We start from the raw sequence: 114,851 nt of genomic DNA on the forward strand, positions 1-114,851 counted from the left end.
CCCACTTCCACTTGCCCAGACCACTGGTCAGTAAGCAGGACGCTTCTATATGCCGCAGTTCTTTATCGACCGCCCGGTGTTTGCCTGGGTGGTCGCCCTGTTCATTCTGTTGGCCGGTGCGCTGGCCATTCCGCAGTTGCCGGTGGCGCAATACCCCGACGTCGCCCCGCCGCAAATCGAGATTTACGCCGTCTACCCTGGCGCCTCGGCGCAAACCGTCGATGAAAGCGTGGTCAGCCTGATCGAGGAAGAGCTCAACGGCGCCGATCACTTGCTCTATTTCGAATCGCAGAGCAGCCTGGGCAGCGCGACGATCAAGGCAACCTTTCAGCCGGGCACCAATCCCGAGCTGGCGCAGGTCGATGTGCAAAACCGCCTCAAGGTGGTCGAGTCGCGCCTGCCGCAAGCGGTCAATCAGCAGGGATTGCAGGTGGAGAAGGTCTCTTCCGGTTTCCTCTTGCTGATCACTTTGACCTCCAGCGACGGCAAGCTCGATGACGTGGCGCTCAGCGATTATCTGGCGCGCAACGTGATGAACGAGATAAAGCGTCTGGACGGTGTCGGCAAGGCGCAGTTGTATGGTGCCGAGCGGGCTATGCGCATCTGGATCGATCCGCAGAAGCTCATCGCGTTCAACCTGACGCCGGCCGATGTCAACGACGCCATTGTTGCGCAGAACGCCCAGGTTTCGGCAGGTAGCATCGGTGATCTGCCGTCACCTTCGACGCAGGAAATCACCGCGACAATTCTGGTCAAAGGCCAATTGTTGACTCCGCAGGAATTCGCCGACATCGTGCTCAAGGCCAATCGCGATGGCTCCACGGTGCGCATCGGTGATGTCGCGCGAGTGGAGATCGGCAGTCAGGAATATCAGTTCGGTACACGCCTGAACGGCAAGCCGTCCACCGCCGTTGGCGTGCAGCTTTCTCCAGGCGCCAACGCGCTGAACACCGCGACACTGGTGCGGGCGAAAATGGACGAACTGGCGCGCTACTTCCCGGCTGGCGTGGAATACAAGATTCCTTACGACACTTCGCCATTCGTCAAAGTCTCGATTACCAAAGTGATCTACACCCTCGGCGAAGCGATGCTGCTGGTATTTGCAGTGATGTTCCTGTTCCTGCAAAACGTGCGCTACACGCTGATCCCGACACTGGTGGTGCCGGTGGCGTTGATGGGCACTTTCGCGACCATGCTGGCGCTGGGGTTCTCGATCAACGTGCTGACCATGTTCGGCATGGTGCTGGCCATCGGCATTCTGGTGGATGACGCCATCGTCGTGGTGGAGAACGTCGAGCGCATCATGGCCAGCGAGGGCCTGTCGCCCAAGGAAGCCACGCGCAAGGCGATGACGCAGATCACCGGGGCGATCATCGGCATTACTCTGGTGCTGGTCGCGGTGTTTATTCCGATGGCGTTCATGCAGGGTTCGGTAGGGGTGATCTATCAACAGTTCTCGCTGTCCATGGCCACCTCGATTCTATTCTCGGCGTTCCTTGCTCTGACGTTGACCCCGGCATTGTGCGCGACCTTGCTCAAGCCTGTTGCCAAGGGCGAGCATCACGAGAAGTCCGGATTTTTCGGTTGGTTCAATCGCCGATTTGAGCAATTGACCGATCGCTATCAGGGTTGGGTCGGCTATGCGCTCAAGCGTACGGGTCGCTACCTGATGATCTACGTGGTCCTGCTGATTGGACTCGGAATCTGTTTTGCGCGCCTGCCCTCCTCGTTTCTGCCGACCGAGGATCAGGGCTACACCATCACCGATATTCAATTGCCACCCGGCGCAACCAAGAACCGTACTGTACAAGTGGCCGAACAGCTCGAAGCGCACAACGCCGGTGAGCCGGGAATCAGTGACAGTGTGGTGATCCTGGGTTTCAGTTTCTCCGGTAGCGGGCAGAACGCAGCGCTGGCGTTTTCGACGCTCAAGGATTGGTCGGAACGTGGCAGTGACGATACTGCCAGCTCAATCGCCGACCGCGCCAACGCGGCGCTGAGCCAGATCAAGGACGCCATGGCCTTCTCGGTGCTGCCGCCGCCGGTGGATGGCCTTGGCACGTCCAGCGGTTTCGAGTTCCGCTTGCAGGATCGCGGTGGTCTGGGCCATGCGACGTTGATGCAGGCGCGTACGGAACTGCTCGCCGCCGCCGAGAAAAGTCCGGTATTGATAAACGTCCGTGAAAGCGCGCTGGCCGAAGCACCGCAAGTGCAACTGATCGTAGACCGCAAGCAGGCGAATGCCTTGGGCGTTTCGTTCGCCGACATCGGCAACGTGCTGTCCACTGCCGTGGGTTCGAGCTACATCAATGACTTCCCCAATCAGGGCCGCATGCAGCGGGTGGTCGTGCAAGCCGAAGGTGATCAGCGCAGTCAGGTGGATGATTTGCTGAAAATGCATGTGCGCAACAACGCCGGGAACATGGTGCCGATGTCGGCCTTCGTTCAGGCCAACTGGATTCAAGGCCCGGCGCAGTTGACCCGGTACAACGGCTATCCGGCGATCGCGATATCTGGTGAACCGTCACCCGGGCACAGTACCGGCGAGGCCATGGCGGAAATCGAACGACTGGTTGCGCTGGGGCCGAAAGGTCTGGGTCAAGAGTGGACCGGTTTGTCGTTGCAGGAACGCCTGTCCGGCAATCAGGCGCCGATTCTGCTGGGCCTGTCGCTACTGGTGGTATTCCTGTGTCTGGCGGCGCTGTACGAGAGCTGGTCGATTCCGACCTCTGTATTGCTCGTTGTCCCGCTTGGTGTGCTCGGCGCGGTACTCGCCGTGACACTGCGCGGCATGCCCAACGACGTGTTCTTCAAGGTCGGACTGATCACCATCATTGGTCTGTCGGCGAAAAACGCGATCCTGATCATCGAGTTCGCCAAGAGCTTGTATGACGAAGGTCACGATCTGATCGATGCGACGTTGCAGGCCGCGCGTTTGCGTCTGCGGCCGATCGTGATGACATCGCTGGCATTCATTCTCGGCGTAGTGCCGCTCGCGATTGCAACTGGCGCGAGCTCGGCAAGTCAGCAAGCAATCGGCACAGGTGTGATTGGCGGGATGATCACTGCGACACTGGCGGTAATCTTCGTGCCGGTGTTTTTCGTCGTGGTCATGAAGCTCGTACAACGATTCACCAAACAACGCTGATCAAACTGTGGGAGCGAGCCTGCTCGCGAATGCGTCCGGTCTGCCAACATTAATGTTGAATCTGCTGACGTCTTCGCGAGCAGGCTCGCTCCCACAAGGATTGGCCAACATCATGCGCAGTGGCCACATCTGTCAACGCTGGGCTAAGGTGGTGAAACCTCCCTCGCCTACCGAGCTTTCATGCGCTTCCTCGCCCGCACCCACCCTCGCCTTTCCGCTGCCGCCTCGCTCGGCCTCGCCACCGGCCTGTTGGTCCCGGCCGATTCCATCGTCAGCAAAATTCTCATTGGCTGGAACGTCGGTGTCTGGACATACCTGATCCTGATGTTCTGGCTGACCATACGCGCCAAGGCCCCGGACGTGCGACGCATCGCCGAAGTCGAAGACGAGAACGCCGGGCTGGTGCTGTTTGTGGTGTGCATTGCCGCGTTGGCCAGTCTCGCCACCATCACCCTTGAACTGGCCGGCAGCAAAGACCTGGAAACCTCACGCAAACTCATGCACTACGGGTTCACAGCGCTGACAGTGACCGGCTCATGGCTGCTGATAGGTGTGATCTTCTGTGTGCACTACGCCAGATTGTTTTACACCTGGGACGGCAAAGAGCCGGCGCTGCGTTTTGCTGAAGGACTGACCACCCCCAATTACTGGGATTTTCTGTACTTCTCGTTCACCATCGGCGTGGCTGTGCAGACTTCGGATGTGGGTGTTGCAACGCGGGATATTCGAAAAATTGTGCTCGCGCAGTCGCTGATCGGTTTTGTGTTCAATACGGCGATCCTCGGGTTCTCGATCAACATTGCAGCAGGATTGTTCGGCTGAAAAACACGGCTTGTTCTGGCAGTTCAAAGCTCACAAAAACGTACGCCTGTAAACTGTCAACACTGACAGTTTACAGGCGTACTGTATTCACGCTTCCATACAACATCCAGAAGTAGGACGGGTCAGTCTTTGGATGTCCCCAACCATATTGTATGGAGATAAAACTCATGAGCTATGCAGCCCGAGCCTACACGACGATCTCTCCGGTTTTAGCGCCGACCTATTTGTCAGCCACTATCAACGGCGATGCCAACCCAAACTACAGGTTTGTCAAAATCCCTCAATTCATGGAGTTTCGATCTACCTCTGTACCTTCCTTCGGGCCGAAGCCCTACCCGGAAGGCCTGCGTTACGTCCTGACAGCTGGACACACTAAGGATGGTGTGACGCGTACGCTTGAGTTTGTGTTCCCTTTTAAACCCCAATCGTCGACCTATGACCTCTCCAAAGATAGCGATGATGTCAGAAGTACCTACTATTCCAATCCTGCGACGGGTGATCTGCACGTCTCTGTGAGCGGGAGCCTGACATTGAAATATGACGACATTAAAAAAACCCTGAGTGGCACTTGGTCCGGCACATATGACCATGGAGGAGAGAGCGGCAACGAAGAGTTTCCGATCACTGGGGAGTTTGTCGCTAACGCAGACCTGAGCAAGAGAAAAAACGCTTACTGACTACGACAAAAAGGAAGCTGCGAGGCTTCCTTTTTTAATGCTGATGCAATCAGAAACTGAAGCTCAGCCCGACACTCCCTCCTAGCTCCTGGTCAGCTTTGCTGCCCCTGCTGGTCCCTATCTCGCCATACAGTTGCCATTTGTTATTGGCCGGCACCCAATTGAGGCCCCCGGTAAGCTCGAGGCTGGTGCTGGACAAATCGTTGTTGAATCCAGTGTCATTCACGCTGACACGATTATTGTTGACGAATTCATGACTCAACGCCGCGTGCAGCCTGGGTTGCAATTTTCCGCCATTGTTCAGCACCACCTCGCGGCCAACGGTCATTCCTACCTTGCCGAGCAATGAGCGGGTCTCGTTGCTGTCTACCTGCAGTCCGTTGTCCAACTTGTAGTCCTTGCCTTTTACCGTCGCAACACCAACCTGAGCAGAGGGCTCGATGAAGTAACCTCGGTTAAAGACTATATGCTTACCTACTTCGACGGTTCCACTGATGCCGAGATTATCGAAGTCACCCTTTGTTCGAGTGTCATCGCTCAAGGTGACTTTGACGTCATTACTGAAACGGTTGATTTTGCCAACGGTATCCACGTAATACCCGGTCGTTTCGTCATACCAGGACAGATACATCCCGCCATAGGTGCTGTTGATCGTGCCGGCGCTGCCGCGGGCCAGGTTAAGGCGAGTGGTGCTGTAGCCACCAAAAACCCCGATCAACCATTGGCCATCACCTATCGGTAGTGGCGTGTCCACCCCCAATGAGACGCCAGTCTGATTTTGTTTATAACCATCACCGTAGGCATTCTTGACGTTGTACTGATTGGCATGAGTGCGTATCCACAGGCCGCTGGTCGCGTTTTGATTATCTGAGTCCAGTGCCGCAATCGATCGCGATCGCGGCTGAGTGCCGGCCATGCGACGGTCGCCGAGGCGAGTATTGAGAGTGGTCATTTCCGAATAGATGACCGTAGGAGCGGTACCGGCAATAGCCAATGCTGTTTGTGAACCTGTGCTCGGCGTTGTCCCATCAGGCCGCAGGAAAATACCTTCGCCCTCTCGCACCAGTTTGTACGCCAAAGCACCACGATCAACCTGACCGTTTCTCAGATCGAACTCAGCATCCCCGCCAGCGATGTTAGCCACTTGAAGCGGTGCACCGGTGACAGGTTCGCTGGCGCTTGCACCAACTACCAGCTCGTGACGGCCACTGGCTGATTCCGTGACATTGAGAAAGTCCGTTTCACCGGTGGACACGTCAGCATCCAAAAAAAACCGGCCGTTGCCTGACAGGTTGGCAACATCCAGACGGACGAACTCGGCGGGCGTGCCGAATCTCACATTCCCGCCCTGCATTTCGAGATTCGATAACGAATTGCTGCCAACCAGGTTCCATTCAGCGCCACGCCCGATGGATATAGCGCTGACGCCAGTAACCGAACCGTGCAGGATCGAGTCGTTATCCAGCATCACGACCCCAGCCCCAGAGCCCTGAATGTTACCGGTGAGTATGCTTCGGGTATCGAGCGAAACAGAATCGACGTTGGTCAAATCGCCGTCAAGGCTGGCATTGTTTTGCAAGAAAACCGCGGCGGTCCCGCCGTCAGCAACCGCTACATTGCCGGTCAACTGGCTGTCGTCGATTTGAAAGCGCGCTGCTGCTCCATCGATGACCTCCAGGATATTACCGTTGCCGCCGATCAGATTCGAACGGTTAGCTATTTCGATCAATACCGGTTGATCGTCCGGCGTCGCAAAATCGACTTTGATCGCTGCGCCGGTGCGACCCTGCACGGTTGACGCATCAACCTTCAACACGCTCTGTGCGGTGACATCGCTCGGGTTCAGGACGGTATCCTTGCCAAAGATGATCCCATTCAGTTCTCCGATGACCTCGCTGGCTGCACTGATGTTGGCGTTGCCGCCGTAAAGTTCGAGGCCAACACCGTCTGCGTCGGTCCCTTCAACCCGGCTGTCCACCAGATTCAACGTACTGAGGGATGTCACCGCTGCACCCGAAAAACCGCCTGTCAACGTACTGCCAGTGACGGTCGCTGTTGAGCCAACGGGTATATTCAGGTCGCGCGCAAGCGACATTGCTCTGCCATCGCTGGACAGCGTACTGCCGGATACCACTGCCGAGCTGTCGGTCAAGCTCAGCGCAGTGTCGAAATTGCTAGCCGTCACCGTTGCCGCGTCCAGAGACACTCGGGCGTCTGCTGAGGCTTCAATCTGTGAAGTGCTGGCGGAAATCGCGTTTAACGTCCCACCGCCGACAACGATGTTCAGCGTATCACCGCCATTGACGTTGAGCGTGGCGGTGACAGGGATGAACCAGGCTTCTGGCGTAGCACCGCCGGATACGGTTTCGACTTCACCAGGATTGAGATTTCGGGAAAAGGCCGTCTCGGATATTGCGATCAGTAATGCTGCACAAGAGAGCGTGCCAGTGAGTTTCAAAACTGTCGGTCCCAAGCTATTTTCAAACGTCATATACACTTCTCGTTGAGGTTTATCGGGACGGAAGAAGGACGGTTCAGGCGTACATATTCCATCAGACGACCTTTGTAGGCGACGCCGGAGAATACCTGCTAGTCTGGACTTTCTCTGTAGGACTAATCCTCTTAGTAGGTGGGCTTAATCGCCCACTCGCGACATTTCGAGATATTTCTTGCTTCCCCAATTAAATTGCATTGCCTGAAGAGGTTGGCTCTCCGGCAATGCAATGATCGCGAATGCCGTTTATGGAGCAGGCGCAGGATCCCAGCCCGGTTCCGATTCGCAGTACAAGAAGTCAGCATTGAGCAGGTAGACAATCATTTCCTGAACTTCTGACGTGGTTACAATTGGCGTCGAATACCAGATTTTTACATAACCTGCGTAAAAGTCGGTCGGATCAGGCGTGGTAGCAGGTGGACGAGGAAGATTACGAATAAAAGGTGCGTATGGCACTTCCCAAAGCATCCCCTCCGTTAACTCGAGCGAAGTGATCGCACGAGTATCGGAAAAAACCGTATCCGGCGGTGCGTCTATGGTGTATTTATCGTCATGCCAGCCTTGCCAATTGAATGTGATATTCATCCCATCGGTGAAATGATCATTAGGTTTGATCTTGAACGTCGCAACGTGATCATCCCCCGTCAAGCTCTCGCAAATAATGTATGGGTCTTCGGTGCCATCTGTAGGTGGGCGTTGGAATTCCGGCTTATCGAGAACGATGACTACAGTATTGACAGTAACCGTCTCTTTTGCTGAATCCTGAGTATTATTCCGAGCAGGGTTTTCATATGTCCACCAAGCCTCTTTAAGCCCGATACCACCCGGACCGACAACGGTATATGGCAAATCTATCTGAACGACATTATTGATATTCGACTGAGTCATTTGAATGGAATTAACGATAATTTCGCCTTGATCCCCAAGATACTTCAGGGTAACCAGATCGCCCGGTTCGGGATCGGGAAACGACGTCCCGGCGGTGACAGGCGAGACATCGATGTGAGCCTTGGCTGTCTGATCGACATCCTGAGGGCCCAGTAAGTTATCCGTGACAGGTGGCTGTCCGCGGACGATCAGTTTCCGGAATTCGGGATTAACCTCAGGGGGCGGGGTCGTCGGGTCGACGGTATAAGGCGGATGCGTCGAGAAATCTGTTTTTACAGTTGTTGTTCCATCGTCGATGGATAAGCCGCCACGCATCAAGTCAGCTTTGACGACCACGTCCAATTCGAAATTCGTACCCGTCTGGTTATCAAAGTATTGTTTGCTCAGACTCGACCAAGGAATGGTGAACTCCAGCTCCGTGAGTGCGTTGAATGGCAGATCCTGGGCTGGTTGAGCGCCGTATGTCAGGCTCACTACGTCGGTGCCGATTGTATCTACCAACCGGCTGACTTTTACCTTCACACCTGCACGCGCATCTTTTAAATCGATCAGACCATCTTCGTTTGCCGGGACGGTAATGACGCCCAGTTTGGGCAGTGGCAGAAAACGCACGTTTTTGAAATACACGCCCCATGCGCTCTGGTTGCCAGCAGCGTCAGTAATGATGAACCAGATGAAGGCCCGGCCGCTCGTTACCTTGCGTAGCTCTGCGGTCGGGATGGACAGCTTGCCATCGGTGGGCATCGGTCCGTTGAAAAAAGGGGGCACCTGCGGAGGGTTGGTACGTGTACCTGCCACGTACAGGGTCAACGTGTCATCCGGCTGAACGTTGGCGTAGCCTGTATCAATTTGTACCTGCAATCCCCCTTCGTTACCTGGCTGACCCGCCCATGTGTCATCCAGATCCCCGGGGGCATTTGGAAACGTGGCTGGCGGAATTGTTCTGGCGCCTGGAACCTGTCCTGGATTTGTACCTGTTTGTGCAGGTTTCGCTTGCCAGGCACCAGTACGGTCGATAAAAAACTTCATCACAGGACCGGTCAGCGGGTTGAGCCCCCGCTCATACAGCACGCTACGCACCCAGATCGGCGTCGGCCCCACCGGGGTTGCATCCTCACCCAGAAATTCGGTAGGCACTGTGATCGGAAAATCTACAGGACGGCTGGCCACGTCGCCGAGGTTTACCCTGTTTAACCGCGTGAAGTCTGTCGGCAGCGGATTGGCAGGAGGCTGGGTTCGCGTAACGTCAAGGGCGATCTGATCTCTGCTGTTAGGATTCGACCACACATTGGTCTTGACCATAAGTGTCAGCGCGGCGCCCACAGGTATCGCAGCTATCGGAATGATGTCCTTGTTCGTGCCGCGCCCGTCTGGCAATTCGGGGGTAGGTGCGACCAGAACGCCCAAGGGTGTGCCTGACTCCGCAGTTTGAATACTTGTCATGTGCCTTCTCCATTGCGTAGAAAATGTTTTTTGATCCATGCATCTTCGACAATGGCGAATGTCGCCAACTGCAGTCGTAATATCGCTGCTACTGTTGCGGCCTGATCACTTCATCCAACTTGCATCCGAGCAATACTTGCTTTCTCCCGGAATTTTCCTGTCTACCTTCACCAGCCCGGTAAACGAGCGAAAGATAGGTACACCGTCGCGCAATAGTTGGTAATTAACTAAGGCCGAATCGTTTTCCTCCATGGGTTCTATATGTGAAGCAAAGGGCTTGATTACAATCTTCACTGGCTCCTTGGTCACAACATCTGTCACAACCTCAGTAAAGTTAAACACCTGTGTCAAAGGGTTTCCCGACCCGTTTAAAGAATCCCATGCCTGCCAATCCAGGCTGAGGACATCCGCAAGCTGAAACAAGTCATCGAAAGGAATTTCGATACGTACCCCTTCCCAGATAAACAAGGCTTCCGGATCGCCGGGATGGTTCTTGTAACATCCGATATATCCCCAAGCATCCGCATCGGGAAAAGTAACCTCCTTCAAAAGTTGCGGCGGCTTAACTATCGCAAAAGTCAGGCGTCGTGAAGGTGACGTAGTAGGGTTGATCGAACGTACTGTGTAGAAAAGCTCAAACGTAGCCACATCCGGAAGTTTCTCGGGAGCTACTGGAATACGAAACTCCGGCGCATCGTCCGCGGCCCCATACTCGCCAAAGGCGACGAAATCAGGGTTACCAACAATGAAAATTTCAACACGATCTTTATTCACGCCTGAAACAGGAAAGTTCGGCCAGCGGTCAATAATACAAACGATGCCCACCTGTTTTGCGTCCGGCGGCAATGTTCCGGCCGGGTCAAGCGGATCGACGCCTTCCACTCGTGGCAGGCTCAGAAGCACGCCGGGATTCAATGGATCGCTGGAGGTAATCGGCGTTTCGATCGGCATGGAATTTCTCACTGGCTGGTCATCTAGGCCTGAAAGAAATTAAGCGCTGGTATTGGAAAGATGCCTACTGTCAGATCTGACAGGTAAAGCAACCGTTTGTCGGAAATCCATTTTGCCGTGACTGCTTCCGCTGCATTTGAAGGTTGACGGCTCAAGGTCAGATAGTGTCTTCTGAAACCGGTTTCAGCGGTATCCATGCCGTTAAAACGCTACATTTCAAAAATAAGGTCTGACCCATTGAACGACTTCTCCGCCGCCCAGCGCAGCCGCGTGACCATGCTTGATGTTGCCGAACGCGCTGGTGTATCCAAGGCCAGCGTCTCGCGCTTCATTGGCGACGACCGCGCGCTGCTCTCCGATGCCATTGCCCGGCGCATCGAGCAGGCGATTGATGAACTCGGTTACCGCCCCAACCAAATGGCCCGCGGCCTGAAACGCGGACGCACTCGGCTGATCGGCATGCTCGTCGCCGATATCCGTAACCCCTATTCGATTGCCGTGATGCACGGGGTGGAAACTGCCTGCCGTGCACACGGCTACAGCCTGGTGGTGTGCAACACCGACCGCGATGACGAGCAGGAACGCCAGCATCTGGCGCTGTTGCGCTCGTACAACATCGAAGGGCTGATCGTGAACACGCTGGGCCATCACCGTGACGAATTGCACGAGCTGCGCCGCGAGATGCCTATGGTGTTGGTGGATCGCAAGGTCGACGGGCTCGACAGCGACATGGTCGGGTTGAACAACTCGCAAGCAGTAGAGATGGCGCTCGCGCACCTTGAGCAGCGCGGATATCGGGATTTATTGCTGGTAACCGAACCGTTTGATGGCACCAGTTCGCGGATCGAACGGGTCAGCAGTTTTCAAGCGCAGATTGCCCAACGCTCGGCCCTGACCGGGGCGGTGCTGGAAACCGGCGATGATCTGAAGGCGCAACTTCAAACTTTTTTAAACACCCACGTTGACGGTCCGAAAGCACTGTTTTGCGCCAATGGCGTGGCGGCGCTGGCGGCGACTCACGCGTTGCGCGCACTCGGTGTGCGCTTGTTCGAGGATGTCGGGCTGATTGCTCTGGATGATCTGGATTGGTATCCGCTGGTGGGCAGCGGGATTACCGCGCTGGCACAGCCGACGCAAGAGATAGGCGCGCGGGCGTTTGAGTGTCTGCTCAAGCGCTTGCGCGGGGATGATGAGGTGGCGCGAATTGTGGATTTTGCGCCGGTGCTGATTGAGCGGGGTTCGACCCGAGGGATTGGCGGCGTCTGATCTGGCGCTTTCGCGAGCGGGCTCGCTCCCACAGGTGACCGTGTTGCAAATGTGCGGGCGAGCCTGCTCGCCAAAGGGCCTGCAAAAACACTACAGAATCACCTGATTTTTTTTGAACAAAAATGAAACCGGTTTCAGAGGTCAATAACAATGAATAAACCCGCCGTTTCCATCAGTCTGTCCAGCTACGGTGCCGAGCTCGTGCGCCAGCGTGGGCAGGATTGTTTTATCGACATCCTCGCGGCAGCCGGGGCGAATCGCATCGAGTGGCGTGAAGAGCTGCTGACCCGTGAAGACCCGGCGCAACTGGCTCAGGCTACCCAGGCGCAGGGCCTGCAAAGCATTTACTCCTCACCCACCGAACTCTGGCTCGCAGGGCAAGCGCAGCCAAATCCCGAACTGATTACCGCGCTGCAGCAGGCCCAGGCATTTGGCTCGAAATGGCTGAAAGTGTCCCTCGGTTATTTCACCGACAACTCTGACTTGCAGGCACTGGCCGAGCGACTCAAGCAAAGCCCGGTGCAACTGCTGGTGGAGAACGACCAGACCTTGCACGGCGGACGTATCGAACCGTTCCAGCGTTTCTTTACCGCCGTCGAGCAACACAACCTGCCGATCAAGATGACCTTCGACATTGGCAACTGGCACTGGCAGGACCAGTCCGCCGCCAGCGCCGCACGCGCGCTCGGCCGTCACGTCGGTTATGTGCATTGCAAAGCCGTTGCGCGCCGCGCCGACGGCAAACTGGTTGCCGTACCACCCGCCATCAGCGACCTGCATCTGTGGGAACAACTGCTGCGACACATGGACCAAGGCGTTATGCGCGCCGCCGAGTACCCGCTGCAAGGCGATGATCTGGTGCAACTGACCCGCGAACACGTCGCCGCCCTCGCCCGCCTCGGTCAATCGCGCCTGGAGCCAGCTCATGTCTGAGATCGATATTCTTTCTTTCGGTGAAACCATGGCAATGCTCGTCGCCGAGCAGACCGGCGATCTGGCCAAGGTCGAGCAGTTTCACAAACGGATTGCCGGGGCCGACAGCAACGTCGCGATCGGCTTGTCGCGCCTGGGTTTCAACGTCGTGTGGCTGAGCCGGGTCGGTAACGATTCGCTCGGACGCTTTGTGGTCGAGACGCTGATCAAGGAAGGTCTGGATTGCAGCCACGTCGAAGTCGATAAAAACCAGCCAACGGGTTTCCAGTTCAAATCGCGCAACGACGATGGCAGCGACCCGCAGGTCGAATATTTCCGGCGCGGTTCGGCGGCCAGTCATTTGTCGCCGCACTCCATCAGCGACAACCTGCTGAGCGCCCGTCACTTGCACGCCACCGGTATTCCGCCGGCGCTGTCAGGTACCAGCCGGGAAATGTCCTTCGAGCTGATGACCCGGATGCGCAACGCCGGGCGCAGCGTGTCATTCGACCCGAATCTGCGCCCGAGCCTGTGGGCCAGCGAGGGCGAGATGATCCGCCAGATCAACCGCCTCGCCGCCCTTGCCCACTGGGTCCTGCCGGGGTTGAGTGAAGGTCGCTTGCTCACCGGTTTCGACGACCCGGCCGACATTGCTGCGTTCTATCTGGATCAGGGCGCCGAGGCCGTGGCGATCAAGCTCGGGCCTGCGGGTGCTTATTACCGCACGCAGCTGGATCAGGGTTTCGTTGCCGGCGTGCCGGTGAGCAACGTGGTCGATACCGTGGGTGCCGGAGATGGCTTTGCGGTCGGCATGATCAGCGCCCTGCTCGAGCACCAGAGTTTTGCCGAGGCCGTGCAGCGGGCGAACTGGATTGGCAGTCGCGCGGTGCAGAGTCGCGGGGATATGGAGGGGTTGCCTTCTCGCTTGGAGTTGACCGCTGAATTCGCGAGCAGGCTCGCTCCCACAGGGGAACGCATTTCACATGTAGGAGCGAGCCTGCTCGCGAAGAGGCCCGCCTGATTACCGCAAATCAATGAACCTGCTGCGACAAAAACAACAAGCTCAGGAGTCACACCGATGAAAACCGCTACCCTCGCCACCCGCCGCTGGTGGTACATCATGCCGATTGTGTTCATCACATACAGCCTGGCCTATCTTGATCGCGCCAACTACGGTTTTGCCGCCGCGTCGGGCATGGCCGAAGACCTGATGATTACACCGGGTCTGTCCTCGCTGCTTGGTGCGCTGTTCTTTCTCGGTTACTTTTTCTTCCAGGTTCCCGGCGCGATCTACGCGCAAAAGCACAGCGTCAAGAAGCTGATTTTCGTCAGCCTGATCCTCTGGGGTGGTCTGGCCACGTTGACCGGCGTGGTGTCCAACGCCTATTGGCTGATCGTCATTCGCTTCATGCTCGGCGTGGTCGAAGCGGCGGTGATGCCGGCGATGCTGGTGTATCTGTGCCATTGGTTCACCCGTGCCGAACGTTCGCGGGCCAACACCTTTCTGATCCTCGGTAACCCGGTGACGATGCTGTGGATGTCGGTGGTGTCGGGCTATCTGGTGCAGCATTTCAGCTGGCGCTGGATGTTCATCATTGAAGGTCTGCCGGCGGTGCTGTGGGCGTTTATCTGGTGGCGTCTGGCCGACGACCGCCCGGCCCAGGCCAAGTGGCTCAATGAGCAGGAAAAGCACGATCTGGAAAGCGCCCTCGCTGCTGAGCAGGTCGGGATCAAGGCGGTGAAGAACTACGCCGAGGCGTTCCGTTCGCCGAAGGTGATCATCCTGGCGCTGCAGTTTTTCTGCTGGAGCATCGGCGTCTACGGTTTCGTTTTGTGGCTGCCATCGATCCTCAAGGCCGGCGCGCAGATGGACATGATCGAGGCTGGCTGGCTGTCGGCGCTGCCGTATCTGGCGGCGGTGATCGGCATGCTCGCGGTGTCGTGGGGTTCGGACAAATTGCAGAAGCGCAAACGCTTCGTCTGGCCGCCGCTGCTGATCGCCTCCATCGCGTTCTACGGCTCTTATGCCTTGGGCGCCGAACACTTCTGGTGGTCGTACACGCTGCTGGTCATTGCCGGCGCCTGCATGTACGCGCCATACGGGCCGTTCTTCGCCATCGTCCCGGAGATCCTGCCGGCGAACGTCGCTGGCGGCGCCATGGCGCTGATCAACAGCATGGGCGCGCTCGGTTCTTTTGGCGGCTCATATCTGGTCGGTTATCTGAACAGCTCGACCGGTTCGCCCGGCGCTTCCTATCTGCTGATGAGCGGCGCGCTGTTGCTGTCGGTGGTACTGACGATTTTCCTCAAGCCCGGCGCCAGTGATCGCGTCGTCGCCAAAGCCGTCGCCACGCCGCGTGTGCCGGCGCATTCCTGAAAGGACTTTTGCCATGAAAAAACAGGTCGTGCTGTACAAGAAACTTTCGCCCGCGCTGATGGCGCGCCTGCAAGAGCAATTTGACGTAACGCTGATCGAAAGCCTCGACGCCGACGGCCTCATGCAGATGCGCGATGCCCTGCCCCGCGCCCACGGCTTGCTCGGCGCCAGCCTGAAACTGGATGCGGCGTTGCTGGATCTGGCGCCGCAGCTGGAGGCGATTGCCAGCGTCTCGGTGGGTGTCGACAACTACGACATCGAGTATCTGAATCGGCGCAAGATTCTGCTGACCAACACCCCCGACGTGCTCACCGAAACCACCGCCGACACCGGTTTCGCCCTGATCCTCGCTGCCGCGCGGCGTGTGGTTGAACTGGCGAACATGGTCCGTGGCGGGCAGTGGAGCCGCAACATCGGCCCGGCGCATTTCGGCACCGATGTGCATGGCAAAACGCTGGGCATCATCGGCATGGGCCGCATCGGCGAGGCCCTGGCCCAGCGCGGGCATTTCGGTTTCGGCATGCCGGTGATCTATCACAGCCAGTCGCGCAAACCGGCGGTCGAGGAGCGTTTCGACGCACAGTATCGCAGCCTGGAAGAGTTGCTCCAGCAGGCCGATTTCATTTGCCTGACTTTGCCTCTGACGGCGCAGACCGAACGTTTGATCGGCGCCGAGCAATTTGCGTTGATGCGGCCGGAGAGCATCTTCATCAATATCTCGCGGGGCAAGGTGGTCGATGAGGCGGCGATGATCGAGGCGTTGCGCAACCAGCGCATTCGCGCGGCGGGACTGGATGTGTTCGAGCGCGAGCCGTTGAATCATGACTCGCCGTTGTTGCAGTTGAGCAACGTGGTGGCGACGCCGCACATGGGCTCGGCGACCCATGAAACCCGGGAAGCAATGGCGCGCTGTGCGGTGGAGAATCTGTTGGCGGCGTTGAATGGACAGCGGCCGGCGAATCTGGTGAATCCTTGATGCTGATCGTTCCCACGCTCAGCGTGGGAATGCAGCCCGGGACGCTCCGCGTCCCTTCCGAAAGTTGGAACGCGGAGCGTCCCTAGAGGCATTCCCACGCGGAGCGTGGGAACGATCAGCAAGGCGCCGGTTCAGGCAATGCAAGACCCTCAGGCACTGCGCGCCTGCAACAGCTGCACCGCACACAACGCAATCCGCGCGCAGGCATCCGCCAGTTTGACCCGATCCACCACCAGCCCGATGCGAATATGCCCCGCCGCGCTCGGCCCGAACGCTTCACCGGCCAACACTGATACCCCGTAACCTTCCAGCAAGCGCTCGGCAAATGCCTGGGCGCCGAGGCCAGTCTGGCGCACATCGACCATCACGAACATGCCGCCATCCGGGCGAATCGGCTGCAACCCAGGGCAACCGTGCAAACGCTCGCACACCAGATCGCGCCGCAAGCGGTATTCCTCGCGCATCTGAGAGACTTCCGGCAGATCACTTTGCAGCGCTACTTGCGCGGCCTTCTGTACAAAATCCGGCAGACCGAAGAGCATGCTCAGCGACAGATTCACCAGATGCTCGGCCAAGGCATTCGGGCCGATCATCCAGCCGATACGCCAACCGGTCATCGCATGGGATTTCGACAGACTGTTGATCGTCGCGGTGCGCTCGGCCATGCCCGGCAGGCTCGCCGGGCTGATGTGCTCGCCTTCATATAACAGCTCGCTGTACACCTCATCGCTGATCAACCACAGATCATGACGAATGCACAGCGCTGCCAGCTCCTGCCAGATCAGCAAGGGCAAACTCGCGCCGCTGGGATTGTTCGGACTGTTGAGCAGCATGGCGCGCGTTCGCGGGGTAATGCGCTCGGCAACATCGGCCGGGTCGACACGGAAACCGTTCTCCGGGCGCACCGGCACCGCAATCACCTTGGCACCGCAGGCGCCAAACACACCTTCGTAAGTGACGTACATCGGCTCGGCGACGATCACTTCATCGCCCGGATCGAGCAGGCACTGCGCCACCGAGTACACCGCGCATTGTGCGCCGGGCAGGACAATCACCTGATCAGGATCAACCCGTTGACCACTGCGCTGGCGATGACGCTCGGCAATCAGCCTGCGCAGCTCGAATCGACCACGCACGTCGGCGTAATGGGTATCGCCGGCCAACAGGCTATCGATCGCGCCATGGACGATCGGCAACGGCGTATCGAAATCCGGATCGCCGACGCTCAACAACAAAACATCAACGCCCTCGGCGCGCAGTTCCAGCGCTCGGTCGTGAATCTGCCAGGCAGCGGCACCCTCCCCGGCGATTCGTTGGGTCAAGGCTGAATAGCGCATGTACGTCTCCTGTTAGCGCGGTTTCCAGCCTTCACCGTATCTCAAATCACGAAACGCGCCACCATGGCGTTCAAATCCACTGCCAGTCGCGACAGTTCGTGGGTCGCGGCACTGGTCTGATTGGCGCCGGCGGCCGATTGCGTGGCGAGGTCGCGGATGTTGACCAGGTTGCGATCGACCTCACGGGAGACTTGCGCCTGCTCTTCCGACGCGCTGGCGATGACCAGGTTGCGTTCGTTGATCTGGTGAATCGATTGCGTGATCTGCTCCAGTGCCACGCCAGCCGCGCGGGCCATTTCCAGAGTGGACTGGGTACGCTGGTTGCTTTGCTGCATCGAGGAGACCGCTTCACCGGTGCCGTTCTGGATGCCGGCAACCATTTTCTCGATTTCCTGGGTCGACTGCGCGGTGCGATGGGCCAAGGCGCGCACTTCGTCAGCCACCACGGCAAAGCCACGGCCAGCCTCGCCGGCACGCGCGGCTTCAATCGCAGCGTTGAGCGCCAGCAAGTTGGTCTGCTCGGCGATGGCGCGAATCACGTCCAGCACTTTGCCGATGTCGCGCCCTTGCGCGGCGAGGCCTTCGATCATCTGCGCAGTGTTCTGCACGTCGTGGGTCATGGTCTGGATCGCGTCGACGGTTTTCACCACCTGATCACGACCTTCGCGGGCGGCGTGGGTCGACTGGTTTGACGCTTCGGAAGTCGACACGGCGTTGCGCGCCACCTCTTCCACCGCAGCGGTCATCTCGTTGACGGCCGTGGCGGCCTGTTCGATTTCATTGTTCTGCTGCTGCAGCCCGCGCGACGCTTCTTCAGTGACGGCGCTGAGTTCTTCGGCAGCGGCGCCCAGTTGCGTCGCGGAACCGGCGATCTGCTCGATGGTCTTGCGCAGGTTGGACTGCATCGCCGCCAGGGCTTCGAGCAGGCGCGCCGGTTCATCCTTGCCGTCGACTTCGATGGCTTTGCTGAGGTCACCGCCAGCAATGGTTTGCGCAGCGAGCACGGCGCGGTTGAGCGGCGTGACGATGCTGCGGGTCAGCAACCAGGCGAGCAACACGGTGGCCAGCGCCGCAATCACGGCGACGATAATGATCCCGGTGATGGCGCTGTCATAGTTTTCACCGGCCTTAATGGCCGCCGCTCTGGCCCCGGCGGTATTCATGCCGATCAGCTTGTTTAGCTGCTCGCCCATCTGATCGGTGCCTTCCTTGATGCGCGTGTTGATCAACGCGCGCATCGCTTCCAGATCGCCTTGGCGCGACAGCTCAAGCATCCGGTTCTGGGCTTGCAGGTAGTTATCGAGGGTGGTCGAAAACGTCTGGAAAACTGCGTGCTCTTCAGGACCTGCCGGCAACGCAGCGTAGCTGGCCTGAGCTTTGCGCACCTTGTCGACCAGCACCGCGATGCGGGTTTCTGCCTCTTGCAGGCTGGCCGGTTCGCGATTGACCAGCACACGGAACGAGAGAATGCGCATGCGCAGGACGTTTTCCGTGACCACGCTGAGGTGGGTCACGCTTGGCAATTGGTTGGTGTCCATGTCGACCGACGCCTGACGAATGACCGTCATGCGGCTGACCGCGAACACGCCGAGGACAATCACCAACAAGGCGATAAAGGCAAAACCGAGGAAAGCACGTGGCGCGATATTCAGGTTACGCAGGGACATGGTCGGACTCTCGAAAGAAAGAAACTACGAGCGTCCATGCCGTGAGCACTGGCCCATAGCGGGCGACAGTCCGGCGGCACTGAATTGTGGTTTTGTGTGCGCCTGACCGTTGTATCGGCCAGGCTTAAGGAAGGTTTCGGGTCTGCGGTAAATATTTTTCAGGACGTGGCAACAATCAAAAACTGCTCCGCTGCCCTTGGTAGGAGCTGTCGAGTGCAACGAGGCTGCGATCTTTTGATCCTGCTTTTAAAAGTCAAAAGATCGCAGCCTCGTTGCACTCGACAGCTCCTACATAGGCAAGCCGATCAGCGTTGGGCGGCGAGTTGCCAGACCCGAGCAATATCGGTGGCGCGTTCACGCAGCAGGCGCGGAGCTTCGGCGCAGGCTTGTTCGAGCGTCATCGGTCCGCTGGTCACGGCGAAAGCGGCGTCGATGCCGTGTTGATAGAGCTCCTGATAGCCCTCGCCCAAGGTCCCGGCAATCACGATCACCGGCACAGCGTGTCGTTTGGCAACTCGCGCAACACCGAACGGCGTTTTGCCGCGAAGGGTTTGCGCATCGAAGCGGCCTTCTCCGGTAATCACCAGATCCGCACCCTTGACCGCGTCAGCGAGCCCGACCAGTTCCGCTACCACCTCGACGCCCGCCTGAAACTGCGCACCGAGAAAAGCCTTGGCGGCAAACCCCAGACCACCCGCCGCGCCGCTGCCCGGTTCATCGCGCACGTCCCTGCCCAATGCTTGCGCGCAAAGCTCGGCGAAGTGCCCCAGCGCCTGATCGAGCTGCTCAACCTGCGCAGGCGATGCGCCCTTCTGCGGGCCGAAAATGGCCGAGGCGCCGTGGGGGCCGCAGAGCGGATTGTTGACATCAGCGGCGATGTCGAAACGCACATCGGCCAGACGTCGATCAAGCCCACTCAGGTCCAATCGCGCCAGTTGCGCCAAGGCCAGGCCGCCGGGCACCAGCGACTGATTCTGCGCATCCAGCAACTTCACCCCCAGCGCCTGCATCGCCCCGGCGCCGGCGTCATTGGTCGCGCTGCCGCCAATCGCCAGAATCACCCGTTGCGCGCCGGCATCCAGCGCTGCACGAATCAATTCACCTGTGCCAAAGGTGCTGCTGATGCAGGCATCGCGCTGTCCCGGCGGGACCAGTTGCAGACCGCTGGCCTCGGCCATTTCGATGATCGCGGTGTGGTTGTGCGGCAGCCAGCCCCATGCGGCTTCGACCGGCGCGCCCAGTGGACCGCGCACGCGGGTGCGGCGTAACTCACCTTCGCAGGCTGCGAGAATCGACTCGACCGTACCTTCGCCGCCATCGGCCATCGGGCATTTGATCAGCGTCGCCTGCGGCCAGACCTGGGCCAGTCCGAGGGCAATGGCTTCGGCAACGCCTTGGGCACTCAGGCTGTCCTTGAACGAGTCGGGGGCGATGACGATTTTCATGGGAATTCTCCGGTTGCAGTGGCGTTCATGCTGCCAGCGGTCGTGAGCGTTGACGCCAGTCGGGTGCACAAGTGGCGTCGACGTTTATTGTTCATTTCCACAAAAGATATGTGTTGGTCGTACCGGCCTCATCGCTGGCAAGCCAGCTCCCACAGGGTTCTGCGGTGGCTATGGAAGTTATGAACGCCTTCTGACCTGTGGGAGCTGGCTTGCCAGCGATGGCGGCCTCAAGGACAACTCATGGCAATGGATCAGTCTGCGGCAGCAGCTGCACCCCAAGATACAACGCCAGCATCCCGTCCAGCTTCAACGGATCAACCCCGCTCAACTCGGCAATCCGCTCCATGCGATAACGCAGACTATTGCGATGAATGCCCAACGCCTCAGCGCAGGCCTGACTCTGCCCGTCGTGCTCGCACCAACTGCGCAGGGTCGCCAGCAACTGGCCGTTGCTGTCCTTGGCGATGACCTGGCGCAGCGGCTTGAGCAGTTCGTCCAGCGCATCATCGTTGCGATGACGCCACAGCATGACCGGCAAGCGATAACGATTGAGCGTCAGCAGTCTCGAATTCGGCAGCACGTCACGACCATAAGCGAGCAAATCGCCGACTCGTCGGTAACAGCGACGCAACCCTGCCAGACCATCCGCCTGCCCGCCGACGGCGATGCGCAAAATCTTCCAGCCGAGGCCATCGAGTTTTTCCAGCAGGCGATCATGCTCGACGTTCTGGCTCGCCGGGCGACACCACAACAACGAAGACTTCGCCGAACTCACGCACCAACTGTCCGGATAACGCGAGGTCAGCCACGCACTCAGTGCCTCGACGGTTTGCCCTGGGCCGTGCTCGAGCCCCAGTTCAAACAGATACGGCACCCGGGTCAATTGCGGCTTGAGCCCAAGCTGCTGCGCCTCATCGATCAGACGCGGCGAATCCCCCGCTTCGCTCAGCAGCAACGCCAGCAGATCATCGCAACGCTGCCGTCGCCATTGTTGCTCGGCCTGCTGGTTGCGCTGGCCGACCAGCATTTCAGCGGTCATGCGCACCAGCTCGGCGTAGGTGCGCAATTGCTCCGGCTCGCCGGTGATGCCGAGCACGCCGATCAAGCGCTGATCGAGCAGCAGCGGCAGATTGATCCCCGGTTGCACACCTTTGAGATGCACCGCCGTCTGCGCGTCGATTTCCACCACACGCCCGTTGGCCAGCACCAGTTGCGCGCCTTCATGACGGGTGTTGATGCGCTCCGGTTCGCCGCTGCCGAGGATCAGGCCCTGACTGTCCATGACGTTGACGTTGTACGGCAAAATGGCCATGGCCCGGTCGACGATGTCCTGGGCAAGGTCGTGATCGAGTTCGAACATAGCGGCGGCAATCCTTCAGTTCAGGCACGAACGGTTGTTCAGCCGCACAGGGTCTGGCGGCAAACCCTGTGCTCAGGCACAAAGACAATCCGGCCAAAGGTGGCCGAGACTCTCAGGGCGATCAACGTTACCCTTTGCATCGCAAAAAATCATAATAAAGAGAGAGCCGCTATGTCGCAGAGCGCCGCAGCTACCCAGACCATCGACGACGGTAAAAACGCCGTCTACAAACGCATCACCCTGCGTTTGATTCCCTTCATTTTCATCTGCTATCTGTTCAACTACCTCGACCGGGTCAACGTCGGCTTCGCCAAACTGCAGATGCTCGACGCACTGAAATTCAGCGAAACGGTGTACGGCCTCGGCGCCGGCATCTTCTTCATCGGTTATGTGCTGTGCGGCGTGCCGAGCAACCTGGCACTGACCCGCTTCGGTCCTCGGCGCTGGATTGCCTTGATGATGATCACCTGGGGCACGCTGTCGACCTGCCTGTTGTTCGTCACCACCCCGACCGAGTTCTACACCCTGCGCTTTTTCACCGGTGCCGCTGAAGCCGGTTTCTTCCCGGGCGTCGTGCTGTATCTCTCGCAGTGGTTCCCGACCTTCCGCCGTGGCCGGATCATGGCGTTGTTCATGTCGGCAATCCCGGTCTCCGGTTTGCTCGGCAGCCCGTTTTCCGGCTGGATTCTCAACCACTTCGCCGCCGGCCAGGGTGGCCTGGCCGGCTGGCAGTGGATGTTCCTCCTGCAAGGCATTCCGACGGTGATCCTCGGTGCGCTGGCGTATTTCCTGTTGAGCGACAGCTTCGCCAATGCCAAATGGCTGACCGCCCATGAACGTTCCGTGCTCGAAGCCGACCACGCCGAAGACCTCGCCAACAAACCGAAAACCGCCACCGACTCGCTGCTTGCGGTGTTCAAGAACCCAGCGATCTGGGCCTTCGGCCTGATCTATTTCTGCATCCAGAGCGGCGTGTATGCGATCAACTTCTGGCTGCCGTCGATCATCAAGAACCTCGGCTTCAGCGATAACCTGGTGATCGGCTGGCTGAGTGCGATTCCGTATCTGCTCGCAGCGGTGTTCATGCTGGTCGTCGGGCGTTCGGCGGACTTGCGCAAGGAGCGCCGCTGGCACTTGGTGGTGCCGATGCTGATGGGCGCTGTCGGGCTGGTGATCGCAGTGAATTTCGCGGCCAATCCGGCGATTGCGATTCTCGGCCTGACCATCGCGACCATGGGCGCACTGACCGGCCTGCCGATGTTCTGGCCGGTGCCGACCGCCATGCTGAGCGCGGGCGCAGCGGCTGGTGGGCTGGCGCTGATCAACTCGATGGGGCAGATGGCCGGGTTCCTCAGCCCGTACCTGGTGGGTTGGGTCAAGGACAGCACGGGTTCGACGGATGCAGCGTTGTACGTGCTGGCGGCGGTGATCGTCGGCGGGAGTCTGCTGGCGTTGCGGATGACTCGGACGTTGCGGGCCTAATCAGACGCGCAGATCAAAAGATCGCAGCCTTCGGCAGCTCCTACTCTGGAATGCGTTCCCTGTAGGAGCTGCCGAAGGCTGCGATCTTTTGCGTTTAAGCGATGCAATCATGCATAGCGCCAGCCGACGCAACATCTATGCTGAATCTGCCGGCCTCTTCGCGAGCAGGCTCGCTTCCACAGGATTTGTGGCTCCTGGATGTGGGAAATAATGAGCATCCGCTCAATATTCAGCACAAAAACCACGTATCCTGCGCGCCCCGTTCAACCATCACGTCGCGAGGACAGTTTGTCTAAAGGTATCGCTCTATCGGTTTCAGCCTCCGTGCTGTTTGCCGTCATGTATTACTACACGTCGCTGCTGACCCCTCTGAGCGGCGTGGAAATCTTCGGCTGGCGCATGCTTCTGACCGTGCCGTGCATGACGGTGTTCATGCTTGTTTCCGGGGAATGGCGGCGGGTGCTGGAGCTGTTCCGATTGATGGCCGCCAGGCCGAAGCTGATCGCCGGGCTGCTGGTTTCTTCCGCCCTGCTCGGGGTTCAGCTGTGGCTGTTCATGTGGGCACCGCTCAATGATTACAGCCTGGATGTATCACTGGGCTATTTCCTGTTGCCACTGGCGATGGTGCTGACCGGGCGGATTGCCTATGGCGAGAGCCTTTCTTACCTGCAGAAAATCGCGGTATTTTTCGCCAGTCTTGGCGTGTTGAACGAGCTGTATCAGGTTGGCGGATTTTCCTGGGCGACGCTGGTGGTCGTGGTCGGTTATCCGCTGTATTTCGTGCTACGCAAATACCTGCAAACCGACAACCTCGGTGGCCTGTGGGTCGACATGACCCTGATGCTGCCGGTCGCCTACTGGTTTGTGCAGGGCGGCGAACAGGGTCTGGCCGTGTTCGATCAATATCCGGGACTGATGTGGCTGATTCCACTGCTCGGCCTGATCAGTGCGTCCGCGCTGGTGGTGTATATCATCGCCAGCCGCTTGCTGCCGTTCAGTCTGTTTGGGTTGTTGAGTTATGTCGAACCGGTGCTGTTGCTCGCGGTGGCATTGTTGCTGGGAGAGAGCATCAAGTCAGGCGAGTGGCTGACTTACATCCCGATCTGGCTGGCGGTTGTGGTGCTGGTGTTCGAGGGCTTCAAACACTTGACGCGCCAACGCCGCTCTTGAATGCAACACAAGACAAATGTGGGAGCGAGCCTGCTCGCGAAGTCGTCAGACCAGTCAACATGACTGTTGAATGAAAGTCCGCATTCGCGAGCAGGCTCGCTCCCTCAGGTTTTGTATGAAGCAAAAAAATCCCGGCCCTGCATTTCTGCAGGCCGGGATTTTTTCATTTCAGATTACTCGGTGGTCAACACACCACGACGCACCTGGTCACGCTCGATCGATTCGAACAGGGCCTTGAAGTTGCCCTCGCCGAAGCCATCGTCGCCCTTGCGCTGGATGAATTCGAAGAACACCGGCCCCATCAGGGTCTCCGAGAAAATCTGCAGCAGCAGACGCTTGTCGCCCTGCTCCGATGCGCCATCGAGCAGGATGCCGCGCGATTGCAGCTGATCGACCGGCTCGCCGTGATTCGGCAGGCGACCTTCGAGCATTTCGTAGTAGGTATCCGGCGGCGCGGTCATGAAGCGCATGCCGATTTTCTTCAGTTGATCCCAGGTCTTGATCAGGTCGTCGGTGAGGAACGCGACGTGCTGGATACCCTCACCGTTGAACTGCATCAGGAACTCTTCGATCTGCCCGGCGCCCTTGGACGACTCTTCGTTGAGCGGAATGCGGATCATGCCATCCGGTGCGGTCATGGCCTTCGAGGTCAGGCCGGTGTACTCGCCTTTGATGTCGAAGTAACGGATTTCACGGAAGTTGAACAGCTTCTCGTAGAAGTTCGCCCAATAGGCCATGCGACCGCGATAAACGTTGTGGGTCAGGTGGTCGATGATCTTCAGGCCAGCGCCAACCGGGTTGCGATCAACACCTTCGATGAACACGAAGTCGATGTCGTAGATCGAGCTGCCTTCACCGAAACGGTCGATCAGGTACAGCGGCGCGCCGCCAATGCCTTTGATTGCCGGCAGGTTCAGTTCCATCGGACCGGTCTCGATGTGAATCGGCTGAGCGCCGAGTTCGAGTGCGCGGGAATAGGCCTTCTGCGAATCCTTCACGCGAAACGCCATGCCGCAAACGGACGGGCCGTGTTCGGCGGCGAAGTACGAGGCGACGCTGTTGGGTTCGTTATTGAGGATCAGGTTGATCGCGCCCTGACGGTAGAGGTGCACGTTCTTGGAACGGTGGGTCGCGACTTTGGTGAAGCCCATAATCTCGAAGATCGGCTCCAGTGTGCCAGGGGTCGGCGCTGCGAACTCGATGAATTCAAAGCCCATCAGGCCCATTGGGTTTTCGTATAAATCTGCCATGGTGACGCCTCATCATTTCTTATCAATTAACCAGGGTTATTTGTCAGGAAAGTGATGTGGAGGGCGGCGCGCAGGAGATGCCACGCACGCTGCGCGCGAGGAAGTCTCCGTAGATCAGTTGAAACCCGAATATCTTCATTGTCGACCCAAGGCTCTTGCGGGCGAGGCTTCTGCTGCCAGAAGACGATTATTATTGTATGCGTAACCCGATTCTACACAGCGTAACCAGGCCTGTCTGCCCTCTGTATAAAATCCGCTTTTTTACCTACGGCGCAAGCGCCATCTGCCATCTATTCTCCTCTCTGGCTCAATTGTTTATCGGGTCAGATTTCTAAACCACAGGATGTGTCCATGCCACTGACCCACCGATCCCGCCGCAAACGCAGCACCCGAATCGCCGTGACTTTGCTCAGCGGTCTGCTGCCAATCGTGCTGGGCAGTGGGATTCTTTATATGCAGGCAAAACGAACGCTGGAGCAAAGTGCCGGGGAAACGGCCGAACAAGCGTTGCAACAGTTCGATCTGATGCTCGACAACACGGGAGAAGCCGCTCGGGTTCTGCTGCCTCTGGCCGGGAAAAATTGCGAAGACGTGAAACTGGCCCTGCGCGAACAAGTGACCCGCCGCCCCTTCGTGCGCTCGACCAATCTGGTCTGGGACAACACGCTCTACTGCAGCTCACTGTTCGGGCAGTTCAAGGAAGCGGTCAATGCCGGGGACTATCATCAAGGCAAACTGTGGTTGATGAACGGCAATCCCGTCACCCCCGACACGGCATTGTTGATCTACCGCCTCAGCGACGGTCGTGGCGGCGCGCTGACCACGCTTGATGGTTATCACCTGAGCAACATCCTGCGCCTGATCGGCCGCCAGACATTACTGATGTTGCAGGTGGGCGATAACTGGCTGTCCGCCGACGGCAGAGTGCATCAAGGGCCCCTGCCCGCTTTGCCGGTCGCGCATAGCATGCTCGAATCCGAACGATACGGTTTCAACGTGTCGGCGGGTTTTCCCGAAGGAGAAACCTGGCGTTACATGGCGGCCAATTATCCGCCGTTGTTCAGCCTGCTGATATTTTTCGGCGTGATCTCGGGCGCCATCGGCCATGTCGTGCAGAAACGCTCGAACTCGCCCAGTCACGAAATGCTTCGCGCACTCGAGGCCGGGGAATTCATTCCTTACTTCCAGCCGGTGGTTCACGGTGACAGCAAGCAGTGGTCCGGCGCTGAAGTGCTGATGCGCTGGAATCACCCGAAAGAGGGCCTCGTACGCCCGGATCTGTTCATTCCATTTGCCGAGCATTCAGGCTTGATCGTGCCGATGACCCGCGCGCTGATGCAACAGACTGCCGCCCTGCTGGGACCGCATTCTGCGGTCTTCGCCAAACCTTTCCATATCGGCATCAACATCACTGCCAGCCATTGCAAGGATCTGGAACTGGTCGAAGACTGTCGCGACCTCCTGGCGGCGTTTGCGCCCGGCAGCGTCGAGCTGGTGCTGGAATTGACGGAGCGCGAGCTGATCGAACCGAACGACATGACCCTGCAACTGTTTGAGCAATTGCACGCACTTGGAGTGAAAATCGCGATCGACGATTTTGGTACAGGCCACTCAAGCCTCGGCTACTTGCGCGCCTTCAAGGTCGACTTTCTCAAGATCGATCAGAGCTTTGTCGCCATGATCGGCATCGATGCGCTATCACGGCATATTCTCGACTCCATCATTGAACTGTCGGCAAAGCTGGATCTGGCCATTGTTGCCGAAGGTGTCGAGACACAGGCCCAAGCCGATTACCTGACGGAGCATCAGGTGGATTTCATGCAAGGTTATTTGTTTGCCAAACCGATGCCGGCAGCAGATTTCATCAGCGCATTAAGTGATCGTTAACTCATTAGCATAGCCCGTCCAACAACCGCACCAAATTGATACAAAAAGTCATTGTTGTTACATGGCGACAACATCAGGATTTACTCTTGTCGCATTAACTACTACAATTTTTTCAACCTGAGCCAGACTGACAGGTGAGCCAATTATCACCGAGTCGCTTCCAGGCTCTTGGCTTATAGCTTTGTTTGCGGTTGGTATCAGCCAAACACACTATTGGAGTAAAGATATTGTCCAGACTCGCTGAATTTCGCGCAGCTGAAAAGGCCCTTCAGGAACAGCTCAAACAGCTGGAGTCACTGAAGAATGACGCCGGGCTCAAGAAAGAAATCGAATTCGAAGAAAAGCTCCAGGGACTGATGAAAACCTATGGCAAAGGCCTGAAAGACATCATCGCCATCCTCGACCCGAACCCGGCGAAGTCCGGTCTGCAGGCTGCCCCAGCGCCGAAGACCCGCCGCGCCCGCGTCGTCAAGGTTTACCAGAACCCGCACACTGGCGAGCTGATCGAAACCAAGGGCGGCAACCATCGCGGCCTGAAAGCCTGGAAAGAACAGTACGGTGCGGCCACCGTGGATTCATGGTTGCGCGGTTAATCTGACGCCAACAAAAAGCCCTGCGCGATGCAGGGCTTTTTTATTGACAATATCTAACAAATGAAATGATTTTCATCGAACAAGTTAGAAAAATGTGTAACGTTACTGAGTCATCACGCTAAACATTTTGCTGCGCGATGTTGCTGCAAACGATGAATCAAACTTTGTGCTTAATCCTTTCCGGCATTCAAAACACCGCGAGTTAGTACGGACGTTTATAATTTCAGGCTGTTACGTGCCGCCTCTATGTCGTCGGCGCTCGCCTTATAAACCTCAGCCTGACCGGCATATGAAAGTACATAAGCCTTGTCTGTTTCCACGGCAGCCACCAGCGTTTGTGATAATACGTGCCGGCCGTTCTCGGTGATCGTGCAGGTCGTCTCCAACCCGGTCAATGATCCGAGCGCAGCCGGATGGATTCGGTTGCAGACGCTCTGATAACCACTGCGGAAGAAATCCTTCTGGATGGACTTGCGCATCTCCAGCAACACGCCTTGCAAATTGACCTGATGCCCCGCCTCCACTTGCGTCATGGTCAACTCCATCACCATCACCTGATTGCCGTCGGCATCGAGCTTCACCGCCCTTTGCCGCGAGACTGGCGGCGCGGTATCCGGCAACATTTCAACCTTCCAGCCCGCCGGCCAGGTGATGCTCGGTTCGGCCATGGCCGGGAAAACCACGGCCAATGACAAAGCAAAAAAAACAAACACGGATTTGAACAGTCGGATCATTGCCGGACGCACTCGAAGGTAGAGAGCAAAGTCTGAGCCCCGCCCTCGCGCAGGGCAAGCCCGCCTTGCATTTGGCGATGCCGGCCGGCATGCGTATCATTGCGCCCATTCACTCGCCCATTGTTATTGGAGGGCCCATGAGCCTCAACGAACTGAACACTTTCCCCGGCGTGACCGCCACGCCAGACAGCGCAACCCGCAACTTCGTGTTCAACCACACCATGCTGCGCGTGAAGGACATCACCAAGTCGCTGGATTTCTACACCCGCGTCCTGGGTTTCTCGCTGGTCGAGAAGCGTGATTTTCCGGAAGCCGAATTCAGCCTGTACTTCCTTGCGCTGGTCGATAAAGCGCAGATCCCGGCCGATGCTGCTGCGCGTACCGAATGGATGAAATCGATCCCGGGCATTCTCGAATTGACCCACAACCACGGCACCGAAAACGATGCCGACTTCGCCTATCACAATGGCAACACCGATCCGCGTGGCTTTGGTCACATCTGCATTTCGGTGCCGGACATCGTCGCAGCGTGTGCACGCTTTGAAGAGCTGGGTTGCGATTTCCAGAAGCGCCTGACCGACGGCCGGATGAAGAGCCTGGCGTTCATCAAGGACCCGGATGGCTACTGGGTCGAGATCATTCAGCCTGCGCCGCTGTAAAAGCTGAAAGCCCCTCACCCTAGCCCTCTCCCAGAGGGAGAGGGGACTGATTGCGGGATGTTGGAGAATTACGCCGACTTGAACGATTGGCGGTGAATCCATAATCGACCGGCTCTCTCAGGTCGATGGATGACTTCAGACACCTCACCCCAGCCCTCTCCCTCGGGAGAGGGCTGGGGTGAGGGGTGGCTTTCCACGCGCAATAAAAAACCCATGATCGCTCATGGGTTTTTTCGTTTTCGACCTGGCAGTTACGCCGGGGCCGAAGTCCGGATCAGGTGATCGAACGCACTCAGCGAAGCCTTGGCGCCCTCGCCCACTGCAATCACGATCTGCTTGTACGGCACAGTCGTCACGTCACCCGCTGCAAAGATCCCCGCAATGGAAGTCTCGCCACGATTATCGACAATGATCTCGCCACGCGGCGACAGCTCGATGGTGCCCTTCAGCCAATCGGTGTTCGGCAGCAGACCGATTTGCACGAAAATGCCTTCCAGCTCAACCGTGCGCAGTACATCGGTAGTGCGGTCCTTGTAGCGCAGGCCGTTGACCTTCTCGCCATTGCCGGTGACTTCAGTGGTTTGCGCACTGGTGATCACGGTAACGTTCGGCAGGCTGTGCAGCTTGCGTTGCAGCACGGCGTCGGCGCGCAGTTGCACGTCGAATTCCAGCAGCGTTACGTGCGCCACGATACCGGCCAGATCGATCGCCGCTTCAACGCCGGAGTTACCGCCGCCGATCACCGCTACGCGCTTGCCCTTGAACAGCGGGCCGTCGCAGTGCGGGCAGTACGCCACGCCTTTGTTGCGGTATTCCTGCTCGCCCGGAACGTTCATTTCGCGCCAGCGTGCGCCGGTCGCGAGAATCACGCTCCTGGCTTTCAGGGTTGCACCGCTGGCGAAGTGGACTTCATGCAGCTCGCCATTCTTGCCCGGGATCAGCTTGTCAGCGCGTTGCAGATTCATGATGTCGACGTCGTACTGCTTGACGTGTTCTTCCAGCGCCGTGGCCAGTTTCGGCCCTTCGGTTTCCTGCACGGAAATGAAGTTCTCGATGGCCATGGTATCCAGCACCTGACCGCCGAAGCGCTCAGCCGCGACACCGGTGCGGATGCCTTTACGTGCGGCGTAGATAGCGGCCGAAGCACCCGCCGGGCCACCGCCGACGACCAGCACGTCAAAGGCTTCTTTGGCGCTGATCTTCTCGGCCTGACGCTCAATCGCGCCGGTGTCGAGTTTGGCAAGGATTTCCTCCAGGCCCATGCGGCCCTGGCCGAAGTTTTCGCCATTGAGGTAGATGCTCGGCACAGCCATGATCTTGCGATCGTTGACTTCGTCCTGGAACAGCGCGCCGTCGATGGCGACGTGGCGGATGTTCGGGTTGAGCACGGCCATCAGGTTCAGCGCCTGAACGACGTCCGGGCAATTCTGGCAAGACAGCGAGAAGTAAGTCTCGAAGCTGAACTCGCCTTTGAGCGAGCGGATCTGCTCGATCACTTCAACGCTGGCCTTCGACGGGTGGCCACCGACTTGCAGCAGAGCCAACACCAGCGAGGTGAATTCGTGGCCCATTGGAATGCCGGCGAAACGCAGACTGATGTCGGCTCCAGGGCGATTGATCGAGAACGATGGCTTGCGGGCATCGTCACCGCTGTCGATCAGGGTAATTAGGCTCGAAAGACTGGCAACGTCTTTCAGCAGGTCCAGCATTTCACGGGATTTCGCACCGTCGTCGAGGGATGCAACGATCTCGATCGGTTGGGTGACCCGTTCCAGGTACGATTTCAACTGGGCTTTAAGATTGGCGTCCAACATACGGGCGATTTCCTTTATTTGAGGCGAAAAAAAGCCCGAGCGAATCTCGCCCGGGCATTTTTATTGGGCGGTGCAGCTAACTTAAGAAGGTGCGGCGTGCCGCCCTGCGTTGCATGTCACAGACTTAGATCTTGCCGACCAGGTCCAGCGACGGAGCCAGAGTGGCCTCGCCTTCTTTCCACTTGGCCGGGCAAACTTCGCCTGGGTGTGCAGCGACGTACTGAGCAGCCTTGATCTTGCGCAGCAGCTCGGAAGCGTCACGGCCAACGCCGCCATCGTTCAGTTCAACGATTTTGATCTGGCCTTCAGGGTTGATCACGAAGGTGCCACGGTCAGCCAGACCAGCTTCTTCGATCAGCACGTCGAAGTTGCGGGAGATGACGTGGGTAGGGTCGCCGATCATGGTGTATTCGATTTTGCCGATGGCTGGCGAAGTGTTGTGCCAGGCAGCGTGAGCAAAGTGGGTGTCGGTCGAAACGCTGTAGATTTCCACGCCCAGCTTCTTGAACTCAGCGTAGTTGTCAGCCAGGTCTTCCAGCTCGGTTGGGCACACGAAGGTGAAGTCGGCTGGGTAGAAGAACACTACGGACCACTTGCCTTTCAAGTCAGCATCCGAGACTTGAACGAAGTCGCCGTTTTTGAACGCGGTAGCTTTGAACGGTTTTACTTGGCTGTTGATGATAGGCATCGATGACTCTCCGTCAGGGGTTATGAAGTTGATGGGTGAATCCTACCCACTCACTCGACGGAAGGCTCATTGGCAAACCTGATACTGCTGATTTGTTTTCGCTATTAGCTGACTGTATTAATAGAAGAAAACGATCTCTACGGCTGATCCGGCTTATCCATAATCCGAGCCATTCCCTGGAATGGGCTGACCTCAACATAGCGCATGGCGGATTTCATGTCCTTCCAGCCAACGTAGCTCATCAGCGATTTCAGGTCCCAGCCGCTTTGATGCGCCCATGTGGCAAAACCACGCCGCAGTGAATGGCTGGTGTAGTTGGCGGCGGCAATCCCGGCGCGCTGCAACGCCTGGCGGAGCAGCGGAATGATGCTGTTGGCGTGCAGGCCCTCTTCGCTCAGATTGCCCCAGCGATCAATGCTGCGGAACACCGCGCCGCGTACCAGCGCAGCCTCTGTAATCCAATCGATATAGGCCTGCACCGGGCACAGCTTCAGCAGCGCCGGGGCCTGGTAGGTCTGCCCGAGGTTCTCCCGGTCGCCCTTGCTGCGCGGCAGATACAGAGTGATGCCCTTGCCAGCGCTCGCCTGCACATGCTCGATTTGCAAACGGCACAATTCGTCGCTGCGAAAGCCGCGCCAGAAGCCCAACAGAATCAGCGCGCGATCCCGATACGCCTTGAGCAAGGTCGGGCGGTCCTGTTCTTCCCGGGCCGTCTGCGCCTCCTGTTCAAGCCAATCGATCACGCGCTGCAGATCCTGCAATTGCAGCGGCTCAGCCTGTTTTTCCTGCGCCGGGTGCAAAGCGCGAATGCCCTTGAACACCTTGCGCACCACTGGCGCCTTGGTCGGATCGGCAAAACCCTGACTGTTGTGCCACTGCGCCAGCGCCGACAGACGCAGCTTCAGCGTGTTGATCGATAGCACGCCAGCGTGCGCCACCAGATAGCGCGCAACGCTGTCGGCAGTAGCCGGCAGAAATCCGCCCCACGTCACCTCGAAGTGCTCGATCGCCATGCGATAGCTGCGGCGAGTGTTGTCCCGGGTGGCGGCTTGCAGATATCGATCAATGTCGCTCATGGGCAGTTTTCTCGCTGGCGTACGGGTTCAGGCATGCAGATGCGCATTTTGCCCCCTGACATTGGGTAATACCAGTATATCCCGCCTGTTTTATCTCAAAGATTTACCCATATTTTCAGCATGGTACACTGCTTACTTTAGTGGCATGTACCACAGTACGTAAACGTAGGAGTTCACATGGCCCGTGGCGGCATTACCAAAGCACTGGTGCAAATCGCACGCACAGCGATCCTCGCTCGCGGCGAACACCCAAGCATCGATGCAGTACGCATTGAAATGGGCAACACCGGCTCGAAAACCACGATCCATCGCTATCTGAAAGAACTGGACGACGGCGCCCAGCCGAATGAGGCGTCAGCAGAACCGATCGATGATGAGCTCACCGCCCTCGTCTCTCGCCTCGCCCAGCGCCTGAAAGAACAAGCACAGGAACCCATCGAGCAAGCCCGCGAACAGTTCGAGGAGCAACGCGAAGCACTGGAAACCGAGCTGAAACAGGTTCGCCAGGCGCTGGAAAAACTCGAGCACGACCACGACATTCAAGGCGCCGCACTGCAACGCGAATCCGAAGCGCTGAGCAACACCCGCTCGATGCTGCAAACCGAACAGACGCGCAACGCCGGCCTCAACCAGGCATTGGCCGACTTTGAATTGCGCTTGCAGGACAAGGACGAGCAGATCCGCTCACTGGAAGAAAAGCACCTGCACGCCCGCGATGCGCTGGAGCATTACCGTAACGCCACCAAGGAACAGCGCGAGCAGGAGCAGGCCCGCCACGAAGGGCAACTTCAGCAGATACAGGCAGAATTGCGTCAAGCCCAGCAGAGCGCATTGGTGCGTCAGGATGAGATCACACAATTGCACCGCGATAACGAACGCCTGCTCACCGAAAACCGTGGCACTCAGCGCGAGCTGAACCTGGTGCAGGATCAGCTCAAGCACAGCAATCAGCGTCAGGATCAGTTGCTCGAGCAGGCCACGCGCATGGACAGCGAGCGCACCCTTCTCCAGGAACGTCTGCGCGTGGCGACACTGGAAAGCCGAGCCCTCAAGCAGAGCGTCGACGAGCAGACGCAGCTCAATCAGTCACTGGAAAAGGAATTGCTCAAGGTTCAGGCAAGCCTTGAAGACAGCCAGCGTCTGGCGGCTACCGTTGCGGCAGCACCAGACTCAGCCAAAGCGAAGGATGCTTAAGCGCTGACCGGCGTACGCATGGTGACGAACTCTTCGGCGGCCGTCGGGTGCACCCCGATGGTGTCGTCGAAGTCGCGCTTGGTCGCGCCGGCCTTCAAGGCGATCGCCAGACCTTGCACGATCTCGCCAGCGTCCGGCCCGACCATGTGGCAGCCAAGTACCTTGTCGGTTTTGGCGTCGACCACCAGCTTCATCAGGGTTTTCTCCTGACAGTCAGTCAGGGTCAGCTTCATCGGCCGGAAGCGACTTTCGAAAATCACCACTTCGTGGCCACATTCGCGCGCTTCCTCTTCGCTCAAACCGACTGTGCCGATGTTCGGCAGGCTGAACACGGCGGTCGGAATCATCTTGTAGTCCACCGGACGGTATTGCTCCGGCTTGAACAGACGCCGCGCCACGGCCATACCTTCGGCCAGAGCGACCGGGGTCAGTTGCACGCGACCAATGACGTCGCCCAGCGCCAGAATCGACGGCTCGGTGGTTTGATACTGGTCGTCGACTTTGATAAAGCCCTTGTCGTCGAGCTGAACATCGGTGTTTTCCAGGCCGAGATTGTCCAGCATCGGACGCCGGCCGGTGGCGTAGAACACGCAGTCGGCTTCGAGCACGCGACCATCCTTGAGCGTCGCCTTCAGGCTGCCGTCGGCCTGTTTGTCGATGCGCGCGATGTCGGCATTGAATTGCAGATCGAGGCCGCGCTTGGTCAATTCTTCTTGCAGGTGCTTGCGCACCGACCCATCGAAACCACGCAGGAACAGATCGCCGCGATACAGCAGCGTGGTGTTGGCACCGAGGCCATGGAAAATCCCGGCGAACTCGACCGCGATATAACCGCCACCCACCACCAGCACACGCTTGGGCAACTCTTTCAGGAAGAACGCTTCGTTCGAACCGATCGCATGCTCATGCCCCGGAATTTCAGGGATCTGCGGCCAGCCGCCGGTGGCGATCAGAATGTTTTTCGCGGTGAAGCGCTCGCCATTAACCTCGACCTCGTGCGGCCCAACGATTTTCGCGTGCGCCTCGTGCAGGGTCACGCCGCTGTTGACCAGCAGATTGCGATAAATGCCGTTAAGGCGATTGATTTCACGGTCCTTGTTGGCGATCAGCGTGGCCCAGTCGAAGTTGGCTTCGCCCAGGTTCCAGCCGAAACCGGACGCCTGCTCGAAGTCCTCGGCAAAGTGCGCGCCGTAGACCAACAGCTTTTTCGGCACGCAGCCGACGTTGACGCACGTGCCGCCCAGGTAACGGCTTTCTGCCACCGCCACTTTCGCCCCGAAGCCTGCGGCAAACCGCGCAGCCCGCACACCGCCGGAACCGGCACCAATCACATAAAGGTCAAAATCGTAGGCCATTTCTATCTCCTCGGCAGGCCATCAGCATACCCGCAGCCATTCATTGGGCAAGCACTGCCATCCATATAAGGGCGGAAAATGAAAAAGCCACCCGAAGGTGGCTTTCTTTTGCAGACGAGGCAGATGCTATTAGTAAGCCTTGCCAGTCTTGTAGAAGTTTTCGAAGCAGAAGTTGGTCGCGTCGATGTAGCCTTCAGCACCACCGCAGTCGAAACGCTTGCCCTTGAACTTGTAGGCCATGACGCAGCCGTTCTGGGCCTGCTTCATCAGGGCGTCGGTGATCTGGATTTCGCCACCCTTGCCTGGTTCGGTCTGCTCGATCAGATCGAAGATGTCCGGGGTCAGGATGTAACGACCGATGATCGCCAGGTTCGACGGCGCGTCTTCCGGCTTTGGCTTCTCGACCATGCTGTGCACGCGGTAGATGTCGTCGCGGATCATTTCGCCGGCGATGACACCGTACTTGTTGGTTTCCTGCGGATCGACTTCCTGGATCGCGACGATCGAGCAGCGGAACTGCTTGTACAGCTTGACCATCTGGGTCAGTACGCCGTCGCCGTCGATGTTGACACACAGGTCATCCGCCAGGACCACGGCGAACGGTTCGTCACCGATCAGTGGGCGGCCAGTCAGGATTGCGTGGCCCAAACCTTTCATTTCGGTCTGACGGGTGTAGGAGAACGAGCACTCGTCCAACAGCTTGCGGATACCGACCAGGTACTTTTCCTTGTCGGTGCCCTTGATCTGGTTTTCCAGCTCGTAACTGATGTCGAAGTGGTCTTCCAGAGCACGCTTGCCACGGCCGGTGACGATGGAGATTTCCGTCAGGCCCGCGTCCAGTGCTTCTTCAACGCCGTACTGGATCAGTGGCTTGTTTACCACCGGCAGCATTTCTTTAGGCATGGCTTTGGTCGCTGGGAGGAAGCGAGTGCCGTAACCGGCTGCTGGAAACAAGCATTTCTTGATCATATAAGTCCTTGAAAAGGCTGTGTGTACGAGTTTCGGGGCAGTCTAATCAGGCGGCGTGCGCCTTACAATGCCCCGCGCTGGCTAACCGATGCCAACATAGAGAAATATTCGCGCGGATAGTTCCATCCGGGTATTTCAGCGGCGGCGTCAGCGTAGCTCAAGATCCGGGCAAACAGGATCACCATACGCTTATCAGCCCCCATTGCGAGCATTTGCCGCTATCATGGGGCCTTTGAACCAGCGAATGAGACAGACTAGATGGCTGCGGTAAAAATCATCAACGGGTATGTGATCGACAAGAAAGACGGCAAGTGGACGCTGACCACTACCAATGGCGAACATATCGCCGGGCCTTTCGACAGCGAGCAGATGGCAACAGATGTGGCCTCGGTGTTCACTGATACGCCTGCTTCTTCCAAGCGCCGAGGCAAAGATCAGGACTGATCCTTTTAGCACTTGCGCCAAGCCCTGCCAGCATGCAGGGCTTTTTTGTGCTTTGTTGGCAAACAAGTGGCCAATCGCTATAACCTTTTCATCGCGGCGCTGTCAGAGCAACCAGTCCCCCACTTGAAGACCTCGCAACCATGAACCTGAACAAACTGCAGCCGCTTTTCGCGGTATTGGTACTGAGCGGCTGTGCCACTTCGCAGCCCACCTATCTGAACAATGGCGAACAGGGTCTGAGCATCGACTGTTCCGGCGAAGCCAACTCATGGGCCATGTGCTACGAAAAGGCCGATGCATCCTGCGCCGGCACCGGCTATCGCATCGTCGGTACTGATGGCACACCGGCGCCCAAGGAAGATGACAAAACCCTGGGCGTTGACGTTGGCAATTACAAGACCCGTAACGTCGTGGTCGTCTGCAAGTAAGCCTTACATGTGGATTTCGGCGAATTTGATCCCGAGGCCACGGACGACCTCGATCAGGTCGTCGAGCCGATTGAAGGACTCGACCTCGTCATTGTCATCCACCAAAAAGTAGCTGCGCCCTGCACTCTTCTTGAAAAACACGATCCATTCACCCGGATTCGCCGGGTTCTGGATGACATGAGTGGCAGAGATAAGGCCCTCTGCGTGGCGCTCCCGCACGTGCTCTCGCTTCATTGCGACTCCATAAATGACAATGCCGCCACAGCAGGACTGTGACGGCATCGGGTGCTGATGTTCGCTAGTCTATCAGCCGGAAATACAGGCGTTCGCAGCTTTCTGTACATCGCGAGGGCGAACCGGCACGTTGGACATGCGCTCATGCAGCTTGATGCTGCTGCCGCCGGCGCGATCCTCGATATCAAACACGGCTGCCGGGCCTGACGAAAGTTTGCCGGGAACGATGACTCGTACACCGTCCTTCTGCGGCTGGACTTGCAACGCACCACGACTGTCAGCGAGCTTGTCGGTCAGACACTGCGCATACTCCTGGGGCTTTTTGCCGGAGATCACGCTCATGGTTGGCAGCGTTTCATTGATTTCGGAAACATTTGCACAACCGGCCATCGCCAGAATCAACGGCACACACACCACACCCCACTTCATAGAAATCCTCCGTTAAAGACCGTCCGACAGCACAAATGCCGCTTTTCTCCGGGGCCTTGTGCATTTAACCCGCCCGCCATGGCGAAGTTCTGTTCAAAATTTGTCAAAGCAACGCCCGACGGCCAGATAATAACCCGTGCGGGCTGATAAACTGCGCCCATCGACAAGCTATCGTTTTGATTTAGTAGAAAAAGCCCTTCTGGAGGCGCCCATGAAATTCATTCACCAGCGCGAGCACCTCAACGAAGACGACATCGTCGTCATTCAATGCTCGCAGATGTGCAACATCCGTTTGATGAACGACGCCAACTTCCGCAGCTTCAAAAACGGCGGCCGTCACACCTACCACGGCGGCGCGTTCGACACGTTCCCGGCACGCATCACCGCACCGAGCACCGGCTTCTGGAACATCACCATCGACACCGTCAACCGCCGCGCAATCAGCGTGACGCGCAAGCCGACGCTGACCCACTCGATCAAGATCATCCGTCGCTCCAGCACTAAACTGAGCTGAGACGCGCAGCCTATTCTGAAAGGGAAACATGACCGTGGCGCAAAAAACCAAATACGTGATCAAGTACAAACTGGACGGTGAACAGCGTTTCGAATTCGCTGAACTGGAAACCGGCACTGACGAGGAAGCGAAGGCGGCGCTGAAGAAAATGCACGCTGACGAAGAGCTCAGTGAGATCAAGGTCAGCAAAGCGCTGTAACCAACCTATGCACCCGACCACGTTTGACCTGTTCGCCGACAACGAACCCGTACAGCAGCCCCGCGCCGAGCAGATCGGCGAACAATCGTGGGTGCTGCGCGGGTTCGCCTTGCCGCAGGTCGAGCAACTGCTGACCGGGCTCGACGCCATTCTTGCCGCCGCCCCGCTACGCCACATGGTCACGCCCGGCGGTTTCAGCATGTCGGTCGGCACCAGCAGTTGCGGACAGCTGGGCTGGATCACCGATCGCAGCGGTTACCGTTATTCCAGCGTCGATCCACTCAGCGGCTTGCCGTGGCCGTCGATGCCGGCGGTGTTTGCCGATCTGGCGCACGAGGCGGCGGAACGCGCCGGGTTTACGGGTTTTCAAGCCGACTCCTGCCTGATCAACCAATACGTCCCCGGCGCCAAGATGTCGCTGCATCAGGACAAAGACGAAAAAGGTTATGCCGCGCCCATCGTTTCGCTGTCGCTGGGTTTGCCGGCGATATTTCTGTTCGGCGGCTTCGAACGCAGCGTTAAAACCCAGCGCATTCCGCTGTTGCATGGCGACATGGTGGTCTGGGGCGGCGTGGACCGCCTGCGCTATCACGGCGTGCTGCCAATCAAACCTGGCCGTCACCCGCTCTTGGGCGAGCGGCGCATCAACATCACCTTCCGCGTAGCGGGCGCTCAATAAAAGTTTGACCGCAAGGCGCGGAGTGTTGCGGGTTACGATGCTGGTTAACCTGACTCAAACAGGTCAACGGATCCCCTCTCATGGACAAGCTTTCGAAGACAATCAGCATTGAACACGATCCCCGCTGGGCCGCTGTGGTGGCGCGCGATCCGCGTGCCGACGGGCAATTTGTCTATGCGGTCAAAACCACTGGCATCTATTGCCGGCCGAGCAGTCTGGCGCGCCTGCCGAAACCGCAGAACGTCGAGTTTTTCGACACCGCCGAACTCGCCGAAGCTGCCGGATATCGGCCGAGCAAACGCGCCAGCAAGGACCAGAATGACGCGCAACATGCGGCGATCATCGCAGCAGCCTGCCGGCAGATCGAAGCGTGCGAGACATTGCCCGCGCTCGACAGCCTCGCCGCCAGCGCCGGCCTTAGCCCTTTCCATTTTCATCGAGTATTCAAAGCCGCGACCGGCCTGACGCCCAAGGCTTACGCCACGGCGCATCGCTCACGCAAACTGCGTGCGCGCCTGGCGGACGGCGGCTCGGTGACCGACGCGCTGTATGACGCTGGCTTCAATTCCAACAGCCGCTTTTACGAATCAGCCGATCAACTGCTGGGCATGAAGCCCACCGACTATCGCGCTGCCGGGCAGAACAACGACATTCGCTTTGCCGTTGGCCAATGCTCGCTGGGGGCGATTCTGGTGGCGCAAAGCGAACGTGGGATCTGCGCGATTCTGCTCGGCGACGATCCGCATCAGCTGGTCTGCAACCTGCAGGATCAGTTTCGCAAGGCCAACCTGATCGGCGCCGACCGCGAATTTGAACAGTTGATCGCCAGCGTCGTCGGCTTTGTCGAAGCGCCCGCGACGGGCCTGAACTTGCCGCTGGATATACGCGGCACAGCGTTTCAGGAGCGCGTCTGGCAGGCGCTGCGTGAGATCCCCGCAGGCAGCACCGCAAGTTACGCCGAAATCGCGCAACGCATCGGCGCGCCGACTTCGATGCGCGCCGTGGCCCAGGCTTGCGGGGCCAACCGTTTGGCGGTGGCGATTCCCTGCCACCGCGTGGTGCGCAGTGACGGCAATCTTTCCGGCTACCGCTGGGGCGTCGAGCGCAAACGCCAACTGCTTGAGCGCGAACTCAACGATTGACGTCGACCACCACCCTGCCCCGCAGTTGCCCGGCGAGTAATCTGGGCGCGGCCTCAAGGGCTTCGCTCAAGCTGATTTCGTGACTGATCAATTGCAATAACGAGAAATCCAGATCCTTGGCCAGTCGGCCCCAGGCCTCGATACGGCGCGCCTTGGGCTGGGTCACGCTGTTGATCCCGGCCAGCGTTACGCCGCGCAGAATGAACGGTGCTACCGAGGCCGGGAAATCCATGCCTTGCGCCAACCCGCATGCCGCGACCACGCCTTCCGAGCGTGTGCTGGCGCAAGCATTCGCCAGCGTATGACTACCGACCGAATCGACCACCGCCGCCCAGCGCTCTTTCGCCAACGGCTTGCCCGGTTCGGACAAGGTGGCTCGATCGATGATTTCGGCAGCACCCAATTGCTGCAGGTATTCATGCTCGGACACCCGCCCCGTGGACGCCACCACCCGATAGCCCAAATTGCTGAGCAAGGCGATGGCAAAGCTGCCGACCCCGCCATTGGCGCCGGTGACCAGCACTTCGCCGTGATCCGGTGTCAGGCCATGGCGCTCCAGCGCCAGAATGCACAGCATTGCCGTGTAGCCTGCGGTGCCGATGGCCATGGCTTGCGCCGGCGTGAAAGCTTCGGGCAACGGAATAAGCCAGTCACCATTAAGCCGAGCCTTTTGCGCCAGCCCGCCCCAGTGGCTCTCACCGACGCCCCAGCCGTTGAGCAACACTCGGTCGCCCGCCTTGAAATCGGCATGCGAACTGGACTCGACAGTCCCCGCCAGATCGATCCCCGGAACCATGGGGAACTTGCGCACCACCGGGCTGCTGCCGGTGATCGCCAGGCCATCTTTGAAATTCAGGGTGCTGTACGCGACGTTCACGCTGACGTTGCCTTCGGGCAGTTGCTGCTCATCGATTTGCTGCAGATTGGCGCGATAACCGCTGTCATCTTTGTCGATCAGAATGGCATTGAACATGACGGCCTCTCGAAAATAATGGGAAGAAAGCGTGCCCTGAAATAACACATCGCAACACATTGCCACACTCGACTTTCGCTAAGCCACCCACACCGACGCTGAAAAACTGCACGTAATGTTCAGAATTTCAGACTGGCCCCGCAGCCGGTTTTGCTGCTAAAACCGCTTGCCGTCCCTGCCCGTTTCATCGTTCGGAGAATTGCTTTATGAGCCAGTGGCCAGACACCCGTATCCTTGATCTTCTCGGTATCGAACTGCCGATCATCCAAGGCCCGATGGCCGGTGCGACCAATTCTTCGATGGTGATTGCCGTGTGCAATGCCGGCGGCCTCGGTTCAATGCCCGCAGCGATGCTGAGCATCGAGCAACTGCGCGAAGAACTGAAGACGATTCGCCAGCACACCACCAAGCCGTTCAACGTCAATTTCTTCTGCCATCAGCCACCGGCGCCTGATGAGCAGCGAGCCCGGGACTGGAAAAATCTGCTCGAACCTTACTACCGCGAACTCGGTGCCGATTTCGAGGCGCCGACGCCGGTGTCCAACCGTGCTCCTTTCGACGAGACTGCGTGTGCCGTGCTCGAAGAATTCCGCCCCGAAGTGGTGAGTTTTCATTTCGGGTTGCCGGAGAAAAATCTGCTTGATCGGGTCAAGGCAACCGGGGCGAAAATCCTTTCATCTGCCACCACGGTCGAAGAAGCGATCTGGCTGGAGCAACACGGCTGCGATGCGATCATCGCCATGGGTTATGAGGCGGGCGGGCATCGCGGGATGTTTCTCAGCGATGATCTGAGCAGCCAGGTCGGCACCTTTGCACTGGTGCCGCAGGTGGTCGACGCGGTGAAGGTGCCGGTGATTGCGGCGGGTGCGATTAGCGATGCCCGAGGCGTAGCAGCCGCGTTGATGCTCGGCGCCTCGGCGGTGCAAGTCGGCACGGCGTTTCTGTTTACCCCGGAGGCGAAGGTCAGCGCCTCGCACCACAAGGCCCTGCGCACCGCCAAGGAAAGCGAGACCGCCATCACCAACATTTTCACCGGACGTCCGGCGCGGGGTATTGTCAATCGGGCGATGCGCGAACTCGGCCCGATGTCAGCGCAAGCGCCAGCCTTCCCGTTGGCCGGCGGCGCGCTGATGCCGCTGCGAGCCAAGGATGACGCCGATTTTGCCAATCTGTGGGCCGGTCAGGCGCTGACGTTGGGCAAGGATATCGGCAGCGCTGAACTGACCCGGCAACTCGCCGAGGGCGCATTGGCGAAACTCAACCGTCATTGAATCTACGCGGCGAGCGGATTTATTCCCTCGCCACTTGGCGGCATATCGCTATATATTTCCGTATACAGCGATTGCGCCCGTGTATCGGCGTTATCCAAAGCAAAGCATTCAATGCCGATCACGGAGCCTTTACATGACACCTGCTGCCACACGCCTCGCCCCTGCCTGTCTCGCCTCATTCCTCACATTTTTCAGCATCAGTGCCGCGCAAGCTGACGAAGTGCAAGTGGCGGTCGCCGCCAATTTCACCGCGCCAATCCAGGCCATCGCTGCCGATTTCGAAAAAGACACCGGGCACAAATTGGTTGCTGCTTACGGCGCAACCGGCCAGTTCTACACCCAGATCAAAAACGGCGCGCCCTTCCAAGTGTTTTTCGCAGCTGACGACAGCACCCCGGCAAAACTCGAACAGGAAGGCGAAACCGTCAAAGGCTCGCGCTTCACCTACGCCATTGGCACCCTGGCGCTGTGGTCGGCAAAAGAAGGTTATGTGGATGCACAGGGTGACGTGCTGAAAACCAACCAATACCAGCACTTGTCCATCGCCAACCCGAAAGCCGCGCCATACGGTCTCGCCGCCACCCAGGTGCTGGAAAAACTCCAGTTGAGCGAAGCCACGAAAAGCAAAATCGTCGAAGGCCAGAACATTACTCAGGCCTACCAGTTCGTCTCCACCGGCAACGCCGAACTAGGCTTTGTGGCGCTGTCGCAAATCTTCAAGAACGGCAAAATCAGCAGCGGCTCGGCATGGATTGTTCCGGCCACCCTGCATGATCCGATCAAACAGGACGCGGTGATCTTGAACAAAGGCAAAGACAGCGCTGCTGCCAAGTCCCTGATCGATTATCTCAAAGGCCCGAAAGCCGCTGCGGTGATCAAATCCTTCGGATATGAACTGTAAATGTCGCTGACCAGTGCCGACTTCGCCGCGATCTGGCTGACCCTGAAACTGGCGTCGCTGACCACCGTGATTCTGCTGGTGATCGGCACGCCGATCGCGTTATGGCTGTCGCGCACCTCGTCGTGGTTGCGCGGCCCGATTGGCGCCATCGTCGCCCTGCCGCTGGTGCTGCCGCCGACGGTGATCGGCTTTTATCTGTTGCTGGCGCTGGGGCCGCACGGTTTTCTCGGCCAGTTCACTCAATGGCTGGGGCTGGGCACGCTGACGTTCAGTTTCACCGGGCTGGTCATCGGCTCGGTAATCTACTCCATGCCTTTCGTGGTGCAACCGCTGCAAAACGCATTCTCGGCGATCGGCACCCGCCCGCTGGAAGTCGCCGCGACGTTGCGCGCCAATCCCTGGGACACGTTCTTCAGCGTGATCCTGCCGCTGGCGCGCCCCGGTTTCATCACCGCAGCGATCCTCGGTTTTGCCCACACCGTCGGTGAGTTCGGCGTGGTGCTGATGATCGGCGGCAACATTCCCGACAAGACCCGCGTGGTCTCGGTGCAGATTTACGACCATGTCGAAGCGCTGGAATATGCCCAGGCGCACTGGCTGTCCGCGGCGATGCTGGTGTTCTCGTTTCTGGTGTTGCTGGCGCTGTATTCCAGCCGCAAAACCCGCGCAGGCTGGAGCTGATCGATGATTGATGTACGCCTGAAACGCACTTATCCGGGGTTCGAACTGGATGTTGATCTGCAAGTGCCGGGCCGGGGCGTCACCGCGCTGTTTGGCGATTCCGGCTCCGGCAAAACCACCTGCCTGCGCTGCATCGCCGGGCTGGAGCGCGCCGAGCAGGGTTTTGTGCAGATCAACGCCGAGGTCTGGCAGGACAGTGCCAAGGGCATCTTCGTCCAGCCGCATAAACGTGCGCTTGGCTACGTGTTTCAGGAAGCCAGTCTGTTCCCGCATCTGTCGGTGCTGGCCAATCTGGAGTTTGGTCTCAAACGCATCGCCAAGTCGCAACGCCGGGTCGATATCAACCAAGCGACCGAACTGCTCGGCATCGGCCATTTGCTCGAGCGCCATCCGCAGCATCTGTCCGGCGGCGAGCGGCAGCGCGTCGGCATCGCCCGCGCCCTGCTGACCAGCCCGAAACTGCTGCTGATGGACGAACCACTGGCGGCTCTCGACAGCCGGCGCAAAAGCGAAATCTTGCCGTACCTGCAACGCCTGCACGACGAACTGGATATTCCGCTGCTGTACGTCAGCCATGCCCAGGATGAAGTCGCGCGTCTGGCCGATCATCTGGTGTTGCTGAGCGATGGCAAAACCCTCGCCAGCGGTCCGATCGGCGAGACCCTGGCGCGTCTGGATCTGCCTTTGGCGCTGGGCGATGACGCCGGGGTGATCATCGAAGGTCAGGTCAGCGCCTACGACGCCACCTATCAATTGCTTAGCCTGCAACTGCCGGCCACGGACATGAATATTCGCGTCACCCATGCGCCCATGGCCGTGGGTCAGGCCCTGCGCTGCAAGGTGCACGCCCGCGACATCAGCCTGGCGCTGAACAATGATGCGGCCAGCAGCATTCTCAATCGTCTGCCCGTTACCGTCATCAGCGAACAGGCCGCTGACAACAGCGCCCACGTGCTGATCCGCTTGGATGCCGGCGGCACGCCGCTGCTGGCGCGGATCACCCGCTTCTCGCGTGACCAATTGGGCGTGCACCCGGGCCAGCGGCTGTGGGCGCAGATCAAGGCGGTGGCGGTGCTCGCGTAAATCATTCGGCACGACGGCCAGCGCCTGCGGTCAATCAGTTACAGACTGCCGTATGACCGAAGGAAACCGCCATGCCCGATACCGTGCTGACAGATGCCCTGCCCGCCGATCTGCATTACGTCGATGACACTCAGCCTGGTATCACCCGGAAAAAACTGCGCGGCAAGTTCGTCTATTTCGAACCGTCGGGCCAGCGCATCACCGACCCGGACGAAATCAAACGCATCAACGCCCTCGCGGTGCCGCCGGCTTACACCGATGTGTGGATCTGCGCCGACCCGCGCGGTCATCTGCAAGCCACCGGCCGCGATGCGCGCGGGCGCAAGCAGTACCGTTATCACGCGCGCTGGCGCGAAGTGCGCGACGCCGACAAATACTCGCGCCTTCGCGAATTCGGCCTGGCCCTGCCCAAACTGCGGCGCCAGCTTGAGGCGCTGCTCGACGCCCCGGGCTTCAGCCGCGACAAGGTCATGGCCACGGTCATCACCCTGCTCGACGCCACGCTGATCCGCGTCGGCAATACCCAATATGCGCGGGACAATCGCTCTTATGGCCTGACCACGTTGCGCAGTCGGCATGTCGAGGTCAACGGCAGCGCGATCCTGTTCCAGTTCCGTGGCAAGAGCGGCATCGAGCACCAGATCACCGTCAAGGATCGGCGTCTGGCGCGAATCATCAAGCGCTGCCTGGAGATTCCCGGGCAAAACCTGTTTCAGTACCTTGATGAACACGGCGAACGGCACACTGTCACCTCCTCCGACGTAAACGCCTATCTGCAAAAGCTCACCGGCGCTGAATTCACCGCCAAGGACTACCGCACCTGGGCGGGCAGCGCATTGGCTTTGGCAGTGCTGCGCGAGCTGCAGCATGAGTCGGAAACCGAGGCCAAGCGCCATGTGGTCGAAGCCGTGAAGAACGTCGCCAAACAGCTGGGCAACACGCCAGCGGTGTGCCGCAAATGCTACATCCACCCTGCGGTGCTCGAACATTTCATGCTCGGCGCGCTCGCCGAACTGCCCCGCCCGAGAGTGCGCAAAGGCCTGCGCGCTGAGGAAGTAGCCTTGGCGATGTTTCTCGAGCGGATGTGTGAGGTGAGCGAGGCGTCCTGAGTCGCACAAACCCCCTGCAGGCTCACTCCTACAAGATTTGCCGATGAGCTGAGCCGGGTATTTTTTGCACGATCGCGCAGGGCTTCTATAGTTGATCTGAAGGTTCGCGCCATGCGGGCTTTTTGTTGCAACTCAGCCGTTTCAGCGAACGGAGGTGTTTCATGTCCGAGAAAGAGTCCATCACCACCCTCCTCACCCTGCTCGACGCCCGCCAGGCGCGCCTGGCAGCCGCCTGCAAAGAGATCGCCGACTGGGTTGATCATCAAGGCGGGCATCCGACAGCACTGCGCATCCGCGATCGACTGCACGACATCGAGAAAGATACGCCGCTGATTCGCGATACGCTTTCGACGCTCAAGCCAATTGATCGGCCGTTGCCACGATTCAGATAGTCGAGGTTCAATTAACTTCAACAACCGGCTCGGCATCGGTGTAAGTGTTTTTCTTTATTATCCAATGCGATTGAGCGTAGCCCTTTTAGTTATATATGCACTACTGGCCGATACAAGTTGAAAGTGCAGGCACCGCTCATCGGATCAATTAAAAAAAATCAAAACACCGTGAACCGATATGTAATCGAAGTAGGTGTCCATGACGAAAACGGACATCACTAGCGAAACGTTAATAGATATCGGAGAGCTATCATGACCACCGGAAATAAAAATACAGGTAACGCCGGCAACGATCGTGACAAGATGCAAGAGTCCGGAAAAAAAGGCGGACAGTCTGGCGGCAACTTCGCCAACGATCGTGAAAAAGCATCCGAGGCTGGTCGCAAAGGCGGACAATCCAGCCACAGTGGAGGTCGCAAGTCGTAAATGAGCGGTACAAGGGCAGCCTCGCTGCCCTTGTAATATTCGACGGAGCGCATAGATGACCACCTCCATACATACTCCTCCAAGCCAGTTACACCAACACGAAGGCGCTGAAGTTGTTCCAGAAGCGACGCGCAGCTCCCCGGAGAAACTGCCGGACAACGCTGTGTCTCCGTGCATTGAAAGAAAACCTGGCCACCCGCAGCACAGCGATCGTGCCCAACATGAATGTTACGAGCGCAGGCAGTTGCTCGTTGACTCTGAAAACTCTCGAGAAACGCAAACGACGCCAACGTACGAACGCAGCTCCTGACTGACGAGCACCAGTCCTTGCGCAAAGAGCCCGTTTGCAGAGCCCCGGCCCGTCGAGGAAATTGCCATGCCTGTTCACGTGATTAACTTTACCGGCCCGATCAATGCTTCAACCTGCGGTCAGCTGATTGACAGAGCCTCGCGTGCGGTAAAGGAAGATGCACCCAGGTTGATTCTGAACATCGCTACCATGGGTGGCGAATGCAGTTACGGTTTCACGATGTACAACTTTCTGATGGCGCTGCCCGTCCCGGTACACACGCATAACCTGGGAACGGTCGAGTCGATGGGCAATATCGTTTTCCTCGCCGGCCAGCGCCGCACTGCGTGCACTCATAGCAAGTTTCTGTTTCACCCTTTTCATTGGCACTTGCAGGGAGCGGTTGATCATTCGCGCATGTCGGAATATGCCATGAGCCTGGATTACGACTTGCATCTGTACGCGCAGATTGTCGCCGAGCGTACCAGTAACGGGAAAAATGCGTTGGAGACAGAAAAATACCTGACAGCGGCTCCGCGCATTATCAATCCTGAAGAAGCTTTGCATGCAGGTCTGATCACAGCGGTTGAAGACACCGAGATTCACGCAGACTTTGTCTGCTCATGCATTTACTCCTGAAGCCCCTCCTGAATAACGCGCCGTTTTAGATGCGTTTCATTCTAGTGAGATCGCCACTCTCAGCAGCGACATTACAAGATCATGTAGTGCATTGGCGCATCAACTTGTACACGCCCCAACGGGCGGTATAACGCAAAACAAGCGGCGTATGCCGGTCATCCCAGCCAAAAGAATTTTCTCTGAATTATTTATTTCGCCAGACATCCCTCTTTTTAACAGCCGGAGGAAATGTATGAGCGCAGTGGACTTGTACGTGATCGAGTACCTGTTACATGGAAAGCCCAGGTCATTCGTCATTCGCACAAAAAACATGAACAACGCCGAAGCGTGGCAGTGGGCAAGTTGCGACGCAGGAATCGCGCCCATCCCCCGCCCCGGTCGGCCTCCGTTGAAACGTTTTTCCAAACCAATGGCGGAACGCTTCGGCGTAACCGAGGTGCAATGGCGCGAGTCGGTGCCTCTGGTGTGGGAGGAGGATCACGCAAAATGAATGAGCGCACGTTGAAATTCGGTTTCGGCCGATCGTGGGATGACGAGATGGCAGAAAACGCCGCGATGTTCCGCGAGGCCGACCTGCTGGAAGAGGCGGCCTACAGAATCATTGAGCATGACGCCGACAGCCCTGAGTCTTGGGCTCGCTTCAGCGAAGCAAAAGCCTTGGCCGACGCCAAGCGAACGGCGGCCTATCAGGATTGGATGCGCATCAAGCGCGCAATGAGCAAGCCGCGCTCGAAATAGCAGCCTGGCAGGTCATGGTTTGAGGATCAGCAGCGGCTCGCCTTTCGGCACGACGTAAGTGGCCAGTTCCACGCCCTTTTCGCTGCCAATGTTTTTCGCCACATGCGCCACGCCCGCCGGAATGAACAACGAATCACCGGCCTTGAGTATTACCGGCGCCCGCCCTTCGAGCTGATACTCGAACGTGCCGCTGATGACATAGGCCACTTCCACGCCGGGATGAGCATGCCGAGGCGAGGTGACGCCAGCGTCGAAATCGATACGCGCCTGAATCACCTCGCGATTGTCAGCGCCGAGATCCTGGCGAACCAGATCAGTACGGCTCAGACCTTTCTGCCAGCTCGTCGCCGGCGCATCTGCCGCATGGGCGAAACCGGCAAGGGAGGCGAAGACAACGGCAGAAGCCAGAAACAGTGGACGGTACATGGTGGTGCCCTCTTGAACGTAGTGTTGGTGTGAGGGCTACTTTGGGCTCGGCATGTAAGGCGGATGTGTCTCGAAAGCGCAGTTTGGTGTTGCCGTGTGTATCCGCTGAGGGCTGATACACGCTTATACAAACGTGTCGCGGTCCCCGTCCGGGCCATGGTGGGAAAGAATCTGTAAACTGCCGCAATCTTCATTCACCCAAACAAGAGATGCCCATGGCCAATCAAGACATCATCTTCACGCCTGATCCGGACACCGATTCGATTTCTTCCGACGTCGCCACCTTTGGCGGGATCATGGTCTCGACGCAAATCCCGACCCGCGCCGATGGCAGCCTGGAACTCGGCGGCATCACCGAGCAAAGCGAGTGCACGCTGCAAGCGCTGAAAGTCGCCTTGGAACGTGCTGGCAGTTCGATGGACCGGGTGCTGCACCTGACCATTTACCTCACCGACATGGGCGATCGCGGGGCTTTCAATGAAGTGTACAAACGCTATTTCGCCAAGCCTTGGCCAGTGCGGGCAGCGGTGGGCGTCGCCTCGCTGGCGGTTGAAGGGATGCGTGTGGAGGTGACGGCGATGGCGGCCAAGGGCTGATTTGCGGAAATACTGCGTAGGCTGCCGCCACGATTCCGGTTGCGGCGTACGCAGTGAAATACTCAAGGGCGCGCGCCAAACACAGCAGCCACCAGGATGCGGCCGTTTGGCATGCGCTGGCTCGCTCGTTGAGCGAATTGGCGTCAACGGTCTATTCACAAAACTTAAAGGGGACCACTAGCTATAACAAACAGTTTACCTTCTGATACCCGGTATGTTTGCCCGCGGTGCTCGATTTCAAAATTGAATGTTGCCGTAATCGAATCGATGCCTTCTTCGTGTTTGCGAGCAAACTCTATTGTTCCTGTTTTCGCATATAAGATTTCATGCGACATAGTCATCAATCCCGCGACAGGGCTTCCGAACCCGCCAATTTCATGCGTACCGTCCGTAAGGGAGCGATCTATCACAAATGAAATGATCTCACCCACCTCGTCCGTAAAATATTGACCAATAACGCTAAACGTCTCTTTTGTGCCGAAATAAAGATGCCGAGTAGCGGAGAATATTGGCTTGCCTATGCCCGGATGATCGGGTGACACGACCGCTTTGTAATACACTTCGGCCGTCTTGCGAGGACGCGGTTTAAACGACGCGAAATCCGAGATACCAATCGTCGCGAAGGCGTTATTACCTTTCATGATATTAATCTCCAATGTCTTGCGTGATATAGGCCAGAGCGACTTTCCCGCTCCCACCTGATGTTCACGCTTTGGACGCGGGCGGACAACTGACAGTCTTTACAGTTATGCATTGCCTCGTATTGTGCTAGGTCCTTCGTACCTGATATCGGCACGCTGATGCCGCCCAAGTGTTTCACAGGTACAATGCGCCCCTTGCCCGTGACCGCCTGACTAAAAAAACTATGTCCTTGCCCAAGCATCACCTGGAATTGCTCAGCCCTGCCCGCGATGTCGCCATTGCCCGCGAGGCCATCCTGCATGGCGCTGACGCCGTGTACATCGGCGGCCCGAGCTTCGGCGCACGCCACAACGCCTGCAACGAAGTCAGCGAAATCGCCGAACTGGTCGAGTTCGCCCGCCGTTACCACGCACGCATCTTCACCACCATCAACACCATCCTGCACGACAACGAGCTGGAGCCGGCGCGCAAGCTGATCCATCAGTTGTACGACGCCGGCGTCGATGCGCTGATCGTTCAGGATCTGGGCGTAATGGAGCTGGACATTCCGCCGATCGAGCTGCACGCCTCGACCCAGACCGACATCCGCACCCTCGAGCGAGCGAAGTTCCTCGATCAGGCCGGTTTCTCGCAGTTGGTGTTGGCCCGTGAGCTGAACCTGCAGGAAATCCGCGCCATCGCCGATGAAACCGACGCGGCCATCGAATTCTTCATCCACGGCGCGCTGTGCGTGGCCTTCTCCGGCCAGTGCAATATTTCCCACGCGCAGACCGGCCGCAGCGCCAACCGGGGCGACTGCTCCCAGGCTTGCCGCTTGCCGTACACCTTGAAAGACGAAAAGGGTGGCGTGATCGCTTACGAAAAGCACCTGCTGTCGATGAAAGACAACAACCAGAGCGCCAACATCCGCGCGCTGGTCGAAGCAGGCGTGCGTTCGTTCAAGATCGAAGGTCGCTACAAGGACATGGGCTATGTGAAGAACATCACCGCCTATTACCGCCAGCGTCTGGACGACGTGCTCGAAGACCGCCCTGACCTGGCCCGCGCCTCCAGCGGCCGGACGGTGCATTTCTTCCTGCCCGACCCGGAAAAGACCTTCCACCGTGGCAGCACCGATTACTTCGTGACCGATCGCAAGATCGACATCGGCGCCTTCGATTCGCCAACCTTCACCGGGCTGCCGGTCGGCACGGTGGAAAAAGTCGGCAAGCGTGACATGCAGGTTGTCACTCACGAGCCGCTGTCCAACGGCGACGGCCTGAACGTGCTGGTCAAGCGCGAAGTGGTCGGTTTCCGCGCCAACATCGCCGAGGCCAAAGGCGAGTTCGAAGAAGACGGCGAGAAGCGCTACCGCTACCGCGTCGAGCCGAACGAAATGCCCGAGGGCCTGTTCAAGCTGCGTCCGAGCCACCCGCTCAATCGCAACCTCGATCACAACTGGCAGCAGGCGTTGCAGAAAACTTCTTCGGAACGTCGCGTGGCCCTGAGCTGGTTCGCTCGTCTGCGTGAAGAACAGCTGGAAGTGACCGCGACCAGCGAAGAAGGCATCAGCGCCAGCGTCACCCTCAACGGGCCGTTCGGCGTTGCCAACAAGCCGGAGCAGGCGCTGGAGCAACTGCGCGACCTGCTTGGTCAGCTCGGCACCACGCAGTACCACGCCACCGACGTCAAGCTGGATGCGCCGCAAGCGTTCTTCATTCCCAACTCGCAGCTCAAGTCGCTGCGTCGCGAAGTGATCGAAGCGCTGACTGCGGCGCGTGTCGCCGCGCATCCGCGTGGCAGCCGCAAGGCCGAAACCACGCCGCCGCCGGTGTACCCGGATTCGCACCTGACCTTCCTCGCCAACGTCTACAATCAGAAGGCCCGCGACTTCTACCACCGTCACGGCGTCAAGCTGATCGACGCGGCGTACGAAGCTCACGAAGAGCCAGGCGAGGTGCCGGTGATGATCACCAAGCACTGCCTGCGTTTCTCCTTCAACCTGTGCCCGAAACAGGCCAAAGGCGTGACCGGCGTGCGCACCAAGGTCGCGCCGATGCAGTTGATCCACGGCGATGAAGTGCTGACGTTGAAGTTCGATTGCAAGCCGTGCGAGATGCACATCATCGGCAAGATGAAAGGCCACATTCTGAACCTGCCGCAGCCGGGCAGCGTGGTCGGCCACATCAGCCCTGAAGACCTGATGAAAACCATCCCGCGCGCACCGCACTGAGTGACCGGCGTGCGCGGTGCTTCGGCATCGCGCACGCATGCCTGGCTCGAGCGCGGTAAATCGCAGGCATAAAAAAACGCCAACTTCTTGCGAAGTTGGCGTTTTTTCGTAGATGGCAGGGGCGGCTGGATTCGAACCAACGCATGGCAGGATCAAAACCTGCTGCCTTACCGCTTGGCGACGCCCCTGTAGCTCTGATCAGCGGCTCCGTTAGGATCGCTGTGAGAACGGGCCGCAATTTAACAACATTCATTTCATTTGGGAAGCCCGAAATAAAATTTTTTTTGTTTTAAAACAGCGACTTATTATTTTCGCGCGAAAACTCACCGTTTCATCGCCATGTATCACACTGTGTACGCGCCCCGCTGCTACACAACCCAATGCAAAAACGCTCTCTGGCGACACAGAGCAGATACCTCGCCACGCTTCAATGCACCCAGGGTTTCAAGGGTTCATCCAGCCCCTTGGCCACAGGCTCGCAAAGGAGACGTCAGCATGAAACAGGCTCTGCACACCTCTAAAATCACCGCCGCGCTCGGCTTGTCAGTCCTGGCGCTGTCACTGTTCGGCGCCGTCGGCAGCGCTCAGGCGCAAACCACAGAACCGGCCGCCGTCAGCTATTCCGCGCCCTCGCCCTTCGGCCCGCTGAAGCACATCAAGGCTGGCTTGCTCGACGTGGCCTACGCCGAAACCGGCCCCGCTGATGGCCCAGTGGTGATTCTGCTGCACGGCTGGCCCTACGACATTCACAGCTACGACGATGTCGCACCACTGCTGGCGGCCAAGGGTTATCGCGTGTTGATGCCGTATGCGCGGGGTTATGGCGACACGCAGTTCCTGTCCAAAAACACCCTGCGCAACGGCCAACCGGCGGCGCTGGCCAGCGACGTGATCGACTTCATGGATGCGCTGAAGATCAAGCAAGCAGTGCTGGGCGGCTACGACTGGGGCGCGCGTTCGGCGGACATCGTCGCAGCATTGTGGCCGGAGCGCGTCAAGGCGTTGGTGGCGGTCAGCGGCTACCTGATCGGCAACCAGGCCGCCGGGCAAAACCCGCTGCCGCCGAAAGCCGAATTGCAGTGGTGGTACCAGTTCTACTTCGCCACCGAACGCGGCCGTGCCGGCTATGAAAAAAACACCCACGACTTCGCCAAACTGATCTGGCAGCTGGCTTCGCCACAGTGGAAGTTCGACGACGCCACTTTCGACCGCAGCGCACAAGCGTTGCAGAACCCCGATCACGTCGAAATCACCGTGTTCAACTACCGCTGGCGGCTGGGCCTGGTGCAGGGCGAGGCGAAATATGCCGCGCTGGAAGAAAAATTGGCTACTGCGCCTTCGATCAGCGTGCCGACGATTACCCTGGAAGGCGACGCCAATGGTGCGCCACATCCCAAGCCTGAGGACTATGCCAAGCGTTTTACCGGGAAATATCAGTTCCGGTTGATTGAGGGTGGGGTTGGGCACAATTTGCCCCAGGAAAGCCCGGCGGCGTTTGCGCAAGCTGTAATCGATGCTGATCGTCTCTGACAGACCCGCCCTCAATACCCCTCACCCTAGCCATCTCCGGAGGGAGAGGGAACTGATTGGGGGATATTCGAGATTTACGCCGACCTGAAAGCGCTGTATTGAATCCAAAGTCGACGTCCATCTTTCAGGTCGATGTACAGCGCAAGATACCTCGGTCGGCTCCCTCTCCCTCTGGGAGAGGGGTGGGGTGAGGGTTTTTGGGGATTGCACCGGTCGATCTATTTAACCAGCCGTTTTTCCTTCGAAGGCCGATAACCAAAGTACGAGCTATAGCACTTGCTGAAATGGCTCGGCGAGACAAAACCACACGCCACCAGCACTTCCACCTGCGACAGCTCGGTATGTTGCAGCAGGCGCCGTGCTTCGGTGATGCGCAGTTCCAAATAGTAGCGCTGCGGCGTGGTGCCCAGTTGCTCCTTGAACAAGCGCTCGAGCTGGCGCCGCGAGCGGCCGGCGTAGACCGCCAATTGTTCCAGCTCCAACGGTTCTTCGAGGTTGGCGTCCATCAGCTTGATCACTTCCCGCAACGGCGCGCTGACGCAGATGTTTTCATCCGGTTTGATCCGCCGGTAGCGCGATTCCTCAAACGCCAGAATGTCCTCGACACCCTCGACCAGCGCCTTGCCGTGCAGGCTTTTGATCCAGTCCAGCGCCATGTGGAAAGCCCCCGATGGGCTCGACGCGGTGAGACGGTCGCGGTCGATCACATAAGGCTCGCTGCTGACGTGCGTAGCCTTGGCAATTTCCGTCAACGCGGGGCGATGTTCCGGGTGAATCGCGCAACGGTAGCCGTCGAGCAACCCGGCACGCCCGAGAAACCACGAACCGTTCCACAACCCGGCCAGACTGACGCCCCGCTCCGCCGCCATTTTGAGCAAGTGCACAAACCCATCGCTCGCTCGCAGTTCAGTGCGATAACCGCCGCAGACCACCAGCAGATCCAATTCCTCGAGCGCTGCTGAGTCCAGACGCGCATCGGGGCGGATCACCAGCCCCAGGTCGCTGATGACCTCGCCCTCACCCAGCCCGAAGGTGCGCGAGGTAAACAGCCCCGGGCGCAACAGATTGGTAGTCACCACGGCGTCCAGCGTCTGCGTAAAGGCCGGTAGCGAAAAGTGTTCGAGCAGCAGAAAACCGGTGCGCGTCAACTGCGCGTTATCGCTTTGCTCATTCAGATAGCGGAGGTTTTTCCCCTTCATGCCTCCGCTGAATTGGCGTCGTTCGGTCAAGTTTCAATCCATCGGTCACATTGTTGTGCGCCGATAGTTGGCCGGAACCGGTAAAGAGTCAATCACGTCATCAGGCCACACCTTCAAACAACCCATGGCCGTCGCCCCGGGTATCTCAAACGATCGTATTCAACCCCGCCCCGAGCCGACCTTCGAGGCGCCCAAACAGGACGTAGTGTTGATAGCCACTGGAGAAGGCGCCTGTGGCGATTGCAGTCTTTACGTCGGCATTGAGGCGCAAATATTGCTCCTCATCGAAGTGCTCGGCGCTGACTTCACCTGTACGGCCCAGACGTTCGCTATCGATCGGCTGTTCGAGAATCGTGCGTCGTTGAAAGTCGATGATGCGATTGACCGCATGACTTTCCAGCGGCCCCTTGTTGGGCGATGCGGAGTAGATGTGCAGACCGTTCTTCGCGCAGCGGTTGCACAAGTCCACGCAGTTCTTTTGCGTGGATTTGCGACTCATCAATTCCTGTACCGGCATGTCCAGATACTTGCCGACGCTGTATTCCGCCTGATTGAAAATCGTGCAGCACAGCACGGTATTGCCATTGCAATCGAGTACCAGCCAATCATCTTTCAGGGTGCACGCCTGTTTGGGGTATTGCTTGACCAGATTGACCAGGTCTGCATACGGTGGCAACGCCAGGCGCTTGAGGGTTTCCCGGTCCGTGTCGGTGACCGAGGCATCGTCTTCGACGATAGCGAAGGTTTTTTCCAGCGGCATCATCACCGAGTAGCCGGTGGAGAAATTGAAACCCAGGCGCTCGCTGAACTGGCGCATCAGCCCCTCTTCTTCGAGGTTATCCAGATAGCGATGGTAATAGACCTCGATAAGCGTATTCAGGCCGTGACGCTGCTTGAGGTCATGCAGCTTGATCATGTTCTGCTTGACCACTTCGATGTCGCCGCCGACATGCCCTTGGCGGTAGGTATCCTGGTGGAACCCGGACAGGGAGACACGGAAGAACCAGGGATTGGCGAGCATCGCGCTTTCAATGTTCTTGGCCAGGTTAAGGTTGGAGCTGATGCCGCTTTGCAAGCCAGCTGCGTTGATGATTTCGACGAACTCACCAATGCGCGGGTGAATCAACGGCTCGGTCCAGTTGTACAAGAAGATCGCCTTGACCCCTTCACGACGTGCCTTATCGACAATCTGCGTGAACATATCGAGCTGCATGGCTTTCTTGAAATTGGCATTTTCCGAATTACCCATCGGGCATGACGGGCAGCTCAGATTGCAGGCGCCGACGATATCGATGTACATATTCATTACGCGCATAGCTCCTTGGGTCGAACGTGCGCCTCTCATCACGAGCACGTTCGGGTCGCCGGGTTGGTTGTTTTTCTGACGACCTGCCTTCACGTAAAGCAATAAGCGCACCAGAGCCCTACGCCATTAACGCCACAATCCAGTCGATAAATACCCGCAATTTCAAGCTGACATGCCGGTTCGGCGGATACGCGACGTAAAGCGGCATGCTTTCCAGGCGCCAGCCCTCAAACAACGGCACGAGCTCGCCGCGCGCGACATGCGCATCGGCCATATACGTCGGCAACCACAACACCCCCATGCCCGCCAATCCCGCCGCTAGATAGGCATTGCCGTCATCTACCGCAAGCACATGCCGGCCCTTGATCTGCAAGCGCTCGGTGCCGTTGTGCAACGTGTACGGAAGAGGTTTACCAGTGCGAGCCCAAAGAAACGCGACCACCCGATGATGGGAGTCTTCCAGTTCGCGTGGATGGTCGGGCGTACCTTCGCGAGCCAGATAAGCCGGCGCGGCAAATACCCCCAAGGGCAGATCGGCGAGCTTGCGCGCCCTCAGCGATTGATCGAGCAGCTCGCCGCCGCGCACCACGCAATCGACGTTCTCATCGATGATGTCGACGATGCGGTCGCTGACGCCCATATCGATCTGAATGTCCGGATAGCGCGCATGAAACTCCGGCAAGGCTGGCACCAGAATGTGTCGCGCGAACGGGCTCGGCACGTCGATGCGCAAGCGCCCCCGTGGCCGTGCGGCGGCACCGGGCAGGCTGGTTTCGGCGTCGTCCATGTCGGCCAGCAACTTGATCACCCGCTCGTAATACGCCGCACCATCGGCGGTGACGTTGACCTTGCGCGTAGTGCGATTGAGCAGCTTGACCCGCAGCCGCGCCTCCAGCTGCTGCACCAGTTGCGTCACCGTGGTCTTGCTCATGTGCAGGGTTTCGGCAGCTTTGGTGAAACTGCCCGCCTCGACCACCCGGGCAAAGGCCTGCATCGCATCGAACCGGTCCATCCGCGCCCCTCGATTGTTTGGAATTTGCAAACAGTGAACGCCAAGCTTGCGCGTTTATCCAGCAGCTGCAAATACCTAAAGTCACTCCATCAACCACTGATGGAGTCAGCCCCATGTCCAAGCGCGATGTAGTGTTCCCACCCGCCCGCCACGCCCTGTATGAACGTCACCGTTACTCGCCGGCGATTCGCTCCAACGGTTTCCTGTTTGTCTCCGGACAAGTCGGCAGCCGTGAGGATGGCTCGCCCGAGGCCGATCTGCGCGATCAGGTGCGCACCGCCTTCCACAACCTCAACGCGATCCTCGCTGCGGCCGGTTGCAGCTTCGATGATGCGGTGGATGTCACCGTGTTCATGGTCGATCCGCACTCGACGTTCGAAACGATCTGGACTGTGGTGCCGGAGTTCTGGGGCGAAGCGCCGTTTCCGACCATCACCGCTGTCGGCGTGACCTGGCTGGCGGGTTTCGATTTTGAAATCAAGGTGATTGCCAAACTGCCGGAAGCGGCTTGACCGCAACCGTACACAAACAGACACACCGCGCCGGCACGGAGGCTGGCCAATCTCCTCGCGAATGCGTATAACCTCGCCGTTTCGTCTACCCTGACGTGGCGCGCCGCCCGGTAGCGGCTGCCCTTCGAATGTTGACGCTTACGAAACGGAGAATTCTATGTTCAAGCGTACCCTCGCCCTCACCGCCGGTCTGGCGCTGTCCTTTTCTGCCCTGATGACGCAAGCCGCTGATGTCCTGCGCGTCAGCGCGATTCCCGACGAAGCCCCGACCGAGCTGCTGCGCAAGTTCGAACCGCTGGGTGCCTATCTTGAGCAGCAGTTGGGCATGAAGGTGCAGTTTGTGCCTGTCGCCGACTACCCGGCGGTGGTTGAAGCGCTGGCCACCGATCGCCTCGACATGGCCTGGCTCGGCGGTTTCACTTTTGTGCAGGCACGTTTGAAGACCGACGCCACTACACCGGTGATCCCGCTGGTGCAGCGCGAACAGGATGCGCAGTTCACCAGCAAATTCATCACCGCCGACCCGAACGTGAAAAGCCTCGCCGATCTGAAGGGCAAAACCTTCGCCTTCGGTTCGGTGTCGTCCACCTCGGGCAGCCTGATGCCGCGTTACTTCATGCTGAAAAACGACGGCATCAAGCCTGAAGGCTATTTCAGCCGTGTCGCCTACTCCGGCGCGCATGACGCCACCGTTGCCTGGGTGCAGGCCGGCAAGGTCGACGCTGGTGTATTGAACGCCAGCGTCTGGCAGAAACTGGTCGACGCCGGCAAGGTCGACACCAACAAGGTCAAAGTCTTCGCCACCACCCCGACCTACTTCGATTACAACTGGACCGTGCGCGGCACTCTTGATCCGAAGCTGGCCGCGAAGATCAAGCAAGCCTTCCTCGACCTCGACCCAGCCAATCCTGAGCAGAAGAAGATCCTCGATCTGCAGGCCGCCAGTCGCTTCATCGAGACCAAGCCCGAGAACTACAAGGGCATCGAGGAAGCCGCCCGCGCCGCCGAACTGCTGAAATGACCCTACGCCTCACCCAGGGCAGCCTGCGCCATGCCAATGGCGTCGATGCCCTTCGTAACATCGACGTGCAGATTGGCGCTGGCGAACAGGTCGCAATCATCGGCCCGTCCGGCGCTGGCAAGTCGAGCCTGCTCAATCTGCTGGCCACCGCGCTCAAGCCCAGCAGTGGCGACATCGAAGTGCTTGGCGAACGCGCCTGGCACTTGTCGGCGCACCAGCGGCAGCGCCTGCGTGCGCGCATCGGCCTGGTGCATCAGGCGCCGCCGATTCCGCCGCGTCAGCGGGTCATTACGGCGGTGCTGGCCGGCAAGCTCGGTCAGTGGAGTCTGGGCAAAAGTCTGCTGAACCTGCTGCATCCACTGGATGTGGCGGGCGCTCGCGCGGCGTTGGCGCGGCTGGATCTGGGCGACAAACTGTTCGCCCATTGCCAGCAGTTGTCCGGCGGGCAATTGCAGCGCGTCGGCATTGCGCGGGTGCTGTATCAGGCGCCGGAAATATTGCTCACCGACGAACCTGTCTCGGCCATGGACCCGGTGCTTGCCGGCCATACGCTGTCGATCCTTTCGCGCCATGCCCGCGAGCACAACGTCACGCTGGTGGCGAGCCTGCACGCGGTGGATCTGGCGCTGGAACACTTTCCACGGATCATCGGTTTGCGCGACGGGCAGATTCTTTTTGATTGCCCATCCGATCAAGTTAGCCGCGACAAGCTCGATGCGCTGTACGCCAATGAACAACTGCAATCGCCAGCGCCGGCGGTCGCGCCTTTGATTGTGCAGATTCCGCGATGCTGAAAGCCGATTCACGGGACCCGGCGGCGTGGCCGCGATTGTTGCTGACGCTGCTGGCGCTGGCCCTGCTGTGGCCGGGCATTCAGCTCAGCGAGCTGGACCTGGGCGTGCTGTTTCAGGCCGATAGCCAGAACGAAATGGGCCGTTTCGTTTCGGCATTCTGGCCACCCGCGCATGATCAAGCGTTCCTGCAACTGTTGCTCAAAGCCACCCTGCAAACCCTGGCGATTGCCACAGCGGGAATGGCCCTGGCGTTGCTGCTGGCAGTGCCGGCAAGCCTGATCGCCAGTCGCGCGTTGTCGCTCTCGGCGGCGTCACGGGGCGGCGTGCCGAGCCTGCCCGGGCGCTTGCTGCGCTGGCCGGTACGCGGCTTGCTGATCTTTTTGCGCAGCGTGCCGGAGATCGTCTGGGCGCTGTTGTTTGTGCGTGCCGTTGGCCTCGGCCCGGCGGCGGGCGTGTTGGCCATCGCCATCACCTACAGCGGTATGCTCGGCAAGGTTTACGCGGAGATATTCGAGTCCACCGACCAGCGCCCGGCGCACGCATTGTTGCAGGCCGGCAGCGGTCGACTGGCGGCGTTTGCCTACGGCACGTTGCCGAATGTCGCCGCCGAACTGCTCTCGTACACGGTGTATCGCTGGGAGTGCGCGATCCGTGCCTCGGTGGTGATGGGCTTTGTCGGTGCCGGTGGGCTGGGGCAACAGATCGATCTGTCGATCCGCATGTTTGCCGGCGGTGAAGTCGCCAGCATGTTGCTGACGTTCCTGCTCCTGGTGCTGTGCGCTGATCAACTCAGCCGCTTGCTGCGCTGGAGGCTGACATGAGGCGCCTGATCAACCTGCTGCTGATCGTCGTGATCGCATTTGCGGTGTTCGCTTCCTTCGCTTATCTGGAACTGGATCTCGCCGAACTCGGCAGCGCCAATAGCCTCAAGCAGATGGGCAGTTACGTGCAGCGCTTTCTAAGTCCCGACTTGAGCGCCGGTTACCTGAAAGCCATTGCCCACGGTTCGCTGGAAACACTGGCCATGTCCGCGTTGGGCACCCTGCTTGCGGCACTGTTCGGCATCGTTCTCGCGCTGCCCGCTGCCGGGCGTTTCGGCTGGCCGCTGCAAAGTGCGGCGCGCCTGCTGCTCAACGGCTTGCGGGCGATTCCAGAGCTGGTTTGGGCGGCGCTGATGGTGCTTGCCGCCGGTCTCGGACCGAACGCCGGCACCCTCGCCCTTGCCCTGCACACCACTGGGGTGCTCGGTCGGCTATTTGCCGAAGCATTGGAAAACACTCCGCCACAACCGGCCGAGGCGATCCGTTTGCAGGGCGGCAATCCGATCCTCGCGTTCTGCTACGGCACCCTGCCTAACCTTGCCCCGCAACTGCTCGCCTACTGCCTGTATCGCTGGGAAAACAACATCCGCATGGCCAGCGTGCTGGGCTTTGTCGGTGCTGGCGGCCTGGGCCAGATGCTGTATGTCAGCTTGAGTCTGTTCCAGGAAGCCCAGGCCAGTACGGTGATTCTGGCGATGCTGTTGCTGGTGTTTCTGGTCGATTGGTTGAGCGCCTGGAGCCGGCAGCGTTGGGTCAAAGCGTAGGCCGAGTGGATATCTGGCAAAAGCTGATTATGCTTCAGGAAACCTTGCAGCCCTGCGAGGCGGTCAGACTGTGCAAGCTTCACGCTAGAGCAACGGCGGCAGATGCCAACGGGCCAGAGTGCGACAGGCAGTAACGGGGGACTCCGGCCTACAACAATAAGCACGACGGAGAACACCCATGGCCACAATCGACACAGCATCCACCGGCACGCCACCGCGCAGCGGCGGTATCACGAAGGAGGAGCGCAAGGTCATCTTCGCTTCCTCGCTGGGCACGGTTTTCGAGTGGTACGACTTTTACCTCTACGGCTCGCTGGCGGCGATCATCGCCAAACACTTCTTCGCCGGCGTCAACGAAACCACCGCATTCATCTTTGCCCTGCTGGCCTTCGCCGCCGGGTTTGCGGTGCGGCCGTTCGGCGCCATCGTCTTCGGGCGTCTGGGTGACATGATCGGGCGCAAGCACACGTTTCTGATCACCATCGTGATCATGGGCGTGTCCACAGCAATCGTCGGCTTGCTGCCCGGCTACGCCACCATTGGCGTGGCTGCCCCGGTGATTCTGATCACCCTGCGTCTGCTGCAAGGCCTGGCGCTGGGTGGCGAATACGGTGGCGCAGCGACCTACGTGGCCGAGCACGCGCCACGCAACCGTCGTGGCTTTTTCACTTCGTGGATTCAAACCACCGCCACCCTCGGTCTGTTCATGTCGCTGCTGGTGATTCTCGCCTGCCGCACGGCGCTGGGTAACGAGGCGTTCGAGGCTTGGGGCTGGCGGATTCCGTTTCTGCTGTCGATCATTCTGCTGGCCGTGTCGGTGTACATCCGCCTGCAACTGAGCGAGTCGCCGGTATTCCAGAAAATGAAGGACGAAGGCAAGGCCTCGAAAGCGCCGCTGACCGAATCCTTTGCGCGCTGGGACAATCTCAAAGTGGTGATCATGTCGCTGCTCGGAGGCACCGCCGGGCAAGCAGTGGTCTGGTACACCGGGCAGTTCTATGCGCTGTTCTTCCTGTTGCAAACATTGAAGATCGACGCGCAGACCGCCAACCTGCTGATCGCCGGATCGCTACTGATCGGCACACCGTTCTTCGTGATTTTCGGCAGCCTGTCCGATCGCATCGGGCGCAAACCGATCATCATGGCCGGGTGCATTCTGGCTGCTTTGACCTACTTTCCGATCTTTACTGCGCTGACCCAGTACGGCAACCCGGACGTGTTCGTTGCTCAGGAAAAAAATCCGGTCAAGGTGATCGCCAATCCTGATCAGTGTTCGTTCCAGTTCGATCCGGTGGGCAAGGCCAGATTCACCAGTTCCTGTGACTTGGCGAAAACCTTGCTGGCGAAACGCGCGATCCCGTACGAGAACGTCGCCGCCGAACCGAACACCGTCGCGCAGGTGCGCATCGGTGACCGCGTTGTCGAGAGCTTCGAAGGCAGCGCCCTCACCGCCGCCGACTTCAAGGCCCGCAACGACGCCTTCACCGCCAACCTCGGCGCCGCGTTGAAAGACGCCGGTTACCCGGAAAAAGCCGACCCGGCGAAAATCAATTACCCGATGATGCTACTCCTGCTCACCGTGCTGGTGATCTACGTGACCATGGTTTATGGCCCGATCGCCGCGTGGCTGGTCGAACTGTTCCCGACGCGCATCCGCTACACCTCGATGTCGCTGCCCTACCACATCGGCAACGGCTGGTTCGGCGGCTTCCTGCCGACCGTGGCGTTCGCCATGGTCGCCGCCACCGGTGACATCTACTACGGGCTGTGGTACCCGATCGTGATTGCAGTGGCGACGGCAATACTCGGCACGTTCTTCCTGCCGGAAACCAAGGATCGCGACATTCTCAAGGACTGAAAAAAGCCACAGTGCCCTCTCCTGCCGGAGAGGGCCTCGCAGCTGAAAAATTTCGAACCTCTGCCGCCGCGCTGTCTCCAATGTGTACACCCACAGGAGGCCAGCGCCATGAACCCCAACGACGACAAAACTCCCAACGCCCCACCCACCGATGCCAGCGGCAAACCGGTGAACGTGGTCGAGCGCGATCTGCAGGACCGCGACAACAACACCGAGGGCGTAGACAAAGTCATCACGCCGTCTTCCACTCGGGTCAAAGAGCAGGAAGCTGAAGAGCTACAGCGCAAAGTCGATGAGATCGAGCGTAAGGTTGCAGACGGTAACTGAGTGCAGCGTGGCTGTGGCCGCAGCTTTGAGCGGCGGCTGTCAGCCCGATGACCAAAAGCTGATTTCCTACAGAATTGAACTACACAGCTGATCGACTTCACGTGCATCACAAGCGAAGCGTCTGACAGATTTGCATCGTCTGTTTGCGGATGATGTCTCCCTCGTCCCGCCAGTGACGACAACGAGCCCACATCCCCTTAGACTGCTTCACATTGATCATGGAGGTCATGATGAGCGCTGAACTTTCACTTATCGTTTCAGACTTCGAAACCGAAGAAGAGGCTGCGGATTACGATCTTTGGTATCGCGCCAAGGTACAAGCCGCACTTGATGATCCACGTCCGCCTATCCCCCACGATGAGGCAATGGTGCTGCTAGGTCAGATGCTGGAAGAGAGACGCAAGAATCGACGCGCTGCCGGTTAGCTGGAGTAAACCGGCTCTTGGAGACCTGGCTGACATCATCGAATACGTAGAACAACGCAACACTGTCGCTTCAGTTGCACTGCACCAAAAGCTCAGCGCCGCAGCGCGAAGGCTTTCCTGGATACCGCATGGTTTCCGCTCCGGCCGAATACCGGGCACTCGCGAAATGGTCATCAACTCGAATTATTTACTGGTCTATCAGGTGACAGACCACATCAAAATTCTGACCGTGTTGCACGCCCGTAAAAAATATCCATAACCATTCATAAAAAAAGGCGGCCAACCGGCCGCCCAAACGTACTGCACGAGAGCCTTTTACAACGTCAGCTGCCCACGCTCCTCCTCGGTCAGCTGCTGCTTAGCCTGTTCATCCAATGCCCCGGCGCCCAGCACCTGCACCGGGCTGTCCGGGTTATAACCCGTCGCTGGCGCGCGACTGGCACCATCGCGCGTTGGTGCCAGTTGCTCGTTGCCGAAGCTGAGCACCTGCACAGTGAACACCGAGGCTTGGTTCTGCCGCGCCGCTGCCTGTTGCTGCCGGGCGACGTCTTCCGCCGCTTGTGTAGCGGAGGATGCCGCCGAACTGGCCGAGGTGATTGCGCCGGTATTCACCGCCGACACCACCGGCACGCCGGTCGCTTTGCCCTGCACCGAAATGTTCGCGGCGTTGACCACCGTCAGCGCGGCGATGTTGACGTTGCCCGACACGCGAATCCCCGCCTCGCCGGCATCGATGGTGCCCAATGGCGCGATCAGGTCGATGTTGCCCGGTGCCACTTCGGCGATCGGATTGAGCGTGGCGATACCGGCGCCGGTACTCGGCACCGACGGCGACAGCGTGACGTTGCCCCAATTGTCGTAGACACGTTTTGGCGGCGTGTAGACCACGGTGGTTTTCGAGCCGCGACCGGCGTTGATATCGCCCTCGGCGGACCAGCCGAGAATCGAGCCGCCGAAGGTGGTCATGATCCGGCTCTGGCCGAGCAGGATGCTGCCTTGCGAATACAGCTGAATGTCGCCCGAACCCTGAGTAATGATCCCCGCCGTCGACGGCGGCGCCGCGCCTTCGATGCCGAACACCTGACCACCGCCCGGCGTGAGCATCTGGATATCGCCGCCAAACAGCGTCTTCACCCCGGCGCCGCCGTACATCGTGATATCGCCGTCGTAGCGAATCGGATTGCCGGCGACATCAGTGGTCGGGAACAGTGCCGCAATGGCGTTGCGACCGCGCAGGTAACTGCCTGTGCGCGGACCACTGGCATCGGTGTATTCCAGGCCACCGGCACGCAATTCGGCGAAGTACACCTGGCGGGCGAAGATCGCCTGTTCGGTACTCGGCAGTGCGGCGAAGAACGCTTGCGCCTGTTCGTCGCCACCCTTGAAGCCATAACCGAGGCTCAGCCAGCTCTGCAGTTCTTCGACGTAGGTCTTGACCACTTTGCCCGGCTGCGCGCTGAGGGCCACCGCTGAATCCGCGACGTTTTGCGGGTTCAGATAACGCGCAATGAACCGTGAGTAATCCGGCCCCTGCGCGCCCGCACCCGCTTGCATTACGATGCTCGCACCGGGGCGCTGATCACCTGCCACGACAGGGCCGAGGCTGGTGATGCTGGCGCGATCTTCCATCAGGATATTGCGCCCGGCATTGACGTCCAGAACACCCGGGCCGGCAATGTCGAAGCTGCTGTAGAGAATGTCTCGCCCGGCCGAAATCCGCGAAATGTCGCGCGCATCGTTATGCACGAACAGATTGCCGGTAGACGCGATCTGTTCGTTATTGCGACCCATGCCCCCAACGGGCGCAAACGTGGGTTGCCCCAAATTGGTACCGGACGCCACGATGTCACGCCCCGCCACCATCCACACCGGGCCTGCCGATTCATACCAGGTGCGCTTCGTGGTCGCGAACGCCAGCGTTTCGCCCGTGCGAATTCCTACCAGGTCACCGGTCAGTGCATAGAAGCGCGCCGGCCCCTGAACACTGCTCAACCCCGAGTAGCTATCGGGACCAAAGGCAAACAGTGGATAGCGCGAATTGGTTTGCGCCAGCACACCATCGCTGCCGGCGTTGGTCGTGATCGGCCGAGCGGACTGGTTGTTGCCGTAGCCATTGAACGCGGGTGCAAACGGTGTGGCGAGCGCCGCCGGGCTGGCCCCTGACTGGTTGATGGCGTAGCCGCCGGCATAGATCGAATCCCCAGCGATCAGTTCAAGCTGCCCCGCGCTGGAAGGTGCCAACAGCAATGACCAGGCCAGAGCCGGCGCCGGGTTGCCTATGCCGTAGGCCGCTGATGGTCCCGCATAAATCGAGCCCTGGCCGGCCACGGCACGCAATATCGAAGGAAAGACGAAGCGGTCATCGGTCGGTGACCCGTTAAGCCCGGCGACGGGGTCCTGCCCGGTGGTTTCCATCAACTGGGTGCTGGGCGTCAGGTTGCCGCCGGCCGAGAACAAATCGATGGCCGTGTGATCGGTCCACAGCGAGAAACCACTCAAACCGCCACCGGCATGGTAAATGCCATCCGCCGTGGTAAACGGTGTGGAGTTCTGCAACCTCACGCGGCCCGGATCGGCGGCGCCACCCAACACCAGATCGCCGCGGGTGTTGAGGCGCATGCCGGAGTCACCGGGAATCAGCATCAGCCCACCACTGGCATTACTGGCCGTCGAGTTGAACGGGTCGAAGGCGCGCGTTTCCCGTGGGTCATGAAACAGCGCCGAGGCGCCGTACTGCAGATTGATACCGCCCAACGCGGCGCCCGTCAGTTGCGCCGCACCGCGCAGGTTGATGAGCGCGCCCTGCAAGTCGTGCGTCGGCGTGCCGGTACCCGCCAGGCCGGCACGTGCCTGCAGAGACGGATTAAGGACACCGCCCAGACGAATATCCAGATCTCCGCCACCAGTCAGTTGCAATTTCCCGTCACTGTCCACGCGGCCCGTACTGCCGACAGCAACGATCAACCCCTGACTGCGAGGGTACGACGCATACCTGTCGTCGCCCATGGCCTTGAGCATGCCAGCATCCCCGCCGGCGCTCAGACTGATGTTGCCGCCGCCCAGCGTACCGAACCCGGTAAAGCCCACCAGATAAGGTCTGGTTTCCTCGCCCAGCGCTGGTAATGGCTGCGCAGCGTAGCTGCCGAAATTGATCCACCAGGCAGTCGGTACATCGTTATTGCCGGTGCCCTGGCGCCAGAGCCAATTGCCCACCGCCACACTCGGCACCTGCTCCCGCGTACCGTCGCCCGTGGCGACCGAGCGACCGCCAAGCACGTCACCCGACACAGACCCGCCGGCATTGATCGTCAGGTTACCGCCCATCTGCGGATACCAGGCCTGATAGAGGCTGGCACTGCCGCCATCGACCCATTTTTCGTAATCGCTGCCAGCGCTGCCCAATACCGAGCCATCAGCCGACAGCCTTCCGCGGGGCTGGTTATAACGCGCGTCGACGTCTGCCGATTGGGTGCCGGCGGTGTAGACGCCGAAAGGTGAAGCCATGCTCAGGTTACCGGCCGCCATCAAGTCCAGGTCGCCGGTGCCAGTACGCAAAACGCTGAACATCTGCGTGTGGGCCTGGGCGCTCTTGCTCGGATTGTTTTCAATGCACAGTGCCGGGTCGATGGAGCACCAGAACAATTCGTCATCGTTCATCGGTGTGTAATCCGGCATGCCCATCCAGTTGCCAGGCGCCCACACACTGCGCGCCATGGGCGCGCAAGAACCGGGAGCGATATCACAGAGCACAAGGTATTCCTCGGGAACCGGTTCGTACGGTGTAAAGCCATACTCGTTATCCACCGCCCAGACCAGCTTGCCCGCCACCTCGATCATGCTCACACCATAGTGAGTGTCGGCCATCTGCAAGTTGCCAACGCTGGCCTGAGGTTTCACGCTACGGCTGTCGGCCGCGGTCAGATCGGCCCCTGCCACCATGCGCATCGACCACGACGCACTGCCCGCCGGCAGCATGCTGGCGATCGCCCAGTTTCGACCTTGCTGGTTTCCATTGGCAGGACGCAGGTCGAGGAATACCGTGCCATCGGCGAGCTTCACGTTGGTCATAGAGGGGATCAGCGAACCCCGCAACAGCGCCAACGTTCCGTTCAACACAACACCCACCGTTTTATTGTCGGCATCAACCGCACCCGGCAGCGGCACGCCTTTGGGCCAGAGCAGGGCCTGCAGTGCGGTGGCGTTGTTCAAGCGAATACCTGCACCCAAACGACTGCCGGCCGGCAGGGTCACAGCGTTGTCGAGCAACGTACCGGCGGCATACATCAGGTTACCCGCCGCGTCATGCACATCACCGGCCAGCACCGTTCCACCCTGTAACACGTAAGGTGCGGCCAAAGTGCCCTGAACCGGCAACACCGTGCCCGCAGCCAGTGTGGCGGCTTGAATCGGCAGGTCGTAATTCAAGGTGGCGCCAGCCGGAAAGAGCGTCCCTTCGGCAAGGCTGACACCACTGCCCGGTACGATCAGGTCACCGCCGAAAGGCTGTATCCCCGGCAACAGTTTCCAGCCAGCGTCGTCCACGGTTTCCGGCGGCGGTGCGAAACCGTCGTTGATGCTGCCGTAGATATCGAGGTTGCCACCGGCACGGATCAACAGGCTGCCCGCTTCCCCGCTGCCATACACCGAGGTCCGGCGAGTGTGTGGGTTGAGGCTGGCGTAACGGTAGCCGGACAAGTCGAGATCGCCCTGCACCACCAGATCGCCGTCAGCGGTTTTGCTGACGATTTCCACCCCCGGGCGCAGATGAAACGCATCGGCATAGGTCGCATTGTTGAGGCCGGCCAGTTTGCGTTGTAGCAGATCACTGTTACCCAGCGCCGCATCGATAAAGCCGCTGCTGTCTGAGTGAATGCGATCCAGGTAGGCTTGATCGATCACTTGATACGGGCGACCGCTGGCCGCCGGATCGGTGCCATCGGCAGCATCACTGTAACTTCGCACGGCATTCAGCCCGATGGAGCGGGCACCTTGAATACTCAACGTACCGCTGGCATCCACCGCAATGTCACCGCCGCCCAGGCGCGGTGCATTCAGCTCCAGCGTCCCACGCAACACGTCATCGCGTTGTCCCGCCTGGTTTCCAGGCACTGCATCGGTGCCGTGACGCAGATCAATCCGTGCACCAGCGGCCAGCGTCAGCACGCCGTCACCTGAATTGAGTTCAACCATGGCGCGGTTCGGTGCGTCGATGATTTTGCCGTAGCTGTCGACGCGCAGTACGCGGCCATGGGCATCGAGCAGCGCGTTGCCCGTCAGGTTCAAACCGTTTTTGCCGGCAAGGCGAATGCTGCCGACCCGTTCACCACTGGCATCGATCACCCCGTCCACGGTCAGGTTGCCGTTGTCCACCGAGACATTGACTTCGCCCGCTTTGAGTTCGTTACCGATACGCAGATCGCCCTGCTTGAACTGGAAGCTTCGACTGCCCACTACCCCGCCGGCATTCAAGCGCAGGTTAAGGCTGGCAAAGGCCTGGCTCAAATCACCCGCCAGGCGCTGGGCGCGAATGTCCACGCCACCGGCCTTGTACGGCACCCACGTACCGCCCGCGTCGTAATAGCCACCGCTGCTGCCGACAATCTGCCCTTGCAGATCAACCTGTCCAGCGTCAGTGGCCAGGGCCACAACGTTCAATTGCCCGGCCTGATTGTTGACGGCGGACAGATCGATTCGCGAGCCCGCCGACTGACGAATATTGCCGTTGTTGCTCTGCAACGACACGTCGCCGCCCCAGCTGTATTTCTGCACATCATTGAACGGCAGAACCCGGCCCGCCATGTCCACCTGCGCGCCGCTGCCAAGCAGCAGATCATCCTCGGCATTGACCAGCAGCTTGCCGCTGGCGAGGACGATGCGACTGTCGAGCACAACACTGCGTGCCGTCAGGCTCAGTTGCGCACCGAGGGCATCCGCGGCAGCCGTTGTGGCGCTACCACTCAGCGTCAGGTTGTTGCCCGCCTTGAGTTCACTGACCGAGGCGGCCTCGCCGGTCAGCAATGGCGTGCGCAGATTGAGATTGCCGCCGCTGTAGCTGAACCCCTTGACCGCGTCATAAGCTCCTTGGGATTCGTACACCGCCAGACTGCCCTTGTGGTTGGCGGTGATGCGCTCGCTGGCGTTGAAGTTGACGTTGGCAAATCCCAGGGCCAGTCGGTTATTGCGATCCAGGCCATTGGGCTGCGGGTTCGGGCCATAACCCAATTCGATCCGCTGCGCCTGAATATCCAGCGTGCCGTGCCCGTTGCCGGCGCCGTCGTTGACAACCGTACCCGGGGCCTGAGTCGCCCCGTTCCAGATCAGATTGCGGGTGCGGATCGTCGCGACATCGGTGGCAGCGCCCGAGCCGTAGATAGCCGGGCTACCCAACACCAGATTCTGCAAACGGCTCTGGCCGGTCTGCGGATCAATGGTGTCGAGGGTCACGCTGCCGAAAAAGTTGAACGCATCGCGGGCCACCAGACTCAGGGTTTCCAGCGCGGGGGCGCCAGATTGCGTGTCGCCCTGCAACAGACGATCCAGCACGTTCTGGTTAAGCGTCAGGCCCGCGGGTGTGCGGCCGCTGGCTGCGGCCAGTGCTTGCGGACTGCCGGCATTGACCACACCGACCGAAAGCCCGAGTTGACGAGTGCCAAAGCGCACGCTTTCGCCCAGTTCGAAGTCTTTGTCAGTGGCGGCGATGATGCTGCCGTTGGAGTACAGCAACGCCGCAGCGGTGCAATCGGCCGTCGGACAGTTGCCGATACGAATGCTCCCGCCCCCGCCTTCGGTGGGCGCAAGCACCGGCGTCCAGCCATTGGACACCACCAGCAGGCTGGAGCGCCCCGGTTCGTAGACGAAACCGGCTGCGGCATCATACGGGACGTTACCTCGCCCCAAGGTATTGACGCCCGCTCCCGCATCGATGGTGATGCCGCCATTGGCGCTGTTACTGCTCAGGACAACCTCTGGCGCCGAGAGGATCGCGCCCTCGCGCAGACGAATCGCCGAGGTATTGCCGATCACCTTGATCGAGCCGCCCTCCGAACCGTAATACACGGTTGGGGTGCCACCGATGGTCAAACGTCCGGCATTCAAGCGGTTGAGGGTGTCGGCGTACAGCGATACACCGTCGAACCCTGGCGTTCGCGTATGCCCGGCACCGAGAATTTCAAACTCTGCGCCGGTATAACCGCCCTGAACGACCGCCGTACCAATGACCCCGCCGCTGGCAGGTTTGAACAGCACCTGCCCGTTGAAATCCAGGGCTGAGTCGTGCTCGCCGCCACTGACCATGCGCAGGTGCAGCGTGTTGCCGTCCAGCGGTGTGCGGGCGCGCGGCAGACCCCGGCGGGCAGCATCGTTGAGCACAAATTGGCTGAACCCGGTTTCGTTGTACTGTGAATAGCGCCGCAGCACATCGGCAGACGTCACGATGACCTGGCTGGGCAAACTGTCGCGAATACCGGTGTTGGCAATCGACAGCTGTCCGGCCGTGGTCCACGAGCCATTGCGCAACTTCAACGCGCTGTCCATCGGCCCCGCAATCGCTTGACCATTGATTTCGACCCGCAAGGCGCCCGGTAACAAGGCAAAGGTCGATGGCAACAAGGTGTAGGTGCCGGGTGCCAGTCCGGCAACGCCGGTCCCGAGGGTGATCTGCTGGCCGATACGCGGGTCGACCGCGCCGGCCTCGGCCAGCATCGGCGCATAGCGGCTCTGGTCACCGGCCACGATTGCATACACGGGGTTGTTGGCCAGCCCCGGCAAACTGAAGGTGCCATCGGTGGCATTGCGTACCAGCGGATTGAAACGCGCGTCGGTGGAGCCACCTCGTCCGGAGACAAAACCGGCACCGCGCAAATCCCCGCCGCCCGAAAGGTCGATCACCGCCCCGGCCTGCACATTGGTGTATTGCGCATCAAGGATGACCCCGGAGGTCGCTCCGGCAATGCCATTCAACGTCACCGACTTACCGTTGTACCGATAGTCGATACCGTCGGTGCTTCCTCCATAGGGCATGACCAGTCCGGCGGCGCTGACTGAAGTCACGCTGCCCGGCAGAAGGTGAAGTTCACGGGTTTTGACAATGACGTCATCACCCAGGGATATCAGCCCCAAAGGCGCACGAATGACGCCGCCCTGCTCGATCTGTCCCGCACTGAGTGTCAGGCTGCCGAACACCGAGTAAGGCAAAGCGGTCGGCGCCGCCCCGTGATTGCCGATACGCAGCGTATGCTCCGGCACCGATCCGGCCATACTCTGATAGCCCACTCGCACCTCAGCCGAGACGCCACTGGCCGGGTAGATCTGCGCAGCCCGCATGTGCATGTCACCTGCAGTCCACAGACGGCTGCGCTGCTGTTCATCGGTTGGCGCGAGGAAGCGCAGGTCGCCCTGGCTGTCGAGCGTGACCAGACCAAAGCCACGGCGGCTGACCGCCAGCGCCGGTGCGGCCGATTGCACAAGAGTCCCTTCGGTGCCGAATGAAAGCGAGTTGCCCACGTCCAGCAGGTTCGCGCTGGCGGTGAATTGCGCGCCGGACAACTGCGCTGTCGGATTGCTCATCACCCGCGGACGCACTTTGACTTCCGAGCTCAAATAGGTGCCCAGCCCTGACAGGCGCAGGTAAGGTGCGCTGAGGTTGACCCGGGCGCTGTCACTCGCCGACTCGGCCAATGAAAGAGAACCGGCGAACAGGCTCAGGCCCTGTCCCATGTGCAGGTCGACATCGCCGTCGAACGTCATCAGACCGTTGCTCAGCAGACTCACGCTGCCGAAGCCACCGCTCATCAGCTGATCGGCACTCAAGCGTGTACGCCCGTAGCGTAAAAGTGGCGAAGCCTCACCCGCTCGCAGCGGCTGCGGCAGTGCCGGCGCTGGCCCTTGGGCAATGATCATTTCACGCGGCACGCGCACCGCATTGCTCAAGTTCGCGGGACCGTACGCCGGTGTATCCAGAGCGATCTCCAGACGCCCGCCCGCCGCACCTGCACCGCCAGCACTGGCCTGCAGACTGCCCTCGATGAACAGACCATTGTAGGAACTCAGGGTGATCCGTCCGCCATCGGTGGCCACACGAGCGGGGCCTTGCCCACCGCTATCGAGCACGGCTTGCGCACCGGACGCTTCCAGTCGCGCACCTTGGCGGATGATGACGTAAGCATCGGCAGCGGTCGCCGTGATTTTCTTCACATCAATCTCGCCACCGACAATGATCGAGCCACCCTTGCCGACCTGGCCGTAGACGCGGCCCAGCGCATCGACAGCGGTCGCTGCCCGACCGGCGACATCGATCAAGGCATGTTCACCGATCCAGATCGAACGGTTGTGCGGGGTCGGATCGGCCTCTTGCAAGGACGTCGCCACATCAATCGCGCCGAACTGCTGTTGACGGATATCGACAATACCGCCCCAGGCGTTGAGTTCACCATCAAGCGTGATCTGGCCTGCCCCGCGCAAACCGATGCGCTGGCCGGGATCGACACTGATCCGTGAGCCTTCGCCAATCGACAACGGACTGCTGGCGGGATCAATCAAGCCAGCAAGCGTCGCGCCGGCCTGCAATGCGACAGAAGCGCCGGCCCTTTGCGTCAAGACGCCCTTGAGCGGGTCTTCCTGAAATAACGCGGGCGTCCATAGCTCCAGCGCAGCGCGCGGCGACATACCGGACACAATGGTCGAGGCGGATTCGCCAAATCGATAGACCGGCATCTGCACATCGATCGCGCTTTGCGCGGCGACCTCCAGCCCCTTCACACCGATGATGTTGTAGGCGCTGAACCCCGTGCGGAACAGCTCCGGCGTCAGGCGCAGGGTCTGTTCTTCGGACACTTCGCCGGAAGCGCCGATCCGCACCTTGCTGGCCTGCACGGTCAAGGTGCCGCCGCCGTTCACGCCATAGCCCCGCACCTCGCCATCGAGCACCATGCGCGACAGGCCTGGCGCACTGTTGGCGCTGGATTCAAGCGTCACGTCGCCACCCTTGCCGCCACGCGTCTTGCCGTTGGCCAATACCGCACCGCCCGACGAAACATCGACCAGACTGCCACTGGCCAGCAGAATGTCGCCGGTACTGCGGATCGACACCGTCCCGCCATTGAGGTACGCCAGGCCGCCCGCGTCGTCCGGGTTACTCGACAGGTTGCTCCACAGACCGCGTGTCTGCAGCTGCACACCCTGCGCAACCGTCACTCGCGCTTGCTTGCCTGCTGAAACCTGGAGAATGGTGTCATCACGCCGATCGGTGGCGAGCTGGTTCAAAACGTTGCCCAATTGCAGGCTGCCGCCTTGCGCAATCAGATCGGCATTGACCTGCACGTCAGGGCTGAACAGGGTGATGTTGCCACCGTGATCCACCGTCACGCCTTCATTGACTTCAATCGTGTTTTTCGCCGAGATCTTCAGCGCGCCCAGCGCGAAACCATTGAGCAGCCCGGCATCGAGGAACAGTTTGCCTGCGCGTTCTGCCGCGACCGCATCGGTCAGCCCTGCGTTCGCTACGCTGGCATGCGCGCCCCCCACTTGCACCTGATCGAGCAACGGGTCGAGTTGATAGAGCAGGCCTGCACTGGCAGCGACATAAGCAGCATCGTAACTGCCAACCACCAACTGCCCTCGCCGCGCCCGGGCGGTCTGGGTCTGGGCATAGCCGTCCAGACCTGCCCGCGGTGCCTGGATTTGCCGTTCGCCCTGAAACACCTCACCCAACAGCTGGCCTTCCAGCACGGCGTTGCCCGTGGCGATCACCAACTGGCCGGCATCCCGGCCAACGGTGTACCCCGCTTCCTGGCGACGCGTCGGCGCGATCAGCGGGCTATAGAAATAATCCGTCTGACCCCAGCGCTCGCTGTGACTTTCGTAACCTTTGTAAAGGCCGTTGTAGAGAATATCGCCCGGCGCACGCGACACTTCGTATAACCGCCCGTCCGCACCGCGCAGCCAGCTCTGGCGAATCTCGCCGCCCTGCACATCAAGCGTGCCGCCGGACACATTGATCAGCGAACCTTTTTCGCTGATCACGTCCTTTCCGGAAAACCGCACCTCACCGCCCTGCGCCATCCATTCACCAACGCCATGGCCCTGAGTGCCGAGGTATCCGCCGACCTCCAACAACCCACCGGCGGTGTACCAGCGGTCGGTGGCGTAACCGTTGGTGCCCGCCGGCACGAATACCAGCTCACGGACATCGACCCAGATGTCGTTACTGTTGAGCGCGCCGCTCTCGCGATTGACCGGCGCATCACGCTGCTCGTTGCCCTGGACGTTGATCTTGATGTTGTTGTTTGCCATCGCCACTTTGACGCCGAGGGCGCCGGACACGTCGATCACCGCCCCCTCGCGCAATAGACTGCGCTGTCCGGCGGCAACTGCCACCTGCCCACCGGTGGCAAGGGTGATCGAGCCGCTTTTGAATTCGACGGTGCCGCCGCTGCCGATGTCGATGCGAGACTGATCGCTGCGGATCCGGTTGTTGGCATTGACGCCGGTCAGCGACGCATCGCGCTGGCTGTCCAGGGCCGTGAGATCACTGCTGTCGAGCAGAATCGCAGTGACACCATTTTCGCCCAGGGTCACACGGCCTTGGGCATCGCTGGCCGGATTGAGCAAATGCACGGTGCCGCGCGTCGCCACCGAAGTGCTCGCCAGCAGCACACCGTTTTGCACAACGTCGCGGCCGGTCAGAGTGATGTCGCCGGTGGATGCCTGGATCAGGCCGGTGTTGCTGACTTTGCCCGAGCTGTCAGCCTTGAAACCGGGAATGACCTCACTGCCGAAAGTGGTTGAATAACCATTACCGTCGGTGCCCGAACCCTTGCGGATATAGAAACGGTCCCCCGCACCCAGCACCGTCTGACCCTTGGCCGTACTGATCGAGCCGTCGTTCTGCACGTCCTGGCCAAGCAGCAAGGTATAGCCGCCGGCGTCGGTGGAGAGCGCAGGTTGATGCGTTTGTATGGCTGCGCCACGCTCCACCAGGACTTTGCCAGCAGCGTCGGTAAAGGTTGGCTGACTGCCGGTGCTGTCGAAATACAGACCCCGATCGCGAAATTGTGCATCGGTCATGTTCGCGGCTGCCGCTACCAGATTTCGCACATTGACCTGGCTGCCACCGCTGAAGACGATGCCGTTGCGGTTGATCAGCATCACCGTGCCGTCCGCTTTGATCTGCCCCTGAATCTGGCTGGCCCGTGCGCTCGGATCGTTGACGCGATTGAGCACCGCCCAGTTGGCCTGCTGGGCAAATTCCACTGTGGTATTGCGGCCGACGTTGAACGTTTCCCAATTGAGAATCGCCTTGTCGGCGGTCTGCTCGATCTTCACCGTGGTCTTGCCGTCGGCCTGGGTTTGTTGCGGGCCTTTGGCGTTCATCCAGCCCTGGCTCAGGCTGTTATCGACCTTCAGGCCGCCCTCGCCCAATCCGTCCGGAACCACTTGCACACTGCCCAATGCGGCGGCACGTCCAGCGGCTTGTGCGGCCTGCTGAGCGGCAATCGCTGCCACGGTGTTATTGAGTGTCTGCAAAGAACGCTGCAACTGCTGGCTGGCCCGTTGCTGCTGTGCCAGCGGTGGGGTCATCCCCGGCAGACCGCTCCCACCCGGACGCGACGCCGAAGCCTGCTGCGCCGCGCCCTTCGCGGCAAACCAGGTGGAACTGAACGCGGTCGCCGCCTCGGCACTGCCCGCCACCAGACACAAGGCGACGGCTTGCGCCAATGGCTTGAGCAGCCACTGTGCGGGATCGCCCGCGCCACGTTTGATCGGCCGGATACGGTTACTGTGACGGGAGGTGCGAGCAAGCATCACTACAGGTCCTTTTGGGTGGCAGGTCGGATCAGCCCTGCTGTTACGACATAGGCAGTTGGCGAGCCTCACGACCGAACGGATGTCACACAAACTTCATGTTCGAGGAGTAAATCGGCAAAAAAAACAGCAGCCCGAAGGCTGCTGCCGTTTCATTGCAGTTGAGACAAGGCTTACAAAGGACGACCAATGCCGTTGCAGGCGTTGGCGTTGTTGATGTCCAGGTTATTGCCCGAGGTGTTGGTGATGAAGTTGGCGGTCACAGCGGTTTTCCAGTTGTTGGGAACCGGCGTGAAGCTGTGGGCGACGGTGGCGACGTTGTTGCCCGGGTTGCTGTAGTGGGTGGTCAGGAAGTTGCGCACGGCGGTGGCCACGGCTGCATCTTTGTAGCACTGGCCGAAGATGAAGTTGGTGTAAGCCACAATCGGGTAACCGCTTGCCGGGTTAGGCACGACCGGGGCCCAGCCAGCCGGGTTGGCAGGTGCGCTTGGCACCGGTGCAGTGCTCAGCGCCAGCGTCACGTTAGCGTTGGTTGGCTGGACGCCATTGACGCGGGCAACCACAGCGTTGCTGGTGGCGTTCACGCCGTCCGGACCCACATAGCCGATCGAACCGTCCACGGCGTTCACCGCAGTGGCCACATCAGCGGTGTTGGCTACGCCGACCCAAGTCGATGGCAGCGCGGAACCGGCCGGCAGACGAGCGTTGGTGAAGGTGGAGTTGACGGCGAATTTGGTCGGGCAGATCGAGTTCAGGTGACGGCTGAGGATTTCGGTGGTGCCACTGGACACGCTGCGGTAAACCACACGGATCGGTGTGCTGTCGGCGTTACCCAGCAGAGCGCCCCAAGTGGTGGCGGTGCCCGACAGCGCATCGCACAGTTGAGCGCTGGTCAGGTTAAGCGCGGTCTGACCGGATTTTTTGTACGGAATGGCAACCGAAGTGGCCACCGATGGCAGCTGGATCAGCGGGCCGTACGAAGCACCGAAGTTGGTGGTGTAGGTGCTCAGTTCCGCAGCGCTGAGGATCGAGTCGCTGGCGGCGAAATGCACGGTGCCGGTAGTGCTGAACTGGGCAGCGTTGTTGGTCAGGAAAGCGCTTTTGCCGACGCCGCTACCGGTCACGGCGTAGCTGAAGTTGGCTGGCAGGATGCTGTTGGCAGAACCTTTGTACAGCGCGGCAGGCAGGGAAGCACCACCACCGGTAACGGCCATGGCCTGGGCGGAAGCCAGAGCGGCGACGGTCAGTGAGGCGGCGATCAGAGTGCGCTTGAACATGAAGAATCTCCTTTTCAACTTGGTTTGGAACACAGGTTTCGGAAGGCTTGCATGACACCGGGAGGGTCCACCGCAGTGGAGCCGCAGAGAGAAATTCGCAGCTTCCGGTGACAGATAAAGGAAAAAACCTCGGGAGCTGCGCGGGGATTTTTGTGGGGATTTCTCGGGTGTTTGCGGGATGTGGCGGCATGTCTGGATCGGGGGTTTGGCTGAATCGGGCTAGAGCCGTTGGCGGGTGGTTGCAGATGACAGAATGGAGAACCCGAGGATGATGGGATCGGGACTCGGGTGAGGGTCAGGCCGGTGCAAAATATTTGAGTTTTGTGTTGTCGGGACTGGCGCTTTCGCGAGCAGGCTCGCTCCCACGGTTGAAATGCGTTCCCCTGTGGGAGCGAGCCTGCTCGCGAAGAGGCCGGCCCGGCCAACATCAAATTTGGCTACTGCACCAACTGGTTGATCTCAATAATCGGCAACAACACCGCCATCACAATCACCAGCACCACCCCGCCCATCACCACAATCATCAGCGGCTCCAGCAACGCGGTCATGCCCATCGCCCGTCGTTCAATGTCCCGGGAAAGCGTCTGCGCCGCACGCTCGAGCATCGGTGGCAGTGAGCCGGTTTTCTCGCCGCTGGCGATCAGGTGAATCAGCACCGGCGGGAAGACATTCTCCACCCGCAACGCGGCGGCGAGGTTGACGCCTTCGCGCACCTTTGCCGTGGCCTCGCTGACGCTCAGGCTCAAGCGGTCGTTGGACAGTGTCTGCCGCGCCGCTTCCAATGCACGCAACAACGGCACGCCGGCACCGCCGAGGATCGCCAGGGTGGAGGCGAATCGCGCGGTGTTCAAACCCAAGATAAAACGCCCGAACAGCGGCAACTTCAGCACCCGGTTATGCCAGCTCAAGCGCGCCGCCGGATTGCGCAAATACAGACGCCAACTCCAGAACGTCCCGGCCATGAGCGCAGCACACAACCAGCCCCACGCGCGAATGAAATCACTGGCGGTGAGCATCGCCAGCGTCAGCCCCGGCAAATCCTGCCGCGCTTGAGAGAACGCGCTGACCACCTGCGGCACCACGTAGCTGAGCAGGAAAATCACAATGCCGATCGACACCAGCCCGACCACGCCCGGATAGATGAACGCAGTGAGAATCTTGCCGCGCAGGTTGTTGCGTTCCTCGATGTAATCGGCCAGCCGTTCCATCACTTGGGCCAGATCGCCGGACTCTTCGCCAGCGGCAATCAGCGCGCGGTAAATCTCCGGAAAATCCCGTGGCCGCGACGCCAGCGATTCTGCCAGACGCATGCCGCTGCGCACATCGGCGCGCACGGCGCTGAGGGTCTGGGCGATGTGCTTTTTCTCGGCCTGCTCGACTGTGGCGCTCAGTGCTGCTTCCAATGGCAGGCTGGCGCCGAGCAGGCTCGCCAGTTGCCGCGTGGCCCAGGCGAGGTCGTTGTCGGAGAGTCTGGCGCTGAACAAACCGCCGCCACCGTGTCGGGCGACGTTGCTTTCCTCGTGCACAGACAGCGCCGTCAGGCCACGTCCGCGCAAGGCACTGAACGCTGCGCTCTGGCTGTCCGCCTCAAGGTGGCCGGACTCGATTTTCCCGGTGGCATCCGCCGCTTCAAAGCGATAGCGATTCATCAGGCGTCCCGTGTCACGCGAAGGATTTCTTCCGGCGCGGTGGCACCGCTGCGAATCCAGCGCTCACCGTCCTCACGCAGGCTGAACATCCCCGCTTTCGACGCCGCCGCGCGCAAGGCCTGCTCCCCTGCCCCTTGGTGGATCAGCGTGCGGATATCGTCGTCGATGCAGAACAATTCGTGGATGCCGGTGCGGCCGCTGTAACCGGTGTGATTGCACGCCGCGCAACCGACCGGGCGCCAGGTGCCGGGCGTGGCCGGGTCTTCCTGTTTGCATTGATTGCACAGGCGCCGCACCAGACGTTGCGCGAGGACGCCGAGCATGGATGACGCGAGCAAGAACGGCTCAACGCCCATATCGATCAGGCGATTGACCGCCGACACCGCGTCGTTGGTGTGCAGCGTCGCCAGCACCAGATGCCCGGTGAGCGAGGCCTGCACGGCGATTTGCGCGGTCTCGAGATCGCGGATCTCACCGATCATGATGATGTCCGGGTCCTGCCGCAGAATCGCCCGCAGTGCGAGGGCAAAGGTCATGTCGATCTTGGCGTTGACCTGAATCTGGCTGATCCCCGGCAAATCGTATTCCACCGGATCTTCCACGGTGAGGATGTTGCTGGTGCTCGCATCCAGCCGCGCCAGCGCCGCGTAGAGGCTGGTGGTCTTGCCGCTGCCGGTCGGCCCGGTCACCAGCACGATGCCGTGGGGCTGGCGGATCAGGTGGTCGAGCTTTGCCAATACCTGCGCATCCATGCCCAAGGTTTCCAGATGCAAGCGCCCGGCCTGTTTGTCGAGCAGGCGCATCACCACGCGCTCGCCGTGGCCGGTCGGCACCGTCGACACACGAATATCGATCGGCCGCCCCGCTACGCGCAAAGCGATTCGGCCATCCTGCGGCAAGCGTTTTTCGGCGATGTCGAGCTGGGCCATGATCTTGATCCGCGATACCAGCGCACCGTGCAATGCCTTGCGCGGCGAGACCACATCGCGCAGGGTGCCGTCGACGCGGTAGCGCACCACCGAATGGGTTTCGAACGGTTCGATATGAATGTCGCTGGCCTCATCGCGCGCGGCCTGGGTGAGCAAGGCGTTGATCATGCGAATCACCGGCGCGCCGTCCTGGGTGTCGAGCAGGTCGGTGATTTCCGGCATGTCCTGCATCAGCCGATCGAGATCGACCTCGTTTTCCGCAGCACCCACCACCGCCGCCGCACTGCCGGTATCGGCGTAAGCACTGGCGAGCAGCCCGTCGAGCTCGTCATCACGCACCCGCTCAACCTGCGTCGCACCGAACTGCCGACGCACTTCGCTGATCGACCAGCCGGGCGTCGATGGGCACACCGTCAACACGCCATCGCGCAAAAGAATCCGCTGCGCCTTGGCCCAGGCGTACGGCAATACACTCATCGCCCACCCTCCCCAGAATCCACCGTGGTAATGGGATCCCTTGTGGCAATGAGATCCTCAGTGGCAATGAGATCCCCTGTGGCAATGGGAACCCCTGTGGCAATGGGAACCTCTGTGGCGAGGGGATTTATCCCCGTTGGGCTGCGCAGCAGACCCAAACCTTGAGAACCGGTTTCTCCAGGCAAATCGCGTGTACCGGTTTTACGACTGCTGCGCAGCCGAGCGGGGATGAATCCCCTCGCCACAATCATCATCTCAGTCAAAACCGGGTGCTCCCTTCGATCGGTACCGTGGCAATGGGATCCTCAGTGACAATGCGATCTTCTGTGGCAATTAGATTCTCTGGGGCAATGCGATTCCCTGTGGCGAGGGGATTTATCCCCGTTGGGCTGCGAAGCAGGCCCAAAACTTGAAAACCAGTTTCTACAGGCAAATCGCGTGTACCGGTTTTACGACTGCTGCGCAGCCGAGCGGGGATGAATCCCCTCGCCACAATCATCATCTCAGTCAAAACCGGGTGCTCCCTTCAATCGGTACGGCTTTGATCGTGGCCCGTGGGCCTGATGTCGGCCCCGGCGCTGGCACGCCTTGCGCAGCGCTCGGCAATTGCGGCGCCTGCATGTCGGGCATCGCCCAGCTGCGTTCCGGTTGCAAGCCGCCCTGGGCGCGGCGCATGAAGTCGTAGCGGTTGAGGGTGATGCTGCGCCCCGCTTCGCTGTCGCGGATGATGTACGGGCGCAGGAACACCATCAGGTTAGTCTTGGTGATCGCCCGGCGTTCGTTGCGAAACAGCGCGCCGATGCCCGGCAAGCTGCCCAGCCACGGCACCGCATCATTGCTCTGGCTGTAACCGTCCTGAAGCAACCCGCCGAGAACCATGATCTGCCCATCGTCGAGCAGAATGCTGGTGTCGATCGCCCGTTTGTTGGTGACGATGCCCGCCGCGGTCACGCTGTTGGACGCGCGCTCATCGATGCTGCTGACTTCCTGATAGATATCCAGCTTCACCGTGCCGCCCTCGGAAATCTGCGGGCGCACGTTGAGCTTGAGGCCGACCTCTTCGCGGGTCACGGTCTGGAACGGGTTGTTGCTGGTGCCCCCGCCGCCGGTGACGTAGCTGCCGCTGACAAACGGGATGGTCTGGCCGACAAAAATGCTCGCCGCTTCGTTGTCCAGGGTCAGCAGGTTCGGCGTCGACAGCACGTTGGTACCGCCCTTGCTCTTCAGCGCCCGCGCCAGCACTTTCAGGTCGAGAATCTTGCCGATGCCGGGGATGTCGACCGTGCCGTTGACGTAGCCGAGGTTCAAACCCTGCGGCAGTACGTCGATGCTGTTCTTAGCTCCCGTATTGAGACCCGCGCCACCCAGATTGGCGCCACCGATCACGCCCTTGCCGCCGAGGTTACCGGTCTGCCATTGCACACCGAATTCGCTGGCGTCGTCCTCGCCGACCTCGACGATCAGGCTTTCGATCACCACTTGCGCACGGCGCTGGTCGAGCAGATCGATAACCTCACGCAAGTTGCGATACAGCGGTTCCGGCGCGGAAATCAGCAGCGTGTTGGTGGTGGCGTCAGCCTGAATCGTCACCCCGCCAGCGCTGAACGCAACGTTCTGTTCGCTGCTCTGCGTACCGCCACTGCTGCTGCCGCCACCACTACCCTGCGCATAACTGCCGCCGGTTGCGCCGCTGCCAGTCGTCATTGAAGTCCCAGTGCTCGGCGTACTGCTCTGGCCGTTCTGCCCGGCATTGCCGCCGGTGCTGCTGCCCATCGCGCTGAGCACCGACCGCGCCGCGTCGCTGCTGCCGCTGTCACTCTCGCCGGTGAGCAAACCGCGCAAGGCCTGCGCCAGTTTCGCCGCTTGGGCGTTGCGCAGATAAACCACGTGCAGATTGCTCGGATTGCTCTGCGCGTTGTCGAGTTTGTAGATCAGGTTGCGCGCCAGCTCGGTACGCTCGGGGCTGCCGGCGCGGATGATGATGGTGTTGGAACGTGGGTCGCCAATCACCGCGATTTTCTGCGTCGGATCATTGCCCGGCGCGTCGAGCAAGTCGGCGACCATCGGCGCGATATCGGCAGCGATGCCGTTCTGGATCTGCACCACATCGGTGTCGATCGCGCTCGGCGTGTCGATGCTCTCGATCAACTGCGCGACGCGGGTGAGGTTCTCGGCGTAATCGGTGATGACCACGGTGTTATTGCCGGGGTAGGCATTGATCGGATTGTTCGGCGAAACGATCGGGCGCAGCACCGGGATCAGGTTCACCGCGTTCTCGTATTGCAGGCGAAACGTGCGCGTGAGCATGCCGTTGCCGGCCGGTTTGTCCGCGCTGTAGATCGGCCCGCCGAGCAGTTTCGCGTCGGCCTCGGGAACCACCTGCGCCACGCCGCCGACATCGACCACGCTGAAGCCTTGCATGCGCAACGCCGCGAGCAGCATGTCGTAAGCCTGCCGGGCCGGTACCTGACCTTCCGAGACCAACGTCAGATTGCCCTTGACCCGTGGATCGACGAGAAACTGCTGCCCAGTGGCCCGCGACAGCGCACGCACCACCGCCTGAATATCGGCCTCGACGAAATTCAGCGTCACCGGTTGCTCACCCAACGGATTGCGCGCAACCGTGTTGCTCGGCACAGCACCACCACTGCGCCCGCGCTGACTGATGTTGTGCAACTGCTTGGGCACCGGCCGCGCCTGAGCCTGCGCCCGTTCGCGATCGGCGACCGCATCGCCGCTGCGCTGGGTATTGGCCAGCGGCCGCCCGAGTTCGCTGTCGACCAACAGCGGCGGCTGATTCTGCGGGGCCGTGGTGCTGTTGCACGCGCTCAATGCCATCAGCAACAACGGCAGCGCCAGACGTGCCGGTTTGCAGCGTGACTCCTTCATGAAGCTTCCTTAGCGCCCTGCGCCTGATCCATGCGAACGGTGCCTGACAAAGTGCCGGCGGTGACATCGGTCGAGGCCGCGCTTGCGCGTTGCAACTGCGCCTCGACCACCTGCAGAGAAAGTTGTGACGGCTGGCTGAGCAGCCAGTCGAGCAGCGTATCGGCCGGCGCGGCGTCGACATTCAACTGCCACGCGCCACCCTCCGCCGCTTGTAATTGGTAGTGCCCGGCGAGCCCCGCCGCTTGCAGACTTTGCTCCAGCGACTGGCCAACGCTTTGCCCCTGCGGCCGCACGTTGACGCTGCGCAACAGCACTTCCAGCGCCTCGGTTTGCGCGCGCAACTTGGGCGTCTCGCTCTGCCAGAAAGTGATCCTGGCCAGCGGCGGCTTGACCAGCGTCAGCCAGATCAGCAGACCGACAAGCACCAGCGCCATGCCAGCGACCATGCGTTTCTCACGCAGCGCCAACGGCTGCCAACGCGCCTGCAACTGGCTGCTGAAGCGCTGCCAGCGTCCACGGTAAATCGCCAGCGTCGCCCTACTCATCGTCTGCTCCGCTGTCGTCGTCTGCGTTGGTGTTGGCGCTGGATTCATCGCTCGGGCGCAGCGTCCAGCCTTCGTCATCGGCAGTGACGCTGATGCCGGCCTGGGCCAACGTGCTTTGCCAGTCCTTATCGTTGCCGCCACGGTTTGCATCGCTCAGCAAGGCCAGTTGCAAGGCGCCGTCGCGATAGGTCAGGCGCTCGACACTGCCGGCCATGAACGGCATGCCGGTGCCGGCCTGCAACACCAGTCGATTGAAGTTCTGCGCCGGGTCATCGACCGCGCCTTTTTGCCGCTGCTCGATTTGCTGACGCGCCTGTTGCAGCGGGTTGAGAATCACCGGCAATTCGGGGAACGCCTGCTTCACCCGCTGGCTCATCTGCGCCTTGAGCTGCTGGCCCTGCCGCGCCTCGCGAGCGGCGTAAAGATTCAGGCCAATCACCCAAACCGCCACGGCCAAAGCCACACACCCGACAGCGCGACCCCAACCGCGTTGTTCGCCGCCGGTTTGCTGCAGACCACCGTGCAAACCCCAACCGGGCAAGGGGCCGATCCAGCGTTGTGCTGATCCGGCTTCAAACGATGCCTCATCAACTTCGTCACCGAGCAACGGCTCAACCTGCGCACTGTTCAAACTCTCGCGATGGAGCAAATGCCCGTCCGCCACACAAGCGACAACCCCCGGCAGCACTGGCAGGCTATACGGCGCCGGATACAAACCGCGCAGACTCAAACCCGCCTGCTTGAGCAACGCAGCCAGACGCTGCAAATGCTGCCGCGCCACCCAGGCGATTCGCACCTGCCCACTCGCATCACGAGGGCTGTGGCCGATATGCATTTGGCTGCTGTCACCGAGCATCAGCGCCTGCGCCGCACACTGCACAGCAGCCGCCGTTTTGTTCGCGGGCAGCGGCGGTAGATCAATGCTGGCGAGCAGGCTGTCGGCCGGATGCAGAAAACACAGCAGCGGTGGTTGCTTCGGCCGTTGCCCCAACTGACTCAAAGTCAGCCGCTCCTCACGACTGACCTGCCCCTGACGATCCAGCCAGGCGCAGCTCACTTCGCTGTGCAACTCCAGCTCCGCCAGCGGCGGCAACGCAACGCGCAACTGGCTCATGCGCCCACCCGCGACCAGATCACCTGCGGCAGCCGATCCTCGCTGCGGTGCAGCAAAGCATCGAGGCTGACCCGGCGCTGATCACGCCGCGCCTCACCGCGTAAACGAAACCAGTCACTGGTGATGCCGACTTTGACGCTGCTCATTTCCAACTGCGGCATGCGCAAGCGGTTCACAAAATCGCCGCGATTGATAAACCAGCGCCCGGCGTCACGCTCGGCAATCAACGCCGTCGCCCGCTCCAGCGAAAGCCCCGGCACATACGCCGCCAGCACCTGCGCCGTGGCGGTGTTGCCGTTGATCCACGTCGTCGCCGGAATCACCGTCACGTACGGCGCCAGTTGGCCGATCAGCGCATCCGTCACGCCTTCGACGCTGCGCAAATCATCGAGTGTGCGCAGCATCGGCGCCTTCGGCGGTGGCGGTTTGTAATCGGCATCGGGCGAAGTGGCGCGGCCACTGTCGAAACCGGCTTTGCCAGTCGCACCAATCTGCGCATTGAGCAAATGCGGATACCCGGCAATCACCCGCTGGCGGATGCGCTGGCTGACAACGGCACTCACACCGATCAGTTCACACAAGCGCTCGAACGCCTGCACTTGCGCCTCATCGATGCGCTCGTTGACGACGAGATTGCGCAGGTTGAACTTGCCCTGCTCATCCTCCAGCCGCCCGGCAAAACCCGCCGCCAACAACGGCTGCGCCCAAGGCTGATCGCGCCGGGTCAACGGATCACGCAGGCGCGCGTCCCAGAGCAACTGCCGGCTGATCTCCAGACCACCCTGCGCGACCCAACGCCCCTGCACCCGCTGCTGATCGGCCTCCAGCGCCCGGGTCGCCACGCTCTGGCGCGTCAACATCCCCGCCGCAATCACCGCCACCACCGCCGCGATCAACAACGCGCTGATAATCGCCATGCCCCGTTGCTTCGCCCCGTTGAGCGAACCTGTGTTCACGGCCGGCCTTACAACTGCCAGGAACCGATATCGGCATTCACGCCATCGCCGTCCGGCTGGCCATCGGCGCCGAGGGAAAAGATATCGACCTCACCGTTCGCGCCCGGGTTGAGGTACTGATAAGGCCGGCCCCATGGGTCATTCGGCAAACGCTCCAGATACGAACGCCAGTTGCTGTTCTTCGCATCCGCCGGCCGCTCGACCAACACCTTCAGCCCCTGATTCATGCTCGGATACGTGCCGTGATCGAGGCGATACAACTTCAACGCCTGCATCAACCCACCAATATCCTGCTTCGCCGCCGTCGCCCGCGCCTGATCCGGCCGGTCGAGCACCTTGGGCACCACCATCGCCGCCAGAATCCCCAGAATCACCACCACCACCATGATCTCGATCAAGGTAAAACCCTGCTGCCCACGCGGCATGCGCGGCGACTGACTGAGCGTGTTCAAAGGTGCGATATCCATCTCGACATTCCCTGGCTTGATCCGAATTCGACGCGCAGTGTTGCAAGAAGATATGTCAGGGATGTTGAAAATCCTCGGGTGTTTCCGTCGTCAAGCCGTCAAGGACGGGGGTTAGCGTCGAGGGCTGGGTTTTGCTTTTGGGCCATGTATGCGCGCGCGTTCGCGAGAGGAAGGCTTCACCTTGATTGAAGTGCTGGTGGCACTGGCGATCATCGCCGTCGCCATGTCAGCCGCTGTGCGGGTGGCGGGGTTGATGACGCAGAGTAGTGGGGTGTTGCGCGATAGATCGATTGCGCTGATCGCCGCGCAGAGCCGGATGGCTGAGCTGCGCCTGGAGGGGCGATTACCGAATGGGATGAAGGCTGTTGAATGTGATCAAGGGCGACTTATGTTGCGCTGCGAACAGGTGATCGCCAGTGCAGAGAATGGGCGACTGCTCAAGGTTGGAATTCAAGTATTCGACCGCAACCAGGATGCGCCGCCATTGGCCAGACTGGAGACCCTGTTGTCACGGCCAGGAAGCCCCTCACCCTAGCCCTCTCCCGAGGGAGAGGGAACCGATTCGGGGAAATTCGTGACACACGCCGACCTGAACGTATCGCTCTGAATCCAGCACCGCTGAAGCCCAGCAAAGCCATAGCCGCTAAGGTCTTCCAGGTCGATGTATAACGCAAAACACCTCGGTCGGCCCCCTCTCCCTCCGGGAGAGGGCTGGGGTGAGGGGCTCTTCTGCCGCAGTGCATAAGCATCAAAAATCCATAATCAACACGCTCGTCCAGGTCGATGCACAACGCAAGACACCTCGGTCGGCTCCCTCTCCCTCCGGGAGAGGGCTGGGGTGAGGGGCTCTTCTGCCGCACCTAAAATCCCAAGGCCCAGCGCCGGATCAAGGCCAACGACATCACCCCGCCACCTCCAAATTATCCATCACCCGATTCACCGCCAGCTCCCCCAGCATGATCAGTTGAGCAACCCCCAACAACGCCCGCCGCTGCGGCGCCGGCAGCAAACTGGAAATGTCCTGAGCAATCGTCTTCGCCGAAGCAAGCGTTTCACTCGCATCCGCCAGCAGTTCTTCATTCTTGGTATCCGCCGTCACCGCATACATCCCCCGCGCCTTACGCGGCGGAGGCAGGAGATTGCTTGGCGACAGGTAATGATCGAGCGCGCGGTCAGCGGCTTCGTGGAGTTTGTTGGAATCGAGGGATTCGTAGGGAGACGTGGGATCGGTCTCGGGCGGGTTGGGTGTTGGTTTTGATCACGAGTGAACCATGGCACTTCGACAATCCGAAATTAGTTCATCCAGATAAGGGGATATTTTCTCCGCGTCTACGAAAGCTAGAGCCTGATTAGCGGCTTCCCGTAGAGGCTGCCATTCACATTGATCAAATATCGACCGATCATCGCAATGGATAGCCGACTCAAGCAAGGAACTGCACAAGTCCCAGACATGCTGCAGTCCACTCCGAACATCCTTTTGCATCGCGGCCCCACACACTGTTAGTGCTTCATGCAAAGGCAGCATTGTTTTCGACCAAACCTCACAGGCTGGGCAATCAGGAATCGTTTGTCGCTGCTCATCAGCATTCATAGCCAAGAAGGTAAGCCCCCGAATTGCCAAGCAAACAGCAAGAACTCGTCGGTACTCGCTCTGCCCGTACCAGTTCCAAATCGTAGTTGAAAACTCCATCACCAACTCCGCGAGGTCGGTTGACCATTCAAATATGAGTCCATCGAGTGAATTCCTTTAACGTTCTAAAGACAGCAACCGACCCACTATCATGAACTTCAGCGCCGGCCACAGAACCAGCGATCCACACCAACCCCCGCGGGAGCGAGCCTGCTCGCGAAGGCGCCAAAGCTTACTCCAAATCAAGCCTTGGCCCCGTCTTCTAAATCACCCCGCCACCTCCAAATTATCCATCACCCGATTCACCGCCAGCTCCCCCAGCATGATCAACTGCGCAACCCCCAACAATGCCCGCCGCTGCGGCGGCGGCAGCAAACTGGAAATGTCCTGAGCAATCGTCTTGGCCGAAGCAAGCGTTTCACTCGCATCAGCCAGCAGTTCTTCGTTTTTGGTATCAGCCGTAACCGCGTACATCCCACGCGCCTTACGTGGCGGAGGCAGGAGATTGTTTGGCGACAGGTAATGATCGAGCGCGCGATCAGCGGCTTCGTGGAGTTTGTTGGAGTCGAGGGATTCGTAGGGAGATGTGGGATCGGTTTCGGGCGGGTTGGGTGTTGGTTTGATCATGGTGAAGCTCCTTGATGACTGGAGCCGCCACCGTTCGCGGTCAAACAAACAGGGTGGCAGCTGTACGCGGGTTGACCGACCGGACATCAAGGAATCCGGCACACCCGAAGGTGTCCCACGCACAGCCACCGCAACATAATTTCAGACAATGCCTGAACAAGTGCAGAACGCTGGCGCGCCTTGATATTAGGCGGACGGTCAAATCCGATCGCTGATTCGTCAGCGACCCGACCACAATAGAACCCGGTCCCAAGGCGCACAAGCCGGCGGATTCTGGCGTAGCTGTAGGCAAAGGCGCAAGGATATGTAGCTTGGGAGCGTGACTGGAGATGTATTTTTAAACGTTGGCGTTTATCCGAAACCCTGAGTGCGTCTCGGATACCACGGCAGATCCGCCCCCTTGCCCCAACAGACGTAAGCGTCCGGCGAACACATCCTCCTGAAGCTGATGCCATCGCCTCCATTGAAGCGAGACAGCAGTGGTGATGCGGATTCTGTTTTCTATAATGACTGACCGGCCATGTTTAGGGTGCTTGAAATGCCAGCCTCCGCTGATCAAAACTCCGCTGTCGTTTTATGCGCAGCTTCCAATAACGACCTGGAAGATCTGGTCGCCATCAGGATTGAGGCCATGCGCGAGAGCCTTGAACGGCTTGGACGATTTGACCCGGATCGTGCGCGCGAACGATTTCTTGCTGGCTTCGACGCTAACAGCACCCGCCGCATAGAAGTATCAGGTGATCTGGTCGGTTTTGTCGTAATCAAAGACCACCAGAGCGAGCTTCTACTTGACCACTTGTATGTGATACCCAGTGCTCAAGGAGCAGGAATCGGCTCTGAAGTTCTTACTCGGATTTTCAGAGAGGCTGATGAGATCGGGCGTCCCATCAAGGTTGGAGCTCTCAAAGAAAGCGCCTCAAATCGTTTTTACACTCGCCATGGCTTTGTGTTCGTCGAAAGCGCTGAATTCGATAACTATTATGTTCGGGCTAACGGTAATGCCGTTGATTTGGGCGACCAGGCAAATGTTGATACGGTGCCCCGTCAGCGGTTGCACCGTTAGATGGGCAACCATCTGTGCGGCGATAGGTCGGTAATTTCATTCGCCCGCTGAACATTCAAAAGGGCCGGATCTATTGTTCAAAAATAAATCCGGCCCGTTTTCCCAACGCCCCCAAGATCTCAGCCACCAAACCAAATCTCGCGACCAACACACAATCTTGTGGGAGCGAGCCTGCTCGCGAAAGCGCCAGCCTTAATAACAAACCACCTTTCTGGCGCCCAAGTACATTTACCTCACCCCGCCACCTCCAAATTATCCATCAACCGATTCACCGCCAGCTCCCCCAACATGATCAGTTGAGCAACCCCCAACAACGCCCGCCGCTGCGGCGCCGGCAACAGACTGGAAATGTCCTGGGCAATCGTCTTCGCCGAAGCAAGCGTTTCACTCGCATCAGCCAGCAGTTCTTCATTCTTGGTATCCGCCGTCACCGCATACATCCCACGCGCCTTGCGCGGCGGAGGCAGGAGATTGTTTGGCGACAGGTAATGATCGAGCGCGCGGTCGGCGGCTTCGTGGAGTTTGTTGGAATCGAGGGATTCGTAGGGAGAGGTGGGATCGGTTTCGGGCGGGTTGGGTGTTGGTTTGATCATGAGTGAATCTCCAAATCATAGAAAAGGAGCCATCATCTTTTCGCTACCAAACGAAGGGGTGGTGGCCATACGAAGGTTGGTAGACCGGTGACTTGGAAAACCGGCGCGCCCGAAGACGCCCTGCGCATGACCACCATAAAGACACAGCCCCAAAAAAGACTGAATCGGGTGACGCTATGCGCCAAGTCTAAGCCGGGCTACCAAACCCGATCGCTGATTCGTCAGCGACCCGACCACAATAGAACCCGGCCCCAAAGCGCACAAGCCGGCGGATTCTGGCGTAGCTGTAGGCAAAGGCGCAAGGATATGTAGCCCAAGAGCGTGACTGTAGATGTCTTTTTAAACATTTGTGTTTATCAGACGCAATTGCGCCACGTTGGGCGGGACAGATGCGTTCCGTTTCGGCCTTTTGAGCTGACTTTTACTCGTGCAAAAGGCTGCTTTCGGCCAATAGCGGCCATTCATGACTTTTACTTTTTGACGGCCGCAGGCCCTTCTCGGCTAACGGCAACAGGTTGTGAAGTGCCATCCATCGCCACCAACCGTCAGTCCTGGAAGCCTATTGTTTGAGCAACAACATTTATCGCCTGCTCCTAGCCGGATTAAACCGATAGCCACATGCGGGGTCTCGCCATTGATGTTTACTCAGGACTGAGCGCTAACAGAAGCAGACCGCAATTAAGGCCTGCTTCTGTTGATCGCTGATGAATCTCAAGGCACTAGCCAATCTCTATCAGGTCGCGCTACCTGCCTCGCATTGTTGTATGCCATGTCAAGTGTCAAACATGTAGCTGCTCTATAAAACCCAGAAAATCTTTATGCAACTAAAGCTAAATCTGCTTTTGCTGGATCTGTCAACGTAAGCGGAGGCAAAAGCTGTATCGTACCTTGATAATACTGAGGTATCGCGGTTTTGTAGTTTCTTCGAACGCGCTCTACTGCTGAATCGATTGCTCCTTTCACGAGATTTTGCAGTCCATAAGGATTCATCGACTGCAACTCTGTAGGAAAGCGCTCAAGGTTATCAGCAATAATGTGTTCTACTTTTACTCTGAGTTCTTTTCTGGAATCGTATACCAAGCTAGAGGGATCGTCATAATAATGAGCCATGTCCGGTAGTGCTGGAAACCTATTAAGATCCCACTCTCCCTTTCTACAAAACTTCCAAAAATGCCAATATGAGTCTCGGGTCGGCAACTTATTTTTTTGAAAAAGGAAAACACAGGCTCCTGCCTTTCGGTAATAAGCCCCAAATTGAAACACGCATACTCCTCATCCGGAGTGATTGCCACCTTTTTTCCTCAGCAACTCTGCGATATGTATAAGTTAAGTAGTTTCGCAAAACTGGATGATACGCAGATGAGGCAGTTGATCGATGCTCCCAATCTTCTTTTTCAACGACACTAGCCAGCTCTTCAATATTCTCATCGAATTTTGGCATAAATACAAAATCGCGAAAATGCTCGGGGAAATCATATGGTGCATTCTTTGGCATTTTTTCTCTCCTTGATTCTAAACAACCAAAAACCTTGATATGGTTGCATTAAGCTATCGAAAGTTACACTGACCCCAGTTGAGTCTTCATGAATTTAATTTTCAACAAGATTAATTTACTCGAAGACAGTGTAAATAAGGGGGCGTACAAAAATCACAATCTCCTCAAAGCCATAAAAAAAATCATTTCGAAAGATGCAGAAGTGGAGCGCTGTGGCAACAATTGCAGGAAACCATGAGAGTATTCTCAATACCATTAAAGAGCCCTTGAGCTTTCTCTCGTTAGCAGTTAGCGCCTCTACAGAATCTTTTATATAGCTTCGTAAATCCTCTGGATATTGATGTGCTTTCTGCTGGTGAGTTGCAAACATTATAATACGAGAATGTTTGATCCGCTCATATTGCAATTTTTGTGCTGCTAAGGTTTCGGCTAACAAAGCAGAGGTTATTAAAATACTCAAAACCAAAAGTGAGCTTTCTAAAACGTTTTCGGCTTTTGATATTGCAATAACGACAGCTAACGAGATCGGTATGCCCAGAATTTTTCCACTGATATCGCTTACAACCTTTGACATTTGATCAGCTATTGTTAACTGCGCATTTGCCACTTCTTGCTTTGCTTTATGAAAAGAAAAGCCACTAAGATAAGTTGATAGATTATTTCCATACAAAATCAAAAACTGCGACCAGGTAGAAATTAGGAACTTGAAGCGCTCTTTTCCTCCAAGCTGGGCAGCCAAATACTCAATCAAGGTTGCGCGAAAAATAGATCGCTCTTTGAAGAGCTGTGGACTTTCATTCAAGTTACTCATCTGAAGGCTGTCGATTAGCTCGGTGCTTATCTCAAAATCTAGCAATTCGCGATCCAGATATGGATAAAGCGTTATGGCGCGCTCGCCTTTAGCTAGATCTTCTGCAACGAATACAAGTTTATACTCATCACTTGATTCCTTTTCATCGTGAAAATGTGCCAAATCAGCTAAATAAACGATAAGGTGACATAATGCATGAAGCGTTTTTATCCGATGATCGATAGGTTCCTCAGAAGACAGGATATTTTCTTCGATTATGTAAAACCTAGTCGGAACTTGCGTGCGAACTAAGCTCTTAGATCGAGCCATAAGCTGATCAAAACTTTTGAAAACGGGCACCGCGCCCGAAGTATCAAGTATGAATGCAACTTCGATCGTTGACCATGATGAAGAAGAATTGAAGGCAGATGGATCTATATCCACACCATCAACCAGTAACTCGTCAAACCGGCCAGCTTTCGAAATTATGAGTGCTTCAATTGCATTGTTGATTTCTGGGTTAAAAGCAGAAGCTCTGAAATCAAATGCGTTAGCCGTCGCAAGAGCAGGACGACCAAGCAACCGATATGCCTCGGCAAACTTACTTACATCTACCATAGCAATTACTCTGGCTCGGCAGCATCTCGTTTATCCGCAATGGCTTGACGAATGACTTCAATAGCGCCTTCAGAAAGATTATTGATGATTAATTTTCGTTCTTGTTCAAAAAAACGAATTTCAGCATCCACCCCCTCACCTAAGGAATTGCGATCAAACTTCAGCTGCCAGTTGTCAGCCTTGTATATCACATGAGTATACTTATCAAGTGTTACTTTGCTGATTGGAAACTCAACGGGAACTCCGACGGCTTCGCTATTTAGGTGCCCTGTAAACTCATTCGCTAAATCATCAGCTTGGCCTTCCATCTCTGCCGGAAAAAATTGACGAGCAATTGCCTCAACTTCCGAGAGCTTGACAGATTGTCCAGAATCTCGCTGACGCTCTAGATATCTCAAAACCTCATCTTTAAACTGAATTCTCTTGTCACGGAGATTTGGACGATCCCTGAAAAACTTAACGCTCTCAATGATAAGATTTTTCGTAGCCGCCGCTGAAGCGGTTCCTACTGCGCATCCAAGTGCTGTTACAAAATACCCCGCAGCAGATCGCCCTGCGCTTTGGCTCAAAAAGCTAAGATAATTTAGCTCTTGCTTCGCTTCATCATCCGCTGTGGCATGCTCTTGATATTTATTGAAATTAATACGAGCTGCGTGATACAGGCTACTAAGATCCAGCTCAATCAACTCTTCAGGCTCGAGATTTTCGTTAAGCCTCAGACCATCACGCTTTTTAAGCATTGCAATCAGCAAGAATCGCCCCTGACTGCTCTCATAGTCTACGAATAAGATATACCCCCCCGAAGAAGCAGTGGTTTTTTTCGCTGCGATATAGAGCTCCGCCATAGCTGACTCAGTAACTTCGAGAAAGGATTTTTCCGAAATAGCAATTTTTGAGTAGGCATCAAAGTCTTTCGGAAATTCACTCGCAGTTTTTTTTGCGAAAATCCCATAGTGAGTAGCGTTGTTTTTTTTGCCGTAAATTGATGTTGCGCCGATTATCAATTTGCTAACGGCTGGTTTGTCTTTATTAAGCACAACCTTGCGAATGTCGGAAGCTTGAATATCCTTAAATTGCTCTTTTACAAGCTCATGAACAACCGCGAAATTCACTTTTACGTCCATGATACTTCCTTGTCTGCAAATATAGTTTGAGGCCCTGAATCTACATCATGATATCAATGTGCCTCAAGGGATTTTTTTGACCTCACTGCTTCCACCCATAAACTGTATGCATATACAGCCAAAAAACAATACTTCACGCTCCGATTCGATAGGTGGTGCTCGACTGCATTGCGGCTGCACACGTTCAGGCATGCGATCTGCGTCGATGTGGCTATTGTGGTTGGTGGGGTGCGTCCACTATCTGAATTCACAGCCGAACACGCCCATTTTCCAGTGGTTGTTCTGGCCGTAAGCGACCTCTCAGCAACGACCGCTCTCGGCCCAGGCTGTGTAAAAACATTTTCGAGCGCGACAGGCTCTCAAAACTAGACTGGAAATCGCGCATCTGCGCGAAATCCACATCTGCTGACGTGCCGATAAATTTCAGATTTAACGTAGACGCGCGCACTTCAATTTTGACAAAGCGTTTTTACATACTCTGGGCCACAAGCAGACGTTCAAATAGTGTACGACTCACTCCAAGAGTGTATTGATGTCGGAAGAAAACACAAAAAATAGGGGGAGACTCATGGACAAGAACGATTCACCACGTGGTGCAGAACTCGCGAAAGTAATACGTTCCGGCTCTATAGGAGACGCAGCCAAGGAATATGTCGAGCTCGGGATAGATGCCTTGCTCGCCTCTGATGCTGCCAAATCAATCCCGGTCGTCAGCAGCATAGCGGGTATCTTCAGCGCGACATTGTCTATCAGGGATCACGTTTTTGGTGGCAAGCTTCTTCGTTTTCTTAGCCAGCTTTCCGAGATTTCAGAAATCAAGCGAAACGAGATGCTGAGCAAACTTGGAGAAAACGACAAATTCGCTGGGAGAGTAGGTGAGACGATAATCGAAATCCTAGAAAGGATGGAGAGCGCGAAAAAGCCGGAGCTGGCAGCAAAATGTTTTGCGGCTTATGCCAGTGAAGACATTTCGTTTGAAGAGCTTAGCCGCATCTTATTTGCTCTTGAGCGCATTCCGTCCTTTGACATCGACAAAATAGGAAAATTTTCCAGGGCGAAAATCGAAGATGCTGTCGAAATGGATGAATCTGTTCTGCTTGCATTTGTGAACGCCGGTCTAGGAATGAACAATGGCGGCTTTGATGGTGGTGCCATTCTCCCGACCAAACTCTGCCAGCTTTTTCTGAAGGCCGGCTTGGTGGCATAGTCACGTAGCCGAAAGCAGTCGCTTATGAGTTACCGCTTTCGGCCAGAAGCGGTCAGTCACGGTCGCCCACTTTTGTCGAGCCGAGGCTATCTTGCCAGCGCCAGCGCTCGGCCTGAACCACAATCGCCGAGAAAATAATAAAATTTAGAAGAGGTTTGAGAGTACAGCCAGAGTTAATACAATATGATATTGGCTATGCGTGAAGCGATACGGCGAGCCCAACACTCGCGAACATGTCTGCTAGTTATAGCTAATCGCGAATTCAGATCAGAAAATAATTCCACTTAGAAATAAAAAATAAATTTATTGTGGATGTCTCTATAACCTTTGATAACTCACCTTTACACATTGCCCGAGAAATTGAAAAGCCTAGCTTTTAATTTCACTGCGCCTTGCCCTATTTAATTCCATCGTCTAGGCTACCCGGTGGTGTTCTTTTTAAGAGCCCGAAGATAATAAAAAGCATCACAAACGTAGTTAACATGAATAGCACTCACAGGAGACGTAATCTCATGAAGCTACTCACGCATGCCTTATTCCACTTCCAAGCAAATAAAATCATAGAAGTAAAGACGCCAGAAGAGCTTGCTCGCTGGGAGCAGTATATGCTTGAAGAGGTTGGAGTAAGACCGGAGCCAGAAGTATTATCAGGTGCAAAAATCTTAAGCTGTTGCGGAAAATACGGCGAAGATGATTGCGGTTACTCACCGATTTAATATTCAATCACTGCCCCTCCTGGGGCAGTTCTCATCGAGAAAAAAATGAAGCCAATCGTAATTTTAACAACGAAAGACGATCTTCATGCACTCGTTGTACAAAAAAGACTTCTTGATAAATATAGCTCTCCTTGCTCGGTAATAGATACTGATGATCTTTGTGGAGTAATCAAAGTTTCAATCGATGTAAATAAATCGAAATTCTCACATGCGCCAGATTCAACTTTAGATATCTCGAAAGTAGGAGCGGTTTGGTTTCGAAGAATCGCCCATAAACAAAGAGCATCTTTTGAAAATCCTGCACAATCCGATACCGCTTCTAACGATTGGAGATTAACAATACTAGGGGCGTTTCTCAGAGATTTTGAAGGGGCATGGGTCAGCCATCCGATTAGCACTTTCCTTGCGGAGAATAAAATAACTCAACTTTGCAAAGCTAAAGAAGCTGGCTTAACCATCCCAGACACACTAATCTCAAACTCCCCAGAAGAAATACGACGTTTTTTTAATATTAACCACGGAGGTGTGATTGCAAAACCTCTAGGCGGAACAAAGCTTGAGCAAATAGAAACGATAAAAATTTCAGACGCCAATCTACTTAATGAGAAATCGATTCTGGCGGCCCCGATAATTTACCAGCAGTTAATTGAAGGAACAAAACATCTACGCATCAACATTTTTGGTAGTAGATTTTTCACGTTCATACTTGAATCGCAAGATCTCGACTGGCGCTCTAACTATGACCTAAAATACAAACTCTACGACCTGCCAGACAGTATCGCTCAAAAATTAACAGGCCTTCTTCATAGCTTAAACTTAAAAATGGGTATCGTTGACTGCAAAGTCGACAAGGATGGAAATATTTATTTCCTAGAAGTAAACCCTCAAGGCCAATTTCTTTTTTTGGAACCTCTCGCTGGTATCCCCTTGTCCGAACACTTTGCAGATTTTTTGTTTCATCAAGCAAACATATAACAACTTACACCACTCAAATTGCACTGGGCGGCATAATGGCATACAGCATCATGGATGCAACTTGCCGAAATTAATAATCTGGTGGGGTGAGATGCTCCCTCAATACCAGATGATTAGCGCTGGTTAGCATATGTTAGATACTTTGCATTCTGCTGCCGGATTTTCTCCAGCCCGTCCTGCAAACTGCCAGAATCTCTTGTTGCGAACGACGGCTTTGGGTTGATAACTGCCTATCGTGAAGGGCTGCAATAGACCCAAAGCGGCAGTTCGTAATGCCTAGGATAGCGGATGTTACTCAATCAATCCGGTATTTCCATGGCGACCGGCTCGTCATCAGATGCCCTAGACTGATCTCTCATGTTCGCTTTTTCGATTTGGGCTGAGGCACCGGCCGTGTTACCACTGCACCAAGTCGAGTTAAGAGTGTCCGGATCAACTACAGAGTTGATTGTGGCGCGCTCGTACTCCAGAAGTGGACGGCCAGAAATAAACAGCCGGCCACTAGCTGCGGTTGGCCAGAAAACACCCACATCGGTCGAGTTTACGTACTGATACACCTTCACAGCTTGCGGAGCCCCGCCGATGCTATCGCCGACGTTGGATTCTCGGAGCAGATCCCGAATAATACCAAATGGCTCCATGTTAAATCGTGCACTTTCCGGCTGTCGCATGTCTCGACCATATCGCTCCTGCGCCAACGCCTTCAGACGCACTCTTACTTCGGATATCCACTCAGGGTCGCCAGCAATTTCTATCTTTCCTAATCCACCAAATCGGTTACTATCCTTACGCTCGTGAGCGATGAATTCGCTCGTAGAAGACTCGAACTGTATGCGCCAAATCCGAAAAGTTTTATCAAACCAATCATAGCCGCCAATAATGAAGGTTACTTCTGGGATGTTCTCACCTTTCACATAACTGTGAACCTCTCGTTGCATCTGATTAAGGATGTCAACTAAATGGCTTTTAAACTTGGTGAGGCCTAGCGCTCTTGTTTGAGACGGTATGTGGAGGTTCGCGGCCTTGATAGCTGCGATAATCATCGGGTATGCCCAATCGGTTCTTCCTGCAAAGCATATAGCCGCATCAGTTCGTGAGAAACAAAAAGTTTTCTGGCAATGATCAAATCGTTTACCATTACTTAGCCTGCTGTCCGAGCAGAAGATTAGCTCCTCCGCTCCATTATCAAGTGTACGGACCCATACGGCAGCAATCGTCATGATGTCTCCATGGCAGTGAGGTTAAGTCTGTTAAACGTCCGAGGTTTTGATGTGAATGTTCACAGCAACGGTAAATCTGCATGACCCCACTCGACGCAGTAGATAAGCAACCTGGTTGAATGTGGGCTAGCAGGGAGCTACGCGGCATGTGTCAGGTTCAATTGGGGCATGGTTTTTATAAGAGTCCCGAGAGTAACGCCAGTGAAAATTGGCATCAATTTACCACTACGGCACGGGCGGGGTTACCGCTTCCTGCTCATGGTGTCCCTCAATAACAACAGTCGGTGACTTTTGCTGGTTCTATCAGGCCGCAGTCGGGCTTACCTAGATAGCCCATTAGAGCATTCCTGCGCTCACGCAAAGGACATTACAATCACTGAATCGCCCATAGTGTCTGTAGACACAGCTGATCGTCCGGTTTTGGCCGGTAGCGGACAAACACAGCTGTTGGTTTTTGTGTAAAAGCAAACCCCAAGACCTCGGGGTTGCCCCTATTTCCCACTCTACAATTCCGGCCGGATCAGCCTCGGCATCTCCACCCCCTCCCCCAACCTCTCAACCCCCAACCTCACCCTCTCCCCACCCCGCTCAATCACCACCCCATCCCCCTCAACCCCCACCAACCGCACCCCAACCCCAACCTTCTCCCCCACCAAAAAACTCCTCGGCGCGCCATCATTCAAACTCAATATCGCCACCGTTCCACTCCCGCCCGCGATCACCCCACTCACCTTGATATCCACCGGTGCGGTCTCATTGGAGAACCACTGCAACGCCGGGCTATCGCTCCTCGCCGCGAGCACTTGCGGGGCGGCTGCGGGTGTGTGCGATTCCGCCGTGGTCAGCAGCAGCGACGACCACGTCGCGACGCCCACCAGGGCGGTAAGTAGGGCCAGGGCCTGGACGGTTTTTGCCGGGGTAATCCGTGCGGTGAATTTCATGGGTTGTCGCTCCTTGTTGTCCCTGTTGCCAGCCTACGCGGCAATTCTCTCCGTTTTATTTCACATGCCTTACATGTTCGCCGGGCACGATGGGGTGGGACGCCAAGGAGCGCGTGGGTGATGAGCAGGCAGCAAGGTTTTACGTTGATCGAGTTGATGGTGGTGCTGGTGATCATCGGGATTGCCAGTGCGGCGATCAGTTTGAGTATCAGGCCCGATCCGTTGCAGTTGTTGCGCAAGGATGCCGAGCGGGTTGCGCAGTTGTTGCAGGTGGCGCAGGCCGAGGCTCGCGCCGATGGGCGGCCGATTGTGTGGATGGCGGATGCCAAGGGGTTTCGGTTTGGGCGGCGTGGGGATGATGGCGTGGGGTTTGAGTCGTTCATGGAGGATGCGCAGTTGCGCCCGCGTGCGTGGCAGAGCCCGAAGATCGAGGTGCGTGTGGAGCCTCGGCAGACGGTGGTGCTGAATGCCGAGTGGATCAATCCGCCGTTGCGGCTGATTTTGTCGGATGGGGCCAATCGGCTGAGTGTGCTGCGCGATGGCAGTGGGCGGATCAGTATTCAATGAAGACTCAGCAAGGGTTCACTCTGATTGAGGTGATGGTCGCGATTCTGCTGATGGCGGTGGTGAGTCTGATTGCCTGGCGCGGGCTGGACAGTGTGACGCGGGCGGACAGTCATTTGCAGGCCAGCAGTGAGCAGAGCGATGGGTTGATGCGGGTGTTGAATCAGTTGCAGCGCGATGTCGACATGCGCGCGGGGGTGGAGTTGAGCGAGCCGCGCAAGGTCGGGGCTGAGGATGAGGCGCCGACCGCGCCGCCGGCGGTGACGGTGCGCAGCAGTGACAGCAAGGGGTTTCGGCTGGACATTATTCGTAGCGCGGCGGATCAGCCGGGAGCGTTGCAGCAGGTTCGGTGGTGGGTCAAGGGGGATACGTTGTATCGGGCGGTGGCTGAGGCGCGCAGTCGCTATCCGTTGCCGGCGCCTGGGAATGGGGTTGCGGTGTTGAGTGAGGTGAGTGATGTGCAGGTGCGGGTTTGGGAGATCGATAAAGGCTGGCGGCAGTTGAGTGGGAATCGTCAGGAAGATCCGGCCGGACTGGAAATCAGCCTGACTCGTCAGACGCCACAAGGCCTGGAAAAATACCGACAGGTGATCGGCCCACTCAACTGAGCAGCCCCCTTCCTCAGCACGTTTGGCGCTTATGGCAGGTTAACTCTCCCGTGCTGCCTCTCTGAGTTTTTGCACATCGAGAAGGGTGACGGCGCCGTATCGAACAGCCAACAGGCATTCGGCTTCCCAGATTTTCAGCTGACGGTTGACGCTCTGGCGAGACACGCCCAGTTGTTGGGCGATATGTTCCTGGTTGACCTTCAGGCATGGCGCTTCTTCGATACCTGGGCCTTTGATCAAGGAAACGAGTCGGCGGGCCAACCTGACAGGCAGAGGATTGCGGATCGTATTCCCGGCCCAATCGAGCGCCATTCGATATCGGCCACAGACCAGCCGGGTAATGGCTAGCAGAACGTCGGGTCGGCGCTCGATGATTTGCCAGAATGCGCTGGCAGGCAGCACTGCAATACGCGCAGGCGAGACGGCTGTAACGTCATACTTTCTTGGTAAGCCATCGAGAAGTGGTACTTCGCCGAACCAGTCCCCAGCGACCAATTGAGTAAGCAGCAGTTGGTGTCCACGGGCGCCCAGGCTATCGACGCGCAAGGTGCCTTGAATCACACGAAACATGCCCAGGGGTTTAGAGCCTTGAGGGAACAGCGCCTCTGACTTTACCAATGTCCTGATCCGCGAGGCCTCGAGCAAAATCGCGTCCACTTCTGGTGGCAGGGAAAATGATGGAGGTATCGCTTCAGCCGACAATTCGGACATTGCCAAAACCCGACAATCTTGGTGTGAGGGCTCGGATAGTATCAGACGCCTCTGGCCTGTAGACGACAGGCCTGTCTGAAGCAGGAACGCAGAATGTACGTCGGTCACTTCGCCATCGGCCTGGCAATCAAGGCCCGCTATCCCACGATTCCCGCGCTACCCATCATGATGGGCGTCGGTTTTCTGGATCTGCTCGATGGGATTTTCATCATTCTTGGCTTCAACACCGTCACCGCAAATTTGAACAGCGGGCCGTACCTGTTTTTTGATCTGACCTTTATCGACTGGGATCACTCATTGCTGGCTGCGGTGTTCTGGTCTGCGATTTGGGGACTGCTGTTCATCAAGCATCGACCGGTAGCCATCGTGGCAGCGTTGGCCGCCTTCTCTCACTTCATCGCCGACTGGCCGATGCACAACAGCGATTTGGCACAGTATCCGCACTCGGTCGAGCATTACGGTTATGGGCTTTGGGGCAAGCTGGGGACTGTCTCCTGGGTGCTCGAAGGTGTTTTCTCAGCAGTGTTGGCGGTTTATGCATGGCGGCTCAGCGTCCGACGCGGCGTGAACTTGATCTGGCCTTGTGTGGTGCTGGTGGTTTTGTTCTTGCAGCTATCGCCAGTGGCTTCACCCATGAAGTTGGTTGCCACACTCGATGAACCTCTGGCGCACGTGCTCCATGGGGTTTTGGTTTCGTTGGGCTTTTTGGTTCCAGGGCTGCTGTTGTCGTGGCTTTTGGATAGAAGTGAGGGAGTGAGTATCAAGCGAGGGTGAGGTCAGTTGGGGATTGGTGGGCTGTGAGGCCGTCATCGCGAGCAGGCTCACTCCTACAATGGGATTGGGTGTAGGCAGTTGGGGAATTGGTGACTGAAGAACCGCTTTCGCGAGCGGGCTCGCTCCCACAGAAAGCAAAAGCAAGATCAAAAGATCGCGGCCTTCGGCGGCTCCTACATTTGGATTGGGTGTAGGCAGTTGGGGATTGGGTGGCTGTGAGGCCGTCATCGCTGGCAAGCCAGCTCCCACAGGGATTGAGTGCGATCGTTGGATATTGGTCTGCCGGGAAACTGCTTTCGCGAGCGGGCTCGCTCCCACAGAAGGCACCGGGGGGAAGGGGCAATAGATCAAAAGCCACATCAAGACCCCCTCACCCTAGCCCTCTCCCGGAGGGAGAGGGGACTGACCGAGTTGTACAGGCGAAGTACGCCGACTTGAGATACCGAGCCGAATGCAGATTCTGAAAAGCTCCCAATCGACCCCCTCTCCCTCGGGAGAGGGCTGGGGTGAGGGGTAGCGACAACGCAAATCAAAAGCCGAACACCCCACGCTTTCACCATCCGATAGGCCGAGTGTCAGCTCGCCTGCTTTTGATCTTGATCCACGGGCGACATCGGAACGAAGGAACCCCGAGCTTTAGCGAGTGGGCCGGACGTTGGAGCAAGCCTTTTTGGCGCTAGCTGAGGACGACCACGCCGCCCGGCAGTTCGGTGCATTTGACGCCGTAGGCGTCGCGGATCAGCAAGGCGACGCCGGCGAGTTGGTCGAGGTTGAAGCGGGCCTGGACGCGGCGTTGGCCGAGTTCGCGGTTGAGCAGCAGGAGCATGCCGGGGCGGTAGCGGTTGATTTCGTCGATCATCTGGCTGAGGGTCGCGCCGTTGAACACCAGCACTTGTTGGCGCCAGTTCATCACGGCGGCGGTGTCGACGGTTTGCACGTTGCCGATTTGCCGTGCGTCGTAGGTAACTTGCTGGCCCGCTTCGAGGCGCAGGTTGCGGCCTTCGAGGGCGACGTCGACCGCGCCGTCGAGGCAGGTCACGCAGACTTGATGGTCGGTGTTGCGCAGGTTGAAGCGGGCCTGACTGGCGCGTAACCACCCTGCTCCGGCCTGCATTGCCAGTGGCAGGCGTGCGGTTTGCACTTCGACTTCGCCGCTGAGCAGTTCAAAGCCCTGCACGCCGTTTTCGACGCTGCGCTGGTTGATGCGGGTCTGGGTGTTGAGTTCGAGGCTGACGCCTTGTGCCGGTTCGACCCGGCGTTGCTGGCCGACTTCAGTGATGTAGTCAGCGCCCAGCCCTTCGAAGCCACCGGGAATGGTGCCGCGCACCAGCAGGAATGCGGTGGATGCGGCAATCGCGCCGCCGAGAAATGCCCGTCGGCCGAAGCTGCTGCGGCCCTGCACGGCTTCGGCGGCCGGTTGCAGGTGATGCCACAACCGCTTGGCTTCTTCGAAGGCCCGGGCATGTTCGCCGCTCTGCGCGCACCATTCGCGCAGGGCGCGGGCGTCGGCGACGGTGGCGCGGCCCGAGGTCAGCAGGATCAGCCAGTCGCGGGCTTCGCTGTGCAGCAACTCGGTGGCCGAAGGCTCGGCGGGTTTCAGTCGAAAGATGTTCAAACGCGCAAATTCTCAACGGATTAATCGGGTCACTATTCGCTAGACGGTTTTCCGGCCCCGCGACCGAACCGCTGAAACACTTTTCTTTCCAGTTTCGCTGCGCAGAAGCCCAACGCGGCTTTGATTTCCTTCTCGACCATGCGCGTGGAAATGCCGAAACGCTGGGAGATTTCCAGGTGTGGCGCCTCTTCCAGCCGCGCGGCGATGAAGATCCGTCGACGCCGTGCGGGCAGTTCGTACAAGGCGCTGAGCAGGGCCTGCATCTCCTTTTGCCCGCCGACCACCCGCGCCGGGTCGAGGGCTTCGTCGCCCAGTTGCAGCAGCTCTTCGACCTCAGTACCGGTGAGCAGCCGCGCATCGGCCTGACGGCGGTCGGCGGCGATGTTGAGGGCCATGCGATACAGGTAGGCGTTGGGCTTGAGCAGGTTCGGCGGGGTTTCCATGCGATCGACCCGCAGCCAGGTCTCGTGCAGCACGTCATTGGCCAGATCCTCGGAGCCTAGGCGGCGGCGCAGGCGCACGCGAAAGTCCTCGTAGGAGCTGAGGAACAGCTGGCCCATCGCGCTTTGTCCGGCGTCTTTCATCCCCCGGAAACTCCTTCCCATCTCGTGCATTCCATGCGCTTCCCTGACGACTCCGGTAACAACAGCAACGTGACCGGCTGGCGCAAGGCGCTGGGCGTCGGCCGATCGATTGTGAGGTTGCGAAAACTTTCCACCAGCGCGTTATCGCGCCGTACATCGCCGGTCGAAGTGACCAACCGGTTGTGCTGCACCACGCTGTCGCGCCCGACCCACACCTGCAACACCGCGCGATAACTGCCCGGCCGTGTCAGCGGCGAGCGGCACAGCTTGCGCTCGATCGCCGCTTGCACCGCCGTCGCATAACTGCGGTTGACCGCGACAGCGGCCGGCGTGGGTTTGTCCGTCGGCACCGGCAGATCTTCCACCTGCGCCGCTTGTAGAGTGAACGCGTCGGCGCGGGCATAGCGCGCCATCAACCCGGTGCCGCCGAGCAAATGACGCAAGGCGTCGGCGGCGGTGAATTCGCCATCCACGGCGAGGGAGCGACGGCCCCGGCTCAACTGGCTGTCGACCAGCACCGCAACGCCCGTGGCGCGGCTGTATTGATCCAACGCCCGGGCCAGCTCCTGAGCCGGGATGTGCAAGGTCAGGCGCATATCCGCCGCTGCTGGATCTGCATTGGCCGCGTTGGCCAGCAGACCGAGCAGCCACCCCAGACCCGCGCGGCGCACAAGCGTCGCCGAGCGCTGAAGACTGATCCGCGAACTGCCTCGCTGCACGACTGGCGCACCCCTGAAAATCGCTATCCTGCGGGGCATTTATGACTCTGGTATGACGGGCGGTGCAAAAAAACCATCACGGGTTTTGCGCCGCGCTTGCACTAGACTCAAACCCCAGAGCGGCCCATTCGGGCGGGCCAGGAGGCGGACATGAAAACGCGGTGGATGTGGGTCTTGCTGATGACGGTGGGCGCAGCGCAGGCGGAGGAGCCGCTGGGTTGTGTCGAGGTCACGGTCGGCGGTTACAAGGCGCCGAATTACGATTGCCTGAGCCAACAGATGGGCAACAATCCCGACGGCGCGGCGGCGGCGCAGAAGAACATGGAAGCGTTGAATGTGCCGGTGCACAAGCGCGCGCCGAATCAGGTCGGACTGGCGACCCCGGCGGCGACGAGTACGCGGATGGGCAACACCTTTGGCACATCGGTGAAACCGCAGCGGCCGGCGAATTGAATCGCACTGTGGGTGCTGAGGGATTTAGCACCTGTGGTGAGGGGATTCATCCCCGTTGGGTTGCGCAGCAGCCCCGAAGTCGCCTGACTCTGATCTGTCAGATAAACCGATTTCACCGTTTTGGCGTCTGCTGCGCAGCCGAACGGGGATAAATCCCCTCGCCACAGGGAGGGGGGCTTTTCAGTCACTCGGGGTCTGACGGAAGCTGACAGCCAAACGATTCCAGCTGTTGATGGTGCTGACTGCAACCGTCAGGTCCACCAGTTCGCCTTCATCGAACTGCTCGCGCGCCTGCTGGTAGACGTCATCCGGCACGTGGCTTTCGGCCAACAGCGTCACCGCCTCGGCCCAGGCCAGCGCCGCCCGTTCGCGGGGATTGAAGAAGTTGCTGTCGCGCCACACCGCGATCGCGTAAAGGCGCCGATCGCTCTCCCCGGCCCGCCGCGCGTCCACCGAATGCATGTCAGTGCAGAAGGCGCAGCCGTTGAGTTGCGAAGCGCGGATCCGGATCAATTGCAGAAGCGGCGCTTCGATGCTCAGGTTGCTGGTCAGCGCCTCCGTGGCAAGCATCGCTTTCATCGCCTTGGGCGAAGCGTTGTAGTAATCCAGACGCAGGGACATGGCGCGGCTCTCGGCAGGCGGAATGATGAGTTTCACGGTAAGGGCTGTGAGGGCTGTGTTACAGCCCCAATTCCATGAATTCCGGCTACACCAATGAACCTCGGCCAAACGCAATACCTGTGGGAGCGAGCCTGCTCGCGAAAGCGGTTTCCCAGACAAATATTCATCCACTGCACCACCGCCATCGCTGGCAAGCCAGCTCCCACAAGGTTTAACGTCGTTCACAAGATTTGTGCACGCCGCAAAAACTGTGGGAGCTGGCTTGCCAGCGATAGCGGAGTGTCAGACAACGAATCTGTTCAATGACACACCGCCTTCGCGAGCAGGCTCGCTCCCACAGGGACTTGCGCCAATTTGCGGTTTTTACTCCACGCAACTACTGCCAAAAGCCCAACAACGCTAATCTGACCGACACTTCACTCAACACCCGGGAGCCTCGTCGGTATGGAACTTCATGTCGTGATCAACGGCCGCAAGGATCTTGCCGGTCAGTTGTATCAGCAGCTGCGCGCGGCGATTGAATCCGGGCGGTTGGCGGCGGGTACGCAGTTACCGCCGAGCCGCTTGCTGGCCGAGCAATTGGGCATTTCGCGCAAGACCATTTCCGACACTTATGCGCAGCTGACCTACGAAAACTTCCTCACCGGCGTGATCGGCAAAGGCACCTACGTCAACGCCCGCCCGGCACAGGTGCAGCGCAAGCAGAGCCACACCGAGCTGGCCAGTGCCGAGGTGATCGAGAGCTGGCGCAATCTGCCGGTGTTCCTCCGTCACCCGACGCTGCAAGGTTCGCTGCGCTACGACTTCATCGGCGGCGCCACCAGCAAAGGCCAGTTCCCCCACGACGACTGGCGCCGCTGCGTCGCCCACGCGATGCGGCAGATGGCGCAGTCGAAAGGTTTCTACAGCGTCGCCGAAGGCTTGCCGGCGCTGCGCAATGCGATCGCTCGGCACATCGCGTTTTCCCGTGGCATCAACTGTCAGGACGAGGACATCGTCGTATGCAACGGCGCGCAGCAGGCGCTGGACCTGATTGCCCGCGTATTGACCCGTCCCGGCAGTCTGGTGGCCATGGAAGACCCCGGCTATCCGCCCGCGCGCTTGTTGTTCGGCACGCATGGCGCGGAGGTGGTCGGGGTGCCGGTGGATGCCGAGGGCATTCAGGTCGAGCACATTCCCGATGGCACGCGGCTCATTTACGTCACCCCGTCGCACCAGTTTCCGCTGGGCATGGCGATGAGTCAGGCGCGCCGCGAGGCCCTGCTCGCCCGTGCCCACGAGCTCGGCGCGATCATCATCGAAGACGATTACGACAGCGAATTCCGCTACGAAGGCCGGCCTACGGATTCGCTGTACAACCTCGATCAGCGCGGCATCGTCGCCTACGTCGGCACCTTCTCGAAAACCCTGCTGCCGGAGTTGCGCCTGGGCTACGCGATCTTGCCGCCGTCGATCATCGAGGCAGTGATCCGCGCCAAACAGCTCACCGATCTGCACGCCTCGACCCTGCCGCAATGGGCGCTGGCCAAGTTCATCGCCGAGGGTTGCCTGCTCAAGCACATCCGCCGCTGCCACACGATCTACGCGCAACGCCGCGAACGCATCCTGGAGCGCATGGCGACGGATCTGGCGCCATGGCTGCAAGCCGTGCCGGCCAGCGCCGGGTTTCACATGGCGGTGTTCTGCAAGGTGCCTATCGATTTGCCGTTGGTCATCGAGCTGGCAAAAAAGGTCGAGGTCGGCCTGTATGCGATCAGTGGTTTCTACTACCAGCAGCCGGCGAAAGAAGGCCTTTACTTCGGTTTCGGCGCCATCGAAACCCTCGACATCGACATTGCCCTCGATCGCTTGCGCGACATCCTCGAACAGCTGTCATGAGCCGTTGGTATAAGGCTTTTACCGCCGATTGGTTATTGGTGATTCATGGCGACAGGCCTATTCTGCACAGGCGTTATCCCTCAGTGAGCAGGATTCGTCCGGCCTGATTCAGGAGTGTGAGCAATGTCCAACGAAGTGATCAACACGGTTGAAGTGAAGGCGGTTGCGGGCCGCTCGGAAGAGCTCGGCAAGCAATTGCAGAAGATCGTCGACACCCTGCGCGAAACCCCGGGCTGCGATTCCTACCTGGTCGACCGCTGCCCCGAGGACAGCCACCGCTGGACGGTCAGCGCGCGCTGGCAGTCGGAAGCGGCGATGCAGGCGCATTTCAACCGGCCCGAGGCACAGGGGTTTATCGACCTGATCGATAGCCGCCTGGCCAATAGCGTCGATTTCAACAGCTTCCCTATCGTCTAAAAGCAAGATCAAAAGATCGCAGCCTTCGGCAGCTCCTACTCTGGAATGCGTTCCCCTGTAGGAGCTGCCGAAGGCTGCGATCTTTGCTTTTGAACCAGAATTGGTCACCTGATCTTCGCGAATATTGGCCGTTTGAACCGGCCACATTGCGGCCTACTGTGAGCACACCCCCACCATCACAGGTAACCCGCCATGAAAGCCCTGCACCTCGTCGCTGCCGCCCTCGCCTTCACCCTCTCCGCCTCGGCAATGGCTCACGACCCATCCGAAAAAATCACCGTCCTGCAGGACCAACTGCTGAAAAACGCCCCCGGCAAGAAAGCCATGATGATCGAAGTCGACTACCAGCCCGGGCAATCCTCGATCGCCCATAAACACGAAGGTACGGCGATGGCTTACGTGCTCGACGGCGAAGTGATTTCCCAAGTCAAAGGCGAACAGGCGATCACTTACAAAAAGGGCCAGTTCTGGTACGAGCCGGCCGGCTCCGAGCATCTGGTGTCGAAAAACGCCAGCTCAACCAAGCCTGCCAGGTTGCTGGTGTTCATGGTGATGGCCCCGAACGAGCAGGTGCTGATCCCGCTGGAAAACTGATGGCTGCCTGATCACATTTGGAATGCGATCAACCGTGGGAGCGAGCCTGCTCGCGAAGGCGCCAGACCGGACACCACAAAATCCCTCAGACATTAAATCCCCGGCAAGACAGGCCATCCCGTCTTCCAAATCCACAATCATCCGCCGCTGTCCACTGTCAGGTCTGACAGTGGACAGCGCGACCGAAAGCTCCCCAAATACCAGCACTGCGTTGATTTGCCGGTCCCTATCGACTGATCGCTTTACGCAAAAACAGCGTATTCGAGGAGCAGACCATGACTGAAGTAAAAGACACCGCTGTGCATAACCTGGACCCCACTTTCGGCCCCGACAAAAATGGCCTCACCTGGTTTAAATATCCCGATCAGGAAAACGGCTTCGCCAACGCAGTTGCCGTCGCGGCGGACGGCAAGCTGCTGATCGCCGCAAGTCCGGGCAACAAGTTCGCCATTGTGCGATTGAAGACTGATGGCACACAGGACACTTCGTTTGCCCGGGATGGCGTGGCCAGCGGGGTTTTCGCTCCGGGCTATAAATCCACGGGTGGCAGCATCAGCATCCTCAAGAACGGAAATCTGTTGCTTCAGGGTGCCTTTTATCTACACGAATACGCACAGCCACAACGCTGCCTGGCAATGTTTCGCAATGACGGAACGCCCGAGACCGCATTTGGCGTCAACGGCGTAGTCTTCGTTGATCCGATTCCGGTGCCCGCGCTCACGTCGTCCGAGATCGAACTTGGGCAAAAACGCACTACGGCATCCGATTACAGTGGCCATGCCATTGAACTGGACGACGGAAAACTGATGGTATTGAGCAACCATCGATATTCCCCCAATGACCAATGCGGTCTTTTGATCAGGCTGCAAAGCAACGGGGCTCTGGACACTGCGTTTGGCCAGGGAAAGGGTTACGTCGTGATTCGATACCTGGCCAACTTCACGTGGGCTGGCTCACTGATCCGGCTCCAGGACGGCAAATTCGCCATCGCAGGTTACGTTTCACGTGAAAACCGCTACCGCGCAATGATCGCCCTCTTCGACGCCACAGGTAAGCCTGTCAGCAGCTTTGGCGATAACGGTTTTGCCCTGTTCGACCGCCTGGACAAGCTCAGTCAGATCAACCAACTGGTCGAAATGCCTGGTGGCAACATCCTTGGCATCGGTAGCGCCACCTCGAAGGATTTTGTTCACCAGGGCGTCCTGGTTTGTGTCGACAGGAACGGGAAATACGCCATCGACTTCAATGAAGGGAGGCCTGTCCTGACGTCCTATCCAAAAGCCCTTTTCGGCATCCAATGGACTGCTGGCACGCTGAGGGACGGACACATCGTCGTGCTTTCCAGCACCCACGGCGAACAAGACTCGGAAATCGTCATTGCCCAGTTCAAATCGGAAGGCTATCCAGATCGCGATTTTGCCGACGACGGTGTGCTGGTCATCAATCTGACCGCCGTGCTCGACATGGCGGGAGGCCTTGCCATTCAGAACAATCAGCTTGTCGTAGCCGGAACATCCCTGCCCCGTACGGACGGCGTCGGTAGCTTCGCCTTTCGCTGCGCCGATACGTTCTGAATGACAGACAAGAAAAAGCCCCGCCTCTTTCGAGAGCGGGGCTTCTTCATTCAGCCACTACTTACGCCAGTTCAAGCTCGGCATTCGCAGTGATCGCAGGCACGATCGCTTGCCCGCTCAACGCCAGATCCAGCAGTTCACGGTTGGCCACCGCGTACATGGCGTAGTCCGTACCGCTCGCAGCACGGATTTCCACCAACATGGCGCGCCAGCGTTCGATCATGCTTTCGTGCTGGGCCATCCACAGCGCCAGGCGTGCTTCCACGTCCTGCGAGCCGTCGCCCTGTTGCAGGACGGAGATGGTGATCGCCCGTTGCTGCCAGTCGACGTCATCACGGAACGCTTCACGGGCCAGAGCCTGCCAGTTGTTTTCAACCGGCAGAGCGCTGATCTGTTGCAGGTACCAGGTGATGTCCAGCGCAGAGCCGACGGCGAAGTAGGCCTTGGCCACTTCGGCCGGGTTCTGCCCGGTGACGTCTGCGGCTTCGATGATCGGCAGCAGCGTGTACAGGTGCGAAGTACCCGCAACCATACGCGCCAGCAATTCCGGCACACCGGCTTCGACGTACGCCTGATAGCGCGACTGCCAGTTCTCGCGGATTTCGCCGCTGAGCAGTTCGTCGAGTTTCAGACCCAGTTCTTTCAGGTGCGGACCGAAATGCGCGACGTCACGGGCAGCGTTCTGCTCGTTGCGGCGGGCACGCAGGAACCAGCGCGTGGCGCGACGGCCCAGACGCATCAGCTCGTCCATCAGCTCCAGCTGCACGTCAGCGGAAACCTGGTAGTCCAGCGCTTCGATCTGACGGAACCAGTGCGGGAGGTGGAAGATGTCGCGCACGATCACGTAAGCGCCAGCCACGTTCGCCGGGCTCATGCCGGTCGACTCTTTGAGTCGCTGCACGAAGGTGATGCCCATGTGGTTGACCAGATCGTTGGCGATCTGCGTGCTGACGATCTCGCGCTTCAGACGGTGGCGACGCATGGCTTCGGAGAACTTGCTGACCAGGGTCGGCGGGAACGCCGTTTCCATGTCGCGTGTCAGGTAGTCGTCGTCCGGCACCAGCGAGCCCAGCAGCTGCTCTTTGAGGTCGATCTTGCTGTAGGAAATCAGCACCGACAGCTCAGGACGGGTCAGGCCGTGGCCCTCAGCGACGCGCTCGGTCAGTTGCTCTTCGGTCGGCAGGAACTCGATGGCACGGTCCAGCTTGCCACGGCCTTCCAGATCGCTCATCAGACGCTTGTACTCAGCGATGCGCGCGTAAGCACGGCGCGCCGCCAGGGACAGGGCCTGAGTCTGCTTGTAGTTGTTGCCCAACACCAGATTGCCGACTTCGTCGGTCATGCTCGCCAGCAACTGGTTGCGTTGCTTGTCGGTCATGTCACCGGCCTGAACCACTTCGTTCAGCAGGATCTTGATGTTCACTTCGTGGTCGGAGCAGTCCACGCCACCGGCGTTGTCGATGAAGTCGGTGTTGGAACCGCCGCCATTCAAGCCGAATTCCACGCGACCCAGTTGGGTCATGCCGAGGTTACCGCCCTCGCCCACGACTTTGCAGCGCAACTCGTTACCGTTGACGCGCAGTGCATCGTTGGCCTTGTCGCCGACATCGGCGTGGCTTTCGGTGCTGGCCTTGACGTAGGTGCCGATGCCGCCGTTCCACAACAGATCCACCGGCGCCTTGAGCAAGGCATTGAGCAGTTCGGTCGGGGTCAGCTTGTCAGCCTGGATGTCGAAGCGTTCTTTCATCTGCGGCGAGATCGCGATGCTCTTCGCGCTGCGCGAGAAGATACCGCCACCTTCGGACATGATGCTGGTGTCGTAGTCGGTCCATGCCGAACGCGGCAGGTCGAACAGACGCTGACGCTCGACGAAACTGGTCGCCGGGTTCGGGTTAGGGTCGATGAAGATGTGCATGTGGTTGAATGCCGCGACCAGTTGCAGCTTGTCGGACATCAACAGGCCGTTACCGAACACGTCGCCAGCCATGTCGCCGACGCCAACCACGGTGATGCTGTCTTCCTGAACATTGATGCCGCGTTCGCGGAAGTGGCGCTGTACGCCGACCCACGCGCCCTTGGCGGTGATGCCCATTTTCTTGTGGTCGTAACCGGCCGAACCACCGGAGGCGAACGCGTCACCCAGCCAGAAGCCGTAGTCGATGGCGATGCCGTTGGCGATGTCGGAGAAGGTTGCAGTGCCCTTGTCCGCCGCGACCACCAGGTACGGGTCATCGTCGTCATGACGCACGACATTGACCGGCGGCACCAGGGCGCCGTCCTTCAGGTTGTCGGTGATGTCCAACAGACCGGAAATGAAGATGCGGTAGCAGGCGATGCCCTCCGCCGCGATCTCGTCCCGGCTGCCGCCCAGTGGCAGACGACGCGGCAGGAAGCCGCCCTTCGCACCCACCGGCACGATGACCGAGTTTTTCACTTGCTGGGCTTTTACCAGGCCGAGCACTTCGGTACGGAAGTCTTCTTCACGGTCGGACCAGCGCAGGCCACCACGAGCAACGTTGCCGAAGCGCAGGTGCACGCCTTCGACGCGTGGCGAGTAAACGAAGATTTCAAACTTCGGCACTGGCTTTGGCAGCTCAGGGATCGCATGCGGGTTGAACTTGAAGCTGAAGTACGACTTGTTCTGGCCGTTGGCATCCGTCTGATAGAAGTTGGTGCGCAGGGTGGCTTTGATCAGGTCGAGGTAACGACGCAGGATGCGGTCTTCGTTGAGCACCTGAACATCGTCCAGTGCAGTCAGAATCGCTTGTTCCAGACGCAGTTGCTTGTCTTCCAGATCGTCGCTGCCGAGCTTGCGCGCCAGGTAGAAACGGGTCTTGAACAACCGGGTCAGTTCGCGAGCGATGTCGGTGTGGTTGTTCAGGGTGCTGGCGATGTAACCCAGGTCGAAGCCCAGACGAATCTGCTTCAGGTAACGGGCGTAGGCACGCAGCAGCGCGACGTCGCGCCATGGCAGACCAGCGGTCAG

Annotated in this window: 99 protein-coding genes, 1 tRNA gene and 3 pseudogenes (2 of these 103 cut by a window edge); 56 read left to right on the plus strand and 47 right to left on the minus strand. The window is 58.7% G+C overall.

Annotated elements, in window-relative coordinates; translation table 11 throughout:
- The 4 genes from AB4N85_RS09590 to AB4N85_RS09605 form a co-directional block, all read left to right on the plus strand.
- A protein-coding gene (locus tag AB4N85_RS09590; protein ID WP_252867688.1) for an efflux RND transporter periplasmic adaptor subunit crosses the window boundary here: on the plus strand, window positions 1–34 show its 3' end. It extends 1,124 nt beyond the left edge of the window; 34 of the gene's 1,158 nt are visible here — the last part of the coding sequence; its start codon lies off the left edge, out of view; its stop codon occupies window positions 32–34.
- Between the two features lie 15 nt (window positions 35–49).
- Window positions 50–3,148, plus strand: a complete 3,099-nt coding sequence (locus AB4N85_RS09595) for an efflux RND transporter permease subunit (protein ID WP_252867689.1) — start codon at window positions 50–52, stop codon at window positions 3,146–3,148.
- Between the two features lie 180 nt (window positions 3,149–3,328).
- Window positions 3,329–3,970: a DUF1345 domain-containing protein gene (locus AB4N85_RS09600; protein WP_056789701.1), complete on the plus strand. Its 642-nt coding sequence runs from the start codon at window positions 3,329–3,331 to the stop codon at window positions 3,968–3,970.
- Between the two features lie 167 nt (window positions 3,971–4,137).
- The gene (locus AB4N85_RS09605; RefSeq protein ID WP_056789698.1) at window positions 4,138–4,647 is read left to right on the plus strand and encodes a hypothetical protein; all 510 of its coding nucleotides are present in this window, start codon (window positions 4,138–4,140) and stop codon (window positions 4,645–4,647) included.
- Between the two features lie 49 nt (window positions 4,648–4,696).
- On the opposite strand, the gene AB4N85_RS09610 is transcribed toward AB4N85_RS09605, so the two are convergent.
- From AB4N85_RS09610 to AB4N85_RS09620, 3 genes are all read right to left on the minus strand, one after another.
- Window positions 4,697–7,138: an autotransporter outer membrane beta-barrel domain-containing protein gene (locus tag AB4N85_RS09610; RefSeq protein WP_252867690.1), complete on the minus strand. Its 2,442-nt coding sequence runs from the start codon at window positions 7,136–7,138 to the stop codon at window positions 4,697–4,699.
- A gap of 249 nt (window positions 7,139–7,387) precedes the next feature.
- The gene (locus tag AB4N85_RS09615; RefSeq protein ID WP_252867691.1) at window positions 7,388–9,472 is read right to left on the minus strand and encodes a hypothetical protein; all 2,085 of its coding nucleotides are present in this window, start codon (window positions 9,470–9,472) and stop codon (window positions 7,388–7,390) included.
- 105 nt (window positions 9,473–9,577) lie between these two features.
- The gene (locus AB4N85_RS09620) at window positions 9,578–10,423 is read right to left on the minus strand and encodes a hypothetical protein (protein ID WP_252867692.1); all 846 of its coding nucleotides are present in this window, start codon (window positions 10,421–10,423) and stop codon (window positions 9,578–9,580) included.
- Window positions 10,424–10,660: 237 nt separating this feature from the next.
- Between AB4N85_RS09620 and AB4N85_RS09625 the strand changes: the two genes are divergently transcribed.
- The 5 genes from AB4N85_RS09625 (at window position 10,661) to AB4N85_RS09645 (ending at window position 15,954) form a co-directional block, all read left to right on the plus strand.
- Window positions 10,661–11,689: a LacI family DNA-binding transcriptional regulator gene (locus AB4N85_RS09625; RefSeq protein WP_290127810.1), complete on the plus strand. Its 1,029-nt coding sequence runs from the start codon at window positions 10,661–10,663 to the stop codon at window positions 11,687–11,689.
- A gap of 150 nt (window positions 11,690–11,839) precedes the next feature.
- On the plus strand, window positions 11,840–12,622 hold the full coding sequence (locus tag AB4N85_RS09630; RefSeq protein WP_041480194.1) for a sugar phosphate isomerase/epimerase family protein: 783 nt from the start codon (window positions 11,840–11,842) through the stop codon (window positions 12,620–12,622).
- On the plus strand, window positions 12,615–13,622 hold the full coding sequence (locus AB4N85_RS09635; RefSeq protein ID WP_236169073.1) for a sugar kinase: 1,008 nt from the start codon (window positions 12,615–12,617) through the stop codon (window positions 13,620–13,622). The genes AB4N85_RS09630 and AB4N85_RS09635 overlap by 8 nt, the downstream gene beginning before the upstream one ends.
- Window positions 13,623–13,679: 57 nt before the next feature.
- Window positions 13,680–14,978: an MFS transporter gene (locus tag AB4N85_RS09640; RefSeq protein ID WP_041480189.1), complete on the plus strand. Its 1,299-nt coding sequence runs from the start codon at window positions 13,680–13,682 to the stop codon at window positions 14,976–14,978.
- A 13-nt stretch (window positions 14,979–14,991) separates the two neighbouring features.
- Window positions 14,992–15,954 (plus strand): 2-hydroxyacid dehydrogenase, encoded by a 963-nt coding sequence (locus AB4N85_RS09645; protein WP_236169074.1) that lies wholly within the window; start codon window positions 14,992–14,994, stop codon window positions 15,952–15,954.
- 149 nt (window positions 15,955–16,103) lie between these two features.
- On the opposite strand, the gene AB4N85_RS09650 is transcribed toward AB4N85_RS09645, so the two are convergent.
- The 4 genes from AB4N85_RS09650 to AB4N85_RS09665 all read right to left on the minus strand — a co-directional run bounded on the left by AB4N85_RS09650 (window position 16,104) and on the right by AB4N85_RS09665 (window position 21,763).
- The gene (locus tag AB4N85_RS09650; protein WP_252867693.1) at window positions 16,104–17,291 is read right to left on the minus strand and encodes a pyridoxal phosphate-dependent aminotransferase; all 1,188 of its coding nucleotides are present in this window, start codon (window positions 17,289–17,291) and stop codon (window positions 16,104–16,106) included.
- Between the two features lie 41 nt (window positions 17,292–17,332).
- Complete coding sequence (locus tag AB4N85_RS09655) at window positions 17,333–18,958, minus strand: methyl-accepting chemotaxis protein (RefSeq protein ID WP_236169076.1); 1,626 nt, start codon at window positions 18,956–18,958, stop codon at window positions 17,333–17,335.
- Between the two features lie 305 nt (window positions 18,959–19,263).
- A complete protein-coding gene (locus tag AB4N85_RS09660; RefSeq protein WP_236169077.1) occupies window positions 19,264–20,403 on the minus strand; it encodes a glycerate kinase in 1,140 nt (379 codons plus the stop codon).
- Between the two features lie 238 nt (window positions 20,404–20,641).
- Window positions 20,642–21,763, minus strand: coding sequence for a sugar diacid recognition domain-containing protein (locus tag AB4N85_RS09665; protein ID WP_150635138.1), 1,122 nt, complete (start codon window positions 21,761–21,763; stop codon window positions 20,642–20,644).
- Window positions 21,764–21,934: 171 nt separating this feature from the next.
- Here AB4N85_RS09665 and AB4N85_RS09670 point away from each other — a divergent pair, with 171 nt between their 5' ends.
- A complete protein-coding gene (locus AB4N85_RS09670) occupies window positions 21,935–23,245 on the plus strand; it encodes an MFS transporter (RefSeq protein WP_039762752.1) in 1,311 nt (436 codons plus the stop codon).
- 288 nt (window positions 23,246–23,533) lie between these two features.
- Entirely contained in the window at window positions 23,534–24,415 is an 882-nt protein-coding gene (gene rarD, locus AB4N85_RS09675) for an EamA family transporter RarD (RefSeq protein WP_252867695.1), read from the plus strand.
- A 173-nt stretch (window positions 24,416–24,588) separates the two neighbouring features.
- On the opposite strand, the gene hppD is transcribed toward rarD, so the two are convergent.
- Window positions 24,589–25,665 carry a 4-hydroxyphenylpyruvate dioxygenase gene (gene hppD / locus AB4N85_RS09680; RefSeq protein WP_016774910.1) on the minus strand — a complete coding sequence of 359 codons (1,077 nt, stop codon included), beginning with the start codon at window positions 25,663–25,665 and terminating at the stop codon, window positions 24,589–24,591.
- A gap of 351 nt (window positions 25,666–26,016) precedes the next feature.
- Here hppD and AB4N85_RS09685 point away from each other — a divergent pair, with 351 nt between their 5' ends.
- The gene (locus AB4N85_RS09685; protein WP_252867696.1) at window positions 26,017–27,552 is read left to right on the plus strand and encodes an EAL domain-containing protein; all 1,536 of its coding nucleotides are present in this window, start codon (window positions 26,017–26,019) and stop codon (window positions 27,550–27,552) included.
- 227 nt (window positions 27,553–27,779) lie between these two features.
- Window positions 27,780–28,145 carry a histone-like nucleoid-structuring protein, MvaT/MvaU family gene (locus AB4N85_RS09690; RefSeq protein ID WP_041480175.1) on the plus strand — a complete coding sequence of 122 codons (366 nt, stop codon included), beginning with the start codon at window positions 27,780–27,782 and terminating at the stop codon, window positions 28,143–28,145.
- 215 nt (window positions 28,146–28,360) lie between these two features.
- Here the strand turns inward: AB4N85_RS09690 and AB4N85_RS09695 are convergent, their stop codons facing one another.
- Window positions 28,361–28,879, minus strand: coding sequence for a DUF4946 domain-containing protein (locus AB4N85_RS09695; RefSeq protein WP_236169079.1), 519 nt, complete (start codon window positions 28,877–28,879; stop codon window positions 28,361–28,363).
- A 137-nt stretch (window positions 28,880–29,016) separates the two neighbouring features.
- On the opposite strand from AB4N85_RS09695, the gene gloA reads away from it, so the two are divergent.
- Window positions 29,017–29,538, plus strand: a complete 522-nt coding sequence (gene gloA, locus AB4N85_RS09700) for a lactoylglutathione lyase (protein WP_039762746.1) — start codon at window positions 29,017–29,019, stop codon at window positions 29,536–29,538.
- A gap of 251 nt (window positions 29,539–29,789) precedes the next feature.
- Here the strand turns inward: gloA and ahpF are convergent, their stop codons facing one another.
- From ahpF to AB4N85_RS09715, 3 genes are all read right to left on the minus strand, one after another.
- Complete coding sequence (gene ahpF / locus AB4N85_RS09705) at window positions 29,790–31,352, minus strand: alkyl hydroperoxide reductase subunit F (RefSeq protein WP_252867697.1); 1,563 nt, start codon at window positions 31,350–31,352, stop codon at window positions 29,790–29,792.
- A 124-nt stretch (window positions 31,353–31,476) separates the two neighbouring features.
- The gene (gene ahpC, locus AB4N85_RS09710; protein WP_016774916.1) at window positions 31,477–32,040 is read right to left on the minus strand and encodes an alkyl hydroperoxide reductase subunit C; all 564 of its coding nucleotides are present in this window, start codon (window positions 32,038–32,040) and stop codon (window positions 31,477–31,479) included.
- 137 nt (window positions 32,041–32,177) lie between these two features.
- The gene (locus AB4N85_RS09715) at window positions 32,178–33,116 is read right to left on the minus strand and encodes a site-specific integrase (RefSeq protein WP_150635134.1); all 939 of its coding nucleotides are present in this window, start codon (window positions 33,114–33,116) and stop codon (window positions 32,178–32,180) included.
- Window positions 33,117–33,293: 177 nt separating this feature from the next.
- Between AB4N85_RS09715 and AB4N85_RS09720 the strand changes: the two genes are divergently transcribed.
- The gene (locus AB4N85_RS09720; RefSeq protein ID WP_217848965.1) at window positions 33,294–34,310 is read left to right on the plus strand and encodes a DNA-binding protein; all 1,017 of its coding nucleotides are present in this window, start codon (window positions 33,294–33,296) and stop codon (window positions 34,308–34,310) included.
- On the opposite strand, the gene gorA is transcribed toward AB4N85_RS09720, so the two are convergent.
- Both gorA and galU read right to left on the minus strand, forming a co-directional pair.
- Complete coding sequence (gorA, locus tag AB4N85_RS09725) at window positions 34,307–35,665, minus strand: glutathione-disulfide reductase (RefSeq protein ID WP_217848966.1); 1,359 nt, start codon at window positions 35,663–35,665, stop codon at window positions 34,307–34,309. The genes AB4N85_RS09720 and gorA overlap by 4 nt on opposite strands.
- A 129-nt stretch (window positions 35,666–35,794) precedes the next feature.
- The gene (gene galU, locus AB4N85_RS09730) at window positions 35,795–36,634 is read right to left on the minus strand and encodes a UTP--glucose-1-phosphate uridylyltransferase GalU (RefSeq protein WP_024013124.1); all 840 of its coding nucleotides are present in this window, start codon (window positions 36,632–36,634) and stop codon (window positions 35,795–35,797) included.
- Window positions 36,635–36,892: 258 nt separating this feature from the next.
- Here galU and AB4N85_RS09735 point away from each other — a divergent pair, with 258 nt between their 5' ends.
- Window positions 36,893–37,078: a hypothetical protein gene (locus AB4N85_RS09735; RefSeq protein WP_016774922.1), complete on the plus strand. Its 186-nt coding sequence runs from the start codon at window positions 36,893–36,895 to the stop codon at window positions 37,076–37,078.
- A gap of 140 nt (window positions 37,079–37,218) precedes the next feature.
- Window positions 37,219–37,506: a hypothetical protein gene (locus tag AB4N85_RS09740; RefSeq protein WP_016774923.1), complete on the plus strand. Its 288-nt coding sequence runs from the start codon at window positions 37,219–37,221 to the stop codon at window positions 37,504–37,506.
- 3 nt (window positions 37,507–37,509) lie between these two features.
- Here the strand turns inward: AB4N85_RS09740 and AB4N85_RS09745 are convergent, their stop codons facing one another.
- Together AB4N85_RS09745 and AB4N85_RS09750 are read right to left on the minus strand one after the other, a co-directional pair.
- Complete coding sequence (locus tag AB4N85_RS09745) at window positions 37,510–37,740, minus strand: hypothetical protein (protein WP_016774924.1); 231 nt, start codon at window positions 37,738–37,740, stop codon at window positions 37,510–37,512.
- A gap of 72 nt (window positions 37,741–37,812) precedes the next feature.
- Window positions 37,813–38,169: a hypothetical protein gene (locus AB4N85_RS09750; RefSeq protein ID WP_016774925.1), complete on the minus strand. Its 357-nt coding sequence runs from the start codon at window positions 38,167–38,169 to the stop codon at window positions 37,813–37,815.
- 211 nt (window positions 38,170–38,380) lie between these two features.
- On the opposite strand from AB4N85_RS09750, the gene AB4N85_RS09755 reads away from it, so the two are divergent.
- The 4 genes from AB4N85_RS09755 to ada all read left to right on the plus strand — a co-directional run bounded on the left by AB4N85_RS09755 (window position 38,381) and on the right by ada (window position 40,703).
- Window positions 38,381–38,683: a DUF1883 domain-containing protein gene (locus tag AB4N85_RS09755; protein ID WP_007912251.1), complete on the plus strand. Its 303-nt coding sequence runs from the start codon at window positions 38,381–38,383 to the stop codon at window positions 38,681–38,683.
- A 28-nt stretch (window positions 38,684–38,711) separates the two neighbouring features.
- Window positions 38,712–38,882: a hypothetical protein gene (locus tag AB4N85_RS09760; protein WP_024013125.1), complete on the plus strand. Its 171-nt coding sequence runs from the start codon at window positions 38,712–38,714 to the stop codon at window positions 38,880–38,882.
- A 7-nt stretch (window positions 38,883–38,889) separates the two neighbouring features.
- On the plus strand, window positions 38,890–39,561 hold the full coding sequence (gene alkB, locus AB4N85_RS09765; RefSeq protein WP_252867698.1) for a DNA oxidative demethylase AlkB: 672 nt from the start codon (window positions 38,890–38,892) through the stop codon (window positions 39,559–39,561).
- Window positions 39,562–39,641: 80 nt separating this feature from the next.
- Window positions 39,642–40,703, plus strand: a complete 1,062-nt coding sequence (gene ada, locus AB4N85_RS09770) for a bifunctional DNA-binding transcriptional regulator/O6-methylguanine-DNA methyltransferase Ada (protein WP_252882135.1) — start codon at window positions 39,642–39,644, stop codon at window positions 40,701–40,703.
- On the opposite strand, the gene acuI is transcribed toward ada, so the two are convergent.
- Window positions 40,693–41,676 carry an acrylyl-CoA reductase (NADPH) gene (acuI, locus tag AB4N85_RS09775; protein WP_056789624.1) on the minus strand — a complete coding sequence of 328 codons (984 nt, stop codon included), beginning with the start codon at window positions 41,674–41,676 and terminating at the stop codon, window positions 40,693–40,695. The two genes, ada and acuI, sit on opposite strands and share 11 nt — an antisense overlap.
- Window positions 41,677–41,882: 206 nt before the next feature.
- On the opposite strand from acuI, the gene AB4N85_RS09780 reads away from it, so the two are divergent.
- The 10 genes and pseudogenes from AB4N85_RS09780 (at window position 41,883) to AB4N85_RS09825 (ending at window position 49,205) form a co-directional block, all read left to right on the plus strand.
- A complete protein-coding gene (locus tag AB4N85_RS09780; RefSeq protein ID WP_056789622.1) occupies window positions 41,883–42,947 on the plus strand; it encodes an NAD(P)H-dependent flavin oxidoreductase in 1,065 nt (354 codons plus the stop codon).
- A gap of 133 nt (window positions 42,948–43,080) precedes the next feature.
- Entirely contained in the window at window positions 43,081–43,848 is a 768-nt protein-coding gene (gene modA / locus AB4N85_RS09785) for a molybdate ABC transporter substrate-binding protein (protein ID WP_056789618.1), read from the plus strand.
- Window positions 43,849–44,529 (plus strand): molybdate ABC transporter permease subunit, encoded by a 681-nt coding sequence (modB, locus tag AB4N85_RS09790; RefSeq protein ID WP_122611386.1) that lies wholly within the window; start codon window positions 43,849–43,851, stop codon window positions 44,527–44,529. It abuts the gene before it with no gap.
- A gap of 3 nt (window positions 44,530–44,532) precedes the next feature.
- Window positions 44,533–45,612 (plus strand): molybdenum ABC transporter ATP-binding protein, encoded by a 1,080-nt coding sequence (gene modC, locus AB4N85_RS09795; protein WP_460067875.1) that lies wholly within the window; start codon window positions 44,533–44,535, stop codon window positions 45,610–45,612.
- Between the two features lie 71 nt (window positions 45,613–45,683).
- On the plus strand, window positions 45,684–46,721 hold the full coding sequence (locus tag AB4N85_RS09800; RefSeq protein WP_095180151.1) for a DNA topoisomerase IB: 1,038 nt from the start codon (window positions 45,684–45,686) through the stop codon (window positions 46,719–46,721).
- A 161-nt stretch (window positions 46,722–46,882) separates the two neighbouring features.
- A complete protein-coding gene (locus AB4N85_RS09805; protein WP_076562638.1) occupies window positions 46,883–47,113 on the plus strand; it encodes a hypothetical protein in 231 nt (76 codons plus the stop codon).
- A gap of 309 nt (window positions 47,114–47,422) precedes the next feature.
- Window positions 47,423–47,539: pseudogene (locus AB4N85_RS09810) on the plus strand (con-10 family general stress protein); the annotation flags it as partial.
- Window positions 47,540–47,915: 376 nt separating this feature from the next.
- Window positions 47,916–48,467: an ATP-dependent Clp protease proteolytic subunit gene (locus AB4N85_RS09815; RefSeq protein ID WP_041480149.1), complete on the plus strand. Its 552-nt coding sequence runs from the start codon at window positions 47,916–47,918 to the stop codon at window positions 48,465–48,467.
- Between the two features lie 232 nt (window positions 48,468–48,699).
- Window positions 48,700–48,957, plus strand: a complete 258-nt coding sequence (locus AB4N85_RS09820) for a DUF6555 family protein (protein WP_041480147.1) — start codon at window positions 48,700–48,702, stop codon at window positions 48,955–48,957.
- Window positions 48,954–49,205 (plus strand): hypothetical protein, encoded by a 252-nt coding sequence (locus AB4N85_RS09825; RefSeq protein ID WP_095180153.1) that lies wholly within the window; start codon window positions 48,954–48,956, stop codon window positions 49,203–49,205. The genes AB4N85_RS09820 and AB4N85_RS09825 overlap by 4 nt, the downstream gene beginning before the upstream one ends.
- Window positions 49,206–49,217: 12 nt before the next feature.
- On the opposite strand, the gene AB4N85_RS09830 is transcribed toward AB4N85_RS09825, so the two are convergent.
- Window positions 49,218–49,631, minus strand: a complete 414-nt coding sequence (locus AB4N85_RS09830; protein WP_056789598.1) for a cupin domain-containing protein — start codon at window positions 49,629–49,631, stop codon at window positions 49,218–49,220.
- A 215-nt stretch (window positions 49,632–49,846) separates the two neighbouring features.
- Between AB4N85_RS09830 and AB4N85_RS09835 the strand changes: the two genes are divergently transcribed.
- Entirely contained in the window at window positions 49,847–50,227 is a 381-nt protein-coding gene (locus AB4N85_RS09835; RefSeq protein ID WP_024013136.1) for a RidA family protein, read from the plus strand.
- A gap of 164 nt (window positions 50,228–50,391) precedes the next feature.
- Here the strand turns inward: AB4N85_RS09835 and AB4N85_RS09840 are convergent, their stop codons facing one another.
- Window positions 50,392–50,868 carry a hypothetical protein gene (locus AB4N85_RS09840; protein ID WP_095180154.1) on the minus strand — a complete coding sequence of 159 codons (477 nt, stop codon included), beginning with the start codon at window positions 50,866–50,868 and terminating at the stop codon, window positions 50,392–50,394.
- A gap of 224 nt (window positions 50,869–51,092) precedes the next feature.
- Here AB4N85_RS09840 and AB4N85_RS09845 point away from each other — a divergent pair, with 224 nt between their 5' ends.
- Complete coding sequence (locus tag AB4N85_RS09845; protein WP_150740958.1) at window positions 51,093–53,081, plus strand: peptidase U32 family protein; 1,989 nt, start codon at window positions 51,093–51,095, stop codon at window positions 53,079–53,081.
- A gap of 113 nt (window positions 53,082–53,194) precedes the next feature.
- On the opposite strand, the gene AB4N85_RS09850 is transcribed toward AB4N85_RS09845, so the two are convergent.
- Window positions 53,195–53,269 (minus strand) — tRNA-Gln (locus AB4N85_RS09850).
- 307 nt (window positions 53,270–53,576) lie between these two features.
- Between AB4N85_RS09850 and AB4N85_RS09855 the strand changes: the two genes are divergently transcribed.
- Window positions 53,577–54,611 carry an alpha/beta fold hydrolase gene (locus AB4N85_RS09855; protein ID WP_056789584.1) on the plus strand — a complete coding sequence of 345 codons (1,035 nt, stop codon included), beginning with the start codon at window positions 53,577–53,579 and terminating at the stop codon, window positions 54,609–54,611.
- 218 nt (window positions 54,612–54,829) lie between these two features.
- On the opposite strand, the gene AB4N85_RS09860 is transcribed toward AB4N85_RS09855, so the two are convergent.
- The 3 genes from AB4N85_RS09860 to AB4N85_RS09870 form a co-directional block, all read right to left on the minus strand.
- Entirely contained in the window at window positions 54,830–55,840 is a 1,011-nt protein-coding gene (locus AB4N85_RS09860) for a GlxA family transcriptional regulator (protein WP_353957141.1), read from the minus strand.
- Window positions 55,841–55,955: 115 nt separating this feature from the next.
- Window positions 55,956–57,116 (minus strand): radical SAM protein, encoded by a 1,161-nt coding sequence (locus AB4N85_RS09865; RefSeq protein ID WP_056789581.1) that lies wholly within the window; start codon window positions 57,114–57,116, stop codon window positions 55,956–55,958.
- Window positions 57,117–57,234: 118 nt separating this feature from the next.
- Window positions 57,235–58,128: a LysR family transcriptional regulator gene (locus AB4N85_RS09870; protein WP_252867701.1), complete on the minus strand. Its 894-nt coding sequence runs from the start codon at window positions 58,126–58,128 to the stop codon at window positions 57,235–57,237.
- Window positions 58,129–58,241: 113 nt separating this feature from the next.
- Here AB4N85_RS09870 and AB4N85_RS09875 point away from each other — a divergent pair, with 113 nt between their 5' ends.
- From AB4N85_RS09875 to AB4N85_RS09915, 9 genes are all read left to right on the plus strand, one after another.
- Entirely contained in the window at window positions 58,242–58,640 is a 399-nt protein-coding gene (locus tag AB4N85_RS09875; RefSeq protein WP_041480136.1) for a RidA family protein, read from the plus strand.
- A 157-nt stretch (window positions 58,641–58,797) separates the two neighbouring features.
- Window positions 58,798–59,661 carry a putative selenate ABC transporter substrate-binding protein gene (locus tag AB4N85_RS09880; RefSeq protein ID WP_041480134.1) on the plus strand — a complete coding sequence of 288 codons (864 nt, stop codon included), beginning with the start codon at window positions 58,798–58,800 and terminating at the stop codon, window positions 59,659–59,661.
- On the plus strand, window positions 59,658–60,455 hold the full coding sequence (locus AB4N85_RS09885; protein ID WP_252867702.1) for a phosphonate ABC transporter ATP-binding protein: 798 nt from the start codon (window positions 59,658–59,660) through the stop codon (window positions 60,453–60,455). Before AB4N85_RS09880 ends, AB4N85_RS09885 begins: the two co-directional genes overlap by 4 nt.
- Window positions 60,449–61,276: a PhnE/PtxC family ABC transporter permease gene (locus AB4N85_RS09890; protein ID WP_024013147.1), complete on the plus strand. Its 828-nt coding sequence runs from the start codon at window positions 60,449–60,451 to the stop codon at window positions 61,274–61,276. The genes AB4N85_RS09885 and AB4N85_RS09890 overlap by 7 nt, the downstream gene beginning before the upstream one ends.
- Window positions 61,273–62,040 carry a phosphonate ABC transporter, permease protein PhnE gene (gene phnE / locus AB4N85_RS09895; RefSeq protein WP_095180157.1) on the plus strand — a complete coding sequence of 256 codons (768 nt, stop codon included), beginning with the start codon at window positions 61,273–61,275 and terminating at the stop codon, window positions 62,038–62,040. Before AB4N85_RS09890 ends, phnE begins: the two co-directional genes overlap by 4 nt.
- 178 nt (window positions 62,041–62,218) lie before the next feature.
- Window positions 62,219–63,898, plus strand: a complete 1,680-nt coding sequence (locus tag AB4N85_RS09900) for an MFS transporter (RefSeq protein ID WP_038861763.1) — start codon at window positions 62,219–62,221, stop codon at window positions 63,896–63,898.
- A gap of 108 nt (window positions 63,899–64,006) precedes the next feature.
- Complete coding sequence (locus AB4N85_RS09905; RefSeq protein WP_016774958.1) at window positions 64,007–64,225, plus strand: hypothetical protein; 219 nt, start codon at window positions 64,007–64,009, stop codon at window positions 64,223–64,225.
- Between the two features lie 230 nt (window positions 64,226–64,455).
- Entirely contained in the window at window positions 64,456–64,650 is a 195-nt protein-coding gene (gene relB, locus AB4N85_RS09910) for a type II toxin-antitoxin system RelB family antitoxin (protein ID WP_056789559.1), read from the plus strand.
- Window positions 64,651–64,687: 37 nt separating this feature from the next.
- Window positions 64,688–64,909, plus strand: a complete 222-nt coding sequence (locus tag AB4N85_RS09915; RefSeq protein WP_236708189.1) for a type II toxin-antitoxin system RelE/ParE family toxin — start codon at window positions 64,688–64,690, stop codon at window positions 64,907–64,909.
- Window positions 64,910–64,965: 56 nt separating this feature from the next.
- Here the strand turns inward: AB4N85_RS09915 and AB4N85_RS09920 are convergent, their stop codons facing one another.
- From AB4N85_RS09920 to gspG, 9 genes are all read right to left on the minus strand, one after another.
- Entirely contained in the window at window positions 64,966–77,451 is a 12,486-nt protein-coding gene (locus AB4N85_RS09920; protein WP_460067884.1) for a filamentous haemagglutinin family protein, read from the minus strand.
- A gap of 173 nt (window positions 77,452–77,624) precedes the next feature.
- Window positions 77,625–78,728 (minus strand): substrate-binding domain-containing protein, encoded by a 1,104-nt coding sequence (locus AB4N85_RS09925; protein WP_460067886.1) that lies wholly within the window; start codon window positions 78,726–78,728, stop codon window positions 77,625–77,627.
- A 437-nt stretch (window positions 78,729–79,165) separates the two neighbouring features.
- Window positions 79,166–80,377, minus strand: coding sequence for a type II secretion system inner membrane protein GspF (gspF, locus tag AB4N85_RS09930; RefSeq protein WP_460067888.1), 1,212 nt, complete (start codon window positions 80,375–80,377; stop codon window positions 79,166–79,168).
- On the minus strand, window positions 80,377–81,783 hold the full coding sequence (gene gspE, locus AB4N85_RS09935; RefSeq protein ID WP_150635113.1) for a type II secretion system ATPase GspE: 1,407 nt from the start codon (window positions 81,781–81,783) through the stop codon (window positions 80,377–80,379). Before gspE ends, gspF begins: the two co-directional genes overlap by 1 nt.
- Window positions 81,784–82,290: 507 nt before the next feature.
- Window positions 82,291–84,672: a type II secretion system secretin GspD gene (gene gspD, locus AB4N85_RS09940; protein WP_252867705.1), complete on the minus strand. Its 2,382-nt coding sequence runs from the start codon at window positions 84,670–84,672 to the stop codon at window positions 82,291–82,293.
- Window positions 84,669–85,217, minus strand: a complete 549-nt coding sequence (gene gspM, locus AB4N85_RS09945) for a type II secretion system protein GspM (RefSeq protein ID WP_130886956.1) — start codon at window positions 85,215–85,217, stop codon at window positions 84,669–84,671. The genes gspD and gspM overlap by 4 nt, the downstream gene beginning before the upstream one ends.
- Entirely contained in the window at window positions 85,210–86,331 is a 1,122-nt protein-coding gene (gspL, locus tag AB4N85_RS09950; RefSeq protein ID WP_252867706.1) for a type II secretion system protein GspL, read from the minus strand. The genes gspM and gspL overlap by 8 nt, the downstream gene beginning before the upstream one ends.
- Window positions 86,328–87,248, minus strand: a complete 921-nt coding sequence (gene gspK, locus AB4N85_RS09955; protein ID WP_252867707.1) for a type II secretion system minor pseudopilin GspK — start codon at window positions 87,246–87,248, stop codon at window positions 86,328–86,330. Before gspK ends, gspL begins: the two co-directional genes overlap by 4 nt.
- A 47-nt stretch (window positions 87,249–87,295) precedes the next feature.
- Window positions 87,296–87,754: a type II secretion system major pseudopilin GspG gene (gspG, locus tag AB4N85_RS09960; RefSeq protein WP_076562599.1), complete on the minus strand. Its 459-nt coding sequence runs from the start codon at window positions 87,752–87,754 to the stop codon at window positions 87,296–87,298.
- Window positions 87,755–87,902: 148 nt separating this feature from the next.
- Between gspG and gspI the strand changes: the two genes are divergently transcribed.
- Complete coding sequence (gene gspI, locus AB4N85_RS09965; RefSeq protein WP_252867708.1) at window positions 87,903–88,289, plus strand: type II secretion system minor pseudopilin GspI; 387 nt, start codon at window positions 87,903–87,905, stop codon at window positions 88,287–88,289.
- Between the two features lie 366 nt (window positions 88,290–88,655).
- Here gspI and AB4N85_RS09970 read toward each other — a convergent pair.
- Window positions 88,656–89,009 (minus strand): annotated as a pseudogene (locus tag AB4N85_RS09970) (DUF6124 family protein); the annotation flags it as partial.
- A 642-nt stretch (window positions 89,010–89,651) separates the two neighbouring features.
- The gene (locus AB4N85_RS09975; protein ID WP_252867709.1) at window positions 89,652–90,011 is read right to left on the minus strand and encodes a DUF6124 family protein; all 360 of its coding nucleotides are present in this window, start codon (window positions 90,009–90,011) and stop codon (window positions 89,652–89,654) included.
- 538 nt (window positions 90,012–90,549) lie between these two features.
- Between AB4N85_RS09975 and AB4N85_RS09980 the strand changes: the two genes are divergently transcribed.
- Window positions 90,550–91,074 (plus strand): GNAT family N-acetyltransferase, encoded by a 525-nt coding sequence (locus AB4N85_RS09980; protein WP_252867710.1) that lies wholly within the window; start codon window positions 90,550–90,552, stop codon window positions 91,072–91,074.
- 233 nt (window positions 91,075–91,307) lie between these two features.
- On the opposite strand, the gene AB4N85_RS09985 is transcribed toward AB4N85_RS09980, so the two are convergent.
- The 5 genes and pseudogenes from AB4N85_RS09985 to AB4N85_RS10005 all read right to left on the minus strand — a co-directional run bounded on the left by AB4N85_RS09985 (window position 91,308) and on the right by AB4N85_RS10005 (window position 95,694).
- The gene (locus AB4N85_RS09985) at window positions 91,308–91,667 is read right to left on the minus strand and encodes a DUF6124 family protein (RefSeq protein WP_252867711.1); all 360 of its coding nucleotides are present in this window, start codon (window positions 91,665–91,667) and stop codon (window positions 91,308–91,310) included.
- Window positions 91,668–92,378: 711 nt separating this feature from the next.
- Window positions 92,379–92,930, minus strand: a pseudogene (locus AB4N85_RS09990) (DUF3825 domain-containing protein).
- Window positions 92,866–93,162, minus strand: a complete 297-nt coding sequence (locus tag AB4N85_RS09995) for a DUF3825 domain-containing protein (RefSeq protein ID WP_252867712.1) — start codon at window positions 93,160–93,162, stop codon at window positions 92,866–92,868. The pseudogene AB4N85_RS09990 and the gene AB4N85_RS09995 overlap by 65 nt, the downstream one beginning before the upstream one ends.
- A gap of 115 nt (window positions 93,163–93,277) precedes the next feature.
- The gene (locus AB4N85_RS10000; RefSeq protein WP_252867713.1) at window positions 93,278–94,570 is read right to left on the minus strand and encodes a hypothetical protein; all 1,293 of its coding nucleotides are present in this window, start codon (window positions 94,568–94,570) and stop codon (window positions 93,278–93,280) included.
- A gap of 5 nt (window positions 94,571–94,575) precedes the next feature.
- A complete protein-coding gene (locus AB4N85_RS10005; RefSeq protein WP_252867714.1) occupies window positions 94,576–95,694 on the minus strand; it encodes a nucleoid-associated protein in 1,119 nt (372 codons plus the stop codon).
- 568 nt (window positions 95,695–96,262) lie between these two features.
- Between AB4N85_RS10005 and AB4N85_RS10010 the strand changes: the two genes are divergently transcribed.
- The 3 genes from AB4N85_RS10010 to AB4N85_RS10020 all read left to right on the plus strand — a co-directional run bounded on the left by AB4N85_RS10010 (window position 96,263) and on the right by AB4N85_RS10020 (window position 98,592).
- Window positions 96,263–96,901 carry a hypothetical protein gene (locus tag AB4N85_RS10010; RefSeq protein WP_252867715.1) on the plus strand — a complete coding sequence of 213 codons (639 nt, stop codon included), beginning with the start codon at window positions 96,263–96,265 and terminating at the stop codon, window positions 96,899–96,901.
- Window positions 96,902–97,413: 512 nt separating this feature from the next.
- Window positions 97,414–97,617, plus strand: coding sequence for a hypothetical protein (locus tag AB4N85_RS10015; RefSeq protein ID WP_252867716.1), 204 nt, complete (start codon window positions 97,414–97,416; stop codon window positions 97,615–97,617).
- A 45-nt stretch (window positions 97,618–97,662) separates the two neighbouring features.
- Complete coding sequence (locus AB4N85_RS10020; RefSeq protein WP_460067897.1) at window positions 97,663–98,592, plus strand: ATP-grasp domain-containing protein; 930 nt, start codon at window positions 97,663–97,665, stop codon at window positions 98,590–98,592.
- 299 nt (window positions 98,593–98,891) lie between these two features.
- On the opposite strand, the gene AB4N85_RS10025 is transcribed toward AB4N85_RS10020, so the two are convergent.
- Together AB4N85_RS10025 and AB4N85_RS10030 are read right to left on the minus strand one after the other, a co-directional pair.
- Entirely contained in the window at window positions 98,892–99,812 is a 921-nt protein-coding gene (locus tag AB4N85_RS10025) for a hypothetical protein (protein WP_252867718.1), read from the minus strand.
- A 503-nt stretch (window positions 99,813–100,315) separates the two neighbouring features.
- Window positions 100,316–100,753 (minus strand): type II secretion system protein N, encoded by a 438-nt coding sequence (locus tag AB4N85_RS10030; protein ID WP_252867719.1) that lies wholly within the window; start codon window positions 100,751–100,753, stop codon window positions 100,316–100,318.
- Window positions 100,754–100,873: 120 nt separating this feature from the next.
- On the opposite strand from AB4N85_RS10030, the gene AB4N85_RS10035 reads away from it, so the two are divergent.
- Both AB4N85_RS10035 and AB4N85_RS10040 read left to right on the plus strand, forming a co-directional pair.
- Window positions 100,874–101,320, plus strand: coding sequence for a GspH/FimT family pseudopilin (locus AB4N85_RS10035; RefSeq protein ID WP_252867720.1), 447 nt, complete (start codon window positions 100,874–100,876; stop codon window positions 101,318–101,320).
- Window positions 101,317–101,925 carry a prepilin-type N-terminal cleavage/methylation domain-containing protein gene (locus tag AB4N85_RS10040; protein WP_252867721.1) on the plus strand — a complete coding sequence of 203 codons (609 nt, stop codon included), beginning with the start codon at window positions 101,317–101,319 and terminating at the stop codon, window positions 101,923–101,925. Before AB4N85_RS10035 ends, AB4N85_RS10040 begins: the two co-directional genes overlap by 4 nt.
- A 39-nt stretch (window positions 101,926–101,964) precedes the next feature.
- Here AB4N85_RS10040 and AB4N85_RS10045 read toward each other — a convergent pair whose 3' ends face one another.
- Complete coding sequence (locus AB4N85_RS10045; RefSeq protein WP_252867722.1) at window positions 101,965–102,636, minus strand: Crp/Fnr family transcriptional regulator; 672 nt, start codon at window positions 102,634–102,636, stop codon at window positions 101,965–101,967.
- Window positions 102,637–102,729: 93 nt separating this feature from the next.
- On the opposite strand from AB4N85_RS10045, the gene AB4N85_RS10050 reads away from it, so the two are divergent.
- A complete protein-coding gene (locus tag AB4N85_RS10050; protein WP_460067901.1) occupies window positions 102,730–103,410 on the plus strand; it encodes a hypothetical protein in 681 nt (226 codons plus the stop codon).
- A 676-nt stretch (window positions 103,411–104,086) separates the two neighbouring features.
- Here AB4N85_RS10050 and AB4N85_RS10055 read toward each other — a convergent pair.
- From AB4N85_RS10055 to AB4N85_RS10065, 3 genes are read right to left on the minus strand one after another with little or no spacing between them, the layout of a single operon-like run.
- Window positions 104,087–105,025 (minus strand): FecR family protein, encoded by a 939-nt coding sequence (locus AB4N85_RS10055; RefSeq protein WP_252867724.1) that lies wholly within the window; start codon window positions 105,023–105,025, stop codon window positions 104,087–104,089.
- Between the two features lie 32 nt (window positions 105,026–105,057).
- Window positions 105,058–105,609 carry an RNA polymerase sigma factor gene (locus AB4N85_RS10060; RefSeq protein ID WP_252867725.1) on the minus strand — a complete coding sequence of 184 codons (552 nt, stop codon included), beginning with the start codon at window positions 105,607–105,609 and terminating at the stop codon, window positions 105,058–105,060.
- Window positions 105,606–106,328, minus strand: coding sequence for an STN domain-containing protein (locus AB4N85_RS10065; protein ID WP_252869556.1), 723 nt, complete (start codon window positions 106,326–106,328; stop codon window positions 105,606–105,608). The genes AB4N85_RS10060 and AB4N85_RS10065 overlap by 4 nt, the downstream gene beginning before the upstream one ends.
- Before the next feature lie 150 nt (window positions 106,329–106,478).
- On the opposite strand from AB4N85_RS10065, the gene AB4N85_RS10070 reads away from it, so the two are divergent.
- Window positions 106,479–106,781, plus strand: a complete 303-nt coding sequence (locus tag AB4N85_RS10070; RefSeq protein WP_041480100.1) for a hypothetical protein — start codon at window positions 106,479–106,481, stop codon at window positions 106,779–106,781.
- A 180-nt stretch (window positions 106,782–106,961) separates the two neighbouring features.
- On the opposite strand, the gene AB4N85_RS10075 is transcribed toward AB4N85_RS10070, so the two are convergent.
- On the minus strand, window positions 106,962–107,402 hold the full coding sequence (locus tag AB4N85_RS10075; protein WP_252867726.1) for a carboxymuconolactone decarboxylase family protein: 441 nt from the start codon (window positions 107,400–107,402) through the stop codon (window positions 106,962–106,964).
- 444 nt (window positions 107,403–107,846) lie between these two features.
- On the opposite strand from AB4N85_RS10075, the gene pdxR reads away from it, so the two are divergent.
- The 4 genes from pdxR (at window position 107,847) to AB4N85_RS10095 (ending at window position 111,865) form a co-directional block, all read left to right on the plus strand.
- Window positions 107,847–109,280: a MocR-like pyridoxine biosynthesis transcription factor PdxR gene (pdxR, locus tag AB4N85_RS10080; RefSeq protein WP_217849020.1), complete on the plus strand. Its 1,434-nt coding sequence runs from the start codon at window positions 107,847–107,849 to the stop codon at window positions 109,278–109,280.
- Window positions 109,281–109,403: 123 nt separating this feature from the next.
- A complete protein-coding gene (locus tag AB4N85_RS10085) occupies window positions 109,404–109,697 on the plus strand; it encodes a putative quinol monooxygenase (protein WP_016774982.1) in 294 nt (97 codons plus the stop codon).
- A 192-nt stretch (window positions 109,698–109,889) separates the two neighbouring features.
- Window positions 109,890–110,291, plus strand: a complete 402-nt coding sequence (locus tag AB4N85_RS10090) for a cupin domain-containing protein (RefSeq protein WP_252867727.1) — start codon at window positions 109,890–109,892, stop codon at window positions 110,289–110,291.
- 275 nt (window positions 110,292–110,566) lie between these two features.
- Window positions 110,567–111,865: an NHL repeat-containing protein gene (locus tag AB4N85_RS10095; protein ID WP_252867728.1), complete on the plus strand. Its 1,299-nt coding sequence runs from the start codon at window positions 110,567–110,569 to the stop codon at window positions 111,863–111,865.
- A 61-nt stretch (window positions 111,866–111,926) separates the two neighbouring features.
- Here the strand turns inward: AB4N85_RS10095 and AB4N85_RS10100 are convergent, their stop codons facing one another.
- Window positions 111,927–114,851, minus strand: partial view of an NAD-glutamate dehydrogenase gene (locus AB4N85_RS10100; RefSeq protein WP_095180183.1) — the 3' portion only. Its footprint extends 1,971 nt past the window's final position; the window shows 2,925 of its 4,896 coding nt (coding positions 1,972–4,896); the start codon falls outside the window, past its right edge; the stop codon is at window positions 111,927–111,929.

Source organism: Pseudomonas sp. H1_G08, assembly GCF_054681355.1.

What these genes read in the sequence shown, in the direction of transcription:
- AB4N85_RS09800 (WP_095180151.1), top strand. Translation starts at nt 45,684, where the DNA reads ATGCCCGATACCGTGCTGACAGATGCCCTGCCCGCCGATCTGCATTAC.
- gspK (WP_252867707.1), bottom strand. Translation starts at nt 87,248, where the DNA reads ATGGCGATTATCAGCGCGTTGTTGATCGCGGCGGTGGTGGCGGTGATT.
- AB4N85_RS10025 (WP_252867718.1), bottom strand. Translation starts at nt 99,812, where the DNA reads ATGACGATTGCTGCCGTATGGGTCCGTACACTTGATAATGGAGCGGAG.
- gorA (WP_217848966.1), bottom strand. Translation starts at nt 35,665, where the DNA reads ATGGCCTACGATTTTGACCTTTATGTGATTGGTGCCGGTTCCGGCGGT.
- gspM (WP_130886956.1), bottom strand. Translation starts at nt 85,217, where the DNA reads ATGAGTAGGGCGACGCTGGCGATTTACCGTGGACGCTGGCAGCGCTTC.
- AB4N85_RS09760 (WP_024013125.1), top strand. Translation starts at nt 38,712, where the DNA reads ATGACCGTGGCGCAAAAAACCAAATACGTGATCAAGTACAAACTGGAC.
- AB4N85_RS10070 (WP_041480100.1), top strand. Translation starts at nt 106,479, where the DNA reads ATGAAAACGCGGTGGATGTGGGTCTTGCTGATGACGGTGGGCGCAGCG.
- AB4N85_RS10060 (WP_252867725.1), bottom strand. Translation starts at nt 105,609, where the DNA reads ATGAAAGACGCCGGACAAAGCGCGATGGGCCAGCTGTTCCTCAGCTCC.
- AB4N85_RS09720 (WP_217848965.1), top strand. Translation starts at nt 33,294, where the DNA reads ATGGCCCGTGGCGGCATTACCAAAGCACTGGTGCAAATCGCACGCACA.
- AB4N85_RS09735 (WP_016774922.1), top strand. Translation starts at nt 36,893, where the DNA reads ATGGCTGCGGTAAAAATCATCAACGGGTATGTGATCGACAAGAAAGAC.
- modC (WP_460067875.1), top strand. Translation starts at nt 44,533, where the DNA reads ATGATTGATGTACGCCTGAAACGCACTTATCCGGGGTTCGAACTGGAT.
- hppD (WP_016774910.1), bottom strand. Translation starts at nt 25,665, where the DNA reads ATGGCAGATTTATACGAAAACCCAATGGGCCTGATGGGCTTTGAATTC.
- gspD (WP_252867705.1), bottom strand. Translation starts at nt 84,672, where the DNA reads ATGAAGGAGTCACGCTGCAAACCGGCACGTCTGGCGCTGCCGTTGTTG.
- AB4N85_RS09905 (WP_016774958.1), top strand. Translation starts at nt 64,007, where the DNA reads ATGAACCCCAACGACGACAAAACTCCCAACGCCCCACCCACCGATGCC.
- relB (WP_056789559.1), top strand. Translation starts at nt 64,456, where the DNA reads ATGAGCGCTGAACTTTCACTTATCGTTTCAGACTTCGAAACCGAAGAA.
- AB4N85_RS10010 (WP_252867715.1), top strand. Translation starts at nt 96,263, where the DNA reads ATGGACAAGAACGATTCACCACGTGGTGCAGAACTCGCGAAAGTAATA.
- AB4N85_RS10035 (WP_252867720.1), top strand. Translation starts at nt 100,874, where the DNA reads ATGAGCAGGCAGCAAGGTTTTACGTTGATCGAGTTGATGGTGGTGCTG.
- AB4N85_RS09825 (WP_095180153.1), top strand. Translation starts at nt 48,954, where the DNA reads ATGAATGAGCGCACGTTGAAATTCGGTTTCGGCCGATCGTGGGATGAC.
- AB4N85_RS09920 (WP_460067884.1), bottom strand. Translation starts at nt 77,451, where the DNA reads ATGCTTGCTCGCACCTCCCGTCACAGTAACCGTATCCGGCCGATCAAA.
- AB4N85_RS09835 (WP_024013136.1), top strand. Translation starts at nt 49,847, where the DNA reads ATGGCCAATCAAGACATCATCTTCACGCCTGATCCGGACACCGATTCG.
- modA (WP_056789618.1), top strand. Translation starts at nt 43,081, where the DNA reads ATGACACCTGCTGCCACACGCCTCGCCCCTGCCTGTCTCGCCTCATTC.
- AB4N85_RS09655 (WP_236169076.1), bottom strand. Translation starts at nt 18,958, where the DNA reads ATGTCCCTGCGTAACCTGAATATCGCGCCACGTGCTTTCCTCGGTTTT.
- AB4N85_RS09695 (WP_236169079.1), bottom strand. Translation starts at nt 28,879, where the DNA reads ATGATCCGACTGTTCAAATCCGTGTTTGTTTTTTTTGCTTTGTCATTG.
- AB4N85_RS09840 (WP_095180154.1), bottom strand. Translation starts at nt 50,868, where the DNA reads ATGAAAGGTAATAACGCCTTCGCGACGATTGGTATCTCGGATTTCGCG.
- AB4N85_RS09995 (WP_252867712.1), bottom strand. Translation starts at nt 93,162, where the DNA reads ATGCCAAAGAATGCACCATATGATTTCCCCGAGCATTTTCGCGATTTT.
- AB4N85_RS09615 (WP_252867691.1), bottom strand. Translation starts at nt 9,472, where the DNA reads ATGACAAGTATTCAAACTGCGGAGTCAGGCACACCCTTGGGCGTTCTG.
- AB4N85_RS09630 (WP_041480194.1), top strand. Translation starts at nt 11,840, where the DNA reads ATGAATAAACCCGCCGTTTCCATCAGTCTGTCCAGCTACGGTGCCGAG.
- AB4N85_RS10005 (WP_252867714.1), bottom strand. Translation starts at nt 95,694, where the DNA reads ATGGACGTAAAAGTGAATTTCGCGGTTGTTCATGAGCTTGTAAAAGAG.
- AB4N85_RS09595 (WP_252867689.1), top strand. Translation starts at nt 50, where the DNA reads ATGCCGCAGTTCTTTATCGACCGCCCGGTGTTTGCCTGGGTGGTCGCC.
- AB4N85_RS09620 (WP_252867692.1), bottom strand. Translation starts at nt 10,423, where the DNA reads ATGCCGATCGAAACGCCGATTACCTCCAGCGATCCATTGAATCCCGGC.
- AB4N85_RS09855 (WP_056789584.1), top strand. Translation starts at nt 53,577, where the DNA reads ATGAAACAGGCTCTGCACACCTCTAAAATCACCGCCGCGCTCGGCTTG.
- AB4N85_RS10095 (WP_252867728.1), top strand. Translation starts at nt 110,567, where the DNA reads ATGACTGAAGTAAAAGACACCGCTGTGCATAACCTGGACCCCACTTTC.
- AB4N85_RS09805 (WP_076562638.1), top strand. Translation starts at nt 46,883, where the DNA reads ATGTCCGAGAAAGAGTCCATCACCACCCTCCTCACCCTGCTCGACGCC.
- AB4N85_RS10030 (WP_252867719.1), bottom strand. Translation starts at nt 100,753, where the DNA reads ATGAAATTCACCGCACGGATTACCCCGGCAAAAACCGTCCAGGCCCTG.
- galU (WP_024013124.1), bottom strand. Translation starts at nt 36,634, where the DNA reads ATGATCAAGAAATGCTTGTTTCCAGCAGCCGGTTACGGCACTCGCTTC.
- AB4N85_RS09685 (WP_252867696.1), top strand. Translation starts at nt 26,017, where the DNA reads ATGCCACTGACCCACCGATCCCGCCGCAAACGCAGCACCCGAATCGCC.
- ahpC (WP_016774916.1), bottom strand. Translation starts at nt 32,040, where the DNA reads ATGCCTATCATCAACAGCCAAGTAAAACCGTTCAAAGCTACCGCGTTC.
- AB4N85_RS09605 (WP_056789698.1), top strand. Translation starts at nt 4,138, where the DNA reads ATGAGCTATGCAGCCCGAGCCTACACGACGATCTCTCCGGTTTTAGCG.
- AB4N85_RS09880 (WP_041480134.1), top strand. Translation starts at nt 58,798, where the DNA reads ATGTTCAAGCGTACCCTCGCCCTCACCGCCGGTCTGGCGCTGTCCTTT.
- gspG (WP_076562599.1), bottom strand. Translation starts at nt 87,754, where the DNA reads ATGGATATCGCACCTTTGAACACGCTCAGTCAGTCGCCGCGCATGCCG.
- acuI (WP_056789624.1), bottom strand. Translation starts at nt 41,676, where the DNA reads ATGTTCAATGCCATTCTGATCGACAAAGATGACAGCGGTTATCGCGCC.
- gspF (WP_460067888.1), bottom strand. Translation starts at nt 80,377, where the DNA reads ATGAATCGCTATCGCTTTGAAGCGGCGGATGCCACCGGGAAAATCGAG.
- modB (WP_122611386.1), top strand. Translation starts at nt 43,849, where the DNA reads ATGTCGCTGACCAGTGCCGACTTCGCCGCGATCTGGCTGACCCTGAAA.
- AB4N85_RS09865 (WP_056789581.1), bottom strand. Translation starts at nt 57,116, where the DNA reads ATGAATATGTACATCGATATCGTCGGCGCCTGCAATCTGAGCTGCCCG.
- AB4N85_RS09640 (WP_041480189.1), top strand. Translation starts at nt 13,680, where the DNA reads ATGAAAACCGCTACCCTCGCCACCCGCCGCTGGTGGTACATCATGCCG.
- AB4N85_RS09755 (WP_007912251.1), top strand. Translation starts at nt 38,381, where the DNA reads ATGAAATTCATTCACCAGCGCGAGCACCTCAACGAAGACGACATCGTC.
- AB4N85_RS09745 (WP_016774924.1), bottom strand. Translation starts at nt 37,740, where the DNA reads ATGAAGCGAGAGCACGTGCGGGAGCGCCACGCAGAGGGCCTTATCTCT.
- gspL (WP_252867706.1), bottom strand. Translation starts at nt 86,331, where the DNA reads ATGAGCCAGTTGCGCGTTGCGTTGCCGCCGCTGGCGGAGCTGGAGTTG.
- AB4N85_RS09780 (WP_056789622.1), top strand. Translation starts at nt 41,883, where the DNA reads ATGAGCCAGTGGCCAGACACCCGTATCCTTGATCTTCTCGGTATCGAA.
- AB4N85_RS09820 (WP_041480147.1), top strand. Translation starts at nt 48,700, where the DNA reads ATGAGCGCAGTGGACTTGTACGTGATCGAGTACCTGTTACATGGAAAG.
- ahpF (WP_252867697.1), bottom strand. Translation starts at nt 31,352, where the DNA reads ATGTTGGACGCCAATCTTAAAGCCCAGTTGAAATCGTACCTGGAACGG.
- AB4N85_RS10050 (WP_460067901.1), top strand. Translation starts at nt 102,730, where the DNA reads ATGTACGTCGGTCACTTCGCCATCGGCCTGGCAATCAAGGCCCGCTAT.
- AB4N85_RS09670 (WP_039762752.1), top strand. Translation starts at nt 21,935, where the DNA reads ATGTCGCAGAGCGCCGCAGCTACCCAGACCATCGACGACGGTAAAAAC.
- AB4N85_RS09975 (WP_252867709.1), bottom strand. Translation starts at nt 90,011, where the DNA reads ATGATCAAACCAACACCCAACCCGCCCGAAACCGATCCCACATCTCCC.
- gloA (WP_039762746.1), top strand. Translation starts at nt 29,017, where the DNA reads ATGAGCCTCAACGAACTGAACACTTTCCCCGGCGTGACCGCCACGCCA.
- AB4N85_RS09985 (WP_252867711.1), bottom strand. Translation starts at nt 91,667, where the DNA reads ATGATCAAACCAACACCCAACCCGCCCGAAACCGATCCCACCTCTCCC.
- AB4N85_RS09900 (WP_038861763.1), top strand. Translation starts at nt 62,219, where the DNA reads ATGGCCACAATCGACACAGCATCCACCGGCACGCCACCGCGCAGCGGC.
- AB4N85_RS09600 (WP_056789701.1), top strand. Translation starts at nt 3,329, where the DNA reads ATGCGCTTCCTCGCCCGCACCCACCCTCGCCTTTCCGCTGCCGCCTCG.
- AB4N85_RS10090 (WP_252867727.1), top strand. Translation starts at nt 109,890, where the DNA reads ATGAAAGCCCTGCACCTCGTCGCTGCCGCCCTCGCCTTCACCCTCTCC.
- AB4N85_RS09660 (WP_236169077.1), bottom strand. Translation starts at nt 20,403, where the DNA reads ATGAAAATCGTCATCGCCCCCGACTCGTTCAAGGACAGCCTGAGTGCC.
- AB4N85_RS10020 (WP_460067897.1), top strand. Translation starts at nt 97,663, where the DNA reads ATGAAGCCAATCGTAATTTTAACAACGAAAGACGATCTTCATGCACTC.
- AB4N85_RS09830 (WP_056789598.1), bottom strand. Translation starts at nt 49,631, where the DNA reads ATGTACCGTCCACTGTTTCTGGCTTCTGCCGTTGTCTTCGCCTCCCTT.
- AB4N85_RS09925 (WP_460067886.1), bottom strand. Translation starts at nt 78,728, where the DNA reads ATGTTCAAGCGCACTCTGATCGCCGCCTCACTGACCGTCGCCGCTCTG.
- AB4N85_RS09610 (WP_252867690.1), bottom strand. Translation starts at nt 7,138, where the DNA reads ATGACGTTTGAAAATAGCTTGGGACCGACAGTTTTGAAACTCACTGGC.
- AB4N85_RS09750 (WP_016774925.1), bottom strand. Translation starts at nt 38,169, where the DNA reads ATGAAGTGGGGTGTGGTGTGTGTGCCGTTGATTCTGGCGATGGCCGGT.
- phnE (WP_095180157.1), top strand. Translation starts at nt 61,273, where the DNA reads ATGAGGCGCCTGATCAACCTGCTGCTGATCGTCGTGATCGCATTTGCG.
- AB4N85_RS09645 (WP_236169074.1), top strand. Translation starts at nt 14,992, where the DNA reads ATGAAAAAACAGGTCGTGCTGTACAAGAAACTTTCGCCCGCGCTGATG.
- gspE (WP_150635113.1), bottom strand. Translation starts at nt 81,783, where the DNA reads ATGAGTGTATTGCCGTACGCCTGGGCCAAGGCGCAGCGGATTCTTTTG.
- AB4N85_RS10045 (WP_252867722.1), bottom strand. Translation starts at nt 102,636, where the DNA reads ATGTCCGAATTGTCGGCTGAAGCGATACCTCCATCATTTTCCCTGCCA.
- AB4N85_RS09815 (WP_041480149.1), top strand. Translation starts at nt 47,916, where the DNA reads ATGCCTGTTCACGTGATTAACTTTACCGGCCCGATCAATGCTTCAACC.
- AB4N85_RS09980 (WP_252867710.1), top strand. Translation starts at nt 90,550, where the DNA reads ATGCCAGCCTCCGCTGATCAAAACTCCGCTGTCGTTTTATGCGCAGCT.
- ada (WP_252882135.1), top strand. Translation starts at nt 39,642, where the DNA reads ATGGACAAGCTTTCGAAGACAATCAGCATTGAACACGATCCCCGCTGG.
- pdxR (WP_217849020.1), top strand. Translation starts at nt 107,847, where the DNA reads ATGGAACTTCATGTCGTGATCAACGGCCGCAAGGATCTTGCCGGTCAG.
- AB4N85_RS10040 (WP_252867721.1), top strand. Translation starts at nt 101,317, where the DNA reads ATGAAGACTCAGCAAGGGTTCACTCTGATTGAGGTGATGGTCGCGATT.
- AB4N85_RS09845 (WP_150740958.1), top strand. Translation starts at nt 51,093, where the DNA reads ATGTCCTTGCCCAAGCATCACCTGGAATTGCTCAGCCCTGCCCGCGAT.
- alkB (WP_252867698.1), top strand. Translation starts at nt 38,890, where the DNA reads ATGCACCCGACCACGTTTGACCTGTTCGCCGACAACGAACCCGTACAG.
- AB4N85_RS10085 (WP_016774982.1), top strand. Translation starts at nt 109,404, where the DNA reads ATGTCCAACGAAGTGATCAACACGGTTGAAGTGAAGGCGGTTGCGGGC.
- AB4N85_RS09870 (WP_252867701.1), bottom strand. Translation starts at nt 58,128, where the DNA reads ATGGACCGGTTCGATGCGATGCAGGCCTTTGCCCGGGTGGTCGAGGCG.
- AB4N85_RS09890 (WP_024013147.1), top strand. Translation starts at nt 60,449, where the DNA reads ATGCTGAAAGCCGATTCACGGGACCCGGCGGCGTGGCCGCGATTGTTG.
- AB4N85_RS09665 (WP_150635138.1), bottom strand. Translation starts at nt 21,763, where the DNA reads ATGTTCGAACTCGATCACGACCTTGCCCAGGACATCGTCGACCGGGCC.
- AB4N85_RS09740 (WP_016774923.1), top strand. Translation starts at nt 37,219, where the DNA reads ATGAACCTGAACAAACTGCAGCCGCTTTTCGCGGTATTGGTACTGAGC.
- AB4N85_RS10000 (WP_252867713.1), bottom strand. Translation starts at nt 94,570, where the DNA reads ATGGTAGATGTAAGTAAGTTTGCCGAGGCATATCGGTTGCTTGGTCGT.
- AB4N85_RS09650 (WP_252867693.1), bottom strand. Translation starts at nt 17,291, where the DNA reads ATGCGCTATTCAGCCTTGACCCAACGAATCGCCGGGGAGGGTGCCGCT.
- AB4N85_RS10015 (WP_252867716.1), top strand. Translation starts at nt 97,414, where the DNA reads ATGAAGCTACTCACGCATGCCTTATTCCACTTCCAAGCAAATAAAATC.
- AB4N85_RS09715 (WP_150635134.1), bottom strand. Translation starts at nt 33,116, where the DNA reads ATGAGCGACATTGATCGATATCTGCAAGCCGCCACCCGGGACAACACT.
- AB4N85_RS09885 (WP_252867702.1), top strand. Translation starts at nt 59,658, where the DNA reads ATGACCCTACGCCTCACCCAGGGCAGCCTGCGCCATGCCAATGGCGTC.
- AB4N85_RS09635 (WP_236169073.1), top strand. Translation starts at nt 12,615, where the DNA reads ATGTCTGAGATCGATATTCTTTCTTTCGGTGAAACCATGGCAATGCTC.
- AB4N85_RS10075 (WP_252867726.1), bottom strand. Translation starts at nt 107,402, where the DNA reads ATGTCCCTGCGTCTGGATTACTACAACGCTTCGCCCAAGGCGATGAAA.
- AB4N85_RS09875 (WP_041480136.1), top strand. Translation starts at nt 58,242, where the DNA reads ATGTCCAAGCGCGATGTAGTGTTCCCACCCGCCCGCCACGCCCTGTAT.
- gspI (WP_252867708.1), top strand. Translation starts at nt 87,903, where the DNA reads ATGCGCGCGCGTTCGCGAGAGGAAGGCTTCACCTTGATTGAAGTGCTG.